This window comes from Pseudomonas sp. MYb327 (genome assembly GCF_040438925.1).
GTDB lineage: Bacteria > Pseudomonadota > Gammaproteobacteria > Pseudomonadales > Pseudomonadaceae > Aquipseudomonas.
Window position 1 is genome coordinate 3,884,593 of sequence record NZ_CP159258.1, and the last position, 115,343, is coordinate 3,999,935.

At 58.7% G+C, this 115,343-nt stretch carries 105 protein-coding genes and 2 tRNA genes (1 of these 107 running past the window's edge); 43 read left to right on the top strand and 64 right to left on the bottom strand.

Features of this window, described 5'->3' with window-relative positions:
* A protein-coding gene (locus ABVN21_RS17550; protein ID WP_339555108.1) for a ligase-associated DNA damage response DEXH box helicase crosses the window boundary here: on the top strand, positions 1-587 show its 3' end. It extends 1,903 nt beyond the left edge of the window; only the last 587 of its 2,490 coding nucleotides appear in the window; the start codon falls outside the window, past its left edge; its stop codon occupies positions 585-587.
* Positions 584-1,240, top strand: a complete 657-nt coding sequence (gene pdeM / locus ABVN21_RS17555) for a ligase-associated DNA damage response endonuclease PdeM (RefSeq protein WP_339555005.1) — start codon at positions 584-586, stop codon at positions 1,238-1,240. Before ABVN21_RS17550 ends, pdeM begins: the two co-directional genes overlap by 4 nt.
* Positions 1,241-1,288: 48 nt before the next feature.
* Here the strand turns inward: pdeM and ABVN21_RS17560 are convergent, their stop codons facing one another.
* Both ABVN21_RS17560 and dcd read right to left on the bottom strand, forming a co-directional pair.
* Positions 1,289-1,498 (bottom strand): hypothetical protein, encoded by a 210-nt coding sequence (locus tag ABVN21_RS17560; protein ID WP_017336784.1) that lies wholly within the window; start codon positions 1,496-1,498, stop codon positions 1,289-1,291.
* Positions 1,499-1,605: 107 nt separating this feature from the next.
* Positions 1,606-2,172: a dCTP deaminase gene (gene dcd, locus ABVN21_RS17565; protein WP_007904652.1), complete on the bottom strand. Its 567-nt coding sequence runs from the start codon at positions 2,170-2,172 to the stop codon at positions 1,606-1,608.
* Positions 2,173-2,525: 353 nt separating this feature from the next.
* Between dcd and ABVN21_RS17570 the strand changes: the two genes are divergently transcribed.
* Entirely contained in the window at positions 2,526-2,735 is a 210-nt protein-coding gene (locus tag ABVN21_RS17570) for a cold-shock protein (protein ID WP_002554837.1), read from the top strand.
* A 158-nt stretch (positions 2,736-2,893) separates the two neighbouring features.
* Here the strand turns inward: ABVN21_RS17570 and ABVN21_RS17575 are convergent, their stop codons facing one another.
* Positions 2,894-3,901, bottom strand: a complete 1,008-nt coding sequence (locus ABVN21_RS17575; RefSeq protein ID WP_339556851.1) for a DUF481 domain-containing protein — start codon at positions 3,899-3,901, stop codon at positions 2,894-2,896.
* A 163-nt stretch (positions 3,902-4,064) separates the two neighbouring features.
* On the opposite strand from ABVN21_RS17575, the gene ABVN21_RS17580 reads away from it, so the two are divergent.
* The 4 genes from ABVN21_RS17580 to ABVN21_RS17595 all read left to right on the top strand — a co-directional run bounded on the left by ABVN21_RS17580 (position 4,065) and on the right by ABVN21_RS17595 (position 8,852).
* Complete coding sequence (locus tag ABVN21_RS17580; protein ID WP_339556850.1) at positions 4,065-4,418, top strand: MGMT family protein; 354 nt, start codon at positions 4,065-4,067, stop codon at positions 4,416-4,418.
* 44 nt (positions 4,419-4,462) lie between these two features.
* Positions 4,463-6,022: an AmpG family muropeptide MFS transporter gene (locus ABVN21_RS17585; protein WP_339556849.1), complete on the top strand. Its 1,560-nt coding sequence runs from the start codon at positions 4,463-4,465 to the stop codon at positions 6,020-6,022.
* Between the two features lie 143 nt (positions 6,023-6,165).
* Positions 6,166-7,881 (top strand): proline--tRNA ligase, encoded by a 1,716-nt coding sequence (locus tag ABVN21_RS17590; protein ID WP_339556848.1) that lies wholly within the window; start codon positions 6,166-6,168, stop codon positions 7,879-7,881.
* A gap of 17 nt (positions 7,882-7,898) precedes the next feature.
* Positions 7,899-8,852, top strand: a complete 954-nt coding sequence (locus ABVN21_RS17595) for a hypothetical protein (protein ID WP_339556847.1) — start codon at positions 7,899-7,901, stop codon at positions 8,850-8,852.
* 95 nt (positions 8,853-8,947) lie between these two features.
* Here ABVN21_RS17595 and dinB read toward each other — a convergent pair whose 3' ends face one another.
* The gene (gene dinB, locus ABVN21_RS17600) at positions 8,948-10,009 is read right to left on the bottom strand and encodes a DNA polymerase IV (RefSeq protein WP_339556846.1); all 1,062 of its coding nucleotides are present in this window, start codon (positions 10,007-10,009) and stop codon (positions 8,948-8,950) included.
* Between the two features lie 295 nt (positions 10,010-10,304).
* Here dinB and ABVN21_RS17605 point away from each other — a divergent pair.
* The 4 genes from ABVN21_RS17605 (at position 10,305) to ABVN21_RS17620 (ending at position 14,871) form a co-directional block, all read left to right on the top strand.
* Positions 10,305-10,381 (top strand) — tRNA-Met (locus ABVN21_RS17605).
* A 196-nt stretch (positions 10,382-10,577) separates the two neighbouring features.
* A tRNA-Met gene (locus tag ABVN21_RS17610) sits at positions 10,578-10,654 on the top strand.
* A 279-nt stretch (positions 10,655-10,933) separates the two neighbouring features.
* Positions 10,934-13,576: a bifunctional lysylphosphatidylglycerol flippase/synthetase MprF gene (gene mprF / locus ABVN21_RS17615; protein WP_339554452.1), complete on the top strand. Its 2,643-nt coding sequence runs from the start codon at positions 10,934-10,936 to the stop codon at positions 13,574-13,576.
* A complete protein-coding gene (locus ABVN21_RS17620; RefSeq protein WP_339554451.1) occupies positions 13,576-14,871 on the top strand; it encodes an AcvB/VirJ family lysyl-phosphatidylglycerol hydrolase in 1,296 nt (431 codons plus the stop codon). The genes mprF and ABVN21_RS17620 overlap by 1 nt, the downstream gene beginning before the upstream one ends.
* Before the next feature lie 232 nt (positions 14,872-15,103).
* Here ABVN21_RS17620 and ABVN21_RS17625 read toward each other — a convergent pair whose 3' ends face one another.
* Positions 15,104-17,005, bottom strand: coding sequence for a potassium transporter Kup (locus tag ABVN21_RS17625; RefSeq protein WP_339554450.1), 1,902 nt, complete (start codon positions 17,003-17,005; stop codon positions 15,104-15,106).
* A gap of 290 nt (positions 17,006-17,295) precedes the next feature.
* Here ABVN21_RS17625 and rimO point away from each other — a divergent pair, with 290 nt between their 5' ends.
* From rimO to tsaA, 6 genes are all read left to right on the top strand, one after another.
* Complete coding sequence (gene rimO, locus ABVN21_RS17630) at positions 17,296-18,633, top strand: 30S ribosomal protein S12 methylthiotransferase RimO (RefSeq protein ID WP_339554449.1); 1,338 nt, start codon at positions 17,296-17,298, stop codon at positions 18,631-18,633.
* A gap of 112 nt (positions 18,634-18,745) precedes the next feature.
* Positions 18,746-19,219, top strand: a complete 474-nt coding sequence (locus ABVN21_RS17635; protein WP_339554448.1) for a GNAT family N-acetyltransferase — start codon at positions 18,746-18,748, stop codon at positions 19,217-19,219.
* 185 nt (positions 19,220-19,404) lie between these two features.
* Positions 19,405-20,115: an rRNA pseudouridine synthase gene (locus tag ABVN21_RS17640; RefSeq protein ID WP_339554447.1), complete on the top strand. Its 711-nt coding sequence runs from the start codon at positions 19,405-19,407 to the stop codon at positions 20,113-20,115.
* A gap of 76 nt (positions 20,116-20,191) precedes the next feature.
* The gene (locus tag ABVN21_RS17645) at positions 20,192-20,662 is read left to right on the top strand and encodes a DUF1456 family protein (protein ID WP_046816549.1); all 471 of its coding nucleotides are present in this window, start codon (positions 20,192-20,194) and stop codon (positions 20,660-20,662) included.
* 190 nt (positions 20,663-20,852) lie between these two features.
* Positions 20,853-21,623 (top strand): SDR family oxidoreductase, encoded by a 771-nt coding sequence (locus tag ABVN21_RS17650; protein ID WP_339554446.1) that lies wholly within the window; start codon positions 20,853-20,855, stop codon positions 21,621-21,623.
* A gap of 91 nt (positions 21,624-21,714) precedes the next feature.
* Entirely contained in the window at positions 21,715-22,413 is a 699-nt protein-coding gene (tsaA, locus tag ABVN21_RS17655) for a tRNA (N6-threonylcarbamoyladenosine(37)-N6)-methyltransferase TrmO (RefSeq protein WP_339554445.1), read from the top strand.
* A gap of 154 nt (positions 22,414-22,567) precedes the next feature.
* Here tsaA and fpr read toward each other — a convergent pair whose 3' ends face one another.
* Positions 22,568-23,347: a ferredoxin-NADP reductase gene (gene fpr / locus ABVN21_RS17660; protein ID WP_008054100.1), complete on the bottom strand. Its 780-nt coding sequence runs from the start codon at positions 23,345-23,347 to the stop codon at positions 22,568-22,570.
* A 139-nt stretch (positions 23,348-23,486) separates the two neighbouring features.
* Between fpr and ABVN21_RS17665 the strand changes: the two genes are divergently transcribed.
* Complete coding sequence (locus ABVN21_RS17665; protein WP_339554444.1) at positions 23,487-24,413, top strand: LysR family transcriptional regulator; 927 nt, start codon at positions 23,487-23,489, stop codon at positions 24,411-24,413.
* Here ABVN21_RS17665 and ABVN21_RS17670 read toward each other — a convergent pair.
* The 3 genes from ABVN21_RS17670 to ABVN21_RS17680 form a co-directional block, all read right to left on the bottom strand.
* Entirely contained in the window at positions 24,410-24,772 is a 363-nt protein-coding gene (locus tag ABVN21_RS17670) for a diacylglycerol kinase (RefSeq protein ID WP_008060649.1), read from the bottom strand. The genes ABVN21_RS17665 and ABVN21_RS17670 overlap by 4 nt on opposite strands.
* Before the next feature lie 75 nt (positions 24,773-24,847).
* Positions 24,848-25,498 carry a response regulator transcription factor ErdR gene (gene erdR, locus ABVN21_RS17675; protein ID WP_034149864.1) on the bottom strand — a complete coding sequence of 217 codons (651 nt, stop codon included), beginning with the start codon at positions 25,496-25,498 and terminating at the stop codon, positions 24,848-24,850.
* A 207-nt stretch (positions 25,499-25,705) separates the two neighbouring features.
* Complete coding sequence (locus ABVN21_RS17680) at positions 25,706-26,449, bottom strand: tRNA-uridine aminocarboxypropyltransferase (protein ID WP_339554443.1); 744 nt, start codon at positions 26,447-26,449, stop codon at positions 25,706-25,708.
* A gap of 189 nt (positions 26,450-26,638) precedes the next feature.
* Here ABVN21_RS17680 and ABVN21_RS17685 point away from each other — a divergent pair, with 189 nt between their 5' ends.
* Positions 26,639-27,061, top strand: a complete 423-nt coding sequence (locus ABVN21_RS17685) for a PA3611 family quorum-sensing-regulated virulence factor (protein ID WP_034149866.1) — start codon at positions 26,639-26,641, stop codon at positions 27,059-27,061.
* Here the strand turns inward: ABVN21_RS17685 and ABVN21_RS17690 are convergent, their stop codons facing one another.
* Positions 27,062-27,268 (bottom strand): hypothetical protein, encoded by a 207-nt coding sequence (locus tag ABVN21_RS17690; protein WP_339554442.1) that lies wholly within the window; start codon positions 27,266-27,268, stop codon positions 27,062-27,064.
* Positions 27,269-27,611: 343 nt separating this feature from the next.
* On the opposite strand from ABVN21_RS17690, the gene ABVN21_RS17695 reads away from it, so the two are divergent.
* Positions 27,612-28,730, top strand: coding sequence for a TIGR00730 family Rossman fold protein (locus ABVN21_RS17695; RefSeq protein ID WP_339554441.1), 1,119 nt, complete (start codon positions 27,612-27,614; stop codon positions 28,728-28,730).
* Between the two features lie 44 nt (positions 28,731-28,774).
* Here ABVN21_RS17695 and recX read toward each other — a convergent pair whose 3' ends face one another.
* The 3 genes from recX to ABVN21_RS17710 all read right to left on the bottom strand — a co-directional run bounded on the left by recX (position 28,775) and on the right by ABVN21_RS17710 (position 30,887).
* Positions 28,775-29,242: a recombination regulator RecX gene (recX, locus tag ABVN21_RS17700; RefSeq protein ID WP_339554440.1), complete on the bottom strand. Its 468-nt coding sequence runs from the start codon at positions 29,240-29,242 to the stop codon at positions 28,775-28,777.
* A gap of 8 nt (positions 29,243-29,250) precedes the next feature.
* Complete coding sequence (recA, locus tag ABVN21_RS17705) at positions 29,251-30,303, bottom strand: recombinase RecA (protein ID WP_339554439.1); 1,053 nt, start codon at positions 30,301-30,303, stop codon at positions 29,251-29,253.
* A gap of 83 nt (positions 30,304-30,386) precedes the next feature.
* A complete protein-coding gene (locus ABVN21_RS17710; protein ID WP_339554438.1) occupies positions 30,387-30,887 on the bottom strand; it encodes a CinA family protein in 501 nt (166 codons plus the stop codon).
* Between the two features lie 347 nt (positions 30,888-31,234).
* On the opposite strand from ABVN21_RS17710, the gene mutS reads away from it, so the two are divergent.
* Both mutS and fdxA read left to right on the top strand, forming a co-directional pair.
* The gene (gene mutS / locus ABVN21_RS17715; RefSeq protein ID WP_339554437.1) at positions 31,235-33,814 is read left to right on the top strand and encodes a DNA mismatch repair protein MutS; all 2,580 of its coding nucleotides are present in this window, start codon (positions 31,235-31,237) and stop codon (positions 33,812-33,814) included.
* Between the two features lie 142 nt (positions 33,815-33,956).
* Positions 33,957-34,280: a ferredoxin FdxA gene (fdxA, locus tag ABVN21_RS17720; RefSeq protein ID WP_339554436.1), complete on the top strand. Its 324-nt coding sequence runs from the start codon at positions 33,957-33,959 to the stop codon at positions 34,278-34,280.
* 482 nt (positions 34,281-34,762) lie between these two features.
* Here fdxA and rpoS read toward each other — a convergent pair whose 3' ends face one another.
* The 8 genes from rpoS to ABVN21_RS17760 all read right to left on the bottom strand — a co-directional run bounded on the left by rpoS (position 34,763) and on the right by ABVN21_RS17760 (position 41,895).
* Positions 34,763-35,770, bottom strand: coding sequence for an RNA polymerase sigma factor RpoS (gene rpoS, locus ABVN21_RS17725; protein WP_034149873.1), 1,008 nt, complete (start codon positions 35,768-35,770; stop codon positions 34,763-34,765).
* Between the two features lie 103 nt (positions 35,771-35,873).
* Positions 35,874-36,731 carry a peptidoglycan DD-metalloendopeptidase family protein gene (locus ABVN21_RS17730; protein ID WP_339554435.1) on the bottom strand — a complete coding sequence of 286 codons (858 nt, stop codon included), beginning with the start codon at positions 36,729-36,731 and terminating at the stop codon, positions 35,874-35,876.
* A 211-nt stretch (positions 36,732-36,942) separates the two neighbouring features.
* On the bottom strand, positions 36,943-37,578 hold the full coding sequence (locus tag ABVN21_RS17735) for a protein-L-isoaspartate(D-aspartate) O-methyltransferase (RefSeq protein WP_339554457.1): 636 nt from the start codon (positions 37,576-37,578) through the stop codon (positions 36,943-36,945).
* Between the two features lie 41 nt (positions 37,579-37,619).
* Positions 37,620-38,369 carry a 5'/3'-nucleotidase SurE gene (gene surE / locus ABVN21_RS17740; RefSeq protein WP_339554434.1) on the bottom strand — a complete coding sequence of 250 codons (750 nt, stop codon included), beginning with the start codon at positions 38,367-38,369 and terminating at the stop codon, positions 37,620-37,622.
* Entirely contained in the window at positions 38,357-39,415 is a 1,059-nt protein-coding gene (truD, locus tag ABVN21_RS17745; RefSeq protein WP_339554433.1) for a tRNA pseudouridine(13) synthase TruD, read from the bottom strand. Before truD ends, surE begins: the two co-directional genes overlap by 13 nt.
* On the bottom strand, positions 39,412-39,885 hold the full coding sequence (ispF, locus tag ABVN21_RS17750) for a 2-C-methyl-D-erythritol 2,4-cyclodiphosphate synthase (RefSeq protein ID WP_339554432.1): 474 nt from the start codon (positions 39,883-39,885) through the stop codon (positions 39,412-39,414). The genes truD and ispF overlap by 4 nt, the downstream gene beginning before the upstream one ends.
* A 43-nt stretch (positions 39,886-39,928) precedes the next feature.
* Positions 39,929-40,774 carry an S-formylglutathione hydrolase gene (gene fghA / locus ABVN21_RS17755; protein WP_339554431.1) on the bottom strand — a complete coding sequence of 282 codons (846 nt, stop codon included), beginning with the start codon at positions 40,772-40,774 and terminating at the stop codon, positions 39,929-39,931.
* Between the two features lie 8 nt (positions 40,775-40,782).
* Positions 40,783-41,895: an S-(hydroxymethyl)glutathione dehydrogenase/class III alcohol dehydrogenase gene (locus ABVN21_RS17760; RefSeq protein ID WP_339554430.1), complete on the bottom strand. Its 1,113-nt coding sequence runs from the start codon at positions 41,893-41,895 to the stop codon at positions 40,783-40,785.
* A 107-nt stretch (positions 41,896-42,002) separates the two neighbouring features.
* Between ABVN21_RS17760 and ABVN21_RS17765 the strand changes: the two genes are divergently transcribed.
* Positions 42,003-42,899, top strand: a complete 897-nt coding sequence (locus tag ABVN21_RS17765; protein ID WP_339554429.1) for a LysR substrate-binding domain-containing protein — start codon at positions 42,003-42,005, stop codon at positions 42,897-42,899.
* Between the two features lie 159 nt (positions 42,900-43,058).
* On the opposite strand, the gene ispD is transcribed toward ABVN21_RS17765, so the two are convergent.
* The 23 genes from ispD to rpsB all read right to left on the bottom strand — a co-directional run bounded on the left by ispD (position 43,059) and on the right by rpsB (position 69,188).
* Positions 43,059-43,766, bottom strand: coding sequence for a 2-C-methyl-D-erythritol 4-phosphate cytidylyltransferase (ispD, locus tag ABVN21_RS17770; RefSeq protein ID WP_339554428.1), 708 nt, complete (start codon positions 43,764-43,766; stop codon positions 43,059-43,061).
* Complete coding sequence (gene ftsB / locus ABVN21_RS17775) at positions 43,763-44,041, bottom strand: cell division protein FtsB (RefSeq protein ID WP_008057335.1); 279 nt, start codon at positions 44,039-44,041, stop codon at positions 43,763-43,765. Before ftsB ends, ispD begins: the two co-directional genes overlap by 4 nt.
* A 170-nt stretch (positions 44,042-44,211) precedes the next feature.
* The gene (eno, locus tag ABVN21_RS17780) at positions 44,212-45,501 is read right to left on the bottom strand and encodes a phosphopyruvate hydratase (protein WP_150704250.1); all 1,290 of its coding nucleotides are present in this window, start codon (positions 45,499-45,501) and stop codon (positions 44,212-44,214) included.
* A 145-nt stretch (positions 45,502-45,646) separates the two neighbouring features.
* Positions 45,647-46,492 carry a 3-deoxy-8-phosphooctulonate synthase gene (gene kdsA, locus ABVN21_RS17785; protein WP_150704249.1) on the bottom strand — a complete coding sequence of 282 codons (846 nt, stop codon included), beginning with the start codon at positions 46,490-46,492 and terminating at the stop codon, positions 45,647-45,649.
* Positions 46,493-46,497: 5 nt separating this feature from the next.
* Positions 46,498-48,129 (bottom strand): CTP synthase, encoded by a 1,632-nt coding sequence (locus ABVN21_RS17790; protein ID WP_008057332.1) that lies wholly within the window; start codon positions 48,127-48,129, stop codon positions 46,498-46,500.
* Positions 48,130-48,403: 274 nt separating this feature from the next.
* The gene (gene tilS, locus ABVN21_RS17795) at positions 48,404-49,753 is read right to left on the bottom strand and encodes a tRNA lysidine(34) synthetase TilS (protein ID WP_339554427.1); all 1,350 of its coding nucleotides are present in this window, start codon (positions 49,751-49,753) and stop codon (positions 48,404-48,406) included.
* 133 nt (positions 49,754-49,886) lie between these two features.
* Positions 49,887-50,834 (bottom strand): acetyl-CoA carboxylase carboxyltransferase subunit alpha, encoded by a 948-nt coding sequence (locus tag ABVN21_RS17800; protein WP_339554426.1) that lies wholly within the window; start codon positions 50,832-50,834, stop codon positions 49,887-49,889.
* 139 nt (positions 50,835-50,973) lie between these two features.
* The gene (gene dnaE, locus ABVN21_RS17805) at positions 50,974-54,495 is read right to left on the bottom strand and encodes a DNA polymerase III subunit alpha (protein ID WP_339554425.1); all 3,522 of its coding nucleotides are present in this window, start codon (positions 54,493-54,495) and stop codon (positions 50,974-50,976) included.
* 74 nt (positions 54,496-54,569) lie between these two features.
* A complete protein-coding gene (gene rnhB, locus ABVN21_RS17810; protein WP_339554456.1) occupies positions 54,570-55,196 on the bottom strand; it encodes a ribonuclease HII in 627 nt (208 codons plus the stop codon).
* 11 nt (positions 55,197-55,207) lie between these two features.
* On the bottom strand, positions 55,208-56,338 hold the full coding sequence (gene lpxB, locus ABVN21_RS17815; protein WP_339554424.1) for a lipid-A-disaccharide synthase: 1,131 nt from the start codon (positions 56,336-56,338) through the stop codon (positions 55,208-55,210).
* A 2-nt stretch (positions 56,339-56,340) separates the two neighbouring features.
* On the bottom strand, positions 56,341-57,117 hold the full coding sequence (gene lpxA, locus ABVN21_RS17820) for an acyl-ACP--UDP-N-acetylglucosamine O-acyltransferase (protein ID WP_339554423.1): 777 nt from the start codon (positions 57,115-57,117) through the stop codon (positions 56,341-56,343).
* Positions 57,114-57,554: a 3-hydroxyacyl-ACP dehydratase FabZ gene (fabZ, locus tag ABVN21_RS17825; protein ID WP_007907157.1), complete on the bottom strand. Its 441-nt coding sequence runs from the start codon at positions 57,552-57,554 to the stop codon at positions 57,114-57,116. Before fabZ ends, lpxA begins: the two co-directional genes overlap by 4 nt.
* A gap of 108 nt (positions 57,555-57,662) precedes the next feature.
* A complete protein-coding gene (lpxD, locus tag ABVN21_RS17830; RefSeq protein WP_339554422.1) occupies positions 57,663-58,718 on the bottom strand; it encodes a UDP-3-O-(3-hydroxymyristoyl)glucosamine N-acyltransferase in 1,056 nt (351 codons plus the stop codon).
* Between the two features lie 3 nt (positions 58,719-58,721).
* On the bottom strand, positions 58,722-59,225 hold the full coding sequence (locus tag ABVN21_RS17835) for an OmpH family outer membrane protein (protein WP_007990260.1): 504 nt from the start codon (positions 59,223-59,225) through the stop codon (positions 58,722-58,724).
* A 45-nt stretch (positions 59,226-59,270) separates the two neighbouring features.
* A complete protein-coding gene (bamA, locus tag ABVN21_RS17840; protein ID WP_339554421.1) occupies positions 59,271-61,646 on the bottom strand; it encodes an outer membrane protein assembly factor BamA in 2,376 nt (791 codons plus the stop codon).
* A gap of 74 nt (positions 61,647-61,720) precedes the next feature.
* Positions 61,721-63,073 carry a sigma E protease regulator RseP gene (gene rseP / locus ABVN21_RS17845; protein WP_339554420.1) on the bottom strand — a complete coding sequence of 451 codons (1,353 nt, stop codon included), beginning with the start codon at positions 63,071-63,073 and terminating at the stop codon, positions 61,721-61,723.
* 53 nt (positions 63,074-63,126) lie between these two features.
* Positions 63,127-64,317 (bottom strand): 1-deoxy-D-xylulose-5-phosphate reductoisomerase, encoded by a 1,191-nt coding sequence (gene ispC / locus ABVN21_RS17850; protein WP_339554419.1) that lies wholly within the window; start codon positions 64,315-64,317, stop codon positions 63,127-63,129.
* Positions 64,314-65,120 carry a phosphatidate cytidylyltransferase gene (locus ABVN21_RS17855; protein WP_339554418.1) on the bottom strand — a complete coding sequence of 269 codons (807 nt, stop codon included), beginning with the start codon at positions 65,118-65,120 and terminating at the stop codon, positions 64,314-64,316. The genes ispC and ABVN21_RS17855 overlap by 4 nt, the downstream gene beginning before the upstream one ends.
* The gene (gene uppS / locus ABVN21_RS17860; protein ID WP_034149897.1) at positions 65,120-65,875 is read right to left on the bottom strand and encodes a polyprenyl diphosphate synthase; all 756 of its coding nucleotides are present in this window, start codon (positions 65,873-65,875) and stop codon (positions 65,120-65,122) included. Before uppS ends, ABVN21_RS17855 begins: the two co-directional genes overlap by 1 nt.
* 13 nt (positions 65,876-65,888) lie before the next feature.
* Positions 65,889-66,446, bottom strand: a complete 558-nt coding sequence (gene frr / locus ABVN21_RS17865; RefSeq protein ID WP_034149898.1) for a ribosome recycling factor — start codon at positions 66,444-66,446, stop codon at positions 65,889-65,891.
* The gene (gene pyrH / locus ABVN21_RS17870) at positions 66,443-67,186 is read right to left on the bottom strand and encodes a UMP kinase (RefSeq protein ID WP_003222124.1); all 744 of its coding nucleotides are present in this window, start codon (positions 67,184-67,186) and stop codon (positions 66,443-66,445) included. Before pyrH ends, frr begins: the two co-directional genes overlap by 4 nt.
* A gap of 210 nt (positions 67,187-67,396) precedes the next feature.
* Positions 67,397-68,260 (bottom strand): translation elongation factor Ts, encoded by an 864-nt coding sequence (gene tsf, locus ABVN21_RS17875; protein ID WP_339554417.1) that lies wholly within the window; start codon positions 68,258-68,260, stop codon positions 67,397-67,399.
* Positions 68,261-68,450: 190 nt separating this feature from the next.
* The gene (gene rpsB / locus ABVN21_RS17880) at positions 68,451-69,188 is read right to left on the bottom strand and encodes a 30S ribosomal protein S2 (protein WP_003222119.1); all 738 of its coding nucleotides are present in this window, start codon (positions 69,186-69,188) and stop codon (positions 68,451-68,453) included.
* A 371-nt stretch (positions 69,189-69,559) separates the two neighbouring features.
* On the opposite strand from rpsB, the gene map reads away from it, so the two are divergent.
* From map to ABVN21_RS17900, 4 genes are all read left to right on the top strand, one after another.
* Complete coding sequence (gene map / locus ABVN21_RS17885; protein ID WP_339554416.1) at positions 69,560-70,342, top strand: type I methionyl aminopeptidase; 783 nt, start codon at positions 69,560-69,562, stop codon at positions 70,340-70,342.
* Positions 70,343-70,387: 45 nt separating this feature from the next.
* Positions 70,388-73,090 (top strand): [protein-PII] uridylyltransferase, encoded by a 2,703-nt coding sequence (locus ABVN21_RS17890; RefSeq protein WP_339554415.1) that lies wholly within the window; start codon positions 70,388-70,390, stop codon positions 73,088-73,090.
* Between the two features lie 167 nt (positions 73,091-73,257).
* The gene (gene dapC / locus ABVN21_RS17895; RefSeq protein WP_339554414.1) at positions 73,258-74,457 is read left to right on the top strand and encodes a succinyldiaminopimelate transaminase; all 1,200 of its coding nucleotides are present in this window, start codon (positions 73,258-73,260) and stop codon (positions 74,455-74,457) included.
* Between the two features lie 206 nt (positions 74,458-74,663).
* Complete coding sequence (locus tag ABVN21_RS17900) at positions 74,664-75,404, top strand: M12 family metallopeptidase (protein WP_339554413.1); 741 nt, start codon at positions 74,664-74,666, stop codon at positions 75,402-75,404.
* Between the two features lie 32 nt (positions 75,405-75,436).
* Here the strand turns inward: ABVN21_RS17900 and ABVN21_RS17905 are convergent, their stop codons facing one another.
* Positions 75,437-77,068, bottom strand: coding sequence for a Na+/H+ antiporter (locus ABVN21_RS17905; RefSeq protein ID WP_339554412.1), 1,632 nt, complete (start codon positions 77,066-77,068; stop codon positions 75,437-75,439).
* 337 nt (positions 77,069-77,405) lie between these two features.
* Here ABVN21_RS17905 and ABVN21_RS17910 point away from each other — a divergent pair, with 337 nt between their 5' ends.
* The 4 genes from ABVN21_RS17910 to ABVN21_RS17925 all read left to right on the top strand — a co-directional run bounded on the left by ABVN21_RS17910 (position 77,406) and on the right by ABVN21_RS17925 (position 80,511).
* The gene (locus tag ABVN21_RS17910) at positions 77,406-77,714 is read left to right on the top strand and encodes an arsenate reductase (RefSeq protein WP_353637249.1); all 309 of its coding nucleotides are present in this window, start codon (positions 77,406-77,408) and stop codon (positions 77,712-77,714) included.
* A 32-nt stretch (positions 77,715-77,746) separates the two neighbouring features.
* Positions 77,747-78,781 carry a 2,3,4,5-tetrahydropyridine-2,6-dicarboxylate N-succinyltransferase gene (dapD, locus tag ABVN21_RS17915; RefSeq protein WP_339554410.1) on the top strand — a complete coding sequence of 345 codons (1,035 nt, stop codon included), beginning with the start codon at positions 77,747-77,749 and terminating at the stop codon, positions 78,779-78,781.
* A 114-nt stretch (positions 78,782-78,895) separates the two neighbouring features.
* Positions 78,896-80,101: a cysteine desulfurase gene (locus ABVN21_RS17920; protein WP_339554409.1), complete on the top strand. Its 1,206-nt coding sequence runs from the start codon at positions 78,896-78,898 to the stop codon at positions 80,099-80,101.
* Complete coding sequence (locus tag ABVN21_RS17925) at positions 80,098-80,511, top strand: SufE family protein (RefSeq protein WP_339554408.1); 414 nt, start codon at positions 80,098-80,100, stop codon at positions 80,509-80,511. The genes ABVN21_RS17920 and ABVN21_RS17925 overlap by 4 nt, the downstream gene beginning before the upstream one ends.
* Positions 80,512-80,632: 121 nt before the next feature.
* Here the strand turns inward: ABVN21_RS17925 and tcdA are convergent, their stop codons facing one another.
* Complete coding sequence (gene tcdA / locus ABVN21_RS17930; protein WP_339554407.1) at positions 80,633-81,451, bottom strand: tRNA cyclic N6-threonylcarbamoyladenosine(37) synthase TcdA; 819 nt, start codon at positions 81,449-81,451, stop codon at positions 80,633-80,635.
* 212 nt (positions 81,452-81,663) lie between these two features.
* Between tcdA and ABVN21_RS17935 the strand changes: the two genes are divergently transcribed.
* The 4 genes from ABVN21_RS17935 to ABVN21_RS17950 all read left to right on the top strand — a co-directional run bounded on the left by ABVN21_RS17935 (position 81,664) and on the right by ABVN21_RS17950 (position 86,894).
* Positions 81,664-84,255 (top strand): glycosyltransferase, encoded by a 2,592-nt coding sequence (locus ABVN21_RS17935; RefSeq protein ID WP_339554406.1) that lies wholly within the window; start codon positions 81,664-81,666, stop codon positions 84,253-84,255.
* 220 nt (positions 84,256-84,475) lie between these two features.
* Positions 84,476-85,627: a succinyl-diaminopimelate desuccinylase gene (dapE, locus tag ABVN21_RS17940; protein WP_339554405.1), complete on the top strand. Its 1,152-nt coding sequence runs from the start codon at positions 84,476-84,478 to the stop codon at positions 85,625-85,627.
* Entirely contained in the window at positions 85,627-86,436 is an 810-nt protein-coding gene (locus ABVN21_RS17945) for a putative RNA methyltransferase (protein WP_339554404.1), read from the top strand. Before dapE ends, ABVN21_RS17945 begins: the two co-directional genes overlap by 1 nt.
* 80 nt (positions 86,437-86,516) lie before the next feature.
* Positions 86,517-86,894, top strand: a complete 378-nt coding sequence (locus ABVN21_RS17950; RefSeq protein ID WP_339554403.1) for a hypothetical protein — start codon at positions 86,517-86,519, stop codon at positions 86,892-86,894.
* A gap of 106 nt (positions 86,895-87,000) precedes the next feature.
* Here ABVN21_RS17950 and ABVN21_RS17955 read toward each other — a convergent pair whose 3' ends face one another.
* A complete protein-coding gene (locus ABVN21_RS17955; protein ID WP_017336686.1) occupies positions 87,001-87,210 on the bottom strand; it encodes a cold-shock protein in 210 nt (69 codons plus the stop codon).
* Between the two features lie 235 nt (positions 87,211-87,445).
* Here ABVN21_RS17955 and plsB point away from each other — a divergent pair, with 235 nt between their 5' ends.
* The 3 genes from plsB (at position 87,446) to ABVN21_RS17970 (ending at position 91,461) form a co-directional block, all read left to right on the top strand.
* Complete coding sequence (gene plsB / locus ABVN21_RS17960) at positions 87,446-89,953, top strand: glycerol-3-phosphate 1-O-acyltransferase PlsB (protein ID WP_339554402.1); 2,508 nt, start codon at positions 87,446-87,448, stop codon at positions 89,951-89,953.
* 88 nt (positions 89,954-90,041) lie between these two features.
* Positions 90,042-90,629: a hypothetical protein gene (locus ABVN21_RS17965; RefSeq protein WP_339554401.1), complete on the top strand. Its 588-nt coding sequence runs from the start codon at positions 90,042-90,044 to the stop codon at positions 90,627-90,629.
* A 142-nt stretch (positions 90,630-90,771) separates the two neighbouring features.
* Positions 90,772-91,461: a DUF4197 domain-containing protein gene (locus ABVN21_RS17970; RefSeq protein ID WP_339554400.1), complete on the top strand. Its 690-nt coding sequence runs from the start codon at positions 90,772-90,774 to the stop codon at positions 91,459-91,461.
* A gap of 600 nt (positions 91,462-92,061) precedes the next feature.
* Here the strand turns inward: ABVN21_RS17970 and ABVN21_RS17975 are convergent.
* Together ABVN21_RS17975 and ABVN21_RS17980 are read right to left on the bottom strand one after the other, a co-directional pair.
* Positions 92,062-95,127: an efflux RND transporter permease subunit gene (locus ABVN21_RS17975; protein WP_339554399.1), complete on the bottom strand. Its 3,066-nt coding sequence runs from the start codon at positions 95,125-95,127 to the stop codon at positions 92,062-92,064.
* Between the two features lie 6 nt (positions 95,128-95,133).
* Positions 95,134-96,234: an efflux RND transporter periplasmic adaptor subunit gene (locus ABVN21_RS17980; protein ID WP_339554398.1), complete on the bottom strand. Its 1,101-nt coding sequence runs from the start codon at positions 96,232-96,234 to the stop codon at positions 95,134-95,136.
* 93 nt (positions 96,235-96,327) lie between these two features.
* On the opposite strand from ABVN21_RS17980, the gene ABVN21_RS17985 reads away from it, so the two are divergent.
* Positions 96,328-96,966 carry a TetR/AcrR family transcriptional regulator gene (locus ABVN21_RS17985; protein WP_339554397.1) on the top strand — a complete coding sequence of 213 codons (639 nt, stop codon included), beginning with the start codon at positions 96,328-96,330 and terminating at the stop codon, positions 96,964-96,966.
* 137 nt (positions 96,967-97,103) lie between these two features.
* On the opposite strand, the gene ABVN21_RS17990 is transcribed toward ABVN21_RS17985, so the two are convergent.
* Positions 97,104-97,883 carry a class I SAM-dependent methyltransferase gene (locus tag ABVN21_RS17990; RefSeq protein WP_339554455.1) on the bottom strand — a complete coding sequence of 260 codons (780 nt, stop codon included), beginning with the start codon at positions 97,881-97,883 and terminating at the stop codon, positions 97,104-97,106.
* Positions 97,884-97,979: 96 nt separating this feature from the next.
* Between ABVN21_RS17990 and ABVN21_RS17995 the strand changes: the two genes are divergently transcribed.
* Positions 97,980-98,600, top strand: a complete 621-nt coding sequence (locus ABVN21_RS17995; protein ID WP_339554396.1) for an energy transducer TonB — start codon at positions 97,980-97,982, stop codon at positions 98,598-98,600.
* A 15-nt stretch (positions 98,601-98,615) separates the two neighbouring features.
* Here the strand turns inward: ABVN21_RS17995 and ABVN21_RS18000 are convergent, their stop codons facing one another.
* The 7 genes from ABVN21_RS18000 to ppc all read right to left on the bottom strand — a co-directional run bounded on the left by ABVN21_RS18000 (position 98,616) and on the right by ppc (position 105,852).
* A complete protein-coding gene (locus tag ABVN21_RS18000) occupies positions 98,616-99,311 on the bottom strand; it encodes an extensin family protein (protein ID WP_339554395.1) in 696 nt (231 codons plus the stop codon).
* Positions 99,312-99,313: 2 nt separating this feature from the next.
* Entirely contained in the window at positions 99,314-100,135 is an 822-nt protein-coding gene (locus ABVN21_RS18005) for an isocitrate lyase/phosphoenolpyruvate mutase family protein (protein ID WP_339554394.1), read from the bottom strand.
* Positions 100,136-100,168: 33 nt separating this feature from the next.
* Positions 100,169-101,029, bottom strand: coding sequence for a DUF72 domain-containing protein (locus ABVN21_RS18010; protein WP_339554393.1), 861 nt, complete (start codon positions 101,027-101,029; stop codon positions 100,169-100,171).
* The gene (locus ABVN21_RS18015; protein ID WP_339554392.1) at positions 101,029-101,334 is read right to left on the bottom strand and encodes a hypothetical protein; all 306 of its coding nucleotides are present in this window, start codon (positions 101,332-101,334) and stop codon (positions 101,029-101,031) included. Before ABVN21_RS18015 ends, ABVN21_RS18010 begins: the two co-directional genes overlap by 1 nt.
* A 182-nt stretch (positions 101,335-101,516) precedes the next feature.
* Positions 101,517-102,191: a tRNA (adenosine(37)-N6)-threonylcarbamoyltransferase complex dimerization subunit type 1 TsaB gene (tsaB, locus tag ABVN21_RS18020; RefSeq protein WP_339554391.1), complete on the bottom strand. Its 675-nt coding sequence runs from the start codon at positions 102,189-102,191 to the stop codon at positions 101,517-101,519.
* Between the two features lie 94 nt (positions 102,192-102,285).
* Positions 102,286-102,933: an adenylate kinase gene (gene adk, locus ABVN21_RS18025; protein ID WP_339554390.1), complete on the bottom strand. Its 648-nt coding sequence runs from the start codon at positions 102,931-102,933 to the stop codon at positions 102,286-102,288.
* A 288-nt stretch (positions 102,934-103,221) separates the two neighbouring features.
* Positions 103,222-105,852: a phosphoenolpyruvate carboxylase gene (gene ppc, locus ABVN21_RS18030; RefSeq protein ID WP_339554389.1), complete on the bottom strand. Its 2,631-nt coding sequence runs from the start codon at positions 105,850-105,852 to the stop codon at positions 103,222-103,224.
* Between the two features lie 203 nt (positions 105,853-106,055).
* On the opposite strand from ppc, the gene ABVN21_RS18035 reads away from it, so the two are divergent.
* From ABVN21_RS18035 to ABVN21_RS18045, 3 genes are all read left to right on the top strand, one after another.
* Entirely contained in the window at positions 106,056-106,400 is a 345-nt protein-coding gene (locus tag ABVN21_RS18035) for a pilin assembly protein (protein WP_339554388.1), read from the top strand.
* Positions 106,401-106,761: 361 nt separating this feature from the next.
* Positions 106,762-107,175: a DUF4398 domain-containing protein gene (locus ABVN21_RS18040; protein ID WP_339554387.1), complete on the top strand. Its 414-nt coding sequence runs from the start codon at positions 106,762-106,764 to the stop codon at positions 107,173-107,175.
* Between the two features lie 46 nt (positions 107,176-107,221).
* A complete protein-coding gene (locus tag ABVN21_RS18045; RefSeq protein WP_339554386.1) occupies positions 107,222-108,019 on the top strand; it encodes an OmpA family protein in 798 nt (265 codons plus the stop codon).
* Between the two features lie 121 nt (positions 108,020-108,140).
* Here the strand turns inward: ABVN21_RS18045 and ABVN21_RS18050 are convergent, their stop codons facing one another.
* The 7 genes from ABVN21_RS18050 to prfB all read right to left on the bottom strand — a co-directional run bounded on the left by ABVN21_RS18050 (position 108,141) and on the right by prfB (position 114,954).
* On the bottom strand, positions 108,141-108,470 hold the full coding sequence (locus tag ABVN21_RS18050; protein WP_095197123.1) for a hypothetical protein: 330 nt from the start codon (positions 108,468-108,470) through the stop codon (positions 108,141-108,143).
* A complete protein-coding gene (locus ABVN21_RS18055) occupies positions 108,467-109,381 on the bottom strand; it encodes an alpha/beta hydrolase (protein WP_339554385.1) in 915 nt (304 codons plus the stop codon). Before ABVN21_RS18055 ends, ABVN21_RS18050 begins: the two co-directional genes overlap by 4 nt.
* Before the next feature lie 149 nt (positions 109,382-109,530).
* The gene (locus ABVN21_RS18060) at positions 109,531-110,808 is read right to left on the bottom strand and encodes a flavohemoglobin expression-modulating QEGLA motif protein (RefSeq protein ID WP_339554384.1); all 1,278 of its coding nucleotides are present in this window, start codon (positions 110,806-110,808) and stop codon (positions 109,531-109,533) included.
* A gap of 34 nt (positions 110,809-110,842) precedes the next feature.
* A complete protein-coding gene (locus tag ABVN21_RS18065) occupies positions 110,843-111,397 on the bottom strand; it encodes a hypothetical protein (protein ID WP_339554383.1) in 555 nt (184 codons plus the stop codon).
* A gap of 44 nt (positions 111,398-111,441) precedes the next feature.
* Positions 111,442-112,146 carry a TetR family transcriptional regulator gene (locus tag ABVN21_RS18070; protein ID WP_339554454.1) on the bottom strand — a complete coding sequence of 235 codons (705 nt, stop codon included), beginning with the start codon at positions 112,144-112,146 and terminating at the stop codon, positions 111,442-111,444.
* A gap of 114 nt (positions 112,147-112,260) precedes the next feature.
* Positions 112,261-113,763, bottom strand: a complete 1,503-nt coding sequence (gene lysS / locus ABVN21_RS18075) for a lysine--tRNA ligase (protein WP_339554382.1) — start codon at positions 113,761-113,763, stop codon at positions 112,261-112,263.
* 95 nt (positions 113,764-113,858) lie between these two features.
* Positions 113,859-114,954, bottom strand: a protein-coding gene (gene prfB, locus ABVN21_RS18080) for a peptide chain release factor 2 (RefSeq protein ID WP_155292786.1) whose coding sequence is annotated in 2 segments (ribosomal slippage) — positions 113,859-114,881 and positions 114,883-114,954 — 1,095 coding nt in all. Because the reading frame shifts where the segments join, the coding sequence is not laid out codon by codon here.
* Positions 114,955-115,343 lie beyond the last annotated feature (389 nt).

Genomic DNA, 115,343 nt, shown 5'->3' on the forward strand with positions numbered 1-115,343 from the left:
ATCTGGGGCTGGCGAGCTTGCTGGCGTGGCGAGTCAGCCAGCGGCAGTCGGTGACCTTCTCGATCGCAGTCAATGATTACGGGCTGGAGTTGCTGAGCGCGACGCCTGTGGATTGGCACGTGCAGTTGAACGCGGACCTGTTTAATCAGGATCAGTTGTTGGTTGATGTGCTCGCCAGCCTGAACGCAGGGGAACTGGCCCTACGCCGCTTTCGGGAGATCGCGCGAATTGCCGGACTGGTTTTCGCCGGATACCCGGGCGCACCGAAAAGCACGCGTCAGGTTCAGGCCTCGAGTGGTCTGTTTTTTGAAGTATTCAAACAGTACGACGCCAGGAATTTGCTGTTGGCTCAGGCTGGGGAAGAAGTCCTACGTGAAGAATTAGATATTCGTCGCCTGGAGCAGACACTTGAGCGGATCAATCGCTTGCAACTCGATCTGCATACGATCAAGCGCCCTACGCCACTCGGGTTTCCCTTGCTGGTGGAACGCATGCGCGAAAGCATGAGTTCGGAAAAACTCGCGGATCGAATCAGGCGGATGGTGGGCGATCTGGAGAAAACGGCAGAACGGGTTAAAGCCAGATGAGTACGTCCTATCCCGTAAGACTGGCCGGAGAAGAGCTCTGGTTGTTGCCGGAGAAAGCCATTTACTGGCCGTCACAACAAGCGCTGTTGGTCGCCGACGTGCACTTCGGCAAGGCAGCCGCGTATCGCAGCCTGGGCCAGCCGGTCCCCCAAGGTACGACTGCTGAAAATATCGCCGTACTGGACGCAATACTGGAGGGGCTGCCCTGTCGGCAGCTGATATTCCTTGGCGACTTTCTCCACGGGCCCGGTTCCCATGCTATTGCCACACTGAAGTCGCTGGCCGAATGGCGAACGCGGCACAGTGAGTTGCCGATGACCCTGATCCGCGGCAACCATGACAAGCGCGCCGGCGACCCGCCTGATTCGCTGAACATTCGCGTCGTGACGGAACCATTGCTATTCGGGCCCTTCGCCCTGCAACACGAACCCGGCCCGTATCCGAATCGGCATGTACTGGCCGGTCATGTGCATCCGGTCTATAGGCTGAACGGTCGAGGCCGGCAAAGTTTGCGACTGCCGTGCTTCAGACTCGGGGAAGACGTGAGTCTGCTACCCGCCTTCGGCGCATTTACTGGGGGTTATCAAGTCCGTCGAGACGATGACTGTAGGATCTTTGTCATCGGTGACAACGAAATATGGCCAGTCAGCTGAAGTCTTCAAGGACGTCAGCTGACTGACCATTCAATTTCTACGCTGGAATCAGGCCACAGGTGCAGGCGGCGGCTCATCCGGCAGTGTGGGCTCACCGGGTTCGGTAGGTTGTTCGTTGGGAGTATCGGGATCAGGTTGACCGGGGATGCCCCCTGCCATGCTGATCGGCGGGTGTGCCAACAAGGACCAGGCCAGGACGCCAACCTGATTGGGCTCGAGCCTTGCCAGTTCGGCACTTATTCGCGGGTCGATCTTCATAAAGCACTCCTGAGCGATGGCCCGATCCGCCTTGCGCGAATCGGAGCAGTACACTCCATAGAGTGTACGCTCGCTCAAGAATTCCCCCGTTTCGTCAGACGGCTGACTCAGGTCCGCGGCAGAGTCACTCCACGTTGACCCTGATACTTGCCGCCACGGTCCTTGTAGGAGACTTCACACTCTTCGTCGGACTCGAGGAACAGCATCTGCGCCACGCCTTCGTTGGCGTAGATTTTCGCCGGCAAATTGGTGGTGTTGGAGAATTCCAGGGTCACGTGACCTTCCCACTCCGGCTCGAGCGGCGTCACGTTGACGATAATACCGCAGCGTGCGTAGGTGCTTTTACCCAGGCAAATGGTCAACACGTTACGCGGGATGCGGAAATATTCGACGGTGCTGGCCAGCGCGAAGGAATTCGGCGGAATGATGCACACGTCGCTGTGGATGTCGACGAAACTCCCGGCATCGAAATTCTTCGGGTCGACGATTGCCGAATTGATGTTGGTGAACACCTTGAAATGATTGGTGCAACGCACATCGTAGCCGTAGCTCGACACACCGTAGGAGATCACACGGCTGTCATCGCTGCCGCGCACCTGGCGCTCGACGAAGGGCTCGATCATGCCGTGTTCCTGCGCCATGCGGCGAATCCACTTGTCCGATTTGATGCTCATGGCGGGTGTCCTGAATAGCGAGGTCGAAAAATTCTGTCCGGCATCTTACCGGGCGCGCCGCCGGGTTCAAAGTCCGCGCTGCAATTCTCGGCGAACAGGCGGGAATTACTGGCGCTGGCGACGAACCGTCACACCGTCGATCCTTAAAATAGAGAAACCTTCGCAAGAACCATTGGCACGTTCCGGAAAAAGGGTTAAGGTGGCGTCACTGTGCTGCTTGTGTCACTGAGAATCTCTACACGATATGTTGAATTTCGATCCAACCATCTACAAGAATTTTTCCTGCTCTTTGCACTCAGTCTCGGCCAGGGTTCTTCCTGAGTCGCAGTTATCTTTGTTCAAGGAGTTACACCATGTCTAATCGCCAAACCGGTACCGTTAAGTGGTTCAACGATGAAAAAGGCTTCGGCTTCATCACTCCACAATCCGGTGACGACCTGTTCGTTCACTTCAAAGCTATCCAATCCGACGGCTTCAAAAGCCTGAAAGAAGGCCAACAGGTTTCTTTCATCGCTACCCGCGGTCAGAAAGGCATGCAAGCTGAAGAAGTTCAAGTTATCTAACTTGTACTTGCTTTAGTAAAAAGCCCCGCTCTCAACAGCGGGGCTTTTTTGTGCCTGCAGGTTTTTCGCGGCACAAAAAGATCGCAGCCTTCGGCAGCTCCTACAGCGGATTGATATACACCTGTAGGAGCTGCCGAAGGCTGCGATCTTTTTGCGTCTTACCAGGTTACGCCAAACCCGGCCGTGTACCGAGTCTTGTCCAGATCAGCATCGTTGGTCCCGTCGATAATGTCTCGCTCAGCCTTGAGGTTAAGCGAAGCCCAGTCCGTCACCTTGTAGCGCAGCCCTATCTCTGAATCCAACGCATATTCGGCCACGCCCGACAACGGCTTGCCGATCTCGCCATTGGTGAAGAACTCCACTTTCTTGCCAATCAGGTAACGGTTGTAGTCCCACTTCATCGCCACGGAATAGAAATTTTCCTTACTGCCATCGGCGAATTCATAATCCGTGCGGTTGACCAGCGAACCGAGTGAGAACGCACCCAGTTCATCATCCCAGAATTGATAACCAGGGCCGGTACCGACCGTACGCTGACGAGAAAGGTCTTCGACCTTGTCGCGCTTGTAGACGAGACGTCCTTGCCAGAACCATTTCTCTGTCAGGAAGCGGTCGAGGGAATACTCAGCCCGCCAGTTATCAGTAGTGACCACGTCATCCTGGAATTCGCGGTTGTACTCGCCCTCTGCAATGTGTCGCCACCGGCCATGACGCGCCGTGGTCTTGAAGTCGATGTCGTAATCGTCGGTGTCTTTGTCAGCGCGCTGATAATCCAACGCCGCATCGATATTGCCTTTCCACACCAGATCCTCGACCACCGGCTTGGGCTTGAGGATCTGTTGAACACTCGCCAGTTCTACAGTCTTGGGCGCTTCACCGTTTTCCAGGGTGACCTTGCCATCCTCTGCCGCGTGGAGCGACTTGGCCTTCTCACCTGTGTAGGCGTCCTGCTTGACCAACAACTCCTGATCACTTTCCAGGGTCTTGACCTGTTTCCAGTCGATCGGCACCGCACCGGCATATTCGGTCTGGACCAGCAACTTGCCACCATCGAACAGGATGATCTTGCCACTCAGCTTGTCACCGTTCTTTAACCAGACGGTATCTGCGAGCAAGGGAGTGGAGGCACTGATGACAGCGAGGCACAGCAAAGTTCTGGACAACATAAGCAAATACAGGCTCAGGTTCGCGAAAAAAAGTCGGCATTATTCGTAGGAATAAGACCCTAGCAAGGACTGACACGACTATTTCTATTGAGTTCATTTCTCAACTGGCGATCCAGGATTTACTCTACAAGCGGGAACGCGAATTTCATCAGGAAGCCAGGACGTGACTGCCCCAACCACCGAACCCCACAGCGCCGCACAAATCCGACGCACGGCGCTCTACTCGACTCTCGCGCAAGTGCCCGAGGGCAAAGTGGTCAGTTATGGTCAATTGGCCGAGTTGGCCGGGCTGGGACGTGCCGCCCGCTGGGTCGGACGCACCCTGAGTCAATTGCCCCCTGACAGCAAATTACCCTGGCACCGGGTACTCGGTGCTGGCGGTCGTATCAGCTTGCCCGTGGGCAGCGCATCCGGCGACGAACAACGCTCGCGTTTACGCATGGAGGGCATCAGTATCCTGAATAATCGTGTTGATATTCAGCGCCATGGCTGGCGCCCGGTAGAGCACAGCGGTTAGAGTGCGCGCTTTGTTTCCGTATTTCTTGAGGCAGACTCCAGCCCATGCCCCGTAAAACCTGGCGCGCCGCGCTCGCCGCTTATGCCAGCCCTTCGACGCTTGTACTGTTGCTGCTTGGTTTCGCCGCCGGCTTGCCCTACATGCTGGTGTTCTCGACACTCTCAGTCTGGCTGCGTGAAGCCGGCGTGGCTCGCGAAACGATTGGATACGCTAGCCTGATCGGTCTGGCTTACGCCTTCAAATGGGTCTGGTCACCGCTTCTCGACCAATGGCGCCTGCCGTTGCTCGGCAAGCTTGGTCGACGACGGTCCTGGCTGGTCCTGTCTCAGGCTTTGGTAATCCTCGGCCTGATTGGCATGGGTTTCTGTGACCCGCAAAAGCATTTGTCCTGGCTTATCGCTATCGCGGTCGTCGTCGCATTCGCCTCGGCGACGCAAGACATTGCGGTAGACGCCTATCGCCTGGAGATTGCCGAAGACAGTCGCCAGGCCGCCCTGGCCGCCAGTTACATGTCCGGCTATCGGATCGCGGCCCTGCTGGCGACGGCCGGGGCGCTGTTCTTCGCCGAAGGCTTCGGCTCCACCGGTTTCAACTACCAGCATTCAGCCTGGGCCGGCACCTACCTGCTCTTCGGTGTCCTGATGGTCCCGGCGCTACTGACTTCCCTGTTCATGCGCGAACCGCCAGTGCCACTGCGTACGCAACTGCAGGCCGGGCGCTACAGCTTCGCCCATCAATTGGCTTCGGTGTTCGTCCTGATCGTGCTTCTGGTGTCCGTCCCGGCGATGTTCACTCAGCTCTACAACACTGATTTTGCCAGCGTGTTGTTCGAGGGCGTGAGCCTGCTCGACCTGCTGCTCCAGGACCGTGCGTTCCTGCGGGCAATTCTCTACACCACCCTCACCGCCCTGTGCCTTTCGGCCATGGGTCGCCGCGGCCTGGCACCGGTGCTTACACCGGTCAACGACTTCATCCTGCGTTACCGCTGGCAAGCGCTGCTGTTGCTCGGGCTGATCGCCACCTATCGGATGTCCGATACCGTCATGGGTGTGATGGCCAACGTGTTCTACATCGACATGGGTTTCACCAAGGATCAGATTGCCAGCGTCAGCAAGATTTTCGGCCTGATCATGACCCTGGTGGGCGCCGGCATGGGCGGCCTGCTGATCGTGCGCTTTGGCATCCTGCCGATCCTGTTCATTGGCGGCGCCGCGTCGGCGGGCACGAATATCCTGTTCCTGATGCTCGCCGACATGGGCGCCAACCTGAACATGCTGATCGTGACCATCTCCCTGGACAACTTCAGCTCGGGCCTGGCGACCTCGGCGTTCGTCGCCTACCTGTCGAGCCTGACCAATCTCAAGTTCTCCGCCACCCAATACGCCCTCCTCAGCTCGATCATGCTCCTGCTGCCACGCCTGATCGGCGGCTACTCCGGGGTCATGGTGGAGAAATTCGGTTACCACAACTTCTTCCTGATCACCGCCCTGCTGGGCGTTCCGACACTGCTGTTGATCGCCCTGCACTGGTTCCAGGAGAACCGCCGCGCAGGTCCGACCCCCACGCCGGAACCGATCCCGACACAGGTTGTGGAAGAGTCGTAGGAATCATCTGTAGGAAACATTGCAGAGGGCGGTGAGATACCTGCCCTCCCGCCACAACGCCGACCGCACGCCTGTACGCCAGCAGATCTCGCCCGTACAATGCTCCGTCATTTCTCGTCATCAGCAATCGATAACGGCCAACCATGCGCACCAGTCAATTTTTGCTCGCCACACAGAAAGAAACGCCTTCCGACGCGGTCGTGATCAGCCATCAGCTGATGCTGCGCGCCGGCATGATCCGCAAACTCGCCTCGGGCCTGTACACCTGGCTGCCGATGGGCTTGCGAGTGATGCGCAAGGTCGAAGCCGTCGTTCGCGAAGAAATGAACGCCGCCGGCTCGCTTGAAGTGTTGATGCCGAGCACTCAACCGGCTGAACTGTGGCAGGAATCCGGTCGCTGGGAAGAGTACGGCCCGGAATTGCTGCGTTTCAAAGATCGCCACGGTCGTGATTTCTGTGCCGGCCCGACCCACGAAGAAGTCATCACCGATCTGATGCGCAACGAGTTGAGCAGCTACAAGCAGCTGCCGATCAACCTGTACCAGATCCAGACCAAATTCCGTGACGAAATCCGCCCACGCTTCGGTTTGATGCGCGGCCGTGAATTCATCATGAAGGACGCCTATTCGTTCCACGCCGACCAGCCTTCGCTGCAGGTCACCTACGACCGCATGCATCAGGCGTATTGCAACGTGTTCACTCGTCTGGGCCTGAAGTTCCGTCCGGTTGAGGCCGACAACGGCTCCATCGGTGGCGCCGGCTCCCACGAATTCCACGTACTGGCCGAATCCGGCGAAGACGATATCGTCTTCAGCAATGGTTCCGACTACGCGGCGAATATCGAGAAAGCCGAGGCCGTGCCACGGGAGACTTCCCGTCCAGCACCGACCGAAGAGCTGCGACTGGTCGACACCCCGAACGCCAAGACCATTGCGCAACTGGTCGAAGGCTTCAACCTGCCGATCGAAAAGACCATCAAGACCCTGATCGTGCGCGCCGAGGAAGAAGGCAAGCTGATTGCCCTGATCATCCGTGGCGACCACGAACTCAACGAAATCAAGGCTGCCAACCAGCCAGGCGTGGCCAGTCCGCTGGTCATGGCCAGCGATGCCGAGCTGCGTGACGCCATTGGCGCCGGCGCCGGCTCCCTGGGCCCGCTGAACCTGCCGCTGCCAATCATCATCGACCGCTCCGTCGAATTGATGAGCGACTTCGGCATCGGTGCCAACATCGACGACAAGCACTACTTCGGCGTGAACTGGGAACGTGATCTGCCGGTTCCGACCGTGGCTGACCTGCGCAACGTGGTTTCCGGCGACCCAAGTCCGGACGGCAAAGGCACCCTGGAAATCAAGCGCGGCATCGAAGTCGGGCACATCTTCCAGCTTGGCAACAAATACAGCAAGGCGATGAAGTGCGAAGTGCTAGGCGAGAACGGCAAGCCGGTCACCCTGGAAATGGGCTGCTACGGCATCGGCGTCTCCCGCGTGGTAGCGGCGGCCATCGAGCAGAACAACGACGAAAAAGGGATCATCTGGAGCGACACCCTGGCGCCATTCCAGATCGCCCTGGTGCCGTTGCGCTACGAGACCGAGCAGGTTCGCGAAGCCACTGACAAGCTGTATGCAGAACTGACTGCTGCCGGCTTCGAAGTGCTTCTGGACGACCGCGACAAGAAAACCAGCCCGGGCATCAAGTTCGCGGACATGGAGCTGATCGGCATTCCTCACCGGATCGTGGTCAGTGACCGCGGCCTCGCCGAAGGCAACCTGGAATACAAGAGCCGTACCGAAGCCGAGCCGCAAGCGCTGCCGGTCGCTGACGTACTGTCTTTCCTGCAGGCCCGTATCCGCCGCTGAAACCAGATAGAGACGTCATGTTCAAGCGAAACACCTTAGGCCTCGGTGGTGCCGCCCTGTGCGGCGCCCTGTTGGTCAGCGGCTGTGCCAATCACATGTCACAACGCAGCGAGCACGAGGAACGTGTCGAGCGCAAACTGCTCGATCATAGCCTGCAGATCGATGTCGGCGAGCCCAAGGTGCTTGAGCTGCCGCAACGGCGGGTGAAAATTCACGAGCAGAAGACTTTCGAAGTCACCGAGTTCGAGGTCACGCGCCATTACGATCGCTACACGCCTTACCAACCCTGGCGGGAGGTCTACGAGATCCCGTTGGGCGCGGTGGCGGTGGTCGGTGGTGTCGGCGCGAACGTGGTCAACGTGTTTGCCCTCGGCAATCTGCCGGATAGCGTGACCAAGGACTGGTTCAGCTACGGTTTCGCCGGGCTCAACCCGTTCATGAACGTTCAGTCCAACGGTCGTGCGCAACAGAACCTGGCGGGTATCGACGAGGTGCAGCTCGATAAGCGCACGGAGTACTCGAGCCTGCCGTGGAGCGAACGTCCGGTCGAGGTCAAGGCCGGCAAGGAAACCTTCGAGCTGAGCACCGACAAGAACGGCGTACTGCGCTTGAATCTGCTGGACAGCCCGTTCGCCGAACATGATCTCAACCACCTGGGCAAGCTGCAGATCAGCGTTGCGGATGCCAAGGGCGACGTGCACAGCGACTCGACCCTGGCGCTGAGCAACAACCTGCGCGGCAAACTGCTCGAAGCACATGGACTCATTTACGACGACCTGGAAGACGATGAAGTGAGCCAGTGGGTGCACCGGGTCAAACGTCTGTCGGATTTGGGTCTGGAAGAAGAAGCCAGCGAGCTGGAACAAAGCCTGATCGAACTGACCCGCAACGATCCTGAACTGCAGACCGAGTTTCTGAAGTCGCTGACCAAGGATGCCGGGCGGTTGGTGGCGGACCCGGGAGCGAATTAAGGCCCGTTAAAAAATCGCAGTCTTCGGCAGCTCCTACATGGATATGCATTCCACTGTAGGAGCTGCCGCAGGCTGCGATCTTTTGCATTCAAACGCTACCTCTCAAACAACTCCATCTGCTCAAACCCGCCTCGCAAATCCTCCAGCCTCACCCCCACCCCCAACAACCGCACCGGTTTGCCGCCACGATTGAAAGCCTGGGTCAGCAACAACTGATAACTGCCCAGATCCCGCCCTGCCCCCGCCTGTTCCAGCGTGGTCTGGGTGAAATCATGGAATTTCACTTTGACGAACGGCTTGCCCGGGCGATAGCTGCTGTCGATTCGCTCCATGCGGGTCTTTAGGGTTTCCAGCAGTTCCGGCAACTTGTCCAGGCAACTGCGCAGATCCGGCAGGTCAACGTCGTAGGTATTTTCGACACTGATCGACTGCCGACGACTGTCGTTATGCACCAGGCGATCATCGATCCCACGGGCCAGGCTCCAAAGTCGTTCGCCAAAGCTGCCGAACTCGCGCACCAACGCCAACTTGTCCCACTCACGCAGCTGCGAACAATCGCCGATGCCGAGCTTGCCCAGTTTGTCAGCAGTGACTTTGCCGACCCCGTGCAACTTGCTCACCGGCAAACCGCTGACAAAGTCCTCAACTTTATCCGGGGTAATGACGAACAAGCCGTTGGGCTTTTTCCAGTCGCTGGCAATCTTGGCGAGAAACTTGTTTGGCGCTACGCCCGCCGAGACGGTGATGTGCAGTTGATTGGAGACCCGTCGGCGGATGTCCTGGGCAATGCGCGTGGCACTACCGCCGAAATGTGTGCTGTCTGACACGTCGAGGTAAGCCTCATCCAGGGAAAGCGGTTCAATGATGTCGGTGTAATCGCGAAAGATCGTGTGAATTTCCCTGGACGCCTCTCGGTAAGCGTCCATGCGCGGTTTGACGATGGTCAGGTCTGGGCACAGCTTCAACGCATGCCCCGACGCCATAGCCGAACGCACGCCATAAGCCCGCGCCTCATAATTGCAGGTAGCAATCACCCCACGACGATCCGCCGAACCGCCCACCGCCAGCGGTTTACCGGCCAGGCGCGGGTCGTCACGCATCTCGATGGCGGCGTAGAAGCAGTCACAATCGACGTGGATGATTTTTCGCTGGGTCATATCAACGCGGTACTGGAGGAAAAGGCGATACGCCGTGTCGGACAAGCAGTATCTCACTGACACCTGTATATAGCACCAGTGCTCTGAATGTTCTTTTCCTGCTGTAGGAAAAAGCTCGATGAATTTAATTTCTCAATCAAGATGATCCTCCCAATAGAGGCGAAAGCCTTGCCACGCCTGCCTCTCCGGGCGACCAACCGGCCATTTAGCGAGCTAAGCAATTGAACAGAAACAGGTTTTATCGAAATTGAAGGTTGACAGCCCAGCGTATCTCTATAGAATGCCGACACACAGACGCGGGATGGAGCAGTCTGGTAGCTCGTCGGGCTCATAACCCGAAGGTCGTCGGTTCAAATCCGGCTCCCGCAACCAAACATCAAAAAAGGCTACTCGAAAGAGTGGCCTTTTTTGTGCGTGCCTGTTTTGTAGTGCGCGAATGAGAAATCGTTCTAATTCCAAAACTTACTTCACCCCTGCGACCGTTTGCCGCTGTTGTACGTTTATTTGACCAGACTCAGGATTAACGGTTGACACCCCGGCGTATCTCTATAGAATGCCGCCACACAGACGCGGGATGGAGCAGTCTGGTAGCTCGTCGGGCTCATAACCCGAAGGTCGTCGGTTCAAATCCGGCTCCCGCAACCAAACATCAAAAAAGGCTACTCGAAAGAGTGGCCTTTTTTGTATCTGCTGAAAAAGTCCTTTCGCAACAATGATCTGTCACTGTGTAGTGAGCCGTCCGAGGTCACCCAATGCACCGAGTTCAGACTATGCTCAATCGCAGACTTGGCCCTCTACGACTGACGATGTGCCGTCGCCCAGACTCGGTGATAGGCGTTAATATTTGTGATTATTTTTTTCTACAGGGATTGGTAACTTGGCTGGATACCCCCATCCTGTCGCGCACAATCCAAGAGGTGATTGATGCGCGCCAACTCGTCTGACCCACAAGACACCGTCACAGCGACACAGCCAATCAAGGCGGAGCGCCTGCGCGTGCTGGATCTCATCAGCAAATATCGCCAGCCCATCGGTCTGGGCGTCACTCTGTTGCTGTTCACGATCGCATTGATTGCCTGCCGTCACTTGCTGAGCGAACTTGATCTTGATGCTCTGCACGACTCGATTCTTGACGTGCCGAAACCGGCACTGCTCGGCGCACTGGGCGCGACGGTGGTGGGCTTCATCATCTTGCTGGGTTACGAATGGTCGGCCAGCCGCTATGCCGGTGTGAACCTGGCGCCGCGAACACTGGCACTGGGCGGTTTTACTGCCTTCGCGATTGGCAATGCCATCGGCCTTTCGATGTTGTCCGGCGGATCGGTGCGCTACCGCTTATATGCACGTCATGGCGTGGGGGCTGCCGAGGTCGCCCGCATGACGTTGTTTGCCAGCCTCTCGCTCGGCTGTGCCCTGCCGCCGCTCGCTGCGCTGGCGACCCTCAGCGACCTGCCTGCGGCGTCTACTGCGTTGGGGCTATCCGAAACCTTGCTGGGGATTATCGCTGCCGGCGTGCTGCTGCTGTTTACAGTTCTGGCCGTCGGCATCTACCGTCGGCGCCTGCCGGAACAACCCTTGGTAGACAACCTGCTGGTCAAGGTCGGCCGCCGCACCTTGCGCCTGCCGGGTAGTCGCCTGACTTTCCTGCAACTGGCCATTACTGCGCTGGACGTAGCCGCCGCCGCAACCGTGCTCTACCTGCTGTTGCCAGAAGCGCCACCTTTCGGTGCATTCCTGCTGGTTTATCTGCTGGCCCTGGCCGCCGGCGTTCTCAGCCATGTGCCGGGCGGTGTTGGGGTATTCGAAGCGATTTTGCTGGCCGCCTTCTCCGACACACTCGGTGCCGCACCACTGGCCGCCGCCCTGCTGCTCTATCGATTGATCTACGTCGTGCTGCCGTTGCTGGTGGCCTGCCTGTTGTTGCTGATCAACGAAGGCCAGCGCGTATTTCAATCACGCCAGTCGCTGCGTGCCGCATCGGGCCTGGCCGCGCCGATTCTGGCCGTGCTGGTGTTCCTGTCTGGCGTGGTGCTGTTGTTCTCCGGCGCGACCCCGGAAATCGACACCCGACTCGAACACATTGGCTTTCTGATCCCCCATCGCCTGGTCGACGCCTCGCACTTCGGCGCCAGCCTGATTGGTGTTCTGTGCCTACTGTTGGCCCAAGGCCTGCGGCGCCGACTGTCGGCGGCGTGGATGCTCACCACCATTCTGCTGCTGGTCGGCGCCCTGCTCTCCCTGCTCAAGGGTTTCGACTGGGAAGAAGCCTGCCTGATGACCCTGACGGCCAGCCTGCTCGGGGTTTTCCGACGTTCCTTCTACCGCCCCAGCCGCCTGACCGAACTACCGTTCTCGCCGCTGTACCTGGTGGCCAGCCTGTGCGTGCTCGGCGCCTCGATGTGGTTGCTGCTATTCGCCTATCAAGACGTGCCGTACAGCCATCAACTGTGGTGGCAATTCACCCTCGATGCCGATGCCCCGCGCGGCTTGCGCTCGCTGCTCGGTGCCGCCGTGTTGCTCGTGGTGGTATCCCTGACCTGGCTGCTGCGTACCGCGCGCCCGGTAATTCATTTGCCGACGCCCGATGAACTGGAGCGCGCGAGCAAAATTCTTATGGCCTCAGCGCAACCGGATGGCGGCCTGGCCCTGACCGGTGACAAAGCGCTGCTGTTTCACCCCAACGACGAGGCGTTCCTGATGTATGCCCGCCGTGGCCGCAGCCTGGTGGCGCTTTATGACCCAATCGGGCCGGGCCAGCAGCGGGCGGAAATGATCTGGCAATTCCGCGACCTGTGCGACATCCACCACGCCCGTCCTGTGTTTTATCAAGTGCGTGCGGAGAACTTGCCGTACTACATGGACATCGGCCTGACCGCGATCAAGCTCGGTGAAGAAGCCCGGGTCGATCTCAAACGCTTTGATCTCGAAGCCAAAGGCAAAGAGATGAAAGACCTGCGCTACACCTGGAACCGTGGCACTCGCGATGGCCTGTCGCTGGAAATCCACGAACCAGGCCATGCGCCAATGGAAGAGCTGCAGGTTATTTCCGATGCCTGGCTGACCGGCAAGAACGTGCGTGAGAAAGGCTTCTCGCTCGGGCGGTTCAGCGATGACTACCTCAAGCATTTCCGCATTGCGGTGATCCGCTTCGAAGGACGCCCGGTGGCGTTCGCCAACCTGCTCGAGACCTACAGCCATGACCTGGCCAGCCTCGACCTGATGCGCGCGCACCCCGAAGCTCCGAAGCTGACCATGGAGTTCATGATGGTCGGCCTGATCCAACATTATAAGAGTCACGGATACGCGCGCTTCAGCCTGGGCATGGTGCCGTTGTCGGGGTTGCAACCCCGTCGCGGGGCACCGTTGACCCAGCGCCTTGGCTCGATGGTTTTCCGCCGTGGTGAGCAGCTCTACAACTTCCAAGGCTTGCGCCGCTTCAAAGACAAATTCCAGCCTGACTGGGAACCCCGTTATATGGCCGTGCCCGCCGGACTCGATCCGCTGGTTGCCCTGGCCGATACTGCTGCCCTGATCGCGGGCGGCTTGACTGGATTGGTGAAACGCTGATGATTCAACGCTCCTTGCGGTATGTACTGGGCACGCTGGTCGTGCTGGCCCTGATTGTCGGTGGTGGCTACTGGTACCTGAAACGCCCGGCTCCGGAACCGACCCTCGAACAACTGACCCCGGCCGATGGCGCCGCGATGACCCGCGTCATCCCAGGCACCACGCCGAAGGCTCAGGTGTTGGTGGCGGTCAATGAAGAACAGAAGCTCAGCGACAAACAACTGATGACCCTGAGCCGCAGCGGCTCGGCGCAGATTGTCCAGGTGATCCTGCCCAAGGATTGCCTGCTGCAAAGCCGTGCCCTGCAATCGGGTTTGCGCGAGCTGAAAGGCCCGGCAACCCTGGTCAGCGGCATCGGCCCGGGCGCTGTGCTGGCGTGGCGCTGGCTGTCCGAGCAGAAAGACGACAAGGCCCAGGCCGTTTCGGTCGATCTGGCCCTGGAAAAACCCGGTTGCACTCACTTGCTACCGAAAAGCGCGGCCCACGGTCACTGGCTGGTGGCGTGGAACGACAACCCGGACGACACCAGCGCGGGCTTCGTGCGCGACCAACCCAACGCCGAAACCAGCATCAGCGACTACGACATCAATCTGCCGCAAGTGCTGAACAACGAACTGCGCAAGATTCTCGTCGGTGGCGACAAATCCGCGGGCGGCCTGCAGATTCCAGTGGTCGAAGTACCGGCCGGCCAAGCCAAGGACACGGTCACCCTGTTCCTCTCCGGCGATGGTGGCTGGCGCGACCTCGACCGCGACGTGGCAGGCGAGATGGCGAAGATCGGCTACCCGGTGGTCGGCATCGACACCCTGCGCTACTACTGGCAGCACAAGAGCCCCGAGCAAAGCGCTCTGGACCTGGCCGAACTGATGCAGCACTACCGGCAGAAATGGGGCACCAAGCGCTTCATCCTGACCGGTTATTCGTTCGGTGCCGACGTCCTGCCGGCGATCTACAACCGCCTGGAACCGGCCGAACAGCAGCGCGTCGACGCGATTATCCTGTTGGCCTTCGCCCGCACCGGCAGCTTCGAAATCGAAGTCGAAGGCTGGCTCGGCAATGCCGGCAAAGAAGCCGCCACCGGCCCGGAAATGGCCAAGCTGCCCGCCGCTAAAGTGGTGTGCATCTACGGTGAAGAAGAAGTCGATGAAAGCGGCTGCACCGACAAGACCGCCGTTGGCGAAGTCATCAAGTTGCCGGGCGGCCACCACTTCGACGAAAACTACCCGGCCCTGGCGCAGCGTTTGGTGGACGTGATCGAGAAGCGTCAAGTCAAGGAAACCGAAGCTCAGGAATGATCTGAAGCATCGCCACAAAAAAAGCCCCGACTCTCGCGAGTCAGGGCTTTTTTTGGTCTTCACGAATCCCGGGCAGTGACCCGCTGTTAGAGCGGAACCATGTGTGGCCGTTATCGCAACAATGGATATACACACCATCAAAAAACATGCCGGCCAAAAGGCCGCCATCGCCAGCAAGCCGGCGCCTACAGATAATGCGTGCTCTGTAGGCACCGGGATTGCGCGAAGAGCCTTACATCTCCACCTGCGTTCCCAACTCAATCACCCGATTCAGCGGCAGATTGAAGAAGCGCAGGTTGCCGTTCGCGTTCTGCAACATGAAGGCGAACAAGCCCTCGCGCCAGCGGGACATGCCTTCGAGCTTGGAGGCGATGACCGTTTCGCGGCTAAGGAAGTAGGTGGTGCGCATCGGGCTGAAATCCAGCTCTTCGAGATGGCACAGCTTCAGCGCCTGCGGTACGTCCGGTTCATCGGTGAAACCGAAATGCAGGATCACCCGGAAGAAACCTTCGCCGTAGGAATCGACCTCGAAGCGCCTGTTCGGCGGCACCCGCGGGATGTCTTCGTACACCACCGTCAACAACACCACTTGCTCGTGCAACACCTGGTTATGCAACAGGTTGTGCAACAGCGCATGGGGCACGGCGTCCGGACGCGCGGTGAGGAAAACCGCCGTGCCCTGCACGCGATGCGGCGGCTGGACGGCGATACTGCTGATGAAAATCTCCAGCGGCAGTCCGCCCTCGTCGATGCGGTCGACCAGCAGCTGCTTGCCACGCTTCCAGGTGGTCATCAGCACGAACAACGCGAGCCCGGCGATTACTGGAAACGCACCACCCTGAATGATTTTTGGCACGTTGGCGGCGAAATACAGACCGTCTACCAAGAGGAAACCGATCAACAGCGGCGCCGCGAGGAGCGGAGGCCATTTCCACAGCAGCAATATCACCGCCGACACCAGGATGGTGGTCATCAGCATGGTCCCGGTCACGGCCACACCGTAGGCCGACGCCAGTGCACCCGAGGATTCGAAACCCAGCACCAGCAAAATCACGCCAACCATCAACGCCCAGTTCACCGCGCCGATGTAGATCTGGCCCTGCTCAGCGCTGGATGTGTGCCGAATGTGCATGCGCGGAATGTAACCAAGCTGGATCGCCTGACGAGTCAGGGAGAACGCGCCGGAGATCACCGCTTGCGAGGCAATGACCGTGGCCAGGGTCGACAGACCAACCAGCGGAATCAACGCCCAGCTCGGCGCCAGCAGATAGAACGGGTTGCGCGCGGCTTCCGGATCGCCGAGCAGCAGCGCACCTTGACCAAAGTAGTTCAGCACCAGCGCCGGCAGCACGAGGATGAACCAGGCACGGGCAATCGGCTTGCGGCCGAAGTGGCCCATGTCGGCGTACAGTGCTTCGGCACCGGTCAATGCCAGCACTACCGCGCCGAGGATCGCCACCCCCATGCCCGGATGCACGATGAAGAAGCGCACGCCCCACACCGGGTTCATCGCTTGCAACACTTCAGGGTGCTGCAGGATGCCGTAGACCCCCAGCGCCCCGAGCACTACAAACCAGGTGACCATGATCGGCCCGAACAGAATCCCGATGCGCGCGGTGCCGTGACTTTGAATCAGGAACAGCGCCACCAATACCACCAGCGACAGTGGCACGACCCAATGATCGATCCCGTCGAATGCCAGCCCCAGGCCTTCAATCGCCGAGAGCACGGAAATCGCCGGCGTGATCATGCTGTCGCCATAGAACAGCGCCGCACCGATCAACCCGCAGACCACCAGCAACGAGCGCAATTTCGCGTGCCCTGACGCGGCCCGCCGCGCCAGCGCAGTCAGAGCCATGATCCCGCCCTCGCCCTGGTTGTCGGCGCGCAGGACGAACATCATGTACTTGATCGACACGACCCAGATCAGCGACCAGAAGATCAGCGCCAGAATCCCCAACACGCCGTCATGGTTGACCGGCACACCATACCCGCCGGAAAACACTTCTTTGAGGGTGTACAGCGGGCTCGTGCCGATATCGCCGTAAACCACCCCGACCGCCGCGACCAGCATGCCGATCGGCTTCGCTGCCGAATGTTCGGCACCCGCAGCCTGACTACTTGCGTGACCCATCCACCACTCCTACTACCCAGACCCGGGTTTCTTTGAAGAAGCACTATGCTTTGTCGTGCAGCATGCGCTGTTTTACTTCACGTTACAGACGTTTTGTTGACAGTAAAATTTCGGTAAAGCCCAACGGCGCGAAGCATAGCGCAGCACTCGTCGTATTTCCCTGCATAAAGCTGGTCAAGTGCGTCCACCATCGCTAGAATTGCGCACTTTTTGATCAGAGGCGCGATAAAGCGTCCGTCTGTCGCCTTGCCGATCATGGCTGGAGGCGTCACAAAATACCGAGGTTAGACATGTCCACCACTCCCGCGCCGGCCAATCCAAAGGTTGGCTTCGTATCCCTGGGTTGCCCGAAAGCACTGGTCGACTCCGAGCGCATCCTTACCCAGCTGCGCATGGAAGGCTATGACGTCGTGTCCACCTACCAGGACGCCGATGTCGTGGTGGTCAACACCTGCGGCTTCATCGACTCGGCCAAGGCTGAATCCCTGGAAGTGATCGGCGAAGCCATCAAGGAAAACGGCAAGGTCATCGTGACCGGCTGCATGGGCGTCGAAGAAGGCAACATCCGCAACGTGCACCCGAGCGTGCTGGCCGTGACCGGTCCGCAGCAGTACGAACAAGTGGTCAACGCCGTGCACGAAGTCGTGCCGCCGCGCCAGGATCACAACCCGCTGATCGACCTGGTGCCGCCACAAGGGATCAAACTGACCCCGCGTCACTACGCGTACCTGAAGATTTCCGAAGGCTGCAACCACAGTTGCAGCTTCTGCATCATCCCGTCGATGCGCGGCAAACTGGTCAGCCGCCCGGTCGGTGATGTGCTCGACGAAGCCCAGCGCCTGGTCAAGTCCGGCGTCAAAGAGCTGTTGGTGATCTCCCAGGACACCAGCGCCTACGGCGTCGACGTGAAGTACCGCACCGGTTTCTGGAACGGCGCGCCGGTGAAAACCCGCATGACCGAACTCTGCGAAGCCCTGAGCACCCTCGGTGTCTGGGTGCGTTTGCACTACGTTTACCCGTACCCGCACGTCGACGAACTGATCCCTCTGATGGCCGCCGGCAAGATCCTGCCGTACCTGGACATCCCGTTCCAGCACGCCAGTCCGAAAGTGCTCAAGTCGATGAAACGCCCGGCGTTCGAAGACAAGACCCTGGCGCGCATCAAGAACTGGCGCGAAATCTGCCCGGACCTGATCATCCGTTCGACCTTCATCGTCGGCTTCCCGGGCGAAACCGAAGAAGACTTCCAGTACCTGCTGAACTGGCTGACCGAAGCCCAGCTCGATCGCGTCGGCTGCTTCCAGTACTCGCCGGTTGAAGGCGCCCCCGCCAATGACCTGGATCTGGAAATCGTACCGGACGACGTCAAGCAGGACCGTTGGGAGCGCTTCATGGCTCACCAGCAGGCCATCAGCTCGGCGCGCCTGCAAATGCGCATCGGCCGTGAGATCGAAGTGCTGGTCGACGAAGTCGACGAGCAAGGCGCGGTCGGCCGCTGCTTCTTCGACGCCCCGGAAATCGACGGCAACGTGTTCATCGACAACGGCAGCAACCTCAAGCCGGGCGACAAGGTCTGGTGCAAAGTGACCGACGCCGACGAATACGACCTGTGGGCTGAACAGATCTAAACCCACAAAATACGAAAAGCCCCGCTCTCTTGACGAGATGCGGGGCTTTTTTACGGCTATCGTTTGGTGAGGAACGGATTCTCATCTTCAACAACCCAAGGGGCAGGCTGGCATGCGCCAACATTCGGTCATCCACACACCGAAACAAAGCGACTACGAAGAACTGACACAGGTCTGGGAGGCTTCGGTTCGAGCGACCCATGACTTTCTGCCAGAGAGCTACATTGAACTGTTGAAGAACCTGGTGCTGACCCGCTATCTCGATGCGGTGATGCTGATTTGCACCAAAGACCCACAGCAGCGAATCACCGGGTTTGCCGGGGTCGCGGCGGGCAAGATCGAAATGCTCTTCATCGACCCGGCTCACCGTGGTCAGGGCTTGGGCAAACAGCTATTGCGTTACGCCATGAATCACTTGAATGCCGATGAACTGGACGTCAACGAACAGAACCCGCAAGCCCTGGGGTTTTATTTCAAGCAAGGGTTCGAGGTGATCGGCCGCTCGGAAGTCGATGGCATGGGCCAGCCGTATCCGTTGTTGCACCTGCGCTTGCGTCAAAACCAACTGCGCTCACAGCTAAGCTGACACCACACGGAACAACTGTAGGAGCTGGCTTGCCAGCGATGACGGCCGATCAATCGGCGCAAGGCTCCGGGCCTCATCGCTGGCAAGCCAGCTCCTACACAAAATGCCATATGGCGCAAATGGATCCGGGATTAACCAGCGCCAGACAGGTACAATGCCCACCCCTTTTTTGTTACGGCCCTGTCATGACTGACCCGATTCGACTCTCCAAACGCCTCATCGAACTCGTCGGCTGTTCCCGTCGGGAGGCTGAGCTGTTCATCGAGGGCGGCTGGGTCACCGTTGACGGCGAAGTCATCGACGAGCCGCAGTTCAAGGTCGCCGCGCAAAAAGTCGAGCTCGATCCAGAGGCCAAGGCAACGGCGCCGGAGCCGGTGACCATCCTGTTCAACGTGCCTGCCGGCATGGATGCGGACACTGCCATGGCGACCATCAGCGCCGAGACCCTGAGCGAAGAACACCGCTACGGCAAACGTCCGCTCAAGGGCCATTTTCAGCGCCTGACCGCCAGCACCGACCTGCAGGCCAACGCCAGCGGCCTGCTGGTGTTCACTCAGGACTGGAAGATCCTGCGCAAGCTCACTGCCGACTCCAACAAGATCGAGCAGGAATACGTGGTCGAGGTCGAAGGCAACATGGTTGAACACGGCTTCAATCGCTTGCAACACGGCCTGACCTACAAGGGCAAGGAGCTGCCACCGGTCAAGGCCAGTTGGCAGAACGAAAACCGCCTGCGCTTCGCCATGAAGAACCCGCAACCGGGAATTCTCGCCCTGTTCTGCCAGGCCGTCGGCCTGAAGGTCGTGGCCATCCGCCGTATTCGCATCGGCGGCGTGTCCATCGGCAAAGTGCCCGTGGGGCAATGGCGCTACCTGTCCGGCAAAGAGAAGTTCTAAGGCTTCTGACGCCGCCACACATTTTGGTGCCGTCGTTTGATGCGGCGCCCACTGCTGAATATCAGGATTGCACACCATGATTCACAATGACGTACTGCGCAGCGTGCGCTACATGCTCGACATCAGCGACAAGAAAGTCATCGAGATCATCAAGCTAGGTGGTATGGACGTGACCCTGCCAGACCTGCTGACCTACCTCGACAAGAAAGAAGAAGACGAAGAAGGCTTTGTACGCTGCCCGGACGAAGTCATGGCACACTTCCTCGACGGCCTGGTGATCTTCAAGCGCGGCAAGGACGAAAGTCGTCCGCCGCAGCCGATCGAAGTGCCGGTGACCAACAACATCATCCTGAAAAAACTGCGCGTGGCCTTCGAGCTGAAAGAAGACGACATGCACGCGATCCTCAAGGCCGCCGAGTTCCCGGTGTCCAAGCCGGAGCTGAGCGCACTGTTCCGCAAGTTCGGTCACACCAACTATCGCCCGTGCGGCGATCAGTTGCTGCGCAATTTCCTCAAGGGCCTGACCCTGCGCGTACGCCCGCAATAAACGCTCATCCCCCCGTAGGAACCGGCTTGCTGGCGATGGCATCTTTGAAATCACCATCGCCAGCAAGCCGGCTCCTTCGGTGGTGAGTGCAGGCCCAATCGAATGGCCTCGCATTCCGCGCAAAAATAGTGGCTCCGCTTTTCGCGCCTGACGACTAGGGTGTAATGACCCTCAGCTTTCAGGACTCGCCATGCATCCCTACTTTTCCCTGCAAGGCCGCACCGCTCTGGTGACCGGCGGCACCCGTGGTATCGGCAAAATGATCGCCAAGGCCTATGTCGAGGCCGGCGCTACGGTGTACGTTTGCGCCCGCGATCCCGAGGCCTGCCAACAAACCGCAGATGAACTCGGTGCCTTGGGTCGTTGCGTGGGATTAGCTGCAAACCTGGCCACCGAAGAAGGTGTGCAGCAGTTGGCTACGCGACTGGGCGAGCAGATCAGCCACCTCGATATTTTGGTCAACAATGCCGGCACTACATGGGGTGCGCCGTTGGAAAGCTACCCGAACAAGGGCTGGGAAAAGGTCATGCAGCTCAATGTGACCTCGGTGTTCAACTGCATCCAGCAGTTCCTGCCGTTAATGCGCAAGGCCGGCTCTGAAGCCAATCCCGCCCGGATCATCAACATCGGCTCCGTAGCCGGGATTTCCTCATTCGGCGAACAGGCTTACGCCTACGGGCCGAGCAAGGCGGCCCTGCACCAACTGTCGCGGATTCTGGCGCGGGAACTGGTGAGCCAGCACATCAACGTCAACGTGATTGCGCCGGGGCGCTTTCCAAGCAAGATGACGCAACACATTGGCAATGACGAGCAGGCGTTGGCCGACGACACGGCGTTGATTCCAATGAAGCGTTGGGGGCGCGAGGAAGAAATGGCGGCGCTGGCGATCAGTTTGGCGAGTACGGCGGGTGCCTATATGACCGGGAATATCATTCCACTGGATGGCGGGTTCAGCCTCTGACACCCGCCTTTGTGGCGAGGGAGCTTGCTCCCTCGCCACGGAATGCGCATGGGCTATCATGTCCGCCTCATTCCCGCCTCGACCCCAAACCATGACCTACAGCGTTTCCCCCATCGGCTTCGTGCGTTCCTGCTTCAAGGAGAAGTTCGCCATTCCACGCCAGCCACAGTTGGCCCCGGCTGCGCGTGGCATCCTGGAATTGGTGGCGCCATTCGATCAAGGCGATGCGGTGCAGGGCCTGGAGCAGGTCAGCCATGTCTGGCTGCTGTTCCTGTTTCATCAAGCCCTGGAAGAAAAGCCACGCCTGAAAGTCCGCCCTCCTCGCCTGGGCGGTAACAAATCCATGGGTGTGTTCGCCACCCGCGCCACGCACCGTCCCAATGGCATTGGCCAGTCAGTGGTCAAACTGGACAAGGTTGAAGCCAATCGACTGTGTATATCCGGCATCGATTTGCTGGATGGCACGCCGATCCTCGATATCAAACCCTACGTGCCTTACGCCGACATCATCGACACGGCCTCCAACACCATCGCCAGTGCTGCGCCAAGGCCGATTCCCGTGCAGTGGACGGATGTGGCGTTGCAACAGGCTTACGGGCACGCTCAGCGCCTTGAAGAACCGTTGATTGAGCTGATTGAGCAATGCCTGGCACAAGATCCGCGCCCGGCGTACCAAACGCCCGCGCCGGAGCGGGAATACGGCGCGCAATTCTGGGATGTGGATGTGCGGTGGCACTACCCGACGCCGGAGATGATCCGCGTCCTGGAAGTCATCCCCGCAAGCGACTAGACGCTGGAAACAACAAAGCCCGCGCTACCTTTTCAGGGAACGCGGGCTTTTTTGTAGGAGCTGGCTTGCCAGCGATGGTCGTTAACGAAAACACGTGTTCACCGGTTAAACGCGGTGAATTGAAGTCCATCGCTGGCAAGCCAGCTCCTACAGGTCACTTCTCTACGAACGCACGCTCGATCAGGTAATCACCCGGCTCGCGCATCCGCGGCGAAACTTTCAGGCCGAAGCTGTTCAGCACTTCGCTGGTTTCGTCGAGCATGCTTGGGCTACCGCACAGCATGGCGCGGTCGTCCTGCGGGTTGATCGGTGGCAGGCCGATGTCGCTGAACAGCTTGCCGCTGCGCATCAGATCAGTCAGGCGACCTTCGTTCTCGAACGGCTCACGGGTCACGGTCGGGTAATAGATCAACTTGTCACGCAGCGCGTCGCCGAAGAACTCGTTCTGCGGCAGGTGCTCGGTGATGAATTCGCGGTAGGCGACTTCGTTGACGTAACGCACGCCGTGGCACAGGATCACTTTTTCGAAACGCTCGTAGGTTTCCGGATCCTGGATGACGCTCATGAACGGCGCCAGACCGGTACCGGTGCTGAGCAGGTACAAATGTTTGCCAGGCTTCAAGTCATCCAGCACCAGCGTGCCGGTAGGCTTCTTGCTGATGATGATCTCGTCGCCTTCCTTCAGATGCTGCAACTGGGAAGTCAGCGGACCATCAGGTACCTTGATGCTGAAGAACTCAAGATGCTCTTCCCAGTTCGGGCTGGCAATCGAGTAAGCGCGCATAAGCGGGCGGCCGTTGGGCTGTTGCAGGCCGATCATCACGAACTGACCGTTCTCGAAGCGCAGGCCCGGATCACGGGTGCACTTGAAGCTGAACAGAGTGTCGTTCCAGTGGTGAACACTGAGGACACGCTCGTGGTTCATGTTGCTCATGTACGGGGACTCCTGGAGATTGGGTCTGCGCTTGCTCTGCTAAAAGAGCGCGGCCGGTGCGCAATTGCATCGCATTCTAATAGCGACGACAATATCTGTTAACTGGATTATTAAGATAAGGGTTATCGGTTATATCGATATGCGATTTACTCTCCGTCAACTTCAAGTATTCGTCGCCGTCGCCCAGCAGGAGAGCGTTTCCCGTGCTGCGGGACTTCTCAATCTTTCGCAGTCAGCGGCGAGCACCTCAATCACCGAGCTGGAACGCCAGTCGAGCTGCCAGTTGTTCGACCGCGCCGGCAAACGCCTTAGCCTCAACGCCCTCGGTAAACAGCTGCTGCCGCAAGCGGTGGCGATGCTCGATCAGGCCAAGGAGATCGAGGACCTGCTCAATGGCAAATCCGGTTTCGGCTCATTGGCAGTGGGCGCGACCCTGACCATCGGCAATTACCTGGCGACCCTGTTGATCGGCGGTTTCATGCAGCGCCACCCGGAAAGCCAAGTGAAGCTGCACGTGCAGAACACTGCCAATATCGTGCAACAAGTGGCCCACTATGAAATTGATCTGGGTCTAATCGAAGGCGATTGCAGCCACCCGGACATCGAAGTGCAGAGTTGGGTCGAGGATGAGCTGGTGGTGTTTTGCGCACCGCAGCATCCGCTGGCCAAGCGTGGCACCGCGACCATGGAAGAGCTGAGCCACGAAGCGTGGATACTGCGTGAACAAGGCTCGGGCACGCGACTGACCTTCGATCAGGCTATGCGTCATCACCGCAGCTCGCTGAACATCCGCCTCGAGCTGGAGCACACCGAAGCGATCAAGCGCGCGGTGGAATCCGGTCTGGGGATTGGCTGTATCTCGCGACTGGCCCTGCGCGACGCATTCCGTCGCGGCAGCCTGGTGCCAGTAGAGACACCGGATCTGGACCTGGCGCGGCAGTTTTACTTCATCTGGCACAAACAGAAATACCAGACCTCGGCCATGCGCGAGTTTCTCGATCTCTGCCGCGCCTTTACCGCCGGGGTTCAGCGCAGCGACGAGATCGTTCTGCCAGCGATTGCTTAAAGCAGAATCACTGCCCACACCAGCGCGATCATGGTCAGTGCTACCAGCTGCGCGGCGCTGCCCATGTCCTTGGCGTTTTTCGACAATGGGTGCAGTTCAAGGGAAATGCGGTCGATGGCCGCTTCCACCGCCGAGTTAAGCAACTCGACGATCAGCGCCAACAGGCACACCGCGATCAACAACGCCTGCTCGACCCGGCTGACGTTCAGGAAGAACGACAGCGGAATGAGGATCACGTTGAGCAAGACCAACTGCCGGAATGCCGCTTCACCGGTGAAGGCTGCGCGCAGACCGTCCAGGGAATAACCGGAGGCGTTGAGGATGCGTTTCAGGCCGGTCTGGCCTTTGAAAGGGGACATAGAGTGAGCAACTGACCGAAAAGGAGTGGGAAAGCTAGATTAACCAAAGTCAAAAAAGCGTGAAGATGCCAACCCTCAGTGGCTCGAAATTGACTCAAGTTGTTGCAGGAGCAAAGCCGCCTGAGTCCGGGTGCGTACATTCAGCTTACGGAAAATCGCGGTCACATGGGCCTTGATCGTTGCTTCGGAAACGCTCAACTCGTAAGCAATCTGCTTGTTCAGCAATCCTTCGCAAACCATGGTCAGGACGCGGAACTGCTGGGGTGTCAGGCTCGCTAGCCCTTCACTGGCAGCCTTGGCCTCATCGGAAACACTGACCGCTTCAAACGCCTGCGGTGGCCAGAACACATCACCGTCGAGCACTGCACGTACCGCTTTCTGAATCACGCTCAAGTCACTGGACTTGGGAATGAAGCCACTGGCGCCGAATTCACGGGACTTGACCATGATCGTCGCTTCTTCCTGAGCCGAGACCATGACCACCGGAATTTGCGGATACTGGCCGCGCAACAGCACGAGTCCGGAAAAACCATACGCCCCCGGCATGTTCAGATCCAGCAGCACCAGATCCCAGTCGGCTTTTTCGGTCAGGCGGGTTTCCAGCTCGGCAATGCTCGCCACTTCTACCAGGCGGACATCCGGGCCAAGACCGAGGGTTAGCGCTTGATGCAGGGCCGAACGAAAAAGCGGGTGGTCATCGGCAATCAGGATTTCGTATGTGGCCATTTTTCAAATGATCCTGTTTTTCAAACAACTCGGCACAGCCACGGAGCTGCACCAACGGGGCACGTTCAACGCCAATCACGTGTTTCTAACGTAAAGAACACGGCGTATCAAACTTCAGCCGCACCCCAATCGGCGCCAAGCATGCCCAGCGAAACCGGGGTGGTCAAGGTGCATGGCCAGCACAGTTCTTTACAGAATCGGAGACAATCAGCCGAGCGCAGGCACGGCGTTCTGCACGAATGGCATCAACTCGGCATGTGCCGGTGTTTCAACGTTCATTTCCAGTTGATGTTTTGCATCCAGGTAATGTTGGCTGAACACATCAAAATAAGCCTCCAGCGCGGATGCGGCCTCAACATCACCTGCCAGATCAAGGCACAGCGCCGCCACTTCAGCCGTGCACAAATGCTCACTGCGGGTCGACCGGCGCAGCCGATAGCGTGAAAGTTTCTCGGGAAGCAGGCTCAGGATCGGAAGTCCGTCGAAATACGGGCTTTTGCGGAATATTTTCCGGGCTTCGGTCCAGGTCGCGTCGAGCAGAATGAACAGCGGCCGCTTGCTGCTATCGACGTCAACCGTGTTCGTCACCCGCTCAGGCTCGACGTACTCGCCAGGAAACACCAGATACGGCTGCCATTGCGGGTCGGCGAGTAACGCCAGCAACTGCGGGTCAGTTTCGGTACGCGACCAGATGAAGGCATGGTTATCGCGCACCACATCAGCGATCAGCCAGCCCGTATTGCTCGGCTTGAACACTTCCTTGTTCGTCATGATCAGGCACACACCGGAGCGGGTCTCGACCTGAGGACGCCAGGCGCACAAGCAGTGACTCTCGATCACCCGACAAGCACGGCAACGGGTTGCGCGCCAGCCACGGGCCTGAATCGGCTTGATGCCTTCCTCTTCGCGCTGATCGCGCAAGCGGGCTACGGCGTTGGGGGCATGGCTCATCGCAGGCAACACCGAAAAAACAGGGAAATCGACACGAACAACACTCGGCAGGGCAATAAAGGTCGACAGTTTACCAGACCGACAGGCGCAAACCTGTACCGTCCGGGCCACCTCCCCTATAATTCGCCGCCACTGAACGCACAGTCACGTGACGGGTCGAACCACCAGTCACTGAACCAGGAGAGTTTCATGCTGCGCCTTATCGTTCCCACCGCTGCCATTCTGCTGGCGTCGTCCTTCAACGCTCAGGCTGCGTCCTTGAGTGAGCAGAATCTGAACAAAGAGCTGCGAAACGTCGCCGCACAAAGCAGTGTTGGCACGCCACGGGCGATCAACGAAGACATTCTTGATCAGGGCTATACCGTCGAAGGTACGACGTTGATCAACCATTTGAGCGTGCAAAGCAGCCACGCCAACAAGATGCGCGCTGATCCAAAAGCCGTGTATTTCCAACTTGGCGCTTCGGTATGCAACAACCCGTCGTTCCGCAAGCTCATGGCCAAGGGCGCCACGATGCGCTATGACTTTACCGAAGTGAAGACCAACCGCTCGGTCGGCTCCGCCAGCTATCAGGAATCGGATTGCCCGAAAGCGACCACGAAGAAAAAGTAATCAATGGGATTTGGCGCGCCGCTGTTCATCCTCGGCCTCGGCGCGCAGTTCTGCCAGTAAAGCCTGCAAATAACGTGAGTGCGGCTCTGCCCCTTCAAGTCGTCGGCAACACTCCTCTTCGAGACTCACATGATGGGTCTCGGCCGATGACTTCAATAATCGATACAACTGCGTATCGATCTCTATCTCCAGAATGACTCTGGCCATGGCTCCCGCCTCCTTGCACCTCGCTCTTGTCGAGCGATAAGTCCTTTTGCTGCTAGTACGGTGCGCCCTGCCGTTGACGCAACGTTGTCGTGTGACGCCTGTAACTTAGTAAATCAGAGCGGCAGACACTCGGCGTGTGTTCAGACGAGCGGTGAAACCACTTGGCAAATCATCAATAAGCGGTTGCCAGGAAAGACTTTGCGGCGCAATGATCAAAGCAGCGTAAATCACCGCAAGGGTCTAAATTTCAGGTATCCACGTTCACTTTTTTCAAGGTCGGAAAGGGGCCGCCCATTACGCGTAGTGCAGTGCAAAAAGGGTTCTGTACAAAAGGAGAAGTTGAATGCCTTACCAACCGAATGACCTCCTGAGCCGTCATTTTGAAGAAAGCGGCCACGACCTCATCAGCAAGGTCGAAGAGCAACTCAGCCTTGTTTCACCCAACAGCCCGAACATTCCGATCTACCGCGATATGATCCTGACCGTGCTGCGCATGGCCCAGGAAGACCACAACCGCTGGAATGCCAAGATCACCCTGCAAGCCCTGCGCGAACTGGAGCACGCTTTCCGTGTGCTGGAGCAGTTTCGGGGACGACGAAAGGTCACTGTCTTCGGCTCGGCCCGCACACCGATTGAACACCCACTGTATGGTTTGGCCCGGGAACTCGGGGCTGCGCTGGCACGCTCGGACCTGATGGTCATCACCGGTGCCGGCGGCGGCATCATGGCCGCCGCGCATGAAGGCGCCGGCCTGACCCATAGTCTGGGGTTCAATATCACCCTGCCCTTCGAGCAGCATGCCAACCCCACCGTCAATGGCACCACCAACCTGCTGCCCTTCCATTTCTTCTTTACCCGCAAGTTGTTCTTCGTCAAGGAAGCCGATGCGCTGGTGCTGTGCCCGGGCGGTTTTGGCACCCTGGATGAAGCGCTGGAAGTGCTGACGTTGATCCAGACCGGCAAAAGTCCACTGGTGCCAGTGGTGTTACTGGATGCGCCAGGTGGGAAATTCTGGCAAGGCGCGCTGGACTTCATCCACCACCAGCTAGAGGAAAACCGCTACATCCTGCCCACCGACATGAAGTTGGTGAAGCTGGTCTACAGCGCCGAGGAAGCAGTGGAGCAGATCAACCAGTTTTACAGCAACTACCACTCCAGCCGCTGGCTCAAGCATCAGTTCGTGATTCGTATGAACCACCCTCTCAGTGACCAGGCAATCGAACACATGCAGGAAAAATTCGCCGACCTGTGCCTGAGCGATCACTTCCATCAACATGCTTACAATGGCGAGGAGCACGACGATGCTCAGTTCAGCCATCTGGCGCGATTGGCCTTCACCTTCAACGCCCGTGATCATGGCCGTTTGCGCGAGTTAGTGGACTACATCAACCTGTCCGAAAACTGGGCGCAAGCCCACCCCCCAGCACAACAGCGCACGCGGGTGTCTTCAAAGGTTATGTGAGACATAAAAAAACGGCCCGCTATCAAAGTAGCGAGCCGTTTCAGTCAATCGTCCATCCCTCGACCGCTGAACAAGCGGTTGATCATCTCCATTGAGTATCCCCGATACGCCAGGAACCTGCCTTGTTTGGCACGCTCCCGGGCGTCGATCGGCAAGTGTCCGGAGAACTTGCGTCGCCAGGTGTCTTCGAGTTGTTCCGACCAACTGATACCGCTCTCGCGCAAGGCAAGTTCGATATCGCTGCGCTGCAAGCCGCGCTGGCTCAACTCTTCACGAATACGCAAAGGGCCATAACCGGAACGTGCACGGTAGGAAACGAAGCTTTCGAGGTAACGGGATTCGGACAACAACCCCTCTTCCGTTAATCGGTCGAGGGCTATTTCGATCATTTCAGGGAGCGCGCCACGCTGACGCAACTTTCGCGTCAGCTCGACCCGACCGTGCTCGCGTCGTGCGAGCAGGTCCATGGCGGTTCGCCGCACCGCGACGATTGTATCGAGTACGGCGGTCATCCGATTGATCAGATATCAGCGTCAGCCAGATCGTCTTCAGTCTCTTTGACTGGGGAAGCCTTGACGTCCGGCGCTGGAGTCAGCAGCTTGTCGCGCAGTTGCTTCTCGAGCTTTGCCGCGATTTCCGGATTGTCTGCCAAAAACTTGGCCGAGTTTGCCTTGCCCTGACCGATCTTGGTGCCTTCATAGGCATACCAGGCACCGGATTTTTCAACGAAGCCGTGCAGAACACCCAAGTCGATCATCTCACCATTGAGGTAGATGCCCTTGCCGTAAAGAATCTGGAACTCTGCCTGACGGAACGGCGAAGCCACCTTGTTCTTCACAACCTTGACGCGGGTTTCGCTGCCGACAACCTCATCACCTTCCTTCACCGCGCCAGTACGACGGATGTCCAGACGAACCGAAGCGTAGAACTTCAGCGCGTTACCACCGGTGGTGGTTTCCGGGCTGCCGAACATCACGCCGATTTTCATACGGATCTGGTTGATGAAGATCACCAGGCAGTTGGCGTTTTTGATGTTACCGGTGATTTTACGTAGCGCCTGGGACATCAGGCGGGCTTGCAGGCCGACGTGCATGTCGCCCATTTCGCCTTCGATTTCAGCCTTTGGCACCAGCGCCGCCACGGAGTCGACGATGATCACGTCAACCGCGTTGGAACGCACCAGCATGTCGGTGATTTCCAGTGCTTGCTCACCGGTATCCGGCTGGGAAACCAGCAGGTCGTCGACATTGACGCCCAGTTTGCCGGCGTACTCAGGATCGAGGGCGTGTTCGGCGTCGACGAATGCGCAGGTCGCGCCGGCTTTTTGAGCCTGGGCGATCACGGACAATGTCAGCGTGGTTTTACCGGAAGATTCAGGACCGTAGATTTCAACAATACGGCCTTTTGGCAGACCGCCAATGCCCAGCGCGATGTCCAGACCCAGAGAGCCAGTAGAGATGGATGGGATTGCCTGACGGTCCTGATCGCCCATACGCATTACGGCACCCTTGCCGAATTGACGTTCGATCTGACCCAGGGCCGCAGCCAAGGCTTTCTTCTTGTTGTCGTCCATTAAAGTCCTCACGTAATCAATAAGGCCTGACGGCCAACACCTGTATAAGTAGCCAGTATTATTCCACAGCGTTTGAGGATCGCCTACCCCTGATTTGAGATTTCTCCCGCGGCATGCCGCAGCAGCCCCTCTAGCGCGGCCTTCACCGTTTGTCGGCGGACCTCGTCGCGATTGCCGGGGAAGTGCTGCACTTCGCTGAACACCTGCTCACCGACGCCCCAGGCCAGCCAGACCGTGCCTACCGGCTTGCTCGGCGAACCGCCATCCGGCCCGGCCACGCCACTGACTGCCACGGCAAAACGCGCGTGGCTTTTTTCCTGCGCGCCACGAACCATCGCCTCGACCACCTCGCGACTGACCGCCCCTACCGTCGAAAACAACTCGACCGGGACATTCAACTGCTGGGTTTTCTGACGGTTGGAGTAGGTGACGTAACCGGCCTCGAACCATGCCGAACTACCAGGAATCCGGGTGATCGCCTCACTGATTCCGCCCCCCGTGCAGGACTCGGCGGCAGTGACATGGGCATTGAGCACCTGCAAGCGTCTGCCAAGTTCAGCAGCCAGTTGTGTGATTTCTTTCACGGTCATCTCCTGATCGAGCGGAATGGAACTAACGTACACGAGCGAATCGCGCTTGCAAGGTTTGGAGCCGATCAAAATGTGTATGCCTGGTCTTTTATATGATGCGGCAAAACCGTGACTAAAAGGCTGATCGCCTGGAGCATCTGACGGGAATACGCCGACTCGCTGGCGATCCAGCGATCATGAATCCGATGACGACCTCGGCACCTGCGGTTGCCTAAACAGACCGCGTGGCGTTCGTGCCTGCGTCCGACAGACTGCCCATGTTAATCTTGCGCCCATTGCGGAAAAGCCGGGCGATTGCCCCACTTTTGCCCCACACCTTTCAACGAGTTTTCCGATCCCCAATGAATAAAGCCCTTTCCGACCTGTCCTCCCACACCCCAATGATGCAGCAGTATTGGCGCCTGAAAAACCAGCACCCGGACCAGCTGATGTTCTACCGCATGGGTGACTTCTACGAGATCTTCTATGAGGACGCGAAGAAGGCCGCCAAGTTGCTGGACATCACCCTGACTGCGCGCGGGCAATCGGCCGGGCAAGCGATTCCGATGTGCGGGATTCCTTACCATGCCGCCGAAGGTTACCTGGCGAAACTGGTGAAGCTTGGCGAATCGGTAGTGATCTGTGAGCAGGTCGGAGACCCGGCTACCAGCAAAGGGCCGGTGGATCGCCAGGTGGTGCGGATCATCACGCCGGGGACGGTGAGTGACGAAGCGCTGCTGGATGAACGTCGGGATAACCTGATCGCCGCAGTACTGGGCGACGAACGCCTGTTCGGTCTGGCCGTACTGGATATCACCAGCGGAAACTTCAGCGTGCTGGAAATCAAGGGCTGGGAAAACCTGCTGGCGGAACTGGAGCGGGTCAATCCGGTAGAGCTGTTGATTCCGGATGACTGGCCGAAAGATCTGCCGGCGGAAAAACGTCGTGGGGTTCGTCGCCGTGCGCCGTGGGATTTCGAGCGCGACTCGGCGCTGAAAAGTCTTTGCCAGCAATTCTCCACTCAGGACCTTAAAGGCTTCGGTTGCGAGAATCTGACCCTGGCCATCGGCGCCGCCGGTTGCCTGCTGGCCTACGCGAAAGAAACCCAGCGCACCGCCCTGCCCCACTTGCGTAGCCTGCGCCATGAACGCCTGGACGATACCGTGGTACTGGACGGTGCGAGCCGACGTAACCTGGAACTGGACACCAACCTGGCCGGTGGCCGGGACAACACGCTGCAATCCGTGGTCGACCGCTGCCAGACCGCCATGGGCAGTCGCCTGCTGACCCGCTGGTTGAACCGCCCGTTGCGCGACCTGACCGTTCTGCTCGCACGTCAGACCTCGATCACCTGCCTGCTCGACCGCTATCGTTTCGAGAAGCTGCAACCGCAGCTCAAGGAAATCGGCGACATAGAACGGATTCTCGCTCGAATCGGTTTGCGCAATGCCCGCCCTCGTGACCTCGCCCGACTGCGTGATGCCCTTGGCGCACTGCCGGAGCTGCAAGCTGCAATGACCGAACTGGAGGCGCCGCATCTCAATCAACTGGCGACGACGACCAGCACCTATCCGGAACTGGCGGCGTTGCTGGAAAAAGCCATTATCGACAACCCGCCCGCCGTGATCCGCGATGGCGGCGTACTGAAGACCGGGTACGACAGCGAACTCGACGAACTGCAATCGCTCAGCGAGAACGCCGGGCAATTCCTGATCGACCTCGAAGCACGGGAAAAGGCTCGCACCGGGTTGTCGCACCTAAAGGTCGGTTACAACCGCATTCACGGTTACTTCATCGAGCTGCCAAGCAAGCAAGCCGAATCCGCGCCGGCCGACTACATCCGTCGCCAGACCCTCAAAGGTGCCGAGCGCTTTATAACGCCAGAACTCAAGGCCTTTGAAGACAAGGCGCTGTCGGCCAAGAGCCGTGCGCTGGCACGGGAGAAGATGCTTTACGAGGCTCTACTCGAAGATCTGATCGCGCAATTGCCACCCTTGCAGGACACTGCAGCGGCGCTGGCCGAACTGGACGTACTCAGCAACCTGGCCGAGCGTGCGCTGAACCTCGACCTGAACTGCCCGCGCTTCGTCAGCGAGCCATGCATGCGTATCAGCCAGGGTCGTCACCCAGTGGTCGAACAAGTGCTGACCACGCCGTTCGTGGCCAACGATCTGAGCCTCGACGACAATACCCGCATGCTGGTGATCACCGGTCCGAACATGGGCGGTAAATCCACCTACATGCGCCAGACCGCTTTGATCGTGTTGCTGGCGCACATTGGCAGTTTCGTACCAGCGGCCAGTTGCGAACTGTCGCTGGTCGACCGGATCTTCACCCGGATCGGCTCCAGCGATGACTTGGCCGGCGGGCGTTCGACCTTCATGGTCGAAATGAGCGAAACCGCCAATATCTTGCACAACGCCACCGAGCGCAGTTTGGTACTGATGGATGAAGTCGGACGCGGCACCAGCACCTTCGACGGTTTGTCGCTGGCCTGGGCGGCGGCGGAACGGCTGGCGCAGCTGCGGGCCTACACGTTATTCGCCACCCACTACTTCGAGCTGACGGTCTTGCCGGAAGCCCAGCCACTGGTCGCCAACGTGCACCTCAATGCTACCGAACACAACGAACGCATCGTATTCCTGCACCACGTATTGCCGGGGCCTGCCAGCCAAAGCTACGGCCTGGCTGTTGCACAGTTGGCTGGCGTACCGAGCGAAGTGATCGTGCGCGCCCGCGAGCATTTGAGCCGACTGGAAGACACCGCGTTGCCCCATGAAGCGCCCAAGCCCTCCAAGGGCAAACCGGCCGTGCCGCAACAGAGCGATATGTTCGCCAGCCTGCCGCATCCAGTGCTCGACGAGCTGGCCAAACTTGATCTGGACGACATGACACCACGTCGCGCACTCGAAATGCTCTATACACTAAAGACACGGATCTAACGCATCAGCTTGCAAGCTGTTAGAATCTCGCGCGGTTTGGGATGCTGCAGGCTTTTAGCCTGGCCTGCAGACTATCGCTCCCAAACCTTGCGACCCCCACGTGAAGGGGCGCAGCAAGCCGCGCCTGAGGAGAAAATTAGAAATGACCTTCGTCGTCACCGACAACTGCATCAAGTGCAAGTACACCGACTGCGTAGAAGTGTGTCCGGTGGACTGCTTTTACGAAGGCCCTAACTTCCTGGTGATTCACCCGGATGAGTGCATCGACTGCGCACTGTGCGAACCTGAATGCCCTGCTGTGGCCATCTTCTCGGAAGATGAAATCCCTGCTGGCATGGAAAACTTCATTCAGTTGAACGTTGAGCTGGCTGAAATCTGGCCGAACATCACTGAACGTAAAGATCCACTGCCAGACTCCGCTGAGTGGGATGGCAAGCCAGGCAAGATCGAACACCTCGAACGCTGATTACCCCCGCGTTCCCAAAAAAGGCCCCACAAGGGCCTTTTTGCTTTTCTACAGGCAAAAAAAGGGGCGGTTTGACCCGCCCACATTTTTTCCATATTCCCTGTAATCCTTTTCATCGTCCTGATGAACCGCTTCCTGCGATGTCCATTCCCCTCATCCTTGAAGGGCGTGTCAGTCCGTCGACACACCCCGGATACTAGAGTGTTCTGCAGCAAGAGCAATCACCCCTCAGTGCCCAAACACCGTGTAACACGTTGTTAATTTTGAAAATTATCGTTATTTTTCAAACAGATAAAATTACACCCGAGCATCATTGGCAACTTACAAGGTGTAAAAATAACGAACACTTACGAAAGAGTAAGCAAAGGCTTACAACGCAAGACGACAAACTTGAGAGGACACCGAAGGCAGGTGAAGGCTGTCTCCCAATAACAAAAAGCCCCGAACCAGTCGGGGCTTTTTGTTGAACAGCAACGCATCGCTTATTGAAACAGCGACTCGCTCGACAGGCCGTTTTTCTCCAGGATTTCCCGGAGACGCTTCAGACCTTCAACCTGAATCTGTCTGACCCGCTCGCGGGTCAGGCCAATTTCCAGGCCTACGTCTTCAAGGGTGCTGCTCTCATGACCGCGCAGGCCGAAGCGGCGCACGACCACCTCCCGTTGCTTGTCAGTCAACTCCGAGAGCCATTGATCGATGCTCTGGGACAGGTCGTCATCCTGCAGCAGTTCGCATGGATCGGTTGGTCGATCGTCGGTGAGGGTGTCCAGCAGGGTTTTATCCGAGTCCGGACCCAGCGAGACGTCGACCGAAGAAACCCGCTCGTTCAAGCCCAGCATGCGCTTGACCTCTCCTACCGGTTTTTCCAGCAGGTTGGCGATTTCTTCGGGTGAGGGTTCATGGTCGAGTTTTTGAGTCAGTTCCCGTGCGGCCCGCAGGTACACGTTGAGCTCTTTGACCACATGAATCGGCAACCGGATGGTCCGGGTCTGATTCATGATCGCGCGTTCGATGGTCTGACGAATCCACCAGGTCGCGTAAGTCGAAAAGCGGAAACCGCGCTCGGGGTCGAACTTCTCCACCGCCCGAATCAAGCCGAGGTTGCCCTCTTCGATCAGGTCGAGCAGCGACAAGCCACGATTGACATAGCGCCGGGCGATTTTCACCACCAGCCGCAAGTTACTTTCAATCATGCGTTTGCGCCCGGCCGGATCACCACTTTGCGACAGGCGCGCAAAATGAACTTCTTCTTCGGGGGACAACAGAGGGGAAAAGCCGATTTCATTGAGGTACAGCTGCGTGGCATCGAGTGCCCGCGTGTAATCAATGTACTTGTGTTGCTTTAACGAAGCGGAGTGTTTGGATTTGGCACGAACGGAAGGTGGAGCCGCCCCTTCTTCATTCGACATCGAATCCGTACCGATGCCGGTCTCCATCAGGAGAACCTCATCGTCGATGTCAAACTCCGGCACTTCTTTACTGAGAGCCATTGTTATAGTCCTTTGGTGAGTTCGACCTCAAGCTCAAGCGGCGCCTTTATCCTTGGCAACGCTGGAGCCTGTCCCCTCTACGATGGAACAGGCTGGTAAGCGATCAACGACGCGGCAGGAATTGCAGCGGATCTACAGGTTTACCTTGTCGGCGAATCTCAAAATGCAGTTTCACCCGGTCTGTACCCGTTGACCCCATTTCGGCAATTGTCTGTCCGACCTTGACCTGCTGCCCCTCCCGAACCAACAACCTGCGGTTATGACCGTAGGCACTTACGTAGGTTTCGCTGTGTTTGATGATGACCAATTCGCCGTAGCCCCTTAAGCCACTCCCGGCGTATACCACCGTCCCATCAGACGCAGCTAAAACAGGCTGTCCCAAATCTCCGGCGATATCAATTCCTTTATTCAAACTCCCGTTTGAAGAGAATTTTCCAATCAGAATGCCATTAGAAGGCCATCCCCAGCCGGTCGGGGCTGGGCCGGCAGGCGGTAGCGGAGCAGGTGCCGGCTTGGTGGCGACGGACGGTGCAACCACTGCTGTGCTGGTGGTTGCGCCATTCGCCTGACGCCGGATAACCGTGGTTTTCAGCGACGAAGAAGGCGTTGAATCGGTGGTGCTGGCTACCGGCGCCGGCGTTGAACCGGTACGCCCGTCAAAGCGAATCGTCTGACCCGGACGGATCGTGTAAGGCTCGGGAATGTTGTTGCGGGCCGCGAGCGCCTTGTAGTCCCAGCCATAGCGAAAGGCAATTGAAAACAAGGTGTCTTTCGGCCGGACGACGTATTGGCCGGTCGTCACTGCGGGACGCTGGGCCGCGGCATTGTTGCGGTCGACAACCCGTACATCGCTGGATTTGTTGCTGGAACATCCGACCAGCAAGGTGCTCAAGACAAGGCCAGTCACCAGGCGCTGAAAGCTTGTTGTACCCATACGCTGCGCAATGACTGTGAGACTCACCCGCCGCTCCCTTTGTGGTGGCTGAAAATGTGAAATGCCGTATCCCGGCAGAAAATGTCGCAAGTATAACGGGCCGTGCAAGCTTTACCCTTAATGAAGCGAAATGGCATGGCGCACACGTTTGCTGCCTGGCAAAAAACCCCGTTTAACAGATCGATGCCGCTGTAAGACAAAGGCAATCGAGGAGAATTCAGCGTGCCAAAATAAATGCTCAGGCCAACGGCCCATTGAGCAACGGGACGAAGCGCACCGACCCCAGGACGCGCCTGGAAAAGCCCTGTTCTTCCCGAACGATGAGCATCAATTGTTGAACCTCGCCAGCTCCTACCGGTATGACCAGACGCCCCCCGGGCGCCAGTTGATCGAGCAATGCCTGAGGCACATCGGTCGCCACTGCAGTCACGATGATGCCGTTATAGGGCGCCAGCGCCGGCCAGCCCTCCCAGCCATCGCCCCAGCGGAACACCACGTTGCGCAGGTTCAACTCGACCAGGCGTTCCTTGGCCCGATCCTGCAGCACCTTGATGCGCTCCACGGAAAACACCCGCTCGACCAATTGCGACAACACGGCAGTCTGGTAGCCCGAACCTGTGCCGATCTCCAGCACTTTGTCCAAAGGACCAGCCTCAAGCAGCAACTCACTCATGCGAGCCACCATATAAGGCTGAGAAATGGTCTGGTTATGCCCGATCGGCAGCGCGGTGTCTTCATAGGCACGATGCGCCAGCGCTTCGTCGACGAACAGATGACGTGGCGTACGGCGGATGACTTCCAGCACTTTGGCGTTGGACAGACCCTCTTCGTAAAGACGCTGGATCAAGCGTTCGCGGGTTCGCTGCGAGGTCATTCCGATGCCGCGACGCAGCATATCGTCTTGCTCACGAGACATTAGCGCAGCCCCTCCAGCCAGCCATCGAGACTTCTGAAGGCATCATTGAAGGTGCGATCCAGTTGCAACGGGGTGATGGAAACATAGCCCTGCATCACCGCATGGAAATCGGTGCCCGGTCCGCCGTCTTCGGCATCCCCCGCAGCAGCGATCCAGTAGCCGGCCTTGCCTCGCGGGTCGACCACTTTCATCGGTGCCGCCGCGCGAGCGCGATGGCCGAGTCGGGTCAACTGGATACCGCGAATGTGATCCAGCGGCAGATTGGGAATATTCACGTTCAATACCGTACGCGGAGGCAGATCGAGGTCAGCATGGGCTTCGACCAGTTTGCGCGCAAAGTAAGCCGCTGTGGAAAGGTTCTCGACTTGTCGTGAGACCAGTGAAAAGGCAAACGAAGGACGCGCCAGAAAACGCCCCTCCAGCGCTGCCGCCACGGTGCCGGAATACAGCACATCATCGCCCAGGTTGGCGCCCAGGTTGATCCCGGAAACCACCATGTCCGCTTCACGCTCCAGCAAGCCGTTGAGGCCCAGGTGCACACAATCGGTCGGCGTGCCATTGATGCTGATAAAGCCGTTGGCAAGCGTCTGCGGATGCAACGGACGGTCGAGCGTCAGCGAGCTGCTGGCGCCGCTTTTGTCTTGGTCCGGGGCGATAACCACGCATTCGGTGTAATCCGCCAGCGCAGCATAAAGCGCGGCGAGACCGGGTGCGGTTACCCCATCGTCGTTTGAAATCAGAATACGCATGGGCTGTCCGTCTGCCCCACCGGCACCAGATCAACAAGCTCGCGCACCAATACAGTGGCGAAGCATCCGGCCGGCAGGACGAATTCCAGTTGCAGAATGTCAGGCTCGGGATAATGCCACGTCAACCCGGCAATGGGCAGCCGCAGGATGCGACGTTCGTGGCTCATTCCGGCGTTGATCAACCAATCGCGAAGGTCTGCTTCACGTGCGGCGATCGCCTGCTCCAGTTCATGGACAGCGCCCGTGGCCGGCGAGTCACCTTCGCCCCACTGTGGCCCGGTCGGGTGCAGATCGAGGATTGCCAGTCGCGGGTCGCTGCACTCGGCTTCACCAGCCGGAAAGAAACTGCGGCTGTCGGTGAACGCCAGCAAGTCACCGACTTGAGCGCGCTGCCAGGTGCCATCAGCGACGCGCGCGGCCAACACCTGATTGAACAGAAAACTGCGCGCCGTTGAGAGCAAACGCGATCGCACGTTGCGCTGCTCCGGCAAAGCCTTGCGTGCGGCCCAGGCGCGGGCATCGACCACGTTACCGCCGTCATGGCCGAAACGCTGGGACCCGAAATAGTTGGGGATGCCTTGCTTGGTGATCAGTTGCAGACGCTTTTCTATGGCAGCCTTATCGCCAGCGAACTGCGTCAGGCGCAACGTGAATCCGTTCGCCGAGTGAGCGCCGCGCTGCAGCTTTCGTTTGTGGCGGCTGGTCTTGAGGATTTTCAGCGTGTCGTTTTCTGCCCCCGACAGATCCGGATCGGCCTTGCCCGGCAGTTGCACGCTGAACCACTGGCGCGTCAGCGCCTGACGATCCTTGAGTCCGGCATAGCTCACAGTACGCAATGACACGCCTGCCGCCTTGGCAATCCGTCGCGCCGCTTCTTCAGTGTTCAGGCCGCGTTTTTCCACCCAGATCCACAGGTGTTCGCCGTCGCCGCTCAAGGGAATATCGAGGACTTCGTCGACCTGGAAATCTTCCGCGATGGCTTTGAGTACGGCAGTGCCGAGCGCTTCGCCATAGGCCCGCGGGCCGAGCAATTGCAGTTCGTTCATGCGCGCAGCAACAAGGCAACGGAATGCACGGCAATGCCTTCTTCGCGACCGATAAAACCAAGCTTTTCAGTGGTGGTAGCTTTTACGTTCACTTGATCCAACTCGACTTGAAGATCCGCGGCAATCAACGCACGCATGGATTCGATATGGGGAGCCATTTTCGGCGACTGGGCAACGATGGTGTTATCGACGTTGCCGACCTTCCAGCCCTTGGCGTGGATCAACGCGACGACATGACGCAACAACGCGCGACTGTCGGCCCCCTTGAACTGCGGGTCGGTGTCAGGGAAATGCTTGCCGATATCCCCCAGCGCCGCAGCGCCGAGCAAGGCATCGCTCAAGGCGTGCAGCAGGACGTCACCGTCGGAGTGAGCGAGCAGCCCGAAGCTGTGTGCAATGCGCACGCCGCCCAGAGTAATGAAATCGCCTTCAGCGAAACGGTGCACATCATAGCCGTGGCCAATACGCATAAAAAAACGCCCCGATTTTTGTCAGGGCGTGATTCTACCTGCATTAGTCACCTAGAGCATGCGCGTGATGCCGCAAGTGATCTTCGATGAAACTGGCGATGAAGAAATAGCTGTGGTCGTAACCGGGTTGCAAGCGCAACGTCAGCGGATGACCTGCCAGTTTGGTTGCCTGTTGCAAGGCTTCCGGCTTGAGCTGAGTGGCCAGGAAATCGTCACGATCCCCCTGGTCGACCAGTAATGGCAGTTTTTCGTCAGCCTCGGCAATCAATGCGCAAGCATCCCATTCACGCCATTTCGAACGGTCTTCGCCCAGGTAACGGGAAAAGGCTTTCTGGCCCCAAGGGCAATCCATCGGATTGTTGATCGGCGAGAACGCCGACACCGACAGATAACGCCCTGGATTGCGCAAGGCACAGACCAGCGCACCGTGACCACCCATTGAATGACCGCTGATGCCACGTTTTTCCGACGCCGGGAAATGGGCTTCAACCAGTGCCGGCAATTCCTGCACGACATAGTCATGCATCCGATAGTGCCGCGACCAGGGTTCCTGCGTGGCATTCAGATAGAAGCCGGCTCCGAGACCGAAGTCCCAGGCGCCATCCGGATCACCCGGCACATCAGGACCGCGAGGGCTGGTGTCGGGTGCGACGATGATCAGCCCCAATTCAGCGGCCATGCGCATGGCGCCGGCCTTTTGCATGAAGTTCTCGTCGCTGCAGGTCAGGCCGGACAACCAGTACAACACCGGCAACTTGCCGCCCTGCTCCGCTTGCGGCGGTAGGTACACGGCGAACACCATGTCGCAGCCGAGCACATCTGAGCGGTGCCTGTAGCGTTTGTGCCAGCCGCCAAAGCTTTTCTGGCAGGAGATATTTTCCAGGCTCATGACAGACCTCAGAAATGGATGACGGAGCGGATGCTTTTTCCTTCATGCATCAGGTCAAACGCCTTGTTGATATCTTCCAGGCCCATGGTATGGGTGATGAAAGTATCCAGCGGAATCTCGCCGGTTTCGGCCATTTCCACGTAGCTTGGCAACTCGGTACGGCCACGTACGCCGCCAAACGCCGAACCGCGCCAGACGCGACCGGTGACCAACTGGAACGGACGGGTGGCGATTTCCTGACCAGCACCGGCAACGCCGATGATCACCGACTCGCCCCAGCCTTTGTGGCAGCATTCAAGAGCGGCGCGCATCAATTGCACGTTGCCGATGCATTCGAAGGAAAAGTCGACACCGCCGTCAGTCATGTCGACGATGACTTCCTGGATTGGACGGTCGAAGTCTTTCGGGTTCACGCAATCGGTTGCACCCAGCTGCTTGGCGATCTCGAACTTGGCCGGGTTGATGTCGATGGCGATGATGCGCGCAGCCTTGGCTTTGACCGCGCCGATGACTGCCGACAGACCGATGCCGCCAAGACCGAAAATCGCCACGGTATCACCTGGTTTCACCTTGGCGGTGTTGAGTACCGCGCCGATGCCGGTGGTGACACCGCAACCCAGCAGGCAGACTTTTTCCAGAGGTGCGTCTTTAGCAATCTTGGCGACGGAGATTTCCGGCAAAACGGTGTATTCGGAGAACGTCGAAGTACCCATGTAGTGGAAAATCGTTTCGCCCTTGTAGGAAAAACGCGAAGTGCCATCCGGCATCAAACCTTTGCCCTGGGTCGCGCGAATCGCCTGACAGAGATTGGTTTTACCCGACAGACAGAATTTGCACTGGCGGCATTCCGGCGTGTACAGCGGGATCACATGATCACCCACCGCTACGGAAGTCACGCCCTCACCGATGGCCTCTACAATCGCACCGCCTTCGTGACCCAGGATCGACGGGAAGATGCCTTCCGGGTCAGCACCGGACAAGGTGTAGGCATCGGTATGGCAAACACCGGAAGCCACCACGCGCAGCAACACTTCACCGGCCTTGGGCATGGCGACATCGACTTCAACGATCTCCAAAGGTTTTTTGGCCTCGAAGGCAACGGCGGCGCGCGACTTGATCATGGTGGTTCTCCAGTGAATAAAAACGAGACAAGGAGTGTAATACAGCGCCGCAGGATGAATAATCGAGGCAAATGCAAAATATTATTGCCGTGCAGGGATAATCCTTGATGTCCGATAACCGCTGGGAAGGCATCGACGAGTTTGTTGCAGTCGCCGAATGCAGTCAGTTCACCGCTGCCGCCGAACGCTTGGGAGTTTCGTCCTCCCATATCAGTCGACAAATCGTACGCCTGGAAGAGCGACTGCAAACCCGTCTGCTCTACCGCAGTACGCGCCGAGTCACGCTCACAGAGGCTGGGCAAACTTTTCTGCAACATTGCCAGCGCTTGCAGGATGGCCGCGAGGAAGCACTGCGAGCGGTCAGCGACCTGACCAGCGAACCAAAAGGCATGTTGCGCATGACCTGCGCCGTGGCCTACGGCGAACGCTTTATCGTGCCGCTGGTGACTCGGTTTATGGGGCTCTACCCACAACTGCGGATCGACATCGAACTGAGCAATCGCCAACTCGATCTCGTACATGAAGGCCTGGACCTGGCGATACGCCTCGGTCGCTTGCAGGACTCGCGATTGGTCGCCACCCGCCTCGCACCACGGCGCATGTATCTATGCGCGTCGCCTTCCTACGTGGAGCGGTATGGTCGCCCACACAGTTTGTCGGAGTTGAGCCGGCACAACTGCCTCATCGGTAGTTCAGATCTTTGGCAATTGGAACAGAACGGGCGAGAATTTTCCCAGCGGGTCCAGGGAAACTGGCGTTGCAACAGTGGGCAAGCTGTGTTGGATGCCGCGCTACAAGGCGTAGGACTGTGTCAGTTGCCGGACTATTACGTACTGGAGCATTTGAATAGCGGTGCATTGATTTCGTTGCTCGAAGCACATCAACCACCGAACACAGCGGTTTGGGCGTTGTATCCACAGCAGCGGCATTTGTCGCCAAAGGTGAGAAAACTGGTGGATTATTTGAAGGAGGGGTTGGCTGAAAGGCCTGAATACCGGGGTTGAATTTACCGAGGCGGTACCGTTAAACATTTACTGACTGAACTGCCGCAATCGCGGGCAAGCCCGCTCCTACAGTCGGTGTCGAACGAAGATCTTTGGAACGCCACTGCCCCCTGTAGGAGCAAGCTTGCTCGCGATCGGGGCAACTCGGCTTCAAGTCAATCAGCGACGATTGGCCCAGCGCTGACGCAACCACTCCAAATCCTCAGGACGCGTCACCTTGAGGTTGTCGGATCGACCTTCGATCAGCCGTGGCGCCGAACCGGCCCACTCCATGGCCGAAGCTTCATCGGTGACCACCGCATCCGCCACCAGACTGTCTGCCAAAGCCCGATGCAACGCCCCGAGGCGAAACATCTGCGGCGTGTAGGCCTGCCAGATCACGCTGCGATCCACGGTTTCGACCACACGACCGTGCTTGTCGACCCGCTTGAGCGTATCCCGCGCCGGAACCGCCAACAAACCACCGACCGGATCATCCGCCAGTTCATCCAACAATTTATCGAGATCATCTCGGGCCAGATTCGGTCGTGCGGCATCGTGAACCAATACCCAATCCTCATCATCAGCTCCCTGCGCATGCAAGTGCAGCAACGCATTGAGCACCGACCCGGAACGTTCGGAACCGCCCTCGACCCGGGCAATACGCGGATCACTGGCACAGGCCAAGTTCGGCCAATAAGGATCATCAACAGCAAGACTGACCACCAGGCCCTTCAGGCATGGATGATCAAGGAAACAGCCGAGGCTGTGTTCGAGAATAGTGCGCCCGCCCAGTTGCAAGTATTGCTTGGGACGGTCCGCGGCCATACGGGCACCGACGCCCGCGGCAGGAATCACGGCCCAGAAGGCCGGCAGACACAGGTTCATTGTGCCAACTGGTAAAGGGTTTCACCGTCCTTGACCATGCCCAGCTCATGGCGAGCCCGCTCTTCAACGGTCTCCATGCCCTTTTTCAACTCGCTGACTTCCGCGTCCATCACCCGATTGCGCTCCAGCAACGTCTGGTTCTCAGCTTGCTGATCGGCAATCTGCTGAGTCAGCTCGGCCACTTGCGCCAGACTGCCATTACCCACCCACAGGCGGTATTGCAGGCCAGCCAGCAACAGGAGCAAGACGAGGAACAACCAATTGGGACTGCGCATCGAATATCAGGTATCCAGTGAAAAAAGACAGCCATACCAAAACATGAAGCTACTGATAGCACGAAGCCTGGAAGAACCAGGCTTGTGCTGATAAGGCATCAGATTAGTGGCAAAAGCGTCGCTGTAGCGATTTTTCCGACACAATCCGGTGTCTTTTTACCATGTACTGATTAACCGCGGAATTCGCTGCGGCCGTTGTACTTGGCTTTGCCGTTCAACTGCTCTTCGATACGCAGCAGTTGGTTGTACTTGGAAACACGATCGGAACGGCACAGGGAGCCGGTCTTGATCTGGCCAGCCGAAGTGCCCACGGCCAGGTCGGCAATGGTCGAATCTTCGGTTTCGCCGGAACGGTGCGAGATCACGGCGGTGTAACCGGCGGCCTTGGCCATCTGGATGGCTTCCAGGGTTTCGGTCAGGGTGCCGATCTGGTTGAACTTGATCAGGATCGAGTTGGCGATCTTTTTATCGATGCCTTCTTTCAGGATCTTGGTGTTGGTCACGAACAGGTCGTCACCTACCAGTTGAGTCTTCTCGCCGATCTTGTCGGTGAGGATCTTCCAGCCAGCCCAGTCGGACTCGTCCAGGCCATCTTCGATGGAGATGATCGGGTAACGCTCGGTCAGGCCTTTCAGGTAATCAGCGAAACCTTCAGCGGTGAACACCTGGCCTTCGCCGGACAGGTTGTACTTGCCATCTTCGTAGAATTCACTGGCCGCGCAGTCCAGAGCCAGGGTCACGTCGGTGCCCAGCTTGTAACCAGCGTTGGCCACGGCTTCGGAGATCACCTTCAAAGCGTCTTCGTTGGAAGCCAGGTTTGGCGCGAAACCACCTTCGTCACCCACGGCTGTGCTCAGGCCACGGGCTTTGAGCACAGCTTTGAGGTGATGGAAAATCTCGGTGCCCATGCGCAGACCTTCCGAGAAAGACTTGGCGCCAACCGGCTGAACCATGAATTCCTGGATGTCGACGTTGTTATCGGCGTGCTCGCCACCGTTGATGATGTTCATCATCGGAACCGGCATCGAGTAAACACCCGGGGTGCCGTTCAGGTTGGCGATGTGAGCGTACAGCGGCAGGTCCTGGTCCTGTGCTGCTGCCTTGGCTGCGGCCAGGGAAACGGCGAGGATCGCGTTGGCGCCCAGGGAACCTTTGTTTTCAGTACCGTCGAGCTTGATCATCGCCAGATCCAGCGCTTTCTGGTCGCTTGGATCAGAGCCTTTCAACAGGTCGCGGATCGGACCGTTGATGTTGGCGACTGCTTTCAGAACGCCCTTGCCCAGGTAACGGCTCTTGTCGCCATCACGCAGCTCGAGCGCTTCACGCGAGCCAGTGGAAGCACCGGACGGCGCGCAAGCACTGCCGATGATGCCGTTGTCGAGAAGCACGTCCGCTTCCACGGTGGGATTGCCACGGGAGTCGAGAACTTCACGACCTTTGATGTCGACGATTTTAGCCATTGTTGTAAACACTCCAAAGTTGACGAAAACGCTTACTGCTCGATTTATAACTTGTAGGTCACACTTGTAGGAGCCGGCTTGCCGGCGATGGGGCCCGTAAGGACGCTATCGCCAGCAAGCCGGCGCCTACAATCGAATTCCGATGCTACGCGGTTTCTACCGTCGGAAAACTCTTCACCAATTCGTCCAGAGCTTTGAGCTGGGCCAGGAACGGCTCCAGTTTGTCCAGACGCAAGGCGCAAGGGCCGTCGCATTTGGCGTTGTCCGGGTCCGGGTGGGCTTCCAGGAACAGGCCGGCCAGAGACTGGCTCATGCCGGCTTTTGCCAGGTCGAGAACCTGGGCGCGGCGACCGCCGGCGGAGTCGGAACGACCGCCTGGCATTTGCAGCGCGTGGGTCACGTCGAAGAACACCGGGTACTCGAACTGCTTCATGATGCCGAAGCCGAGCATGTCCACAACCAGGTTGTTGTAGCCGAAGCTCGAACCACGTTCGCAGAGGATCAACTGGTCGTTACCCGCTTCCACACACTTGTTCAGGATGTGTTTCATTTCCTGTGGCGCGAGGAACTGGGCTTTCTTGATGTTGATCACCGCACCGGTCTTGGCCATCGCGACCACGAGGTCGGTCTGGCGCGACAGGAAGGCCGGCAACTGGATGATGTCGCAGACTTCAGCGACGACCGCGGCCTGCTCAGGCTCGTGGACGTCGGTGATGATCGGCACGCCAAAGGCTTGCTTGATGTCCTGGAAAATCCGCATGCCCTCTTCCAGGCCGGGGCCACGGTAAGAGGTCACGGAGGAACGGTTGGCCTTGTCGAAGCTGGCCTTGAACACGTAAGGGATACCCAGCTTCTGGGTAACCTTGACGTACTCTTCGCAGACCTGCATCGCCATGTCGCGGCTTTCCAGCACGTTCATGCCACCGAACAGCACCATTGGCTTGTCGTTGGCAATTTCGATATCGCCTACGCGGATGATCTTCTGCGCCATAAGGTTCAAGCCTTCTTCTGGTGTTGAGCCAAAGCTGCCTTGACGAAACCACTGAACAACGGGTGACCGTCGCGAGGTGTCGAGGTGAACTCAGGGTGGAACTGGCAAGCAACGAACCAAGGATGATCCGGCGCTTCAACCACTTCAACCAAGGCGCCATCACCGGAACGACCGGAGATTTTCAGGCCGGCTTCGATGATCTGCGGCAGCAGGTTGTTGTTCACTTCGTAGCGATGACGGTGACGCTCGACGATCACGTCCTTGCCGTAGCAGCCATGAACCAGGGAACCCGGCTCTAACAGGCAGTCCTGCGCGCCAAGGCGCATGGTGCCGCCAAGGTCGGACGCTTCGGTACGGGTTTCGACCGCGCCGGTAGCATCTTCCCACTCGGTGATCAAACCGACGACCGGGTGACCGCTTGCACGATCGAACTCGGTGGAGTTGGCGTCTTTCCAGCCCAGCACGTTACGAGCGAACTCGATCACGGCCACTTGCATGCCCAGGCAGATACCCAGGTACGGAACCTTGTTTTCGCGAGCGTACTGAACGGCAGTGATCTTGCCTTCCACGCCACGCAGACCGAAGCCGCCAGGCACCAGAATCGCGTCGACGCCTTCCAGCAGCGCGGTGCCTTGGTTTTCGATGTCTTCGGAGTCAATGTAGCGCAGGTTGACCTTGGTACGGTTGCTGATACCGGCGTGGCTCATCGCTTCGATCAGCGACTTGTACGCGTCCAGCAGTTCCATGTACTTTCCGACCATGGCGATGGTGACTTCGTGCTCAGGATTGAGCTTGGCGTCGACCACGGCTTCCCACTCGGAAAGATCGGCACCGCCGCATTGCAGGCCGAAACGCTCGACGACGAAATCGTCCAGGCCCTGGGAGTGCAGGATGCCCGGGATCTTGTAGATGGTATCGGCGTCTTCCAGCGCGATCACCGCACGTTCTTCAACGTTGGTGAACTGCGCGATCTTGCGACGGGACGATACATCGATCGGGTGATCGGAGCGGCAAACCAGCACGTCTGGCTGCAGGCCAATGGAACGCAGCTCTTTGACCGAGTGCTGGGTTGGCTTGGTTTTGGTTTCGCCGGCGGTGGCGATGTACGGCACCAGTGTCAGGTGCATCAGCATCGCGCGCTTGGCGCCGACTTCGAAACGCAGTTGGCGAATGGCTTCGAGGAACGGTTGGGATTCGATGTCACCCACGGTGCCACCGATTTCGACCATTGCCACGTCGGCATCGCCGGCGCCCTTGATGATGCGGCGCTTGATTTCGTCAGTGATGTGCGGAATGACCTGGATGGTTGCACCCAGGTAATCACCACGGCGCTCTTTGCGCAGCACGTGCTCGTAGACACGGCCGGTGGTGAAGTTGTTGTTCTGGGTCATGGTCGTGCGGATGAACCGCTCGTAATGGCCCAGGTCCAGGTCGGTCTCGGCGCCATCGTGGGTGACGAACACTTCACCGTGCTGGAACGGGCTCATGGTGCCCGGGTCGACGTTGATGTACGGGTCCAGCTTCAGCATGGTGACCTTAAGTCCCCGCGCCTCCAGGATGGCCGCCAATGATGCCGATGCAATGCCTTTCCCCAATGAAGAAACAACACCGCCCGTGACGAATATGTAGCGCGTCATGAAAAACCCTAGAAGTCTGCGTTAAAGCGGTCCGAGCCGCCGGGGAAAGCGAAGGAAGGCCGAAGCCCCCGATCACCTGCATTAATCACAGTGCACCTTTCAAAAAAACCGCCGCGTTGGGACAGACCGGGAGATGAAACACCGGTACGTTGCTCGCTACACATTTTTTGGAATCGCCCAGCAAAGACTGCTTGGTAATCGGCAACTCCTGTAATTCAGGTGAATCCACAGAAGTTGTATCAAGAAGGGAGCGTAGTCTACCGGAAAGCCCCTTTCAGCTCAAACCTTGATCTTCGCCCGGTGGCTGCCAATGCAAACTCCAGCGACCCAGCGCACCGCCATCGAGCCCTTCCAGGTTCGCTACCGCCAGCAATTGCTCGCCCTTGAACAGCAGCGGCAATCTGCCGCGCACGAACGTCGGCACCCCGCGCTCGTTGAGCAACCGCTTGAGGTCGCGGTGGCCGCGGCCGGGCAACTCCATCATTTCGCCACCTTGACGATAGCGGATATGCAAAGGGCCATCGGGGATTTGCCCCTTCAGCGTGAGCACGCCGTTTTTTGGTAACGTCAGTGGCCGCGCGGGGTCAGGCCATGCCCCAACCGCTGGCACTACGCACAACCAACTGCCGGACAACCACCAGCCCCGTCCGCCCGACCGATGCATTTCGCCATCGGCCAGTCGCCAAACTGGTCGGGCATCGCCGGTGGCATCGCGTAAATTATTCCAACCCGACCAATGGTCGCTGTCGGGGAGTCGAGTCAGCGGTTCGAGCCAGTAGCGCAATGCATTACGTTGCCTGGCAGCAGAAAGCTCAACCAGCGTCGACAGCTCCAGAGAGGGCACGCCCAACCACTCAAATGCATGGACGGAGCTCCCACCGGGTACGGTGGCGTTGGCATTGTTGAGGTCGATTTGTGCCAGTTCATCGAGCAAACCCTGTGCTTCGCTCAGATGCGCAGCGCTGCGGGCCATGGTCGTCATCGCTTGTGGCCAGCGTGCGGTCAATGCCGGGAACACCTGATGGCGCAGGTAATTGCGTGAGAATTGGCGATCCAGGTTGGAAGGATCTTCGATCCAACTCAGCTGATGCACGGCGGCGTAAGCTTCCAGTTCCGCCCTTGAAGCGTCGAGCAAGGGTCGTAGTAGATAGCCTTTTCCCAAAGGACGCTGGCGCGGCATTCCTGATAGCCCCCTCACTCCAGCCCCACGCAATAAGCGGAACAGCAAGGTTTCGGCCTGATCGTCACGGTGCTGGGCAGCCAGCAATACTTCGTTGGCCTGAGTGACCTCAGCGAAGGCGCTATACCGCGCATCCCGCGCCGCGCGCTCAACACTGGCGCCGGGCTGCACCTGCACTCGAACGACCTGTAACGGTACCTCCAACGATTCGCACACTGCCTGACAATGTTTCGGCCACGCATCAGCCGCAGCCTGAAGGCCATGATGGACATGGATGGCGCTCAGCGCCGGCAGGGATTCGGATTTAGCAAGATTGGCGAGAAGATGCAGGAGGACAGTGGAATCAAGACCACCGGAGAATGCAATTTTCCAGGTTGAGGCGTTGCGCCAGGACTGCAGATTTAACAGTACCCTGGAAGGCAAATTCATCGCGGACTGACCCATTTTTGCCTCTGCGCACAAATCAAATGTGGGAGCGAGCCTGCTCGCGATAACGTTACAACAGCCAACAGATGTGTTGGATGTTAAACCTCATCGCGAGCAGGCTCGCTCCCACATGGGTACAACGCAGTCTGATTTACAGACCGTAGCTCATCAGACGCGCATATCGACGGTCCAGCAGCGCCTTGTTGTCGAACTTCTTGAGCATCGCCAGTTGCGAGCTCAGCTCGGCACGGATCGAAGCAGCCGCAGCCGCCGGATCACGGTGCGCACCGCCCAGAGGCTCGCCAATCACTTTGTCGACGATGCCCAGGCCTTTGAGGCGCTCGGCAGTAATGCCCATGGCTTCAGCGGCGTCCGGCGCTTTCTCCGCGGTTTTCCACAGGATCGAAGCGCAACCTTCCGGCGAGATCACCGCGTAGGTCGAGTATTGCAGCATGTTCAACTGATCGCAGACGCCGATGGCCAGTGCACCACCGGAACCACCCTCACCGATCACGGTGGCGATGATTGGGGTTTTCAGGCGAGCCATCACGCGCAGGTTCCAGGCAATCGCTTCGCTCTGGTTACGCTCTTCAGCGTCGATGCCAGGGTAGGCGCCCGGGGTGTCGATGAAAGTCAGGATCGGCATTTTGAAACGTTCGGCCATTTCCATCAGGCGGCAGGCCTTGCGGTAACCTTCCGGACGCGGCATGCCGAAGTTGCGGCGAACCTTTTCGCGCACTTCCCGGCCTTTCTGGTGACCGATTACCATCACAGGCTGGTCGTCCAGACGGGCAATGCCACCGACGATGGCGGCGTCGTCGGAGAAGTGACGGTCACCGTGCAGCTCATCGAACTCGGTGAAGATGTGTTCGATGTAGTCCAGGGTATAGGGACGTTTCGGGTGACGCGCCAGACGCGCGATCTGCCAACTGGTCAGCTTGCCGAAGATGTCTTCGGTCAGCGTGCTGCTTTTGTCCTGCAGGCGGGAGATCTCATCGCCGATATTCAGCGAATTGTCATTACCGACCAAGCGCAACTCTTCGATCTTGGCTTGCAGGTCGGCGATCGGCTGTTCGAAATCTAGAAAATTCGGGTTCATAGGCGTCCGTCTTGGGTCGACATCCAAGAGAGCTTGGGCCGGCCGGTTGTCTATTCGCGCCCTACCTTAAGGGAGTGGCGCGTTCAGGTCGAGATTAAAAATTCAGGTCAAGGTCAGGTCAAACCAATAGCACTGACCGTCAACGGTATTGGAGGAAGACGTTGTCTCGCCCGAACTGGTCACGCAGGGCTTGAATCAACGCATCCGCCGGATCAATTCGCCAACCTTCGCCGAACTGCAGCAAGGCTTTCGCATCGGGACTGGTGTAGTCCATGGTGATCGGGCACGCACCGCGATGACGCTTCAACAATTCACCCAGCCAGCGTAGCTGATCGCCCTTGAGATCCTTGGCATGCAGCTTCAGGCGCAGGCTTTCGGCCAGATTGGTGCGCGCATCTTCCATGCTCATCACCCGCTTGACCCGTAGCCGCAGGCCACCGGAGAAGTCGTCGTTGCTGACTTCACCTTCGACCACCACCATCGCATCGGTCTGCAACAGCGATTGCGCGGAGTGGAACGCATCGGCGAACAGCGACGCTTCGATCCGCCCCGAGCGGTCGTCGAGGGTGATGAAGCCCATCTTGTCGCCCTTTTTGTTTTTCATTACTCGAAGAGCAATGATCATCCCGGCGACGGTTTGGGTATCGCGTGCCGGCTTCAGGTCGATGATGCGCTGACGGGCGAAGCGGCGGATTTCGCCTTCGTATTCGTCAATCGGGTGACCGGTCAAATACAGGCCCAGGGTGTCTTTCTCGCCTTTCAGGCGTTCCTTGAGAGTCAGCTCCTTGGCCTTGCGGTGATTGGCGTAAACATCAGCATCTTCTTCCACAAACAGCCCGCCAAACAGGTCGGCATGGCCACTGTCGTGGGTCCGGGCGGTTTGTTCGGCGGCTTTGATCGCCTCTTCCATCGCGGTCAGCAAGACGGCGCGATTGCGGTCGATATTGGCCTGATAGGCTTTCGGCTCGTCATGGAAATAAGGACCAAGACGATCCAGCGCACCGCTGCGGATCAAGCCGTCGAGGGTTCGCTTGTTGATGCGCTTGAGATCCACCCGCGCACAGAAATCGAACAAATCCGTGAACGGACCGTCCTGCCGCGCTTCGGTAATCGCTTCGACCGGACCTTCGCCCACACCCTTGATCGCGCCTAGGCCGTAAATGATCCGGCCTTCGTCGTTCACCGTGAACTTGAATTCGGAGGTATTCACGTCCGGCGCGTCGAGGCGCAGCTTCATCGTGCGCACTTCTTCGATCAAGGTCACGACCTTGTCGGTGTTGTGCATATCTGCCGAGAGCACCGCGGCCATGAACGGCGCCGGGTAGTGCGCTTTCAGCCACGCGGTCTGGTACGACACCAGGCCATAGGCAGCGGAGTGGGATTTGTTGAAGCCGTAACCGGCGAATTTTTCTACCAGGTCGAAAATGTTACCGGCCAGGTCGGCGTCGATATTGTTGGTGGCGCAACCCTCAATGAAACCGCCGCGCTGCTTGGCCATCTCCTCAGGCTTTTTCTTACCCATGGCTCGACGCAGCATGTCCGCGCCGCCGAGGGTGTAACCGGCCATGACCTGGGCAATCTGCATCACCTGTTCTTGGTACAGGATGATGCCGTAGGTCGGGGCCAATACTGGCTTCAAGCCTTCGTACTGGTAGTCCGAGTGCGGATACGCCAGCTCGGCCCGACCGTGCTTGCGGTTGATAAAGTCGTCCACCATGCCCGATTGCAGCGGGCCAGGACGGAACAGTGCCACCAGTGCGATCAAGTCTTCCAGGCAGTCGGGCTTGAGCTTTTTGATCAGCTCTTTCATGCCGCGGGATTCAAGCTGGAACACCGCCGTGGTTTCGGCTTTTTGCAGCAGCGTGTAGGTCGGCTTGTCGTCCAGCGGGATAAAGGCGATATCCAGCGGCGGCTCGTTGACCTTGGCGCGGTCGCGGTTGATGGTTTTCAGCGCCCAGTCGATGATCGTCAGGGTCCGCAGGCCGAGGAAGTCGAACTTCACCAGGCCGGCCGCTTCAACGTCGTCCTTGTCGAACTGGGTAACCAGACCATCACCCGCTTCGTCGCAATAGATCGGCGAGAAGTCGGTCAGTTTGGTCGGCGCGATTACCACGCCACCGGCATGTTTACCGACGTTACGCACAACGCCTTCGAGCTTGCGGGCCATCTCCCAGATTTCCGCCGCTTCCTCATCGACCTTGATGAAGTCGCGCAGGATTTCTTCCTGCTCGTAGGCTTTTTCCAGGGTCATGCCGACTTCGAACGGAATCATCTTCGACAGACGGTCCGCCAGGCCATAAGACTTGCCCTGCACTCGCGCCACGTCTCGAACTACAGCCTTGGCGGCCATGGAACCGAAGGTGATGATCTGGCTAACCGCATTGCGACCGTATTTCTCGGCCACGTAGTCGATTACCCGGTCACGACCGTCCATGCAGAAGTCGACGTCGAAGTCGGGCATCGATACCCGTTCCGGGTTAAGGAAACGTTCGAACAGCAGGTCATATTCCAGCGGGTCGAGGTCGGTGATCTTCTGCACATAGGCCACCAGCGACCCGGCACCCGACCCCCGGCCAGGACCGACCGGCACGCCGTTGCTCTTGGCCCACTGGATAAAGTCCATCACGATCAGGAAGTAACCGGGGAAGCCCATCTGGATGATGATATCCAGCTCGAAATTCAGCCGATCGACATAGACCTGACGCTTGGCCTCGTAGTCTTCGGTGGTGTCCTTGGGCAGCAGGACCGCAAGGCGCTCTTCCAGGCCATCGAACGAGACTTTGCGGAAGTATTCGTCGATGGTCATGCCATCGGGAATCGGGAAGTTGGGCAGGAAGTGAGTGCCCAGTTTTACTTCGATGTTGCAGCGCTTGGCGATCTCGACGGTGTTTTCCAGCGCTTCGGGAATGTCGCTGAACAGCTCGGCCATTTCCTCGGCGCTTTTGAGGTATTGCTGATCGCTGTAGTTCTTCGAACGCCGCGGATCGTCAAGGGCGCGACCCTCACCGATGCACACGCGGGTTTCGTGGGCGGCGAAGTCTTCCTGCTTGATAAAGCGCACATCGTTGGTCGCCACCAGCGGCGCGCCAATCTTCTCGGCCAGGGCCACGGCGCCGTGCAGTTGTTCTTCATCGTTGGGGCGGTTGGTGCGCTGGATTTCCAGATAGAAGCGGTCCGGGAACACCGCCATCCACTCGCGCGCCAGGTTTTCGGCTTCGTCCGGATTGCCACTGAGCATGGCCTGCCCGATCTCGCCCTCTTTCGCTGCCGACAGCATGATCAAGCCTTCGTTGGCTTCGGCCACCCACTCGCGCTCGATGATGATCGAGCCATTGCGCTGGCCGTCGATGAAGCCACGGGAGATCAATTCGGTCAGATTGCGATAGCCCTCGGCGTTCATCACCAGCAGGCTGATCCGGCTCAGCGGGTTGTCCGGATCCTTGTTCGACAGCCACAGGTCGGCGCCACAGATCGGCTTGATCCCGGCACCCATGGCATTTTTATAGAATTTGACCAGGGAACACATGTTGTTCTGGTCGGTGACCGCAACGGCAGGCATGTTCATGCCGACCAGGGTCTTGACCAGCGGTTTGATCCGCACCAGACCGTCGACCAGGGAATATTCAGTGTGCAGGCGTAGATGAACGAATGAAGCCGGCATAGTGATCCTGCGTTAAGTCATGAAAACAACAAGGCCCGGATTGTACCGGGCCTTGGTAGAAAAAATCAGCCTTGCTAAATTTCGATCAGACTTTCGCGTACTTCGTATGCGAGGCGTACCGGGGCGAACGAGCGCCGGTGAATCGGGGTCGGCCCCAAGCGCGCCAATGCTTCCAGATGAACGGGTGTTGGATAGCCTTTGTGCCCGCCGATCCCGTAGCCCGGGTAGATCAATTCGAAAGCAGCCATCTCGCGGTCACGACTGACCTTGGCCAGAATCGACGCTGCCGCGATGGCCGGAACCTTGCCATCGCCCTGCACTACCGCTTCAGCGCGCATCGGCAGTTTCGGGCAACGGTTGCCGTCGATCATCGCCAGTTTCGGCTGGATGTGCAGCCCGGCAATCGCGCGCTGCATGGCCAGCATGGTGGCGTGGAGGATGTTCAGTTCGTCGATCTCTTCGACTTCTGCGCGGGCGATGCACCAGCTCAGGGCTTTCTCGCAGATTTCGTCGTAGAGCTTTTCGCGGCGCGCTTCGGTGAGTTTCTTAGAGTCATTCAGGCCGAGAATCGGACGGTTCGGATCAAGGATCACCGCAGCCGTGACCACGGCACCGCAGAGCGGGCCGCGACCGACTTCATCGACACCGGCAACCAATTCTTCGACTTCAGCGACCAAGGTGAAATCCAGCCCCATCTGCATGCTTGTTTTACTCATTTTACTTGGCCAATCAGGTTCAGCACTGCATCCGCAGCCTGGTTAGAGGCATCCAGACGAAGGGTCCGATGAATTTCATCAAAACCGCGGGTTTGCTCTTCCCCACCTTCGATCAGGGGTGAAAGGGTTTGAGCCAGTGCTTCGACCGTTGCCTCGTCCTGCAGCAACTCCGGTACCAGCAGTCGCTGGGCCAACAGATTCGGCAGGGAAACGTAGGGACTTTTCACCATGCGCTTGAGAATCCAGAACGTCAGCGGCGCCAGGCGATAGGCGACCACCATCGGCCGCTTGTACAGCAAGGCTTCAAGTGTGGCGGTTCCAGAGGCAATCAGCACGGCGTCGCATGCAGCCAGCGCCAGATGGGATTTGCCATCGAGCAGGGTCAGCGGCAAATCTCGGCCAGCCAACAACTCTTCAAGCTGCGCCCGACGCTGCGGGTTGGCGCAAGGCACGATAAAACGTACACCTGGACGCAGTGCCCGTAGCCGCTGCGCCGTATCGAGAAACAACGCACCGAGACGACCCACTTCGCCGCCACGACTGCCCGGCATCAGAGCAACCAATGGACCGTCGGGCAATCCAAGCTCGGCCCGCGCAGCAGCACGGTCGGCTTCGAGCGGGATGGCGTCGGCCAGGGTGTGCCCGACAAACCGCACGGGCACACCTTTCTCTTCGTAGAATTTCGCTTCGAACGGGAACAGCGTGAGCATCAGGTCGCAACCTTCGCGAATCTTCAGCACCCGTTTCTGCCGCCAGGCCCAGACCGACGGGCTGACGTAATGCACGGTCTTGATCCCGGCCTGACGTAGCTTGAGTTCGATAGTGAGGTTGAAGTCCGGGGCATCGATGCCGATGAACACGTCCGGCTTCGCAGCGATCAGGTCCGCGACCAGTTTCTTGCGCCGAGCCAGCAACTCGCGCAACCGGCCGAGGACTTCCACCAGGCCCATGACCGACAGGCGTTCCATGGGGAAATACGAAGTCAGGCCTTCAGCCTGCATCAACGGACCGCCGACGCCGATGAAATCGATTGCCGGGTGCTGAGCCTTGAGCGCGCGCATCAGACCCGCGCCCAGAATATCGCCGGAAGCCTCACCCGCCACCAGCGCAATACGCAGATTGGCCATGATTAGCGGGTGATGCCGCGGGTCGAAGACTGGATGGAGTCACGGAACACCGCAACTTCCGGAAACTGTATCGACGGTTCGGCCAGCTCGGCGAGCGCCTGCTCAACGGTCAAGCCCTGGCGGTAAACCACTTTATAGGCACGACGCAAAGCGTGGATCGCATCTTCGCTGAAACCACGACGGCGCATGCCTTCGAAGTTCATGCTGCGAGCTTCGGCCGGATTGCCGAACACCGTGACATACGCCGGTACGTCCTTGCCGATGGCGGTCCCCATACCGGAAAAGCTGTGTGCTCCGATGTGGCAATACTGGTGAACCAGGGTGAAGCCGGACAGGATCGCCCAGTCTTCAACGTGCACGTGGCCAGCCAATGCGGTGTTGTTGACCAGGATGCAGTGGTTACCAATGACGCTGTCGTGGCCGATGTGGGCATAGGCCATGATCAGGTTGTGATCGCCCAGGGTCGTTTCCGAACGGTCCTGAATGGTCCCACGGTGAATCGTCACGCCTTCGCGGATGACGTTATGGTCACCGATCACCAGGCGCGTTTCTTCGCCTTTGTATTTCAGGTCCGGTGTGTCTTCGCCTACCGAGGAAAACTGGTAGATGCGGTTGTGCTTACCGATTCGGGTCGGGCCTTTGAGGATCACGTGCGGCCCGATCACTGTTCCCTCGCCGATTTCCACACCTGCGCCGATGATCGACCACGGGCCGACCTCGACACCGTCAGCCAGGACGGCCGCCGGATCGATGATTGCGCGAGGGTCAATCAAACTCATAGTTTGCGTTCCGCACAGATGATTTCAGCAGAGCAGACCGGTTTGCCGTCGACCGAAGCCTGGCATTCAAACTTCCAGATCTGACGCTTGCAGCTCAGGAATTTGGCTTCAAGGATCAACTGATCGCCCGGCAATACCGGCTGGCGGAAACGCAGTTTGTCGGAGCCTACGAAGTAATAAAGGGTGCCGTCGGCCGGTTTCACGTCGAGCATCTTGAAACCAAGGATCCCGGCAGCCTGAGCCATCGCTTCGATGATCAGCACGCCCGGCATGATTGGATGCGCAGGGAAGTGACCATTGAAGAACGGTTCGTTGATGCTGACATTCTTGTAGGCGCGAATGCGCTTGCCTTCCACATCCAGATCCACGACCCGGTCCACCAGCAGGAACGGGTAACGGTGAGGCAGGTATTCGCGAATCTCGTTGATGTCCATCATTTCGGGGGGAAGCCTATGTAAAGATTGGGAGCGCGCGACTGACGCGCACTCCTCTAGCAAATCAAGGACGCAGTCTAGCGGCTGTGCACACTTGATATGGAAATGGTATCAGCCATCTGATGAAGCATTACCGTCAGGGGTCACTTCCCCTACTTGCTTTTCCAGCTGTCGCAGACGCCGCGCGATGTCATCGAGCTGACGAATACGTGCCGCGCTTTTGCGCCACTCGGCTGCCGGTTGCATCGCCGTACCGGAAGAATAAGCGCCCGGCTCGGTAATCGAGTGAGTCACCATGGTCATCCCGGTGATGAAAACGTTGTCGCAAATATCGATATGCCCCACCAGCCCTACGCCACCGGCGAGCATGCAATGCTTGCCGATTTTGGTGCTGCCGGATATTCCCACGCACGCTGCCATGGCGGTGTGATCACCGACCTGGACGTTATGGGCAATCTGAATCTGGTTGTCGAGCTTCACGCCGTTGCCAATGATCGTATCGGCCAGTGCACCACGGTCGATGGCCGTATTCACGCCAATCTCCACGTCGTCACCGACCAGAACACCACCAATCTGGGCGATTTTCTGCCAAATGCCTTTCTCGTTGGCAAAACCGAAGCCTTCACCACCGAGCACGGCACCGGATTGAATAACCACCCGTTTGCCGACGCGCACGTCGTGATACAGCGTGACGCGCGGTGCAAGCCAGCCTCCTTCACCGATGACGCTACGGGCACCGATGAAACAATGCGCACCAATGGTCGTACCAGCGCCAATCTGCGCACCGCTTTCGATGACCACGAAGGCACCGATACTCGCCGCCGGATCAACGACCGCGTCCGGCGCAATGACTGCAGACGGATGAATACCCGCGGCGGCCTTTGGCTTGGGATCGAACAGATGAGAAATGCGAGCGTAGGCGGTGTAAGGATCAGGCACCACCAGCGCATCCCCGGCAAACCCCTCGGCGTCAGCGGCTTTCAGCAACAGGGCTGCAGCCTGACAACCAGCCAGGTATTTACGGTATTGGGGATTTGCCAGAAAGCTCAACTGAGCTGGGCCAGCCTCCTGCAAGGTGGCTAGCCCAGTAATTGCTTTCTCAGGGTCGCCACGCAGTGTGGCGCCGAGGAACTCGGCCAATTGGCCGAGCTTGATAGTCGCGGTCATGGATTACTTCAGCTGATTCATGCGCTCGATAACCTGGCGCGTGATGTCGTACTGAGGTTTGACATCAATCACTGCGCCACGCTCGAAGACCAGGTCAAAAGCACCTTTCTTGATGACTTCTTCCACAGCACTGTCCAGTTTCGGTTTGAGCTGCTTCAGCATTTCACGGTCAGCAACGGCTTTGGCTTCGTTCAGTTCTTTGGACTGGAACTGGAAATCACGGGCCTTTTGCTTGAATTCAAGCTCCAGACGCTCACGCTCGCCTTGCTGCATTTTGTCGCCACCAGCCATCAGACGGTCCTGGATACCCTTGGCGCTGCTTTCCAGCGTCTTGAGCTTGGTCAGTTGAGGACCGAACTTTTTCTCGGCATCCACGGCGTATTTCTTGGCCGCATCGGACTCCAGCAGCGCCATCTGATAGTTCAGCACGGCAATTTTCATGTCGGCAAATGCCGGGCCCGCTACCAGTACGGAAGCCAGGAGAACCAATTGAGTCAACTTACGCACGATGCACTCCTACAAAATCCATTGTCGTTATCTTGGGTCAGACGCTTAGAACGTCTGGCCGAGGGAGAATTGGAACACTTGAGTTTCAGCGTCATCCGGTTTCTTGACTGGCATGGCCAACGCAAAACTCAGAGGACCCAGTGCGGTGACCCAGGTCACACCCACACCGACGGAACTGGCCATATTGCTCAGACTGATGTCGTTGCACTTGGTGTTGGACTTCGTGCCATCGGCGTTTGTGGTATCCGAGCACGACGAGTCGAACACGTTACCCACATCCCAGAATACCGAAGTGCGCAGGGAACGTTGATCCTTGACGAACGGCAGCGGGAACAGAACTTCCACACCACCCTGGATCAGGACGTTACCACCGAACGGCAGCGGATCCTGGTCCGGATCGACTGCAGTGCCAGGGTTCTTGCCGGTACTTGGCGTACTGCGAGGACCCAGCGTGCTGTCCTTGAAGCCGCGAACCGAGTTGAAACCACCAGCATAGTAGTTTTCATAGAAAGGCAAACCATCGGTCGAACCGTAACCATCGCCATAACCCAACTCGGTATGCAGGCGCATGGTGTAGTTCTCGCTCAAAGGCTGGAACATCTGGCCACGGTAGTCGAGTTTGAAGAACGACAGGTCGCTGCCCGGCGTCGTGGTTTCCAGCACCAGGCTTTGGGAGTGACCACGCGTTGCCAGCACACCCTTGTTCAAGGTGGACTCGGACCAACCGGCCGAAGCCTTGAAGTTCAGGTACTTGTCGCCTTCCTTGTCAACGAAGTCGAAGATCTCGTCAACGGTGTACACACCGGTCTTGATCTCGTCCTGCTGAGCGGTCAGACCGAAGGTCAGACGCGAAGTCTCGCTGATCGGATAGCCAACGCTTACGCCTGCACCCAAGCTGTCTACGGAGTAGCTCGCTACGTCGACGTCGAGGTCATCGTAGTCGGTGGTGCGGTAGAACGCGTTGTAACCCAGGCTCACACCGTCAGCAGTCCAGTAGGGGTCGACATAACCGAAGTTATAGCGGCTCTGGTATTCGCTGCGGGTCAAGCCGATGCTGACCTTGTTACCGGTACCGAGGAAGTTGTTCTGGGTGATCGAACCACCGAGGATCAGACCCGCGCTCTGGGCGAAACCGACGCTGGCGGTAATCGAACCGGAGGCTTGCTCTTCAACGCTGTAGTTGACATCCACCTGGTCATCGACGCCCGGTACTGCTGGCGTCTCAACGTTGACTTCCTTGAAGAAGCCCAGACGCTCCAGACGAGTCTTGGATTGGTCGATCAGGTAAGTCGAAGCCCAACCACCTTCCATCTGACGCATTTCACGACGCAGCACTTCGTCTTCCGACTTGGTGTTGCCACGGAAGTTGATACGGTTCACGTAAGCACGCTTGCCCGGATCAACAGCGAAAGTGATGTCTACGGTGTGATCTTCATCGTGAGGCTGTGGTACGCCGTTGACGTTGGCGAAGGTGTAGCCCTCGTTACCCAGACGACGGGTGATCAGTTCGGAAGTAGTGGTCATCAGCTTGCGCGAGAACACTTGGCCTTTCTGGACCAGCAGCAGGGACTTGACCTGGTCTTCAGGCACTTTCAGGTCGCCGCTCAGCTTCACGTCACGAACGGTGTACTTGTCACCTTCGTTGATGTTGACGGTGATATAGACGTGCTTCTTGTCCGGGGTGATGGACACCTGGGTCGAGGCGATATCCATGTTGATATAACCACGGTCCAGGTAGTAGGAACGCAGACGTTCCAGGTCACCGGAAAGTTTTTCACGGGCATACTTGTCGTCGTTCTTGAAAAACGACAGCCAGTTGGTGGTCTTGAGTTCGAACAGGTCGATCAGGTCTTCATCAGGGAAGACCGTGTTACCCACCACGTTGATGTGCTGAATAGCAGCAACAGTGCCTTCGTTGATATTAACCTTCAGACCGACGCGGTTACGCGGCTGTGGCACCACTTCGGTGTCCACGGTGGCCGAGTAGCGGCCCTGGGCGACGTATTGGCGTTGCAGCTCGTTACGCACGCCTTCGAGGGTCGCGCGCTGGAAGATCTCGCCTTCAGCCAGGCCGGATTGCTTGAGGCCCTTCATCAGGTCTTCAGTGGAGATCGCCTTGTTACCTTCGATCTCGATACTGGCGACCGACGGACGCTCGACTACAGTGATGACCAGAACGTTGCCATCGCGGCCCAGCTGGATATCTTGAAAGAAACCGGTTTTGAACAACGCACGAGTGGATTCCACCAGGCGACGATCATCCGCCTGTTCACCGACGTTCAACGGCAAAGCACCAAAGACGCTACCCGCGGAGACCCGCTGGAGGCCATTGACGCGAATATCAGAGATAGTGAAGGACTCGGCGTGAACTTCGGCGATCATCAATACGGTGAGAACCGCAGTTAGCAGCAGACGTTTCATGAAGTCCTTTCTTATTCCAACTGGCAATAAACAAACTGCCGCAAAATGCGGCAGATTCGCAATTCAGCGAAGTGTTACAGACGACCCAGATCATTGACCAAAGCGAGCAACATCACTCCGACCACCAAACTGATACCGATCTGTATCCCCCAACCCTGCACCCGATCCGACAAGGGACGACCACGCGCCCACTCGATCAGATAAAACAACAAATGCCCCCCATCCAACACAGGAATGGGCAGCAAATTCAGAACGCCCAAGCTAATACTCAGATAAGCAAGGAAATTCAGGAAATCAGCGACACCCGACTGGGCCGAAGCGCCCGCCACTTTAGCAATGGTTATCGGTCCACTCAAGTTTTTTACCGAGAGCTCACCGAACAACATTTTCTTCAGCGAATCGAGGGTCAGAACGCTCATGGTCCAAGTGCGTCGAGCCCCCTCCCCAATCGCTGCCAAAGGACCGTAGCTGACCTCTCGAACCATCTCCGGTGGCCAATCGACAGCCTTCACCCCCGCACCCAGATAACCACTCGGCGTTTTCTTGTCGCCACGCGCAGCCAGCGTGACAGGGACGTCGATTTGAGCAGCATCACGCTCTACCCGCAGCATGATTTTGGTATCAGGATGCATACGAACGGTATCGACCACCTGCTGCCAGTCATCCAGCGACTTGCCGTCAAGTGCCAGCAAGCGGTCACCGGTTTTCAGTCCAGCCGCCTGGGCCGGGCCTTTCGGATCAATCTCAGCCAGGACCGGCGGCAATGCCGGACGCCAGGGACGAATACCCAGCGAGCGAATCGGATCCGGCTCGTCGGCCCCCTTGAGCCATTTATCCAGAGCCAGCTCACGTGGCGCGTCAACCGTGGAGCCCTGATCACGAACCAACACTTGCAGGGAACCGCTCTCCCCAAGGCGACGGACCAGCTGTAAATTTACCGCCGCCCAGCCTGAAGTCGGCTCGCCGTCGATGGAGATAATTTCCTGGCCTGCATTCAAACCGGCCTTGGCGGCGATACTGCCCGTCTCTACAGCACCAATGACGGGGCGCACCTGCTCACTGCCGAGCATGGCCAGCACCCAGAAAAACGCCAATGCCAACAGAAAATTGGCAATCGGTCCCGCCGCCACGATGGCGATGCGCTGATGCACGGTTTTGCGGTTGAAGGATTGATCGAGCTGATCCGCAGGCACTTCGCCTTCACGCTCGTCGAGCATCTTTACGTAGCCACCCAGCGGAATGGCAGCCACCACGAATTCAGTACCTTTCTTGTCGTGCCAGCGCAACAGCGGCATCCCGAAGCCCACGGAGAAGCGCAGCACTTTGACCCCACAGCGACGCGCGACCCAAAAATGGCCGAACTCGTGGAAGGTAACCAGCACACCCAGAGCCACCAGGGTGCCGACAATCATATAGAGCGCGCTCATCTACTTTCTCCGCATTCCTATCCGGTGCTGCACGGGCCAACACACTACAGCAGTTATCGCCCGTGACGACTCAACCATTGTTCGGCCAGCACACGCGCCTTCGCATCCGCCGTGAACACCGCCTCGAGATCTTCCACCGCTACTACCGGCTCGATATTCAACACTTCCTCGATGATACTCGCGATTTCCGGATAACGGACCCGTCCGTCGAGAAAGGCCGCAACAGCCACCTCATTCGCGGCATTCAGCATCGCCGGCGCACTGTTGCCGGCTTCGGCCGCCAAACGGGCCAGACGCAAGCAAGGGAACCGTTCTTCATCGGGCGCCTGGAAGTCCAGGCGCGCAATGGCAAACAGATCCAGCGGCGCCACGCCCGAATCGATCCGCTCTGGCCAGGCCAGCGCGTTGGCGATTGGCGTGCGCATGTCCGGATTGCCCAATTGGGCCAGTACCGAACCATCTATGTAATCAACCAGAGAATGAATCACGCTCTGCGGGTGAATCACCACTTCGACCTGAGATGGCTTCGCATCAAAAAGCCAACAGGCTTCTATCAGCTCCAACCCTTTGTTCATCATGCTGGCCGAATCGACCGAAATCTTGCGCCCCATGGACCAGTTCGGATGGGCGCACGCTTGCTCAGGTGAAACATGCGCCAACTCAGCCATGGGCGTCTGTCGGAACGGCCCACCAGAGGCTGTCAGCAAAATCCGACGCACGCCGACTTTGCCGAGACCGCGGGCAAAATCCTGTGGCATGCACTGGAAAATGGCGTTGTGTTCACTGTCGATCGGCAGCAACACCGAACCACTCTTGCGCACCGCTTGCATGAACAATGCACCGGACATCACCAGTGCTTCTTTGTTGGCCAGGAGAATCTTCTTGCCGGCCTCGACCGCCGCCAGGGTCGGACGCAACCCCGCCGCGCCGACGATGGCCGCCATGACCGCATCGACTTCCGGATCGGCAGCGATCTGGCACAGACCTTCTTCCCCAACCAAAACACGGGTCGAAAGACCTGCCGCACGCAAATCATCCTGCAGGGTTCGGGCAGCACCGGCTTCAGGCACTACGGCGAAACGCGGAACGTGACGCACACACAGCGCCAGCAACTCTCTCAACCGAGTGAAACCACTCAGGGCGAACACTTGATATCGCTCGGGATGGCGAGCGATGACATCAAGCGTGCTCAAGCCAATCGAACCGGTGGCTCCCAGTACGGTAATCTGCTGCGGGCGACTCACGGTGCTGCCATCCACAACAGCACGGCAAACACTGGAATCGCAGCGGTCAGGCTGTCAATTCGGTCGAGCACACCACCGTGACCCGGCAGTAAATTGCTGCTGTCCTTGATCCCGGACTGGCGCTTGAACATGCTCTCAGTGAGATCACCCACGACCGAGATAAACACGATCAAGGCGGCGCCGATCAAGCCCTTGAACAGTTCAGCAACGGTCCAGTCGCGGAAAAACCCGACGATTACAGTGATGACCAGACTCAGAGCCAAACCACCGTAGACACCTTCCCAGCTTTTGCCAGGACTGACTTGCGGCGCGAGCTTGCGCTTGCCGAAGGCCCGGCCGGAGAAATACGCGCCGATATCGGCACCCCAGACCAGCACCATCACCGCCATGATCAGCCAGTTACCCAATGGGTATTGTTTGATCTGCACCAGGCCTTGCCAGGCCGGCAGCAAAATCAGCAATCCAATCACCAGCTTGCAGGCCGCACTGGCCCAATGCTCGCTGGACTGCGGATAAGTCAGCACCAGATAAGTCGCAATCCCCCACCAGATTACCGACGCACCCAATACCCATGGCGCGAGCCCGGGAAGCAGGTACATGACAAACAACATCAACGCGACGATAGCTGCGAATGCAACGCGAATCGGCTGCGCGGTAAAGCCTGCCAGGCGCGCCCATTCCCAGGCGCCGAGGGTCACGACCAGCCCGATGAACAGCGCGAAAGCCGCCCCCTCGAGCAGGAAAAAACCACACAAGGCAATCGGCAGCAGGATCAGTGCAGTGATGATTCGTTGTTTAAGCATTAAACCCGGGCTCCAGCCTCGACCTGCTCGCTCGTTTTACCGAAGCGGCGCTGGCGAGATGCGAAATCGGCCAGCGCGTTACGCATGGCGTCGTGTTTGAAGTCCGGCCAGAACAGGTCGGAGAAATACAACTCGGCGTACGCCAGCTGCCACAGCAGGAAGTTACTGATGCGATGTTCGCCACCGGTACGGATGCACAAGTCCGGCAACGGCAGATCGCCGGTAGCCAGACAGGTTTGCAGCAGTTCCGGGGTGATGTCTTCCGGACGCAGATGCCCGGCCTGAACTTCCCGCGCCAAGCGCTGCGCGGCTTGCGCGATATCCCACTGACCACCGTAGTTGGCAGCGATTTGCAGGACAAAACGATTGGCGCCGGCCGTCATTGACTCAGCCTCGCGCATCGCCGCCTGGAGCTCCGGATGAAAACGCGATCGGTCGCCAATGATGCGCAAACTGATGTTGTTTTCATTGAGGCGCTTGGCCTCGCGACGCAAGGCCTTGAAGAACAGGTCCATCAAGGCACTGACTTCGTCGGCCGGGCGTTGCCAGTTCTCACTGGAAAACGCGAACAGGGTCAATACTTCGACCCCGGCCTCGGCACACACCTCGATAACTGCACGAACCGCATCCACGCCCGCTTTATGCCCGGCGACACCCGGCATAAAGCGTTTTTTCGCCCAGCGATTATTACCATCCATGATAATCGCGACATGGCGCGGCACCGCGGACGGTGCAGCCTGCTTGGTCTTTTCCATGAAATCGCGACCCTTATACGGCCATCAGGTCTTTTTCTTTTTGCGCCAGGTTCGCGTCGATTTGAGCCACGTACTTCTTGGTCAGATCATCGATTTCGCTGGTTGCGCGACGCTCTTCGTCTTCGCTGATTTCCTTTTCCTTGACCAGGTCCTTCAGCGAGCTGTTGGCATCACGACGAATGTTGCGCACGGCAACACGGGCATCTTCAGCGACATCACGAGCCTGCTTGGTGAAGCCCTTACGGGTTTCCTCAGTCAGGGCGGGCATTGAGATCAGCAGCAACTCACCGAGGTTAGTCGGGTTGAGGTTCAAACCAGCGCTACCGATGGCCTTGTCGACGGCACCGAGCATGTTGCGCTCAAAGGCAACGACTTGCAGGGTACGGGCGTCTTTAACGGTGATGTTCGCCACTTGCTTGATCGGCGTGTCGGAGCCGTAGTACGGAACCATCACACCTTCGAGAATGCTCGGGTGCGCCTGGCCGGTACGAATACGACCGAAGTTGTGCGCCAGCGATTCCACGGATTTCTGCATGCGCTCTTGAGCGTCTTTCTTGATTTCGTTGATCATTGTTGGCCTTCCTCGATCAGGGTCCCTTCAGCGCCACCATGTACGATGTTCAGCAGGGCGCCGGGCTTGTTCATGTTAAATACGCGCAATGGCATCTTGTGGTCGCGGCACAGGCAAATCGCCGTCAGATCCATCACGCCCAGCTTGCGATCCAGCACTTCATCGTAAGTCAGATGATCGAACTTCTCGGCATGCGGGTCTTTGAATGGGTCAGCGGTGTAGACGCCATCGACCTTGGTGGCCTTGAGCACGACATCGGCATCGATTTCGATTGCACGCAGGCAGGCTGCCGAATCCGTGGTGAAGAAAGGGTTGCCGGTACCGGCCGCGAAAATCACCACGTCCTTGGAATTCAGGTGACGCATGGCCTTGCGGCGATCGTAGTGATCGGTCACGCCGACCATGGAAATGGCCGACATCACGATGGCCGAGATATTGGCACGTTCAAGCGCATCGCGCATGGCCAGGGCGTTCATCACAGTGGCCAGCATGCCCATGTGGTCGCCCGTGACCCGATCCATGCCGGCCTTGCTCAGCGCTTCACCACGGAACAGGTTACCGCCGCCGATCACCAGACCGACCTGGACGCCGATGCCGACCAACTGGCCAACTTCCAGCGCCATGCGATCCAGAACCTTCGGATCGATCCCGAACTCTTCCGAGCCCATCAGGGCCTCGCCGCTAAGCTTGAGTAGAATGCGTTTATAGCGAGCCTGATAACCACTGCCCTGCTGAGCCATTGCGAATCTCTCCTGCGGCGTATTTTAAAAATTCTTTGCGAGCTGTTTTCAGCTGGCGTTCACTCTAGCTTGGCGCTGCTTCAGCGCCATCGGAACATGGCTTTGTAAGCCAGTTCCAACAGGAAACCAATTAAAAATTGGCGCCCCATCTGAAAAGAGGCTGCGCGCGTGAGCGGGCAGCCTCTTCAGGGCGACAGTTAAAAAACTGTCTTATTGCTTGGCGGCAGCCAGCTGTGCAGCAACTTCTTCAGCGAAGTTGTCCACTGGCTTCTCGATGCCTTCGCCGACTTTGAAGTAGGTGAAGGAAACGATTTCAGCGCCGGCTTTCTTGGCCAGAGCACCAACGGTGACTTCTGGGTTCATCACGAAAGCTTGCTCTACCAGGCTGGCTTCAGCCAGGAACTTGGTGATACGGCCAGCGATCATCTTCTCGACGATTTCAGCAGGCTTGCCTTTCATCTTGTCTTCGTTCAAAGACAGGAATACGGCTTTCTCACGCTCGATGGCTTCTGGCGAAACCTGCGATGGCAGCAGGAACTCAGGGTTGCTTGCCGCCACGTGCATGGCGATCTCTTTGGCCAGCTGAACATCGCCGCCCTTGAGAACAACAGCAACACCGATCTTGTTACCGTGCAGGTAGGTGCCGACAACGTCACCCTCTACGCGCACCAGGCGACGGATGTTGACGTTTTCGCCAACTTTGCCCACCAGGGCTTCACGAGCCGATTCCTGAGCGGCGATCAGCGGAGCTGCGTCGGTCAGTTTTTCGGCGAAGGCTTTTTCTACGCTGGCAGCTACGAAGTTCTTGAAGTCGTCTTGCAGGGCCAGGAAGTCGGTCTGCGAGTTAACTTCCAGCAGTACAGCGGACTTGTCGTCAGCCTTGATGGCGATTGCGCCTTCAGCGGCAACGTTGCCCGCTTTCTTGGCAGCCTTGATCGCGCCCGAAGCACGCATGTCATCAATGGCTTTTTCGATGTCGCCGCCAGCCTTGGTCAAGGCCTTTTTGCAGTCCATCATGCCTTCGCCAGTACGCTCGCGCAGTTCTTTGACCAACGCTGCAGTAATCTCTGCCATTTCAAAATTCCTCTTGGATAGGTTATCAACCATTCCACCCGATCGAACGGGCGTTCAATTCTTCCCGAACCACCTTTGTTAGCTGCCGCACGTTACAGATAGAGCAGTGGGCGCCGACAAATGGTTTTCGAGGTGGCAAAAAGGGGGCCAAGCCCCCTTTTTGCTTACTGAGTCAACGCCAGGGCGTCAATTACTCAGCTGCAGCCTGAGTTTCTTCAGCTGCGAACTCTACGGTGCCGCCGGCAACGTTGTTGCGACCACGGATAACAGCGTCAGCCATCGAACCCATGTACAGCTGGATAGCGCGGATTGCGTCATCGTTACCTGGGATGATGTAGTCAACGCCTTCCGGGCTGCTGTTGGTATCGACTACGCCGATAACCGGGATGCCCAGCTTGTTGGCTTCGGTGATCGCGATGCGCTCGTGATCAACGTCGATAACGAACAGAGCGTCTGGCAGACCGCCCATGTCCTTGATACCACCCAGGGAACGATCCAGCTTTTCCAGGTCACGGGAGCGCATCAGCGCTTCTTTCTTGGTCAGCTTGGCGAAAGTACCGTCTTCGGCTTGCACTTCAAGGTCACGCAGACGCTTGATGGAAGCACGGATGGTTTTGAAGTTGGTCAGCATGCCGCCCAACCAGCGGTGATCGACGTACGGCGAACCGCAACGTGCTGCTTCTTCAGCAACGATCTTGCCAGCGGAACGCTTGGTGCCGACGAACAGAATCTTGTTTTTGCCCTGGGCCAGACGCTCTACGAAAGTCAGAGCTTCGTTGAACATTGGCAGGGTTTTTTCAAGGTTGATGATGTGGATCTTGTTACGCGCGCCGAAAATGTACTTACCCATTTTCGGGTTCCAGTAACGGGTCTGGTGACCGAAGTGCACACCGGCCTTCAGCATATCGCGCATGTTGACTTGGGACATGATAGTTCCTTAATAAGTCGGGTTTGGCCTCCACGTATCCCAATGACCAACCAGCAGCATTCAGCTGAAGGCACCCAGGTCATCGTGTCGACACGTGTGTGGATTTAGGCTTTTCGGGGCATCCCCGGAAAGCGGCGCATTTTATATCACAAGGGAGAAAAAAACGGAACCCGGATTCTGAAATCCTCGCGAGCACGCGACTCCACCCCTTGGAATCCGCCCAGAATGCACCATTCTATAGAGAGAAGCGATGCACAGAGGCGCAGATTTGCGCTGATCGTCTGATAGAATCGCGTATTTCAGGGCTGCGGCGACCGATCGCGCACGCCCTTTTCGTCAAGAAAGCGCCATCGAGCGCAGAGAGAGCCTGTATGACCGTCACCCTCAAAACCCCCGAGGACATCGCGAAAATGCGCGTTGCCGGCAAACTGGCGGCCGATGTGCTGGAAATGATTGCCGAACATGTCAAACCGGGCGTCACCACTGATCAGCTGAACCAGATCTGCCACGACTATATCGTCAACGAACAGCAAGCCATCCCTGCACCGCTTAACTACAAGGGCTATCCGAAGTCGATTTGCACGTCGATCAACCACGTGGTCTGCCACGGTATCCCGAACGACAAGCCGTTGAAGGATGGCGACACCCTGAACATCGACGTCACCGTCATCAAGGACGGTTACCACGGCGACACCAGCCGCATGTTCCACGTCGGCAGCGTACCGGTCTGGGCCGAGCGCCTGTCGCAAGTGACGCAGGAATGCATGTACAAGGCGATCGAGATCGTCAAGCCCGGCTGCCGCCTCGGCGACATCGGCGAAATTATCCAGAAGCACGCTGAAAAGAACGGTTTCTCGGTAGTTCGCGAATTTTGCGGTCACGGTATCGGCAAGGTCTTCCACGAAGAGCCACAAATTCTGCACTACGGTCGCGCAGGCACCGGCATGGAGCTGCAAGCAGGCATGACCTTCACAATCGAGCCGATGATCAACCAGGGCAAAGCCGACACCAAGGTACTGGGCGACGGCTGGACCGCGATCACCAAGGACCGCAAGTTGTCGGCACAGTGGGAGCACACTCTGCTGGTCACCGAGACAGGCTACGAGATCTTCACCCTGCGCAGCGACGACACTATCGCGCGCGTTTCGGTCTGATCAACCCCGAACATTTCCCAGCCTTATTGAAAGGAAAGCCAATCGATGCCGCAGGTGGATCCCGAACTCTTCGACCGCGGCCAGTTCCAGGCTGAACTGGCCCTGAAGGCAAGCCCGATCGCGGCCTTCAAGAAGGCCATCCGCCAGGCCCGCGAGGTGCTCGACGGGCGCTTTCGCAGCGGCCGGGATATCCGCCGGCTGATCGAGGATCGCGCCTGGTTCGTCGACAACATCCTGCAAAAAGCCTGGGAGCAGTTCAATTGGAGTGAAGACGCCGACATTGCGCTGGTCGCGGTCGGCGGCTACGGTCGTGGCGAGTTGCACCCGTATTCCGATATCGATTTGCTGATCCTGCTGGACAGCGCCGATCATGAAGTTTTCCGCGATTCCATCGAGCGTTTTCTGACGTTGCTGTGGGACATCGGCCTGGAAGTCGGTCAGAGCGTTCGCTCGGTCGACGAGTGCGCCGTCGAGGCCCGCGCTGACCTGACGGTTGTCACCAACCTGATGGAAAGCCGTACCATCTGCGGTCCTGAGCACTTGCGCCAGCGCATGCTGGATGTCACCAGCACCGCGCACATGTGGCCGAGCAAGGACTTCTTCCTGGCCAAACGCGCCGAACAGAAGGCCCGCCACCACAAATACAACGACACCGAATACAACCTGGAACCCAACGTCAAAGGCTCGCCCGGCGGGCTGCGGGATATTCAGACCATTCTGTGGGTGGCTCGCCGCGAGTACGGCACCCTGAACCTGCGTGCACTGGCTGGCGAAGGCTTCCTGGTGGAGAGCGAAAACGCCCTGCTGGCTTCGTCCCAGGAGTTCCTGTGGAAAGTGCGTTACGCCCTGCACATGCTCGCCGGCCGCTCCGAAGACCGTCTGTTATTTGACCACCAGCGCACCATCGCCAAGCTGCTGGGTTTTGAAGGTGACGACGCCAAGCAGGCGATCGAAAACTTCATGCAGCAGTATTACCGGGTGGTCATGAGCATTGCCCAGCTCAGTGACCTGATCATCCAGCATTTCGAGGAAGTCATCCTCGCCCCGGAAGACGAAGCGTCGCCGCAACCCATCAACTCGCGATTCCAGCTGCACGACGGATACATCGAGGCGCGCAACGACAACGTGTTTCGCCGCACGCCGTTCGCCATGCTGGAGATATTCGTGCTGATGGCCCAGCAGCCGGAAATCAAAGGCGTGCGCGCCGACACCATTCGTCTGCTGCGGGAACACCGCCACCTCATTGACGACGACTTCCGCAACGACATTCGCAACACCAGCCTGTTTATTGAATTGTTCAAATGCAAGATCGGCATCCACCGCAACCTGCGGCGGATGAACCGTTACGGCATCCTGGGGCGCTATCTGCCCGAATTCGGTTTCATCGTCGGGCAGATGCAACACGACCTGTTCCACATTTATACGGTCGATGCCCACACGCTGAACCTGATCAAACACCTGCGTAAGCTGCAGTACACCCAGGTGTCGGAAAAATTCCCGCTGGCCAGCAAAACCATGGGCAAACTGCCCAAGCCCGAGCTGATCTACATGGCCGGCCTCTACCACGACATAGGCAAAGGCCGGCACGGCGATCACTCGGACATTGGCGCCGTGGATGCCGAGGCTTTTTGCCAGCGCCATCAGTTGCCCGTGTGGGACAGTCGCCTGATCGTGTGGCTGGTGCAGAACCATTTGGTGATGTCGACCACTGCCCAGCGCAAGGACTTGTCCGACCCGCAGGTCATCCATGACTTCGCACAGATCGTCGGTGATGAAACCCGCCTCGATTATCTGTACGTGCTGACCGTCGCCGACATCAACGCCACCAACCCGACGCTATGGAATTCCTGGCGCGCCAGCCTGTTGCGCCAGCTCTACACCGAGACCAAGCGAGCCCTGCGTCGCGGCCTGGAAAACCCGGTGGATCGCGAAGAGCAGATCCGCCAGACCCAGAGCGCCGCCCTGGACATCCTGGTGCGCGGCGGCACCGATCCGGACGACGTCGAGCAGTTGTGGGCGCAGTTGGGTGATGACTACTTCCTGCGCCACACCGCTGGCGACGTCGCCTGGCACAGCGATGCGATCCTCCAGCAGCCGGCCGACGGCGGGCCGCTGGTGTTGATCAAGGAAACCACGCAACGCGAGTTCGAGGGCGGCACGCAGATCTTCATCTACGCACCGGACCAGCACGACTTCTTCGCCGTGACCGTGGCCGCGATGGACCAGCTCAACTTGAACATCCATGACGCCCGGGTTATCACCTCCAGCAGCCAGTTCACCCTCGACACCTACATCGTGCTCGACACAGACGGCGACTCGATCGGCGACAACCCGGCACGGGTCAAGCAGATCCGCGACGGCCTGACCGAGGCCCTGCGCAACCCGGATGACTACCCGACCATCATCCAGCGTCGGGTACCGCGCCAGCTCAAGCATTTCGCCTTCGCGCCGCAGGTGACGATCCACAACGACGCACAGCGCCCGGTGACCGTGCTTGAATTGACCGCCCCCGACCGCCCGGGTCTTTTGGCGCGGATCGGCACGATTTTCCTGGAGTTCGACCTGTCACTGCAGAACGCGAAAATCGCCACCCTCGGCGAGCGCGTGGAAGACGTGTTCTTCATCACCGACGCCAACAACCACCCATTGTCCGATCCGCTGCTATGCAGCCGGTTACAAGATGCAATCGTCGAGCAGTTGAGCGTCAACCATGAACCCGATATCAAACTGTCGCGCATCAGTATCTGAGTAAAAAGACTTCCCACTATGGAACCCGCCCTTGTAGGAGCGGGCTTGCCAGCGATGGACTCATAAGCGCCGCGCTTTCCCGCCAAGCACGCGTCATCATTAACGACCATCGCCGGCAAGCCAGCTCCTACAAAGGCTGGCAGCCGTCACACGAACGAGATCTACCGATGAACAACGCTCTGACCCAGCTCCAGCCCTACCCGTTCGAAAAGCTCCGCGCCCTGCTCGGCAGCGTCACGCCAAACCCGGACAAACGCCCTATCGCGCTGTCGATCGGCGAACCGAAGCACCGTTCGCCAAGCTTCGTCGCCGAAGCCCTGGCCAGCAATCTGGAAAAAATGGCCGTGTACCCGACCACTCTTGGGATCCCGGAGCTGCGTGAAGCCATTGCGGCGTGGTGCGAGCGTCGCTTCAATGTCCCAAGCGGATGGATCGACCCGGCGCGCAACGTGCTGCCGGTCAACGGCACCCGTGAAGCGCTGTTCGCTTTCACCCAGACCGTGGTCAACCGTGGCGACGATGCGCTGGTGGTCAGCCCGAACCCCTTCTATCAGATCTACGAAGGTGCGGCGTTCCTCGCCGGGGCCAAGCCGCATTACCTGCCATGCCTGGACGAAAATGGCTTCAACCCGGATTTTGATGCTGTCTCGGCGGACATCTGGAAACGCTGCCAGATCTTGTTCCTGTGCTCGCCAGGCAACCCGACCGGCGCGCTGATCCCGGTCGAAACCCTGAAGAAGCTGATCGCCCTGGCGGATGAGCACGACTTCGTGATCGCCGCCGACGAGTGCTACAGCGAACTGTATTTCGACGAACAAACCCCGCCACCCGGCTTGCTTAGCGCTTGTGCAGAACTGGGTCGCAACGACTTCAAGCGTTGCGTGGTGTTCCACAGCTTGTCCAAGCGCTCCAACCTGCCGGGCCTGCGTTCGGGTTTTGTGGCCGGCGACGCTGAAATTCTCAAAGGTTTCCTGCTCTATCGCACTTACCACGGCTGCGCGATGCCGGTTCAGACGCAACTGGCCAGCGTGGCCGCCTGGAACGACGAAGTGCACGTGCGCGCCAACCGCGCGTTGTATCGCGAAAAGTACGACGCGGTATTGCAAATCCTCAGCCCGGTAATGGACGTACAGCGTCCGGATGGCGGTTTTTATTTGTGGCCGAATGTGGCCGGTGACGACGCTGCTTTCTGCCGTGATTTGTTCGAGCAAGAACATGTCACCGTTGTACCGGGCTCTTACCTGTCGCGGGATGTCGATGGCGTCAACCCTGGGGCCGGGCGTGTGCGCATGGCGTTGGTTGCGCCTCTGGCAGAGTGTGTTGAGGCTGCCGAGCGTATCCGGGATTTTATAATTCGCCGGAAATAAACTTAATCTAAGTTTTAACTAAGCCTGCACAGTGCAATGCCGTGCGGGCTTAGCCAAACATCAAGCAACAGCTTCAATCTGGCACAAGTTAAATTCCAAAACTACCATTTAACTGGCTACCCAACCGGCAAACCAAAAACAAATCATCGATATTGAATCAATCTTAAAGCCCCGCACCACTTAAACAAAAAACATGGAAGTTATTTATGACCACTTTACGACCTTGCCTGATCAAGGCACCCACAGACAACCAATTGTCATACCAAGCGGCGATCAGTGAAAACCCGGCTAATGGCTCTACTTATTCAAGACACAACAGAAGGACTGTAAGTGTTCATACAAAGTACTGGATGCCAGGAAGAACACTGAAAATCGCCATAAGTGACTATAATGACGATGGTTTCGACATTGTGAAAAACGCCATTGAAAAATGGCTACCCTACGTCAACCTGAAATTTGAGTTCATAGAACTTCCTGACAACGATGAGCTCTACGTGGGCGACATACGGATTTACCTGACGTCACTATCAGATAACTCCGGGCACTCATCCATTGGAACCGACGCTTTAACAGTCCCTTCGACTTTACATACTATGCAACTGGGAACCGACTACACTTCTGCCGGTTATGAAGCACTTGTTCTCCACGAGTTCGGGCACGCCCTCGGTTTTCTCCATGAGCACCAACACCCCGACGCCAGCATTCCGTGGAATAGAGAAGCTACTTACCTGCAATACGCTTTGGAGTATGGATGGTCCAGAGCGCATGTTGACGGAGCTGTATTCCCCCTACCGCGCGATGCCAACCAATCTTATGAACCCTATGATCGCCACTCGATCATGCATTACAACGTATTGAACATTTGTACTGTGGGAGATTGGGAACAGCCAACAAACCTGCAACTGAGTGATGGCGACAAAGCCGCTGCTCGCAAAGCTTATCCTTAAGCAGCTACCCATCATTGAGTAGGTTGGTGCCGTTACTTCACCACGCCCAACTTGGCCTCACTCAAATCAAGTTCCCCCAACACTTCACGCAATACATCATCGCCAATCTGGTGATGACGACTCAGGCTGTAAAGCTCCAGGCGCTGTGCCCGCAGCGCCTTCAAACGCAGACGCCGCTCAAGCAAATCCATCTGAAACGCCAAAGCCTGCGCCTCGGCGGAATCGTTGAACACTTCCAACTGATGCCGATACTCGGCCATGATTCGCGCCTTGAGTTCAGCGGCCAATGCGGACTCGGTGGCGTCCTGTGGACTGACCTCCTCCGTTTCGAGTGCATGGATCGCCGCCTCAGCGGTCTTGCGCCAAGCCTCGCGCACTTCATTGCGCCGCTTGTCGTCCGGGCTGGCCTCGATGCCACGCAACAAAAGTGGCAGCGTGATGCACGCTGCAATCAACGAGAGCAAAATCACCCCGGCAGCGATGAAAATCAGCAAGTCGCGCTCGGGAAATCCCGTGTCCCCCATCAGCATCGGCACTGACATCACGCCCGCCAGCGTCACCGCGCCGCGCACGCCGCCGACCGTCAACAACCAGCAGGATCGCGCGCTTGGAACCCGGGTTATCTCATCTTTGCCGCGCCAGCGTCGCAGCAAAATGGAAAGGCGCCAGATGCTCTGAACCCAGACAAACCGCAACACCAACAGCACCAGGAAAATCGCCACCACGTCGAAGCAGCGATAGAAAAGCGTCGGCCACAAGGACGTTTCATGACTCGCCACGGCCTTGATGATGTCCGGTAACTGCAAACCCAGCAGCAGGAAGATCAAGCCGTTGAAGGCGAACTCCAGCAATGCCCAGACACTGCGGTTAAGCAGGCGCGTGTTGGTCTGGCGTGGCAGCAGATCGAGCCAGCTCTGCATCATCCCCGCTGCCACCGCCGACAGAATGCCAGACGCGCCCACGCGCTCGGCCAGCACGTAGGCAGCGAATGGCAGCAACAACATGAAGACCACATGAGTCGCCGGATCATCCCAGCCACGGGCAATCATCCACGAGCGCATACGTCCGACCAGCCAGCTCAACGCCACACCGATGGCCAGGCCACCGATCGCCACCAGAAAGAAGGTGACACTGGCATTGGCCAGCGAAAACATACCGGTCACAGCCGCAGCCAGGGCAAACTTGAACGTCACCAGGCCCGAAGCATCGTTCATCAACGCTTCACCTTGCAGCATGTGCATCAACGGCGTCGGTAAACGGTTCTGGGAAATTGCCGACACTGCCACGGCGTCCGTAGGCGACAGCACCGCCGCCAACGCGAAAGCCACGGGCAGTGGAATGCTCGGCAACAACCAGTGAATGAAATACCCGGCCCCGACCACGGTGAACAGCACCAACCCCACCGCCAGCGTCAGGATCGGCCCGCGTAATTGCCAGAACTCACGCTTGGGCATGCGCCAGCCGTCGGAAAACAACAACGGCGGCAAAAATAGAAACAGAAACAACTCGGGGTCGAGGGTCACATGCAGCCCCAGTGTCGGCCAAGCGAGCAACGCACCCGCGGCGATCTGCACCAATGGCAATGGCAACGGGATCACCCGTCCGATCAGGCGTGACACGCCGACCAGCATCAACAGGATCAGGACGGTGTAAGCGGTTTGCATAGAACTTGGTTCCCGGAGAATCGACAGCATAGAAGTGCCATATTAGCCGCTTAGACTGTTCGCTGACCTTTGCACTAATGTCGCAGCCCCTTTTGTGGGAGCCCGCCTGCTGGCGATGGCGGCTGCAAATCCGATACGGATGCAGGCAGATCAGACGCTATCGCCAGCAGGCGGGCTCCCACAGGTTTCGCACTGGGAAATCGACCTCAAGCGCCGCGAAACCGTTCGGTCATGGCATAATCCGACACCTTTTATTTCCGGCACCTGTAAAGGGGGCGATTCCTTGACCGTTTCAAGTAAAACGTTGCACCTTTTCGGCATCAAAGCCTGCGACACCATGAAAAAGGCGCGCTCCTGGCTCGATGAACACGCTGTCAGCTATGACTTCCATGATTACAAAGCGGTCGGTATCGACCGTGAACACCTGACCCAATGGTGCAACGAGCACGGCTGGGAAGTGGTGTTGAACCGTGCAGGCACGACCTTTCGCAAGCTCGACGACGAACGCAAAGCCGATCTCGACCAGTCGAAAGCCATTGAACTGATGCTCGCACAACCTTCGATGATCAAGCGCCCGGTGCTCGATCTCGGTGACCGAACCCTGATTGGCTTCAAGCCAGATATCTACGCGGCAGCGCTCAAGTAAGCGGCCCGTTTCAATTTGTTAGAGGTATCAACATGTCCACTACCCCGTTCAGCCTCGCCTTTGGTGTCGGCACTCAAAATCGTCAAGGCGCTTGGCTGGAAGTGTTTTACGCGCAGCCACTGCTCAATCCTTCCGTTGAGCTGATCGCCGCCATCGCGCCGATCCTGGGCTACAGCGAAGGCAACCAGGCCATCACCTTCACCACCGCGCAAGCGTCGCAACTGGCCGAAGCCGTGAAAGGCGTCGATGCCGCCCAGGCTGCCCTGCTGACCCGTCTGGCCGAGAGCCACAAGCCGCTGGTCGCCACTATCCTGGCCGAAGACGCTCAACTGACTTCCACGCCTGAGGCTTACCTCAAGCTGCACCTGCTGTCCCATCGTCTGGTCAAGCCGCACGGCCTGAACCTGGCCGGTGTGTTCCCGTTGCTGCCGAACGTGGCCTGGACCAGCCAGGGCGCGATCGACCTGGCCGAACTGGCCGAGCATCAACTCGAAGCCCGCCTGCGCGGCGAGCTGCTGGAAGTGTTCTCGGTGGACAAGTTCCCGAAAATGACCGACTACGTGGTTCCGGCTGGCGTGCGTATCGCTGACGCGGCGCGTCTGCGTCTGGGCGCCTACGTCGGCGAAGGCACCACCGTGATGCACGAAGGTTTCGTCAACTTCAACGCCGGCACCGAAGGCCCGGGCATGATCGAAGGCCGCGTATCCGCTGGCGTATTCGTCGGCAAGGGTTCGGACCTGGGCGGCGGTTGCTCGACCATGGGCACCCTGTCGGGCGGCGGCAACATCGTGATCAAGGTCGGCGAAGGCTGCCTGATCGGCGCTAACGCCGGTATCGGTATCCCGTTGGGCGACCGCAACACCGTTGAGTCGGGCCTGTATGTGACCGCCGGAACCAAAGTCGCGCTGCTGGACGAGAAGAATCAGCTGGTCAAAGTGGTCAAGGCCCGTGAGTTGGCAGGTCAGCCTGACCTGCTGTTCCGCCGCAATTCGGAAACCGGTGCCGTGGAATGCAAAACCCACAAATCGGCGATCGAACTGAACGAAGCGCTGCACGCTCACAACTAAACCTGTGGGAGCGAGCCTGCTCGCGATGGCGTCCTCGAAACCGCCATCGTGAGCAGAATCGAACCCATAACGGTCAGGCGTACACCCCGCCCAAGTTCACCAGGGCTCAATAGCATGATGATTCCCTCTCCCTGGCGCGCCGACTTTCCGGCCATCGCCGCCCTGCAACGGCAAGACCAGACCTATCTGGACAACGCCGCCACCACCCAAAAACCTCAAGCCCTGCTGGATGCCCTGGCGCATTACTACGCCAATGGCGCAGCCAACGTGCATCGGGCGCAACACTTGCCCGGCGCTCATGCCACCCAGGCATTCGAGGACAGTCGCCGTAAAGTCGCAAAGTGGCTCAATGCCGGCGATTGCGGGCAGATTATCTTTACCCATGGCGCAACTTCCGCGCTGAATCTCCTGGCCTATGGCCTGGAACACTCATTCAATCCGGGCGACGAGATTGTCATCAGCGCCCTGGAGCACCACGCCAACCTGCTGCCGTGGCAGCAACTGGCCCATCGTCGCGAGCTGAACCTGGTAGTCCTGCCACTGGATACCGACGGCGTTATTGACCTCGAAGCCGCCGCACAATTGATCGGACCTCGCACGCGCTTGCTGGCGGTCAGTCAGTTATCCAACGTGATCGGCGCCTGGCAACCGCTGCCTGCGCTGTTGGCAATGGCCAAGGCACAAGGCGCGCTGACCGTGATCGATGGCGCCCAAGGCGTGGTTCACGGCCGGCATGACGTGCAGGCGTTGGGTTGCGACTTCTATGTGTTTTCCAGTCACAAACTCTACGGGCCTGATGGCCTCGGCGTGTTGTTCGGGCGTAACGAAGCGTTGCAACACCTGCGCCCCTGGCAGTTTGGCGGCGAGATGGTGCTGGACGCCAATTACCATGACGCGCGCTTTCGCCCCGCTCCGCTGGGCTTCGAGGCGGGGACGCCGCCGATCGCCAGTGTGATTGGTTTGGGAGCGACGCTGGATTACCTCACCGGACTCGATCAGGACGCCGTGTCCGCCCATGAGGCGGCGCTGCATGACTATTTGCTCAAGGGCCTTGAGTCGCGCATTGGCATCCGCCTGCTGGGCAGGCCGCAAGTGGCATTGGCCAGTTTTACCGTCGAGGGTGTGCATAACTCGGACCTGGCGCATTTGCTGACCGAGCAAGGGATCGCCGTTCGCGCCGGTCACCACTGTGCCATGCCGTTGCTCAAAAGCTTCGAACTGGCCGGAGCAATCCGGGTTTCGCTGGCGCTCTACAATGATTCCGAAGATCTTGAACGGTTCTTTGAGGCGCTGGATCAAGCGCTGGAGTTGTTGCGATGAACCTTCCTGCCGATGCTGTAACAGCGCTCGACATCTTTCAGGGTGCCGCCGGTTGGGAACAGCGGGCGCGCCTGTTGATGCAGTGGGGCGAACGCCTGCCGGTACTGAGCGATGCGCAGATGTGCGACGCCAACCGGGTGCACGGCTGTGAAAGCCAGGTATGGCTGGTGGGCGAATTGCGCGATGGTCAATGGCAGTTCAGCGCCAACAGCGATGCGCGGTTGATTCGCGGTTTGGTGGCGTTGTTGCTGGCCCGGGTGAACGGGTTGTCGGCGGATGAGTTGCGGCAGGTGGATTTGCCGGAGTGGTTCAATCAGTTGGGATTGGGACGGCAGTTGTCGCATTCGCGTAGTAACGGATTGAATGCGGTTCTGCAGCGCATGCGCGAGCTGGCCCTTGCGGGTGAATGATGATTGTTTGGCGCCACACCACCCTGTAGGAGCCGGCTTGCTGGCGATCCAGGCGCTGCGGTGTGTCAGGCATACCGTGTCGCCTGTATCGCCAGCAAGCCGGCTCCTACAGGGGTAGGATTCAAGCCTGTGGCTTGATCCGATCCGCTGGCCGCCGAACTCCCGCCACAATCTTGTCCACAGCCTTGGTCGCCGCGACCATGCCAAACGTCGCCGTTACCATCATCACTGCGCCAAACCCGCCGGCGCAGTCGAGCTTCACGCCATCGCCGACAAAACTCTTCTGCAAACAAATACTGCCGTCCGGTTTCGGGTAGCGCAGTTGCTCGGTGGAAAATACGCACGGCACGCTGTAATGGCGGGTCACGGTGCGCGAGAAACCGTAATCACGACGCAGGGTGGAACGCACTTTCGAAGCCAGCGGATCATTGAATGTCCGGTTCAGGTCGCAAACCTGGATCAGCGTCGGGTCGATCTGCCCGCCCGCGCCACCAGTGGTGATGATCTGGATCTTGCGGCGCTTGCACCAGGCAATCAGCGCCGCTTTGGCGTTGACGCTGTCGATGCAGTCGATCACGCAATCGATGTTCGGCGTGATGTATTCGGCCATGGTCTCGCGGGTGACGAAATCAGGCACTGCGTGCACCGTGCATTCCGGGTTGATTCCGCGCAGGCGCTCGGCCATCACTTCGACCTTGGGTTTGCCGACGGTGCTGTCCAGTGCGTGCAACTGACGGTTGGCGTTGCTGACGCAGACGTCGTCGAGGTCGAACAGCGAAATCTCGCCCACACCGCAACGGGCCATGGCTTCCGCCGCCCAGGAACCGACGCCACCGACACCAACGATGGCTACATGGGCTGCTTTCAAGCGCTCAAGGCCTTCGATGCCATACAAACGGGCGATACCCGCAAACCGTGGATCTTCTGCACTCATGACCATCACCTCAAAAACCGGCGCGCATTATAGGGCTTCGCAGCTGCAAGTTTTAAGTTTCAAGCTACAAGTGTAAGAACTTATGTGAAAGCACATTGCCCAATGTCCGGCATTTCCCTGTCCGGTGTACGTTCAGTGAACTGCCAGTGTAGGATGCGCGCCCTTCAGCGGCCGCCGACCGTTCATTTGTTCCACAGTCTTTGGAACCCGAAATAGCTATGTCATCGCGTAAATTTGGACTCAACCTGGTGGTGGTGCTTGCCATCGCTGCCTTGTTTACCGGCTTCTGGGCGCTGATCAATCGCCCGGTCACCGCTCCCAACTGGCCTGAACAAATCTCCGGCTTCTCGTATTCGCCGTTCCAGCAAGGCCAATTCCCACAGAAAGAACAGTATCCGACTGACGATCAGATGCGGCGCGATCTGGAGATCATGAGCAAGTTGACGGACAACATCCGGACTTACTCGGTCGACGGCACGCTGGAAAACATCCCGAAACTGGCGGAAGAGTTCGGCCTGCGAGTAACGCTGGGGATCTGGATCAGCCCGGACCAGGAACGCAACGAGCGGGAAATCACCCGCGCCATCGAAATCGCCAATTCCTCGCGCAGCGTGGTTCGCGTGGTGGTCGGTAACGAGGCAATCTTCCGCAAGGAAATCAGCGCCGCCGAACTGAGCATGATCCTTGATCGGGTCCGTGCTGCGGTGAAGGTGCCGGTCACCACGTCCGAACAGTGGCACGTCTGGGAAGAACACCCGGAACTGGCCAAGCACGTTGACCTGATCGCGGCACACGTCCTGCCGTACTGGGAATTCGTTCCCATGGACAAGGCCGGCCAGTTCGTCCTCGACCGCGCCCGCGACCTGAAAAAGATGTTCCCGAAAAAACCGCTGCTGCTGTCCGAAGTGGGCTGGCCGAGCAACGGCCGCATGCGCGGTGGCGCCGATGCGTCACCGGCAGACCAGGCGATTTACCTGCGCACCCTGGTCAACAAACTCAACCGCCAGGGCTTCAACTACTTCGTGATCGAAGCGTTTGACCAGCCATGGAAAGCCAGCGATGAAGGTTCCGTGGGCGCTTATTGGGGCGTGTTCAACGCCGCGCGCCAGCAGAAATTCAATTTTGAAGGCCCGGTGGTAGCGATTCCGCAATGGCGCGTGCTGGCCATCGGTTCGGTGGTGCTGGCGCTGTTGTCGCTGACCCTGCTGATGATCGACGGCTCGGCCCTGCGCCAGCGCGGTCGCACCTTCCTGACCTTTATTGCGTTTCTGTGCGGTTCGGTGCTGGTGTGGATCGGTTATGACTACAGCCAGCAATACAGCACCTGGTTCAGCCTGACGGTGGGCTTTTTGCTCGCCCTCGGTGCACTCGGTGTCTTCATCGTGCTGCTGACCGAGGCCCATGAACTGGCCGAGGCGGTGTGGATTCACAAGCGACGCCGGGAATTCCTGCCGGTGGTTGGCGATTCGAGCTATCGCCCGAAAGTGTCGATCCATGTGCCGTGTTACAACGAGCCGCCGGAGATGGTCAAACAGACCCTCAATGCCCTGGCCAACCTCGACTATCCGGATTTCGAAGTCCTGATCATCGACAACAACACCAAGGACCCGGCCGTCTGGGAACCGGTTCGCGATTACTGTGAAACCCTCGGCCCGCGCTTCAAGTTCTTCCACGTCGCGCCGCTGGCCGGCTTCAAGGGCGGCGCGCTGAATTACCTGATTCCGCACACCGCCAAGGATGCCGAAGTGATCGCGGTGATCGACTCCGATTACTGCGTGCACCCGAACTGGCTCAAGCACATGGTGCCGCACTTCGCCGACCCGAAAATCGCCGTGGTGCAATCGCCTCAGGACTATCGCGACCAGAACGAAAGCACCTTCAAGAAGCTCTGCTACGCGGAATACAAAGGTTTCTTCCACATCGGCATGGTGACCCGCAACGACCGTGACGCGATCATCCAGCACGGCACCATGACCATGACCCGCCGCTCGGTGCTCGAAGAATTGGGCTGGGCCGACTGGTGCATCTGTGAAGACGCCGAACTGGGCTTGCGGGTATTCGAAAAAGGCCTGTCGGCGGCGTATTACCACGACAGCTATGGCAAGGGCCTGATGCCCGATACCTTTATCGACTTCAAGAAACAGCGCTTCCGCTGGGCCTATGGCGCGATTCAGATCATCAAGCGTCACACCCGCAGCCTGCTGCGCGGCAAAGACACCGAACTGACCCGTGGCCAGCGCTACCACTTCCTCGCGGGCTGGTTGCCGTGGGTGGCGGACGGCATGAACATCTTCTTCACCGTCGGCGCATTGTTGTGGTCGGCGGCGATGATCATCGTGCCGCAGCGGGTCGATCCGCCGTTGTTGATTTTCGCGATTCCGCCGTTGGCGCTGTTCGTGTTCAAGGTCGGCAAGATCATCTTCCTCTACCGTCGAGCGGTCGGTGTGAATCTGAAAGACGCGTTCTGCGCCGCACTGGCCGGGCTGGCGTTGTCGCACACCATCGCCAAAGCGGTGCTGTACGGTTTCTTCACCAGCAGCATTCCGTTTTTCCGTACACCAAAGAACGCCGATAACCACGGCTTCTGGGTGGCGATTTCGGAGGCACGCGAAGAAGTGTTCATCATGTTGCTGCTGTGGAGTGCGGCGCTGGGAATCTTCCTAGTGAACGGCTTGCCGAGCAACGACATGCGTTTCTGGGTGACCATGTTGCTGGTGCAGTCGCTGCCGTATCTGGCGGCACTGATCATGGCGTTCCTGTCGTCGCTGCCGAAACCGTCGGTCGAGACGGAAACGGCACCAGCGGTCTAAATCGTTACCGATGCACTAAACGGCGGCCAATGGTCGCCGTTTTGCTTTAAGATAACCGCCATTTTGCGGGGCTTGGCGTGATATCCATCCCTGTGGGAGCCAGCCTGCTGGCGATGGCAATGTAACAATCACCGTTTATGTTGACTGCCACACCGCCATCGCCAGCAGGCTGGCTCCCACATTTAGTCCGCGCCCACATTCATGATCTCCGGAGTTTTCCATGACGGCCCAAGCCGACCTTTCGCCGACCCTTCAACTCGCCATCGACCTGATCCGCCGTCCGTCCGTGACGCCGGTCGACGCCGATTGCCAGAAGCAGATGATGCAGCGCTTGGGCGATGCCGGTTTTGCGCTTGAGCCCATGCGCATCGAAGACGTGGATAACTTCTGGGCCACCCACGGTAAACACGACGGCCCGGTGCTGTGCTTCGCCGGTCATACCGACGTGGTGCCGACCGGCCCGGTCACCGCCTGGCAGATCGACCCGTTCAACGCCGTGATCGATGAGCACGGCATGCTCTGCGGCCGTGGCGCGGCGGACATGAAAGGCAGTCTCGCGTCGATGACCGTGGCCGCGGAGCGTTTTGTCGCCGACTACCCGGACCACAAGGGCAAGGTCGCGTTCCTGATCACCAGCGACGAAGAAGGCCCGGCGCACCACGGCACCAAGGCTGTGGTTGAGCGTCTGGCCGCACGCAAGGAACGTCTGGACTGGTGCATCGTCGGCGAACCGTCGAGCACCACCCTGGTGGGTGACGTGGTCAAGAACGGCCGTCGCGGCTCCCTCGGCGCCAAACTGACCGTTCGCGGTGTGCAAGGCCACGTGGCCTATCCGCACCTGGCGAAAAACCCGATCCACCTCGCCGCCCCGGCACTGGCCGAACTGGCCGCCGAGCATTGGGATCACGGTAACGATTTCTTCCCACCGACCAGTTTCCAGATCTCCAACGTTAACTCCGGCACCGGCGCGACCAACGTGATTCCCGGTGATCTGGTGGCCGTATTCAACTTCCGCTTCTCCACCGAATCCACCGTCGAAGGCCTGCAAAAGCGCGTCGCCGACATCCTCGACAAGCATGGCTTGGACTGGCACGTCGACTGGGCCTTGTCCGGCCTGCCGTTCCTCACCGAGCCGGGCGCGCTGCTCGACGCGGTGTCGTCGAGCATCAAGGACATCACTGGCCGCGAGACCAAGGCGTCCACCAGCGGTGGCACCTCCGACGGGCGCTTCATCGCGACCATGGGCACGCAAGTGGTTGAGCTGGGGCCGGTCAACGCGACCATCCACCAGGTCAACGAACGGGTGCTGGCGGCTGACCTCGATGTGCTGACCGAGATCTACTATCAGACCATGATCAAGTTGCTCGCCTGATGCTGGCTTGCCCGATCTGCAGCGAACCGCTGAACGCGGTGGACAATGGCGTGGCGTGCCCCGCCGGGCATCGCTTCGACCGTGCGCGCCAGGGTTACCTGAACCTGTTGCCGGTGCAGCACAAGAACAGCCGTGACCCTGGCGATAACCAGGCAATGGTCGAAGCCCGTCGCGACTTCTTGAACGCCGGGCACTACGCACCAGTGGCCAAGCGTCTGGCTGAGTTGGCAGCGAGTTATGCGCCGCAACGCTGGCTCGACATCGGTTGTGGCGAGGGTTACTACACCGCGCAAATCGCCGATGCCTTGCCGGAGGCCGATGGCTACGCCCTGGACATTTCCCGGGAAGCGGTCAAACGCGCCTGCAAACGTGACCCTCGGTTGACCTGGTTGATCGCCAGCATGGCCCGTGTGCCATTGGCCTCGGGCAGTTGCCAGTTTCTGGCCAGCGTCTTCAGCCCGTTGGATTGGGAAGAAGCCAAACGCCTGCTCAGTCCTGGCGGCGGCCTGATGAAAGTCGGACCGACCAGCGGCCACCTGATGGAATTGCGCGAGCGTTTGTACGATGAAGTCCGCGAGTACATTGACGACAAGCATCTGGACCTGGTGCCTGACGGCATGGCGCTGCAACACAGCGAAACCCTGACCTTCAAACTGACACTGGAAAGTGGTCAGGATCGGGCGAACTTGTTGGCCATGACCCCCCACGGCTGGCGCGCCAGCGCTGAACGTCGGGCAGCCGTTATCGAACAGGCAGAGCCGTTCGAGGTCACCGTCTCGATGCGCTACGATTATTTCGTTCTTCAATAATTTCAATTTTGGCCTTGGGCAATGCCCCAAGGCCGGCTAAATCCGCGAATGGATTTTTCAGACACGCAGTGAGGACATCCATGCGCCAACCCGATATCGAGATTTACCTGAAAGACGCCGACGTCGACCACAAGGCCATTTCCGCCTGGCTTGGCACGGCATTGGGCCCATGCACCGAATGGGTCCAGAAAGGCCAGACCTACAAGTGCAAGGCTGGCAACGTGCCAGTGACCTGGCTGCCGAAAGCCGTAGGAAAGTGGAACAGCCTGTACCTGGAAAGTGACCAGACGCCGTGGGAAGACGACATCGCCTGCGCTCGCGCTGCGTTTGCTGCGTTGAACGTCGAAGTGCGTTGCGCACCGGGGAGCTGGGTCGAGGAAGAAGGTGAAGAAACGGCTGATCGCTGGATTCGCGTCAGTGCCGATGGTGAGGAAGAAATCACCTGGAAGACCGCATAACCCGAAAGCAATCTAAACCTGTAGGAGCCGGCTTGCTGGCGATCATGACGACGCGGTCTGCCTGACACTGCGCCATCGCTGGCAAGCCAGCTCCTACAAGGCTTGCTTACAAACCGACGACGTCTTCGGCCTGCAAACCCTTCTCTCCCGTTACCACAGCATATTCAACCTGCTGGCCTTCCGTCAGCGAGCGATGCCCCTCACCGCGAATCGCGCGGTAGTGCACGAACACATCCACCCCGTCCGCGCGCTGAATAAAACCGTAGCCCTTGGCGTCGTTGAACCACTTCACGTTGCCGGTTTCGCGTGTTGCCATCTGTTCATACTCCTTTTTTATTATTGATCGGGCTTTTCGCAGGAAAGCCTCGGGAACATTGCTTGCACCGTTAAGTGCCACTGTCTGGCCAGTGCGGGCTCGCCGAGTATATGTCAGGCGCTAAAACTCTCAAACGGAGTTTACTTACGCGCTTTTTTGCCGATTTTTAGCGAATCCGGCACACTGTCGACCTCCCCGAGCAAACGCTCGGTTTACTCACTCATGCAGAAGCCGTATGACCCGTTCCCCGTTCCGCCGTCTTGTGTTTGGCACCCTGCGCCGACTGTTGTACCTCTGGGTTCGCTCGGAGACGATCAACCAGTCGTCGTTCACCCTCAACCTCGACCGCAGTCGTCCGGTGTTCTACGTCCTGCAAAACCCCTCGCTGACCGACCTCGCCGTGGTCGACACCGAATGCACCAAGGCTGGTTTGCCACGCCCGGTGCTGCCGGTCTCTGTGGGCAACCTGTTGGAACCGGCCGCATTCTTTTACCTGACCCCGGACCCCGATTGGCTCGGTCGGCAGGACAAGCGCGGCGCCCCGCCTACCCTGACCCGCCTGGTCAGCGCCCTGAGCCAAAACGCCGCCGAAGATGCGCAGATCATTCCCGTCAGCGTGTTCTGGGGTCAGTCGCCGGACAGCGAAAACAGCCCATGGAAACTCCTGTTCGCTGATAGCTGGGCGGTGACCGGGCGCCTGCGCCGCTTGCTCAGCATCATCGTGCTGGGACGCAAGACCCGCGTGCAATTCTCCGCGCCGATCCACCTGCGCGAGCTGATCGACCACAACAAGGGCCACGAGCGCACCGTACGCATGGCCCAGCGCATCCTGCGGGTGCACTTCCGCAACCTGAAAGCCGCCGTCATCGGCCCGGACATTTCCCACCGTCGTAACCTGGTCAAGGGCCTGATCAACCAGCCATTGGTCAAGCAAGCGATCCTCGACGAAGCCGAGCGCGAGAATATCTCCCCGGAGAAAGCCAAGGCCCAGGCCCTGCGCTACGGCAACGAAATCGCCTCGGACTACACCTACACCGCGATCCGCTTCCTTGAAGTGGTGCTGAGCTGGTTCTGGAACAAGATCTACGACGGCATCAAGGTCAACCACATCGAAGGCGTGCAGAAGGTCGCCCAAGGTCACGAAGTCATCTACGTGCCGTGCCATCGCAGCCACATCGACTACCTGCTGCTTTCATATCTGCTGTTCCGCAACGGTTTGACCCCGCCACACATCGCCGCCGGGATTAACCTCAACATGCCGGTGATCGGCAGCCTGCTGCGTCGTGGCGGCGCATTCTTCATGCGCCGCACCTTCAAGGGCAACCCGCTCTACACCTCGGTGTTCAACGAATACCTGCACACCCTGTTCACCAAGGGCTTCCCGGTGGAGTACTTCGTCGAGGGCGGCCGCTCGCGTACCGGGCGCATGCTGCAACCGAAAACCGGGATGCTGGCGATCACCCTGCGCAGCTTCCTGCGCTCCTCGCGCATGCCGATCGTGTTTGTGCCGGTGTACATCGGTTATGAGCGCGTACTTGAAGGCCGTACTTACCTTGGCGAACTGCGGGGCGCCACCAAGAAAAAAGAATCGATCTTCGACATTTTCAAAGTCATCGGCGCACTTAAGCAGCGCTTCGGTCAGGTGGCGGTGAACTTCGGCAAGCCGATCAAACTGGCGGAATTCCTCGACAACGAACAGCCGGACTGGCGCAAACAGGAACTTGGCCCGCAGTTCAAACCGGCCTGGCTCAACGAAACCACCAACCGCCTCGGCGAAAAAGTCGCACAGCACTTGAACGAAGCGGCGGCGATCAACCCGGTCAATCTGGTGGCGTTAGCGCTGCTGTCCACCAGCCGTTTGGCGTTGGACGATCGCGCCATGGCGCGCGTGCTTGACCTATATCTGGCGCTGTTGCGCAAAGTGCCGTACTCGCCGCACACCACGTTGCCGGAGGGTGATGGCCGGGCCCTGATCGAGCATGTGAAGGACATGGACTTGCTGTCCGAGCAGAGCGACGCCCTGGGCAAGATTCTGTACCTGGACGAGCAAAACGCCGTCCTGATGACCTACTACCGCAACAACGTGCTGCACATTTTCGCGCTACCAGCGTTACTGGCGAGTTTCTTCCAGAGCGCCTCGCGCATGAGCCGCGAACAGATCCTGCGCTATACCCGAGCGCTGTACCCGTACCTGCAATCGGAGCTGTTCATTCGCTGGTCGCTGGATGAACTGGACGGGGTGATCGATCAATGGCTGGAAGCGTTTGTCGAGCAAGGTCTGCTGCGCTTCGAGAACGACGTTTACCTGCGTCCGGCACCGAGTTCACGGCATTTCGTGCTGCTGACGCTGCTGTCAAAAAGCATCGCCCAAACTCTGCAACGCTTCTATATGACCGTTTCCCTGCTGCTCAACAGCGGCCAGAACAGCATCAGCGCTGAAGAACTGGAAGACCTGTGCACGGTGATGGCCCAGCGCCTGTCGATCCTGCACGGCCTGAACGCTCCGGAGTTCTTCGACAAGAGCCTGTTCCGCCACTTCATCCAGACGATGCTCGACCTCGACGTGCTCAAGCGTGATGAAGCCGGCAAGCTGAGCTATCACGAACTGCTCGGTGAATTAGCGGAAGGTGCGGCCAAACGCGTGCTGCCGGCGGAGATTCGCCTGTCGATCCGTCAGGTGGCGTTGCATCGCAGTGAAGATGCGGCGGATCAGGCTCTTTCGAATCCAACTGTAACTTCCTGACAATGACTGTAAGAACAAGGATGTTCTTATCGCTACTCAGTTGTGGATTAATAGCCCACTTCATTTAGTTGCCGATACGGATATCGCGATGACCTTAATAGATCAATACGTAACGCTTACGCTCAGTTTGCCTGACGACTTACTTCTCCCCAATGACGGCGAAGGTGAAACGTATATAAGCGTACAAACTGCGAACTCTTCCAACCCTGTACAAGTCGCACACTACAAAGAGCCGATACTGCGCAGCGGACGCTGGAACTTTTATTTCTCACACAACTACACCGGTGTAAGCGTCAAATACCGCGTGAACGTCAGCATGTCCCATAAGGGCGTGCCACTGCTGATTGACCTGGATCACTTCGTCATTGTCCATCGTATGCCCCATCGCCAGACCCTGAACTTGAGCCCAGTGGGCCGACTTTACATACAAGCACAAGGGCCTCAAGTGGTTAAACCCGAAGAGGCGGTAACTATTGCCGCCCATGAGCACGACAATGCGGGGATGCAACTGACGAAAGTCCACATCAGTGAACAATTGGCAGAGGCGTTTTACCTGGAATACGATCCCGACGCGGTTGTTCCTGGCAAGCGTTACACCTTGACGGCCACCGAAAATGAGTACCGCAATTCAATCGAGATTTATCCGGAATCCGTTGTTTTAAAACCGCTTGGTTAATCCTGAATACCTCTTTCAAAAACCACAGCGCGAAATAACCGCAAAAAACCGTTAGATTGTCGCCGGTGGCAGCGACCCGCAAATCCTGAAATTTCGTGTCGACGCCACACGATAAATTCGCCTTTCGAACAAGGAAGCCAGCATGTTCCGCCCTACCCTCCGTTTCGCCGGCCTGTGCGCAGGTTTGATGATCTCCGCCAGCGCCCTGGCGCTGTCCCTCAACGACCTCTCGCAAAAAGATGCCACTGGCGGTCTCAAGGACGCGCTGACCCAAGGCGCACAACTGGCTGTGAAACAACTCGGTGCACCGGGTGGCTTCAGCAATAACCCCGACGTGAAAATCGAACTGCCGGGCAAACTGGGTAAGGTCGCCAGCAAAATGAAACAGTTCGGCATGGGTGACCAGGTCGACCAGCTGGAAACCAGCATGAACAAAGCGGCGGAAACCGCCGTCACCCAGGCCCAGCCGATCCTCGTGGATGCTGTGAAAAAAATGTCCGTGGACGACGCCAAGGGCATTCTCAGCGGCGGCAACGATTCGGCCACGCAGTACCTGAACAAAACCAGCCGCGAGCAGATCCGCGCCAAGTTCCTGCCAATCGTCAAGCAGGCCACCGACCAGGTTGGCCTGGCCAAGCAATACAACTCGTTCGCCGGGCAAGCCGCCACCCTGGGCGTGGTCGATGCGAAGAATGCCAATGTTGAAAACTACGTTACCGAGCAGGCGCTGAACGGCCTGTTCGAGATGATCGGAAAACAGGAAGAGACCCTGCGTAAGAACCCGGCGGCGGCGGCGACCAGTCTGGCCAAGAAAGTCTTTGGCACGCTCTAAGCGTTAGTGACGGATTGGGTTTGCCCTCGATGGGGTCATCACATTCAGTATCACTGATGGATGAGCACCGCCATCGCGAGCAGGCTCGCTCCACAGGGATTGGGGACGTTCGTGAAACTTTGTTGGCTACCAGACCGCTATCGCTGGCAAGCCAGCTCCTACAGTGGATCGGGTGCATTCGTGAGTGACTGGTTGCCTGGAAAGCCGCTATCGCTGGCAAGCCAGCTCCTACAGTGATTGGTGGTGTTCGCCATATTTTGATCGATACAAATCCCCTGTAGGAGCTGGCTTGCCAGCGATGACGGACGGACAGACAACCTTGAAGTGACTGTCAGGCCGCTATCTCTGGCAAGCCAGCGCCTACAGAAGAGCAAGAGCAATGCGGCGTACTCTTTTCCGCCCGTCACCACTCATCCCTCAGCGAGGGGCCGGACGCTCGGGGCGAGCCTTTTTTTGCTTACTTTTTTTGGCGTTTGAAAAAAAGTGAGTCGCCGTAAGGGCGAAACCCTAAGCCGCCGTTACCGCAGCAACGGATATGTACACCGACCAATCAAGAGCCTGGTCGGCCCGAAGGCCGCCACGCTCAAAAGACCAAACGGGCTAAACGGACTCTTTCTTGACCCGAAACCAAGCCGCATACAACGCCGGCAAAAACAGCAACGTCAACGCCGTCGCCACGATCAACCCCCCCATGATCGCCACTGCCATCGGCCCGAAAAACACACTGCGCGACAGCGGAATCATCGCCAAAACAGCGGCCAGCGCGGTCAACACAATTGGCCGGAACCGCCGCACCGTCGCCTCGATAATCGCCTGCCAAGGCTTCAAACCGGCCGCAATATCCTGCTCGATCTGATCCACCAGAATCACCGAGTTGCGCATGATCATCCCCGACAGCGCGATGGTCCCGAGCATCGCGACAAAACCAAACGGCTGGCGGAACACCATCAGGAACAACGTCACCCCGATCAACCCCAAGGGCGCCGTCAGAAACACCATCGCCGTACGCGAGAAACTGCGCAGTTGCAGCATCAGCAGCGTCAGCACCACGACAATGAACAGCGGCACACCAGCCTTCACCGAGTTCTGCCCGCGCGCCGAGTCTTCGACGGTGCCGCCGACATCCAGCAAGTATCCGTCCGGCAGTTCAGCGCGGATTGGATCAAGCGTCGGCATGATCTGCTGCACCAGAGTCGCCGGTTGTTCCTTGCCGTAAATGTCGGCACGCACCGTCACGTTGGGCAGGCGATTACGATGCCAGATCACGCCTTCTTCAAAGCCGTATTCCAGCGTCGCGATCTGCGACAGGGCCACGCTGCGCCCGTTGTCGGTCGGCACCGCCAGGCTTGGCAGCAACGACAGTTCGGTACGTTCATGCAAGGTGCCGCGCAGCAGGATTTCGATCAACTCGTTGTCTTCGCGGTACTGGCTGACGCTGGAACCGGTAAGCGAACTCTGCAGGAATTTCGACAGGTTCGACGTGCTGACGCCCAGCGCACGGGCGCGGTCCTGATCGACATTGAGATAGACGACTTTGCTTGGTTCTTCCCAGTCCAGGTGAACGTTGACCACGTGCGGGTTTTCACGAACCTTGGCCGCGACTTTGCGTGCCAGCGCCCGGACTTCCTCGATGTGTTCCCCGGTCACCCGGAACTGCACCGGATAGCCAACCGGCGGACCGTTTTCCAGACGCGTAACCCGCGAGCGCAGGGCCGGAAAATGTTCATTGAGGGTTGCGATCAACCAGGTGCGCAGGCTTTCGCGCTCCTCGATGGTTTTCGCCAGGACGACAAACTGGGCGAAACTCGGCGCAGGCAATTGCTGATCCAGCGGTAGGTAAAAGCGCGGCGAACCAGTGCCGACGTAGGCCACGTAATTGTCGATCCCGGCTTTGTCCTTGAGCAACGCTTCGAGGCGTTTCACCTCTTCGGCGGTATTGCTCAGGGACGCGCCTTCGGCCAGTTTCAGGTCGACCATCAACTCCAGTCGCCCCGATGCCGGGAAAAACTGCTGCGGCACAAAACGGAACAGCACGATGGACGCAATGAACAGCACCACCGTCGCCGTGATCACGGTTTTACGCCAGCGAACACACCACTCCACCAGGCGCCGGACGCGCTGATAGAACGGCGTGCCGTAAGGATCAGGCTGGCCCGCACCGTGTTTGGCTGCGTGAATTTTCGCCAGGTCCGGCAGGAGTTTTTCCCCGAGGTACGGTACAAACACCACGGCGGCCACCCAGGACGCCAACAGCGCGATGGTCACGACCTGAAAGATCGAGCGGGTGTATTCGCCCGTGCCCGATTGCGCGGTGGCGATCGGCAGGAAGCCGGCGGCGGTGATCAGCGTACCGGTGAGCATCGGGAATGCGGTACTGGTCCAGGCGTAGCTCGCAGCCTTGATCCGGTCGAAACCCTGCTCCATTTTGATTGCCATCATTTCCACGGCGATGATCGCGTCGTCCACCAGCAAGCCCAGCGCCAGCACCAGCGCGCCGAGGGAAATCTTGTGCAAACCGATGCCGAGGTAGTACATGCAGGCAAAAGTCATGGCCAACACCAGTGGAATCGCCAGGGCGACCACCATGCCGGTGCGCATGCCGAGCGAGAAAAAGCTCACCAGCAGCACAATCGCCAACGCTTCCACCAGTACCTGAACGAACTCGCCGACGCCGGTTTTCACTGCCGCCGGTTGATCAGACACCTTGCGCAACTGCATGCCGGCCGGGAGGTTGTTCTGGATGCGGGCGAATTCGACTTCCAGCGCCTTGCCCAGCACCAGAATGTCGCCACCGTCCTTCATGGCGACCGCCAGGCCGATGGCGTTCTCGGCCATGAAGCGCATGCGCGGTGCCGGAGGATCGTTGAAACCACGACGCACATCTGCCACGTCGGAGATACGGAACGTGCGATCGCCGACTCGTATCGGAAAGTTTTTTATCTCATCGACTGTCTGAAAATTCCCTGAGACCCGTAGCTGCAATCGCTCGCTGCTGGTTTCGAAGAAGCCGGCGGTGGACACCGCGTTCTGTTCTTCCAGCGCTTGCTGCACCGCTGCCAGGGGCAAGCCAAGGGTAGCGAGTTTAACGTTGGAGAGTTCGATCCAGATCTTTTCGTCCTGCAACCCGAGCAGTTCGACCTTGCCCACATCCTTCACCCGTTGCAGCTGGATCTGGATGCGGTCGGCGTAATCCTTGAGCACTGCGTAGTCGAAACCATCGCCGGTCAGGGCGTAGATGTTGCCGAACGTGGTGCCGAATTCATCGTTGAAGAACGGCCCCTGAATACCCGGCGGCAAGGTGTGGCGGATGTCGCTGACCTTCTTGCGCACCTGATACCAGAGCTCAGGGATTTCCACCGAGTGCATGGAATCGCGGGCGATGAACGTCACCTGGGATTCGCCGGGACGGGAGAACGACACGATGCGTTCGTACTCGCCGGTTTCCATCAACTTCTTTTCAATGCGTTCGGTAACTTGGCGCGACACTTCCTGCGCCGTCGCCCCCGGCCAGTTGGTGCGGATCACCATGGCTTTGAAGGTAAACGGCGGGTCTTCGCTTTGGCCGAGTTTGGTGTAGGAAAGTGCACCGACTATGGCCAGCAACAGCATCAGGAACAGTACGATCTGGCGATTACGCAACGCCCATTCGGAAAGATTGAAGCCCATCGGGGATTACTCCTTGTCCGCCAGATTGACCACGCGGTTGGAGCGATCCACCGGGCGCACGGATTGCCCATCGAGAAGCACATGCACGCCAGCGGCTACCACCCAGTCGCTAGCGTTGAGGCCTTCAAGCACCGGTACGGTTTTCTCACCGAAGGCGCCGACCCGCACCGGGGTTTTCTTCAAGGTGTTGTTGGCGCTCACCACCCAGACGTAAGTCACGCCGTTCTCTGCCGTGAGCGCGGAGAGCGGCACCGACAACGGCACCGCATCGGCCGTCTGCACGAACACCCGAGCGCTCTGGCCGAGTTCCGCCGGAACCTTGCCACCGGTGAACGCAATGCGGGCGGCGAAGGTGCGGGACTTAGGATCAGCCGCAGGCGACAGCTCACGGATGCGCCCGGCGAAGCGTTGATCCGGTTGTGTCCAGAGTTCCACAGACACCGGCTGACCGACCTTGAAACGGCCGAAGCTCTGCTCCGGCAAGCTGATCAACACTTCGCGCTCGCCATCGGTGGCCAGGGTAAACACCGTTTGCCCGGCCGCGACCACTTGCCCGACTTCCACCGAGCGCTTGGCAACCACGCCATCCTGCGGCGCACGCAATACCGCGTAACTGGCCTGATTGGTCGAAACGTTGAATTCGGCTTTGATTTGTTTGAGGCGCGCTTCACCGGAACGGTAAAGGTTTTCGTGATTGTCGTATTGCGAGCGACTGACCAACTGACGTTCCATCAGCGTTTTGTAGCGATCACGCTCGGCACGCACCATGTTCAGGTTAGCCTCGGCGGCCGCGACCTGGGCGCGGGTGGCCTCTAGTTGCAGGCGCACGTCTTGCGGATCGAGCTCGGCCAGGGGTTGATCGGCCTTGACCCGCTGTCCCTCGTCGACCAGTCGTCGGCTGACTTTGCCGCCGATGCGGAACGCCAGGTCTGGCTCGTAACGGGCGCGGACTTCACCGGGATAGCTCTCGGTCGCTTGGGCCGAGGGCTCTGGCTGAACCACCATGGCCGGTCGAATGCTGACTTGAGGCGCCTCTTCGTGACCACACGCCGTCAACAAAAACGCCAGACTGACTGGCAACGCGAGGGGCAAGGCATAGCGGAACATGGTGAACGACCTTTCGCTAATGGTGCTTGGAATAATTATACTGACCAGTATGGTATTAATAGCAAACTCACCAGTCCAGTAATAAAAGTGCATATGCCGAACAATCTTTCATCACCCAACGGCCCTGGCCGTCCCAAGGATCTGGCCAAGCGCCAGGCGATCCTCGACGCGGCGAAAACGCTGTTTCTGAGTAAGGGTTATGCCAACACCAGCATGGACGCCGTGGCGGCCGAGGCCGGTGTGTCGAAGCTGACCGTCTACAGCCATTTCAACGACAAGGAGACGCTGTTCTCCGCCGCCGTGGTGGCCAAGTGCGAGGAGCAACTGCCGCCGCTGTTCTTTGAACTGCCGGAAGGTGTTGCGGTGGAAACCGTACTGTTGAACATTGCGCGCGGCTTTCATCATCTGATCAACAGTGACGAATCGCTGAACCTGCACCGTTTGATCATGGCCTTGGGCAGTCAGGACCCGAAGCTCTCACTGATCTTCTTCGAGGCCGGGCCTCAGCGCATGCTGGACGGTATGGAACGCTTGCTGAGCAAGGTCAATGAATGCGGCGTACTGAGCATCGACAAACCGCGCAATGCAGCAGAACACTTCTTCTGCCTGCTCAAGGGCGCGGCGAACTTCCGGCTGCTCTTTGGCTGTGGCGAGCCGTTGGACGACGAGGCCGCCGAGAGCCATGTGCAGGAAGTGGTGGGGTTGTTTATGCGGGCTTATCGGCCGGAGTGAGCCTGGCAGGCTTGCTGTGTCTGGGCTGGCGCTATCGCTGGCAAGCCAGCTCCTACAGGGTTCGAGGTGTTCAATAACCCCCGGACCGACACAAAACCTGTAGGAGCTGGCTTGCCAGCGATGAAGGCGACTCGGTCTCAGGGCTTCAACGCTTTCTTTGGATAAATGTCATACCGACTGGATTTGCCATCCAGCGCATGACTCGGCTTCGGCCCTTCGATGCAAGGCGCCTTGCGCGGGCGTTTGACCACGACCCGATGGCTGGCCAGCGCCAATGCCGCTTCGAGCAATGCTGGCGCATCCGGATCATCGCCCACCAGCGGCCGGAACAGGCGCATTTCCTTTTTTACCAACGCGGTTTTTTCACGGTGCGGAAACATTGGGTCGAGGTAGATCACCTGCGGCGGCTCGCCCTCCCAGTTTCGCATTACGTCGATTGAGTTGCCCTTGAGCAAGCGCATGCGCGCCACGATCGGCGCCACGTCGAAGTCTTCAGCGCCACGGGCCAAGCCATCTTCAAGCAAGGCACCAATCAATGGCTGACGTTCGATCAGGCTCATCTCGCAACCCAGGCTGGCCAGCACGAACGCGTCCTTGCCTAGCCCGGCCGTGGCATCCAGCACACGCGGACGCACGCCTTGGGCGATGCCGACAGCCTTGGCGATCATCTGCCCGCTGCCACCGCCGTACAACCGCCGGTGCGCTGCGCCGCCCTCGACGAAGTCCACCCGCACCGGCCCCGGTGCATCCGGGCCCAGCTGTTGCAGCTGCAAACCCTGCTCGCCCACCTGCAACGCGAACTCACCGTCATCCCGCTGCAACGGCAAGCCCAGGCGCTCGGCCCAGTGCTCGGCCTGTAGCTGAAAGGTCGCGCCCAAGGCCTCGACATGGATGCGGCACGCCGCCGGTTGCTCAATCATCGGAAAACACACTCAAAAAATTAATGATCGGCAAAAACGGCCGATAACAAAACTATCGAGCATTTTGCCAGAGCTGAGCGTCGACCGAGAGAAATGTCAGACATTCAACCCACAATCACAGGTTTTATCTCGCCTTACGGCAATTACAACCTGCGAAACACCCAGGCATTGAGCGGCGTCAGTCACATCTGGCAGGATTTCTTTGCCCGTGCGCTGGCCGATCAGTCGGGTGAAGTGCTCCCTGAATCTCTCAACTTTCCACCCGTCGATCTCGACAGCCCGGTCGAACCCACCGTGGGCAGCGACCTGCTGGCGCACATCGTTTCCCAGCGCGAATGCGAGGTGAAGGACAACGAAGTGCGGCCACCCGAGCCGTTGTTCCTGCCGATTGCCGAGTTCGAAATGGACCTGGCCGACAAACCTTTCCCACCGTTCCCGGCGGAAGAAATCGTCGCTCAGCAGAAACAGCAAGACTTCGAAAGCGGCTGGGTACGTCCCATCGTGTTGACCGCAGGCCAGCCACTGCCAGAAGCCGGCCCGGCACCGCAACCGCGTCCGCTGCACTTGCCGATCGCCGAATTCGAACTCGATCTGCTGGACAAACCGTTCCCGCCGTTCTCGCCCGAAGAGCTGATCGAGCAACAGAAACAGTTCGATTTCGATAACGGCTGGGCGCGCCCGATCATTCTGCAGAACCTGCGCCTGGCCGCCTGATCCTCAGCGACCGCTTCAACGACAAAGCCACCACGGCCCGACATCCACGTGAAAGTGATTTCGATGAGCCGCGTTGTAATCCGGGCTCAAGACCACACTAAACAGACCACAGGCTCCATCGCGGACCTGCCTTAAAAACTGTGCGTCCTGATTATCTTTCGGCCAATCCTTGAGCACGCTGATGGCTCGTCCGTCAGCCAATCGAAAACCGGCAATATCCAATGCATTGGCCGACGCATGCTGACTGCGCCGGCCATTCTCGCGCCCATAGACATTGCGACAGGCAAAGCTGCCAAGGTGATCCACCCGCGTGACCGCTTGCCCGTACACTGCCTGCGCGGCAGGTTGCAGGGCGTGACGCTCGAACAGGGCAAATGACACGGCCAAACGGCAACTGGCGAGGAAGCTGCTGCTCAAGGCTACGTCGCCGCCCTGAACACGCAAGGCGTCGGTCAGCGGGCATTTCGCGTCCGGGCTGTCGGCCTGAAGAGATACGCGCAATCCGGAGCTGCTCAAGGCCTGTTCACACAGCTGCGGATCGTCGCGCAGGCGCATCAGTTTGTAACGGGTCAGCAGGTTCGGCGCAGCCTTCACGTCCAGCGGTGCCCAGGGATTCCACTGCGGCGGCAGTGTGATCCAGCCGCGCCAGATGCTCGCTCCTGCTGCGGCAATGATTAACAGCACCAGCAGCAGCCCCCAACGAAACCGCATCGTCAGCCTTTGAACAATTGATTGGCCTGCGCGTATGGCATGGAACGCGAGGTGAAGGCGAACGTGCCGGATTTCTGGATCTCTTCAGCGGCACGGAAAAACTCGCCATAGGCCGCCAGAGCCAATGCCGAGCCGACACTGATGCGCTTGACGCCCATTTCACTGAGCTGCTCGACCGTCAACTTCAAGCCGCCGGACATCAACACGTTGACCGGTTTCGGCGCCACGGCGCGCACCACCGCCAGCACATCTTCAGCGCTGCGCAAACCCGGCGCGTACAGCACGTCGGCACCAGCCTCGGCGAACGCCTGCAAGCGGCGAATGGTATCGGCCAGGTCCGGATTGCCATGCAGGAAGTTCTCGGCCCGGGCCGTCAGCGTGAAGGGAAATGGCAGGCTGCGCGCGGCGGAAACCGCGGCCTCGATACGCGCTACGGCGTGGTCGAAGCAGTAGATCGGACCTTCTTCACGGCCGGTAAAGTCTTCGATCGAACCGCCAACGGCACCCACTTCCGCCGCGCGCAAAATACTCTTCGCGCAATCGGCCGGGTTGTCGGCGAAACCGTTTTCCAGATCGACCGCCACCGGCAAATCGCTGGCCGCGACGATCGCCTGAACGTTCATCAGCGTGTCGTCCAGACTCAGACCGCCATCGGGACGCGCCTTGGAAAAAGCATACCCGGCGCTGGTGGTCGCCAGCGCCTCGAAGCCCAGGCTGGCGAGCATTTTTGCCGAACCGGCATCCCACGGGTTGGGAATCACAAAGGCGCCATCGCGTTCGTGCAGGGCTTTGAAGGCTTGGGCTCTAAGGGTTTGCGCGTCCATTGGCAGGCTCCTGGAAAGGCGAACGAATCCGCTTCAGAGCAGGCCAAGTTGCTCGGCGGCGGGCTCTCTGTATAGCTCAGGCAGCGCCGGCAAGCCAGGCAAACGCAGCATCAACCTGGCGTGGAAGCGCTGCGCCAGTTTCGCCGCCAGCAGGTTGTCGGCGGTGTGCAGGAAGATATAAGGCGTGCGGCCTTCCTCGATCCACAGGGCTATTTTTTCTACCCACGGCAACAGAAACGGGTCGTTGGCTTCAAGTTGCGGATGACCGATGAAGCGTATCTGCGGAAACTGGGTGAACGCCGCCGGACGCGTCGGGACCCTGGGCTTCTTTGATTGGGCGTGGAGCACCGAAGGGTCGGTGGACGTGCAACTGAACAACGCGCGCGGATCGAGACAGATGCGCTCGACTCCACGATCGAGCAGCAACCGATTGAGCATCCGCTCGCTGTCACCCTTGGCGAAGAAATCGCCGTGCCGCACTTCCACCGCCAAGGGCCGGTCGAGGGCATCAATGAAACCGGCCAGCTCGGGCAATCGTTGTGGGGTGAAGCTTTTCGACAACTGTAGCCACAGCGGCGACACCCGCTCACCGAGGGGGCTGAGTAATTGGGTGAAAGTTTCGGCGGCGGTCAGTTGTTCGCGCAGGTCACCGCCGTGGCTGATGTCGCCGGGGAATTTGGCGGTGAAGCGAAAATGCTCAGGCATGCTTTCGGCCCAACGCTGCACCGTGGTGGCAGCCGGGCTCGCGTAGAAGGTCGTATTGCCTTCCACTGCATTGAATATTTGAGAATAAAGATTAAGGAATTCCGCAGGCTTGGCGTCTGGCGGATACAGATACTCGCGCCAGGCGCTTTCACTCCAGGACGGGCAGCCGAGGTAGTACGGCAATAACATCAGATGTACAGGTCGAGACCCAGCACTTGCGCATCCAGATCAACGAAACCGGCGGTGCTCAGGTAGCTGGCCAGGGCCATCGCCACGCTTTTGCTCATGGCACGGTGGTAAATCAGGTCCTGCTGGCGCACGGGGAGATTGCTCAGTTTTTGCGCAGAGGCTCTGGCAGCTCGGGCAGCCAGTTGCTCTTCGGACGGAAATTCCAGCTCGCCTTCGATATCGACGAATTCATCTTCCGCCACTCGGCCTTTGCGAGGCTTGCGCTTGATGGGGTAGGACTGAGAGGAAAGGCCGTCTATACGCATATGTGCATGCTCGGTATCAGTGATGGCAGTCTAGTGGCACATAACCCACTTCGCAAACCGCCGAGTGATAACTAGAACACATAAAAGCGAAAAGGTTTAAAAGCTGCGGTTAGAAAACGACGATTGGCTGAGTCAGAACACTGGGTGGCGAGGCAGCAAGCTCCCTCGCCACAAATACCTGATTAACGCGCCTTGGGTGTCGCCACTTTATCGCGCAGGTAAACCGGCTGCGCATCATCGGCCACGATTGCTTCGCCGCGCTCCCAGGCAAACCGCGCCAAGGTCAGCAAATCTTCGGCATGGGGCAACATGCCAGCGTCATTCCCGATCAGGCTGACGCCGATGCGCTCGGCGTATCCCCAACCGGTGCCCGCGCCGAACCATTCGCCACTGGCATCGGCCGGCAACGCCGCGACTTCGGGTGGTAACACGGCTTCCGCACCGACCAGTCGCATCTCCCCCGCCGTTTCGCGGTAGCAGCCCCAATACACCTCGTCCATCCGCGCATCGATGGCGGCCGCGACCTGGCTGGCGCCATGTTCGCGTAGGGCGCGTTGCGCCAATACAGCCAGGTTCGACACCGGCAACACCGGGCGATCCAAAGCAAACGCCAACCCTTGCACCACGCCGATGGCAATCCGCACACCGGTAAACGCACCCGGCCCACGACCGAACGCGATGGCATCGATCGCCTGCAAGGTAGTGCCTGCATCGGCCAGCAACTGCTGGATCATCGGCAGCAGCTTCTGCGCATGCAGGCGCGGGATCACCTCGTAATGGCTCGTGACTTTGCCGTCATGCAGCAAGGCAACGGAGCAAGCTTCAGTCGCGGTGTCCAGGGCCAGCAAGGTGCTCATCGATGTATCCACAAGAGAGGTCAGAAAAAAGTGCGTCAGTATAAACAACTACGGCCCGCAAGCGGGCCGTGGATGATGCAGCGGATCAGACTTTTCAGCTCAGCGCTGCGAGTACCTTGGCGGTAATCGCTTCTACCGAACCAACGCCTTCGATATGGCTGTACTTCGGCTTGCCATTGGCAGCCGACAGATTCTGGTAGAAAGCCACCAGCGGTTTGGTCTGCGAATGGTAGACAGACAGGCGATGACGCACGGTTTCTTCAGTGTCGTCCTTGCGCTGTACCAGCTCTTCACCGGTGATGTCGTCTTTGCCGGCTACTTTCGGCGGGTTGTAGACGATGTGGTACACGCGGCCGCTGGCCTCGTGGACACGGCGACCGGCGATACGCTGCACGATCTCTTCGTCTTCAACGGCGATTTCAACCACTGCGTCCAGCTCGACGCCGGCAGTCACCAGCGCTTCAGCCTGAGGAATGGTGCGCGGGAAACCGTCGAACAGGAAACCGTTGGCGCAGTCGGACTGAGCGATGCGGTCCTTGACCAGTGCGATGATCAGGTCATCGGAGACCAGGCCGCCGGCATCCATGATGCTCTTGGCTTTGATGCCCAGCTCGGTGCCGGCCTTGACCGCAGCACGCAGCATGTCGCCGGTGGAGATTTGCGGAATGCCGAATTTTTCAGTGATGAACTTTGCCTGAGTACCTTTACCGGCCCCGGGAGCTCCCAGCAGAATGACGCGCATCGATGTGCTCCTCAAATTTTTTATATAGATAACGTCAGATTCGCCTCGTGGGGCCAATCTCAAAAAAGGGTCGTGACCGCCCAAACGGCCAAAGGCTGATCAAGATACACAGCAGGCTGCGCCCACACAAGCCGCCAAAAGTCGGAGAAACCGCCGCCTCTTGTGTCCATTCGGCGCGGTTCCCCTAGTCGCAACCCCATCATTAACTGTCGCCTGGCCGCACTTTTGTAGGCGTCATTCATCGGCCTGCGACCCATGCGGCGCAGGCCTGCCCCCACGGCAAAAACCTTAGCCGGTATTTCGCAAACCGGCGGCAATCCCCGCCACAGACACCAGCAACGCCTGTTCTACCGGGCTACCCTGCGCCACATCCTGTTGCCGGGAACGGGCCAGCAACTCCGCCTGCAATAGATGAAGCGGATCGAGGTAGGTGTTGCGCAAACGAATGAATTCCAAGGTGGCTGGGCTATGTGCCAGTAGCTGCGACTGACCGGTCAGCCCGAGGACGATGGCGCACGCCTGCGACAATAGGTCGCGTAAGTGCGCGCCCAACGGCAGCAGATCCGGCTCGACCAGACGCTCATCGTAGGACCGGGCAATGTCCGCATCAGCCTTGGCGAGGACCATTTCCAGCATGTCGATGCGGGTGCGGAAAAATGGCCACTGCTCGCGCATTTGCCCCAGCAGTTCGCCTTCGCCGCGCTCCAGCGCCTTACTCAGGGCCGCTTCCCAGCCGAGCCAGGCCGGCAACATCAGGCGCGTCTGGGTCCAGCCGAAGATCCACGGAATTGCCCGCAGGCTTTCGATCCCGCCCGCTCGACGCTTGGCCGGACGGCTGCCCAGCGGCAATCGCCCAAGCTCCTGCTCCGGTGTGGACTGGCGGAAATACTCGACGAACTGCGGATTTTCCCGCACGACAGCCCGGTAGGCGCTGACACCGTCTGCCGCCAATTCGTCCATCAGATGGCGCCATTCGGGCGTGGGTGGCGGCGGCGGCAACAGGGTCGCTTCAAGCACTGCAGCCAGGTACAGATTGAGATTTTGTTCGGCGATGTCCGGCAGGCCGAATTTGAAACGAATCATTTCCCCCTGCTCGGTGGTGCGGAAACGTCCCGCCACGGAACCCGGCGGCTGCGACAGAATCGCCGCGTGGGCCGGGCCGCCGCCACGGCCGACGGTGCCCCCGCGGCCGTGGAACAACAGCAGTTCCACTTGTTGCTCGCGGCAGATATCCACCAAGCGCTCCTGCGCCCGGTACTGCGCCCAGGCCGCCGCCGTGGTGCCGGCGTCCTTGGCCGAATCGGAGTAGCCAATCATCACCTCCTGCGGACCTTGCAGGCGCGAGCGATAGCCCGGCAGCAGCAACAGTTTTTCGATCACCGGACCGGCGTTGTCGAGGTCGGCAAGGGTTTCGAACAGCGGCACTACGCGCATCGGCCGCACGACGCCAGACTCTTTGAGCAGCAGTTGCACGGCCAGCACGTCGGAAGCGGCACCGGCCATGGAAATCACATACGAGCCGAGGGATGCACCCGGTGCAGCGGCGATTTCGCGGCACGTTGCCAACACTTCGGCGGTGTCGGCGGACGGTTTGTAGTGAGCGGGCAGCAACGGACGACGGTTGTTCAGTTCGCGGGTCAGGAAGGTGATGCGTTCTTCTTCACTCCAGTCCTCATAGCGACCGAGGCCCAGGTAATCAGTGATTTCGGTCATGGCGGCGCTGTGTCGCGACGAGTCCTGACGCACATCCAGCCTTACCAGGAACAGGCCGAAAGTCACTGCCCGGCGCAGGCAATCGAGCAGCGGACCGTCAGCGATGACGCCCATGCCGCACTCGTGCAGCGAGTGGTAGCACAGCTCCAGCGGATCAAGCAGCTCGCGGTTGTTTTGCAAGACATCGGTGGGTGCTGGCGTGGGCGTGGTCAACGCGGTGTGCGCCCAGTTGCGCGTCGCGCGCAAGCGTTCACGCAATTGCTTGAGCACGGCGCGATAAGGTTCCGCACTGTCGCCAGCCTTGGCCTTGAGTTCGTCACTGGCCTGCTGCATCGACAAATCGGCGGCGAGTTGATCGACGTCGCGCAGGTACAAATCCGCCGCCATCCAGCGCGCCAACAACAGCACTTCGCGGGTGACCGCCGCCGTCACGTTGGGGTTGCCATCACGGTCGCCGCCCATCCACGAGGCAAAGCGAATCGGCGCCGCTTCCAGTGGCAAACGCAGGCCGGTGGCAGCGTGCAAGGCCTGATCGGCCTTGCGCAGGTAATTGGGGATGGCCTGCCACAGTGAGTGCTCGATCACCGCGAAACCCCATTTGGCTTCGTCGACCGGCGTCGGACGGGTGCGGCGGATTTCTTCGGTGTGCCAGGCTTCGGCGATCAGGCGTTGCAACGTCGATTTGATCTGCTCGCGCTCGGCGCTGGTCAGGTCGCGGTGATCCTGGGCTGCCAATTGCGCGGCGATGGCGTCGTATTTCTGGATTAGCGTACGGCGTGCGACTTCGGTTGGGTGCGCGGTCAGCACCAGTTCGATTTCCAGTCGCCCCAATTGCCGGGCCAGGGACTCGGCGCCATGCCCTTCGGCGCGCAGGCGTGCAAGCAATTCCGGCAACACCCGAGCTTCGAACGGCGCTGCCTGCGACTCTTCGCGGCGGTGAATCAACTGGTACTGCTCGGCGATGTTGGCCAGGTTCAGAAACTGGTTGAACGCCCGCGCCACTGGCAGCAACTCGTCTTCGGTCAGCTGGTTCAGGCTGGCGCTCAGTTCGGCGTCCATGGAACCGCGTCGATCTGCCTTGGCGCCCTTGCGGATCTGCTCGATCTTGTCGAGGAAGCCGTCCCCGTACTGTTCACGAATGGTGTTGCCCAACAGCTCACCCAGCAGGTGAACATCCTCGCGCAAGCGTGCATCAATATCGGTCATCAGCAGTTCTCCAGCGAAAAATCCGGGCGGCCAAGAGCTTAAAGAGTGCCGCTCCAGACCACTTCTTACAAGCAAGACGACGAAGGGACTTTAAACCTTGTGCGTTGAAGCTAGTCTGAACAGTAAGCCGTACAACGGCTTTCGCCGGGCCACTGCCGGCCATTTATCCCGCCTGCCACGAGCAGGAGCGCAATGAGGTCATTATGAAAATCCGTGAGCTTGCCCAGCATTGGGAAGAAAACGCCAAGGGTCGACTGACCGAGACTGGCTACACGATTCATCTGGACGTGGAAGCCGCCGCACGCCTGGCGGCCATCACCGAAATGTACCCAAAGCGGCAACCTGAAGAACTGCTCGGTGAACTGATCGGCGCCGCCCTGGAAGAGCTCGAAAAGAGCTTTCCCTACGTGAAGGGCTCGACGGTTGTCGCCACCGACGAAGAAGGCGATCCGCTGTACGAAGACATCGGCCCGACCCCGCGTTTTCTCGCGCTGTCCCGTCGTCATCTGCACGATTTGTCGGCGGGAAATGACAAGCAGAAACACTGATTGAATGGGGGAGCGAGCCTGCTCGCGAAGGTCGTGTCAGTCAAAATCAATGACTGCTGACGGACTTTTTCGCGAGCAGGCTCGCTCGCACATGAGTCTCAAATTCCCTCAGTCATTGCGTGCTTCCGGCCCCCGGAAGTTCGGAAATCCCGCCACACATCGCGAAAGTTCCCGAAATAGAGCCCTGTCTACTTCGTCACAGTTTTTTTCGATAGCAGGCTAATTTCTCTGAACTTTCAAAAAACGCCTCGGGTCAATCCAGTAACCACGCCTGGGACGGCCGTATCAAAACGCCCCCCGAAACGGTAGCTCTCGGCTCCTTGCCCAGGATGGATATTCACGTTGTTCAGGAGTTAGCCCCATGGAGTTGAACACTATGAAAACCCGAACTGGCACATCCACTTCTACCCCGTTGCACGGCCTGAAAGTCGCAGCGCTCGCCATTGGCGCAAGCCTCATGCTTGCCGGCTGTGCAGGCAATCCGCCAACCGAGCAATTCGCTGTCTCCGAGTCGGCCGTCAAGGACGCCGTTAGCGCGGGCGGTACCGAATTCGCCGCGGTGGAAATGAAAGCGGCGCAGGACAAGCTCAAGCAGGCCGAAATCGCCATGCACGACAAGAAGTATGACCAGGCCAGAACCCTGGCCGAGCAAGCCGAATGGGACGCTCGCGTGGCTGAGCGTAAAGCCCAGGCGTTGAAAGCCGAACAGACCGTCAAGGACTCTCAGAAGGGAGTTCAGGAACTGCGTCAGGAAAGCCAGCGCACCGTTCAGTAAACGGACGCGGCACGACGTTTTTCTTCTCGACTAAAAGGACGAAACCATGAATTCCAAACAATTGATGATCCCTGCCCTGCTGGCCGCAAGCGTTGCCCTGGCGGCCTGTTCCACACCGCCCAACGCCAACCTTGAACAGGCCCGCTCCAACTATTCCGGCCTGCAAGCCAACCCGCAGGCGAGCAAAGTCGCGGCGCTGGAAACCAAGGAAGCGAGCGATTTCCTGGACAAGGCCGACAAGGCGTACCTGGACAAGGAAGATCCGGCCAAAGTCGATCAGTTGGCGTATCTGACCAACCAGCGTGTCGAAGTGGCGAAACAGACCATCGCCTTGCGCACCGCTGAAGCCAACCTGAAAAACGCTTCGGCGCAACGCGCCCAGGCCCGTCTGGATGCCCGCGATCAGCAGATCAAACAGTTGCAGGACAGCCTCAACGCCAAGCAAACCGATCGCGGTACGGTGGTGACTTTCGGTGATGTGCTGTTCGCCACCGACAAGGCGGAGCTGAAGTCCAACGGGCTGATGAACATCAACAAACTGGCGCAGTACCTCCAGGAAAACCCCGACCGCAAAGTGATTGTCGAGGGCTATACCGACAGCACCGGGACGGCGTCGCACAATCAGTCGCTGTCGGAACGTCGCGCCAACTCTGTGCGCACCGCGCTGGTGAAGATGGGTGTCGATCCGACGCGCATCGTTGCTCAGGGTTACGGCAAGGAATACCCGGTGGCGGATAACACCAGCACCTCGGGCCGGGCGCAGAACCGTCGGGTGGAAGTGACCATTTCCAACGATAACCAGCCGGTAATTCCGCGTTCGGCAGTGAGTGCGAATACCCAATAATTCGCCGTCACACAAAACCTTGTGGGAGCTAGCCTGCTAGCGATTGCGGTGTATCAGTCAACACTAATGTTGAATGTTCAATCGTATCGCCAGCAGGCTGGCTCCCACATTTGGTTTCAGCTTATTGCTCCAGCTTCTGCGGTGTCTCCTGCCCCATGCAACGCACGGCTTTTTTGCGGTCGTTGATCAACACGCCGGTCAGGCCCTTCTGTTCGGTATCAAACAGTACCAGCACACCATCGATGCACTGGGCCACTTGGGCCGCCGGCTCGAGCGAGACTTTGTAGTCTTCGCCCGGCACAGTCTTGAGCATGGTGAATTCGTTGAGCAGCAACGCATCCTCAGGCTTGGCAAAGTGCAAGTAGCCGTACCACCACAGGGCACCGACAGTGCCCAGGATGCTGCAGATACCGGTGATGATCAGCGGGATGGCGTTACGTTCTTCACTCATTGCGGGCTCTCTGGTGGTTCATTTTCAGAATTCGGCGGCGCTGGATAATTGGGGATCTCACCCAATCGGCGCAGACCGTTGAAATGCTGCGGGTCTTCAAGATAGCGCAGCATGACTTTGCGCCAGACCGGGTCGGCGAACGTCTGCACGTGACCACCACGGGTCAGTTGCAGCACTCGCGGCGGCGGCGCAGCTTGATACAGAAGGATGCCGTTGGAAAGAGGGACGATCGGATCGTCGATGCTGTGGAAGATCAGTTTCGGCACGCCATTGAGCTGCGCCATGGAGTTGATCGCGCTGTCGCTGTCCGGCACAAGCCACGACAGCGGCACCTGGAACGTCCAGAACACCCATGAATTACTCAGCGCATAGCGACCGACGCTGCGATAGCTGGCGGGCACGCCGTCCATCACAAATGCTTTGAGCTGTTTCTGCCGCTCGGGATGTTGCACCAGGTAGTGAACGGCCATTGAACCGCCAAGGCTTTGCCCCAGCAGGATCAGCGGTTTGCCCTTGACCTCGGGTGCCTGGTCGAGCCATTTGAACGCGGCGTCGATGTCCTGATAGATCGCCGGCAAACTCGGCTCGCCTTCGGACAAACCATAACCGCGATAGTCCACCAGCAGCACTTGATAACCCTGTTCCGGCAACCAGTAACTGCCACCCAAGTGCATCGGCAGATTGCCGCCGTTGCCGTGCAGGTGCAGCACCGTGCCTTTGACCTCGACACCTTTTTTCGCCGGCAGCCACCAGGCGTTCAGCTTGAGGCCGTCGGCGGTGACCAGGGTGACCTCGCGGTATTCGAGTTTGGCTTTTTCCGGGGTGAACAACTGGCCCGGTTCCGGGTAGAACAGCAGCGAGCTGCAACCGCTCAGGGCCAGGAGAAGGCAGAAGATGCCGAGGATTCTCATCCGTTGAAACCTCGCAGTGTTATTAGAAATTCGTGAACCGGGCAAACCTGTAGGAGCTGGCTTGCCAGCGATTGCCCCACCGCGATGTGTCAGATGCACCGCGTTATCGTTCTTCGCTGGCAAGCCAGCGCCTACAGAGGGTGTACTTATTAGAGGATATTGGAGTAATCCGCCTCAATCCGGTCCAGGCTCAGGTGATTCAAGAAATTGGAGAAACACATCCAGGCCGACAACGCATTCATATCGCGGAACTGCTCTGGCAGGTACTTCGGTGGTACCACCAGGCCCTCGTCTACCAACTGACGCAAGGTGCGCATGTCTTCCAGCGTGGTCTTGCCGCAAAACAGCAGCGGTATCTGCTCCAGTTTGCCTTTGCGCACGGCCAACTGAATGTAGTTGTAAATCATGATGAAGCCCTTGAGGTAGGACAAGTCTTTGGTAAACGGCAGACCTGTCGGCACCGAGCCGCGGAAAACGCGACTGGTGTTGCTGTAACTCTCGGCCATCTCGAAACCTTGCTCGCGGAAGAACTCGAACACCTGCAGGAAGTCGGCGCCCTCTTCCACCATATGAATGGCGCGAGTGCGGTTGGTCAGTTTGCGCAGGCGACTCGGGTAGGAGGCGAAGGTGATGATTTCCATCAGGATCGCCAGGCCTTCCTGGGTCACCGTGGACGAGGGCGGGCCCTTGGACAGGAAGGTGCAGATCGGCTGGTTCAGACCGTTGAGCGTGGTGCCGACGTGCACCAGGCCTTCGTGGACTTCCAGGGCGCGCACGTCGCGCTCGTTAAACATCGCGTCGGTGCGGATCTTGATGTAGTCGGCGCCCGCCGCCGCATCGGCAACGATGCCGTCGGACTCGAACACCCGAATGGTTTCCTCGGCCTCGCCAAACACTTTGCTCAACCGATGCTGCAGCATACTGACGGCATCTTTGGCGGTGAGGGTTTTCGGTTCGTCTTTCAGGTCACCACGGCCATCGATGTTGTTCAGGTAATCGGAAAGCATCAGGCCCAGGTCGGACAGGGTCGGGTCGCCGGCGTGGAACGCGTCGGACGCGGCACCGTATAACTCTTGGGAAATCAGGCCGAAATCCTCGGTGCCGCGCGCTTCAAGCATGCGCACCACCATCCGGTATTCCTTGCACATGCGGCGCATGATCTGCCCGACAGGGTTGAACTGGCCGAGCTGGCGGGTGATGTCGCGTTCGATGTTCTGGAACTCCAGCTTCACTTTGCTGGAATCGAACGACAGCGGCCGATTGAGGTAATAGTCGCGATCCACCGCCGGCATTTCCTTGCCCTTGGCCTTAAGGAAACCCTTGCGGATGTTTTCGTCCCATTTGACCGCGTCGAGGACGCGGATCGGCGTCTGCGCCAGCACAATGCGATCGGACAAAATGCGTATCGACTGCTGGTAATCGTCCACCCGAAACTCCTGTAGAAAACGTTATGTGCTGGGTTTATTTGGCCTTGGGCTGGCGCTGGTAACGCACCACTTCGACGAACACATCGGTATTGGCCGGGTCGTCGAGGTAGGCGGAGACCTGGTCCATGTGGCTGTTGATCAACACGCCATCGCCGTCGTCGGTCTGGAAGCTGTCGCCGCTGAGGACTTTCTGCCCGAGGGCCTGTTTGATTTGCTCGAGGTCGAGGTTGTACACCACCAGTTCATGCTTGTCGGTGAGTTCGAACCCGGCAATGGTGAAGTGCCCGCCGAATTGTGCCGGGACCTTCGCCGACAAATACCAGCGATTGCCGTGGTGTGACACCGTGAACGGATAAGCCTCACGCTCCTTGGGCTTGGCCCTGAAGTAACTGACCGCCTGATAACGATTGTTGCCCAGGCGCGTCAGTTCCAGGTTGAGCGGCTCACCCCAGGCGTTGGTGCTGGTCCATTTGCCGAGTAACCCTTTGGGCGCGGGATCACTTTCGGGCAGCGGTTCCTTGAAGGTCACCAGGCAGCCACTTAGCAGCAGGAACGACAAGGCGATCACCACGACACGCCAGGCTTTCATTCAACACTCCCTTTGAACTCACCACCGATCTACAAGGGATCGGATTAAACCGAAGCCAGCACCAAATGCATATAACGCGTCAGTATGCCGAGCATTTCCTCTTCGGCGTCAGGTTCGGCGTCGTTGAGCAGGCCCTGATATTCCATCCGTCCGATTATCGCCGTCAACACTTTGGCATCCTGATGCGGCTCGCGGGAACCCAACACCTGGAAAAGCTGGCAGGAGCCCTGCAGCAGAATCTGCTGATGCGAGCGCACCAATACGGCGAGGCGCGGATTCAACAGCGCCTCCTGACGGAACGCCTGCTCGGCCATCAAGTGTTCACGGCGGGTGACCAGTTGCCGGTGGACATAGTCCGTCATCAGTCGGGCAATTTCGTCCGCCAGTTGCGAACGAGCGGCCGGGCTGCCATCGCCACGGTCGATCATTTCCCGCAGCAGGCCTTCATTGTTCACCCACAACTTGGCCATGTAGGCCGCGCTGCGTTCCACGTATTGGGCGAAGGTATCGGTGAGCAGGTCATCGATGTCCTTGAAGTAATAGGTCGTGGCCGACAGCGGCACACCGGCCTCGGCGGCCACTGCACGGTGGCGCACGGCCCGCACGCCATCGCGCACGACAATGCGCATCGCCGCGTCGAGAATGTCCTGGCGACGCTGCTCGCTGCCCTGTCGGCTGGCCTTGCGGCCCTGGTACTGAACGCTTTCAGCGACCGCAGTGGCGATACCCGCTGCACCTTCTTGAGCAATTGCAGAGTTCACGACCGGTATTCCTCTCTTACTTCAAAGTAACCATTTGATACGTTTGTACCAGACAGGCAATAAAAAGCCGCCCATTTCAGGCGGCTTTTTTATTTACACCACTTACGCTTGCGGACGCATGTGCGGGAACAGGATCACGTCGCGGATCGACGGTGAGTTGGTCAGCAACATCACCAGGCGGTCGATGCCGATACCTTCACCCGCCGTTGGCGGCATGCCGTACTCCAGCGCACGCACGAAGTCGGCGTCGTAGTGCATGGCTTCGTCGTCGCCCGCGTCCTTGTCGGCCACTTGCGCCATGAAACGCTCGGCCTGATCTTCCGCGTCGTTCAACTCGGAGTAGGCGTTGGCGATTTCACGACCACCGATGAACAGTTCGAAACGGTCGGTGACGTTCGGGTTCTGGTCGTTGCGACGGGCCAGCGGCGACACTTCGAACGGGTACTGGGTGATGAAGTGCGGCTGTTCCAGCTTGTGCTCGACCAGCTCTTCGAAAATCATCACCTGCAGCTTGCCCAGACCTTCGAAGCCCAGCACTTTCGCACCGGCCTTCTTGGCGATGTCGCGAGCCTTGTCGATGTCGTTCAGGTCGTCGGCAGTCAGCTCAGGGTTGTACTTGAGGATCGAGTCGAACACCGACAGACGCACGAACGGCTCGCCGAAGTGGAACACCTTGTCGCCGTACGGCACGTCGGTGCTTCCCAGAACCAGCTGCGCCAGCTCGCGGAACAGTTCTTCGGTCAGGTCCATGTTGTCTTCGTAGTCGGCGTAAGCCTGGTAGAACTCCAACATGGTGAATTCAGGGTTGTGACGTGTCGAAACGCCTTCGTTACGGAAGTTGCGGTTGATCTCGAACACTTTCTCGAAGCCGCCGACAACAAGGCGCTTGAGGTACAGCTCAGGCGCGATACGCAGGAACATTTCCATGTCCAGCGCGTTGTGGTGGGTTTCGAACGGCTTGGCTGCCGCGCCGCCCGGAATGGTTTGCAGCATCGGCGTTTCCACTTCCAGGAAGTCACGTTTCATCAGGAAGCTGCGGATGTGGGCGATGACTTGCGAACGCACGCGGAAGGTCTGGCGCACGTCTTCGTTGACGATCAGGTCAACGTAGCGCTGGCGATAGCGCTGTTCGGTGTCGGTCAGGCCGTGGTGCTTGTCCGGCAGCGGACGCAGGGATTTGGTCAGCAGGCGCACGTGGGTCATTTCAACGTACAGGTCACCTTTGCCGGATCGGGCCAGGGTGCCTTCGGCGGCAATGATGTCGCCCATGTCCCAGGTTTTCACCGCGGCCAGGGTTTCTTCGGACAGGGTCTTGCGGTTGACGTAGACCTGGATGCGACCGGTCATGTCCTGGATCACCATGAACGAGCCACGGTTGAGCATGATGCGACCGGCAACCTTGACCGGGATTGCAGCCTCTGCCAGCTCTTCCTTGGTCTTGTCCGCGTACTGTTTCTGCAGTTGATCGCAGTAGTTTTCACGGCGGAAGTCGTTCGGGAAGGCATTGCCCTTGGCGCGCTCGGCAGCAAGCTTTTCCTTGCGCAGGGCGATCAGGGAGTTTTCTTCCTGTTGCAGGGCTTGCGGGTCGAGTTCTAGGTCGCTCATGTCTTTAAATATTCCATCTGGTTCGTTGCCCCCGGCCTGCGGCCGGGGATCGCCGGCAAGCCGGCTCCTACAGGGGATCGCGCTGTGTTAGTAACTTACAGCCCGGATTTCAGGCTGGCTTCGAGGTATTCGTCGATGTCGCCGTCGAGCACCTTGTCGCAGTCGCTGCGTTCGATGTTGGTCCGCAGGTCCTTGATGCGCGAGGCATCGAGGACGTAGGAACGGATCTGGTGACCCCAGCCGATGTCCGACTTGGTGTCTTCCAGCGCCTGCGATGCGGCGTTGCGTTTCTGCATTTCCTGCTCGTACAACTTGGCCCGCAGCATTTTCATGGCGGTGTCCTTGTTGGCGTGCTGGGAACGTTCGTTCTGGCAGCTGACCACGGTGTTGGTCGGTACGTGGGTGATACGTACGGCCGAGTCGGTGGTGTTTACGTGCTGACCACCGGCACCGGAGGAACGATAGGTGTCGATCCGCAGGTCTGCCGGGTTGATTTCGATTTCCACCTTGTCATCGATCTCGGGGGAAACGAACACCGCGGAGAACGAGGTGTGGCGACGGTTGCCGGAGTCGAACGGGCTCTTGCGCACCAGACGGTGTACGCCGATCTCGGTCCGCAACCAGCCAAACGCATATTCGCCCTTGATGTGCACGGTCGCGCCCTTGATCCCGGCGACTTCACCGGCCGACAGCTCCATGATGGTCGCGTCGAAACCGCGTTTGTCGGCCCAGCGCAGGTACATGCGCAACAGAATGTTGGCCCAGTCCTGTGCTTCGGTGCCGCCGGAACCGGCCTGGATGTCCAGGTACGCGTTGTTCGGGTCCATTTCGTGGCTGAACATGCGGCGGAATTCAAGCTTGGCGAGGTTTTCCTCGAGACGGGCCAGCTCGGCGACGACATCGTCGACTGCGCCTTCGTCGTTTTCTTCTACGGCCATGTCCAGCAGGTCGCGGCAATCGGCCAGACCGGTGGTCAATTCGTCCAGGGTTTCGACGATCTGCGCCAGCGCAGAGCGCTCGCGGCCCAGCTCCTGGGCGTACTCAGGTTTGTTCCAGACACTCGGATCTTCAAGCTCGCGATTGACCTCGGTCAGACGCTCATGCTTTTGATCGTAGTCAAAGATACCCCCGAATGGTTTCGGAGCGCTCGGACAGGTCCTTGATGGTGTTAAGGATCGGGTTGATTTCCATGGCGGGCAGCACTCGTTGGCGAACTTTTGAAAGCCGGCGAGTATAACGTAATCAGGCTGACTCGGCAGCCCGAATGGCGGCTTTACCGGCGAATGGTTTCAGTTATTACCTGCCTCGCTCAATCCCTCACTCTGGCTGCCGAAACCCTGATCTCACCTTTCAGTGATGACGACGTCGACCGCTAGCAAAATGCATCTGATCACCAATCCTAATGCGACACCAAAAACAGAATGACCTGGGTTGCATCGGTGGGCTGAACGTCAGCGCATGCAAACCCGCATTCTATCCGCGCAGGTCTCCCAGCGAGCCGCATTTCTTCCAAGACTACAACTGACTTGCCCTCGAAGATGACATTGAGAACATCGCCCAAGAGCATTTATCAACAAAAA

Bases quoted from the DNA above. Each gene is read 5' to 3' on its own strand.
- ABVN21_RS17995 (WP_339554396.1), top strand. From the start codon at position 97,980: ATGTCAGACATTCAACCCACAATCACAGGTTTTATCTCGCCTTACGGC.
- fpr (WP_008054100.1), bottom strand. From the start codon at position 23,347: ATGAGCAACATGAACCACGAGCGTGTCCTCAGTGTTCACCACTGGAAC.
- ABVN21_RS17920 (WP_339554409.1), top strand. From the start codon at position 78,896: ATGATGATTCCCTCTCCCTGGCGCGCCGACTTTCCGGCCATCGCCGCC.
- ABVN21_RS17900 (WP_339554413.1), top strand. From the start codon at position 74,664: ATGACCACTTTACGACCTTGCCTGATCAAGGCACCCACAGACAACCAA.
- uppS (WP_034149897.1), bottom strand. From the start codon at position 65,875: ATGGAAAAGACCAAGCAGGCTGCACCGTCCGCGGTGCCGCGCCATGTC.
- truD (WP_339554433.1), bottom strand. From the start codon at position 39,415: ATGAACGAACTGCAATTGCTCGGCCCGCGGGCCTATGGCGAAGCGCTC.
- ABVN21_RS17950 (WP_339554403.1), top strand. From the start codon at position 86,517: ATGCGCCAACCCGATATCGAGATTTACCTGAAAGACGCCGACGTCGAC.
- pdeM (WP_339555005.1), top strand. From the start codon at position 584: ATGAGTACGTCCTATCCCGTAAGACTGGCCGGAGAAGAGCTCTGGTTG.
- dnaE (WP_339554425.1), bottom strand. From the start codon at position 54,495: ATGCCGGCTTCATTCGTTCATCTACGCCTGCACACTGAATATTCCCTG.
- ABVN21_RS17680 (WP_339554443.1), bottom strand. From the start codon at position 26,449: ATGAGCCATGCCCCCAACGCCGTAGCCCGCTTGCGCGATCAGCGCGAA.
- tcdA (WP_339554407.1), bottom strand. From the start codon at position 81,451: ATGGTCATGAGTGCAGAAGATCCACGGTTTGCGGGTATCGCCCGTTTG.
- ABVN21_RS18010 (WP_339554393.1), bottom strand. From the start codon at position 101,029: ATGTTATTGCCGTACTACCTCGGCTGCCCGTCCTGGAGTGAAAGCGCC.
- map (WP_339554416.1), top strand. From the start codon at position 69,560: ATGACCGTCACCCTCAAAACCCCCGAGGACATCGCGAAAATGCGCGTT.
- ispD (WP_339554428.1), bottom strand. From the start codon at position 43,766: ATGAACCTGTGTCTGCCGGCCTTCTGGGCCGTGATTCCTGCCGCGGGC.
- fdxA (WP_339554436.1), top strand. From the start codon at position 33,957: ATGACCTTCGTCGTCACCGACAACTGCATCAAGTGCAAGTACACCGAC.
- ABVN21_RS17790 (WP_008057332.1), bottom strand. From the start codon at position 48,129: ATGACGCGCTACATATTCGTCACGGGCGGTGTTGTTTCTTCATTGGGG.
- rimO (WP_339554449.1), top strand. From the start codon at position 17,296: ATGTCCACCACTCCCGCGCCGGCCAATCCAAAGGTTGGCTTCGTATCC.
- ABVN21_RS17985 (WP_339554397.1), top strand. From the start codon at position 96,328: ATGCCGAACAATCTTTCATCACCCAACGGCCCTGGCCGTCCCAAGGAT.
- ABVN21_RS18015 (WP_339554392.1), bottom strand. From the start codon at position 101,334: ATGCGTATAGACGGCCTTTCCTCTCAGTCCTACCCCATCAAGCGCAAG.
- ABVN21_RS17980 (WP_339554398.1), bottom strand. From the start codon at position 96,234: ATGTTCCGCTATGCCTTGCCCCTCGCGTTGCCAGTCAGTCTGGCGTTT.
- ABVN21_RS17975 (WP_339554399.1), bottom strand. From the start codon at position 95,127: ATGGGCTTCAATCTTTCCGAATGGGCGTTGCGTAATCGCCAGATCGTA.
- ABVN21_RS17970 (WP_339554400.1), top strand. From the start codon at position 90,772: ATGTTCCGCCCTACCCTCCGTTTCGCCGGCCTGTGCGCAGGTTTGATG.
- lpxD (WP_339554422.1), bottom strand. From the start codon at position 58,718: ATGACCGCGACTATCAAGCTCGGCCAATTGGCCGAGTTCCTCGGCGCC.
- ABVN21_RS17955 (WP_017336686.1), bottom strand. From the start codon at position 87,210: ATGGCAACACGCGAAACCGGCAACGTGAAGTGGTTCAACGACGCCAAG.
- ABVN21_RS17735 (WP_339554457.1), bottom strand. From the start codon at position 37,578: ATGACCTCGCAGCGAACCCGCGAACGCTTGATCCAGCGTCTTTACGAA.
- bamA (WP_339554421.1), bottom strand. From the start codon at position 61,646: ATGAAACGTCTGCTGCTAACTGCGGTTCTCACCGTATTGATGATCGCC.
- ABVN21_RS17905 (WP_339554412.1), bottom strand. From the start codon at position 77,068: ATGCAAACCGCTTACACCGTCCTGATCCTGTTGATGCTGGTCGGCGTG.
- ABVN21_RS17690 (WP_339554442.1), bottom strand. From the start codon at position 27,268: ATGGCCAGAGTCATTCTGGAGATAGAGATCGATACGCAGTTGTATCGA.
- kdsA (WP_150704249.1), bottom strand. From the start codon at position 46,492: ATGGCGCAGAAGATCATCCGCGTAGGCGATATCGAAATTGCCAACGAC.
- ABVN21_RS17670 (WP_008060649.1), bottom strand. From the start codon at position 24,772: ATGTCCCCTTTCAAAGGCCAGACCGGCCTGAAACGCATCCTCAACGCC.
- ABVN21_RS18055 (WP_339554385.1), bottom strand. From the start codon at position 109,381: ATGAGAATCCTCGGCATCTTCTGCCTTCTCCTGGCCCTGAGCGGTTGC.
- eno (WP_150704250.1), bottom strand. From the start codon at position 45,501: ATGGCTAAAATCGTCGACATCAAAGGTCGTGAAGTTCTCGACTCCCGT.
- ABVN21_RS17665 (WP_339554444.1), top strand. From the start codon at position 23,487: ATGCGATTTACTCTCCGTCAACTTCAAGTATTCGTCGCCGTCGCCCAG.
- lysS (WP_339554382.1), bottom strand. From the start codon at position 113,763: ATGAGCGACCTAGAACTCGACCCGCAAGCCCTGCAACAGGAAGAAAAC.
- rpoS (WP_034149873.1), bottom strand. From the start codon at position 35,770: ATGGCTCTCAGTAAAGAAGTGCCGGAGTTTGACATCGACGATGAGGTT.
- rseP (WP_339554420.1), bottom strand. From the start codon at position 63,073: ATGAGCGCGCTCTATATGATTGTCGGCACCCTGGTGGCTCTGGGTGTG.
- ABVN21_RS17760 (WP_339554430.1), bottom strand. From the start codon at position 41,895: ATGATCAAGTCGCGCGCCGCCGTTGCCTTCGAGGCCAAAAAACCTTTG.
- tsaA (WP_339554445.1), top strand. From the start codon at position 21,715: ATGACCTACAGCGTTTCCCCCATCGGCTTCGTGCGTTCCTGCTTCAAG.
- ABVN21_RS17575 (WP_339556851.1), bottom strand. From the start codon at position 3,901: ATGTTGTCCAGAACTTTGCTGTGCCTCGCTGTCATCAGTGCCTCCACT.
- dcd (WP_007904652.1), bottom strand. From the start codon at position 2,172: ATGAGCATCAAATCGGACAAGTGGATTCGCCGCATGGCGCAGGAACAC.
- mprF (WP_339554452.1), top strand. From the start codon at position 10,934: ATGCGCGCCAACTCGTCTGACCCACAAGACACCGTCACAGCGACACAG.
- rpsB (WP_003222119.1), bottom strand. From the start codon at position 69,188: ATGTCCCAAGTCAACATGCGCGATATGCTGAAGGCCGGTGTGCACTTC.
- ABVN21_RS17650 (WP_339554446.1), top strand. From the start codon at position 20,853: ATGCATCCCTACTTTTCCCTGCAAGGCCGCACCGCTCTGGTGACCGGC.
- ispF (WP_339554432.1), bottom strand. From the start codon at position 39,885: ATGCGTATTGGCCACGGCTATGATGTGCACCGTTTCGCTGAAGGCGAT.
- fabZ (WP_007907157.1), bottom strand. From the start codon at position 57,554: ATGATGGACATCAACGAGATTCGCGAATACCTGCCTCACCGTTACCCG.
- ABVN21_RS18000 (WP_339554395.1), bottom strand. From the start codon at position 99,311: ATGCGGTTTCGTTGGGGGCTGCTGCTGGTGCTGTTAATCATTGCCGCA.
- ABVN21_RS17595 (WP_339556847.1), top strand. From the start codon at position 7,899: ATGTTCAAGCGAAACACCTTAGGCCTCGGTGGTGCCGCCCTGTGCGGC.
- ABVN21_RS18050 (WP_095197123.1), bottom strand. From the start codon at position 108,470: ATGAGTGAAGAACGTAACGCCATCCCGCTGATCATCACCGGTATCTGC.
- ABVN21_RS17685 (WP_034149866.1), top strand. From the start codon at position 26,639: ATGCTGCGCCTTATCGTTCCCACCGCTGCCATTCTGCTGGCGTCGTCC.
- ABVN21_RS17935 (WP_339554406.1), top strand. From the start codon at position 81,664: ATGTCATCGCGTAAATTTGGACTCAACCTGGTGGTGGTGCTTGCCATC.
- tilS (WP_339554427.1), bottom strand. From the start codon at position 49,753: ATGGGTCAGTCCGCGATGAATTTGCCTTCCAGGGTACTGTTAAATCTG.
- ABVN21_RS18065 (WP_339554383.1), bottom strand. From the start codon at position 111,397: ATGAAAGCCTGGCGTGTCGTGGTGATCGCCTTGTCGTTCCTGCTGCTA.
- ABVN21_RS17570 (WP_002554837.1), top strand. From the start codon at position 2,526: ATGTCTAATCGCCAAACCGGTACCGTTAAGTGGTTCAACGATGAAAAA.
- erdR (WP_034149864.1), bottom strand. From the start codon at position 25,498: ATGGCCACATACGAAATCCTGATTGCCGATGACCACCCGCTTTTTCGT.
- plsB (WP_339554402.1), top strand. From the start codon at position 87,446: ATGACCCGTTCCCCGTTCCGCCGTCTTGTGTTTGGCACCCTGCGCCGA.
- ABVN21_RS17945 (WP_339554404.1), top strand. From the start codon at position 85,627: ATGCTGGCTTGCCCGATCTGCAGCGAACCGCTGAACGCGGTGGACAAT.
- ABVN21_RS18040 (WP_339554387.1), top strand. From the start codon at position 106,762: ATGGAGTTGAACACTATGAAAACCCGAACTGGCACATCCACTTCTACC.
- ABVN21_RS17590 (WP_339556848.1), top strand. From the start codon at position 6,166: ATGCGCACCAGTCAATTTTTGCTCGCCACACAGAAAGAAACGCCTTCC.
- mutS (WP_339554437.1), top strand. From the start codon at position 31,235: ATGAATAAAGCCCTTTCCGACCTGTCCTCCCACACCCCAATGATGCAG.
- lpxA (WP_339554423.1), bottom strand. From the start codon at position 57,117: ATGAGTTTGATTGACCCTCGCGCAATCATCGATCCGGCGGCCGTCCTG.
- ppc (WP_339554389.1), bottom strand. From the start codon at position 105,852: ATGACCGATATTGATGCACGCTTGCGCGAGGATGTTCACCTGCTGGGT.
- adk (WP_339554390.1), bottom strand. From the start codon at position 102,933: ATGCGCGTCATTCTGCTGGGAGCTCCCGGGGCCGGTAAAGGTACTCAG.
- ABVN21_RS18035 (WP_339554388.1), top strand. From the start codon at position 106,056: ATGAAAATCCGTGAGCTTGCCCAGCATTGGGAAGAAAACGCCAAGGGT.
- ABVN21_RS18005 (WP_339554394.1), bottom strand. From the start codon at position 100,135: ATGGACGCGCAAACCCTTAGAGCCCAAGCCTTCAAAGCCCTGCACGAA.
- ABVN21_RS17925 (WP_339554408.1), top strand. From the start codon at position 80,098: ATGAACCTTCCTGCCGATGCTGTAACAGCGCTCGACATCTTTCAGGGT.
- recX (WP_339554440.1), bottom strand. From the start codon at position 29,242: ATGACCGCCGTACTCGATACAATCGTCGCGGTGCGGCGAACCGCCATG.
- ABVN21_RS17855 (WP_339554418.1), bottom strand. From the start codon at position 65,120: ATGCTTAAACAACGAATCATCACTGCACTGATCCTGCTGCCGATTGCC.
- ABVN21_RS17620 (WP_339554451.1), top strand. From the start codon at position 13,576: ATGATTCAACGCTCCTTGCGGTATGTACTGGGCACGCTGGTCGTGCTG.
- surE (WP_339554434.1), bottom strand. From the start codon at position 38,369: ATGCGTATTCTGATTTCAAACGACGATGGGGTAACCGCACCCGGTCTC.
- recA (WP_339554439.1), bottom strand. From the start codon at position 30,303: ATGGACGACAACAAGAAGAAAGCCTTGGCTGCGGCCCTGGGTCAGATC.
- ABVN21_RS17585 (WP_339556849.1), top strand. From the start codon at position 4,463: ATGCCCCGTAAAACCTGGCGCGCCGCGCTCGCCGCTTATGCCAGCCCT.
- ABVN21_RS17640 (WP_339554447.1), top strand. From the start codon at position 19,405: ATGACTGACCCGATTCGACTCTCCAAACGCCTCATCGAACTCGTCGGC.
- dinB (WP_339556846.1), bottom strand. From the start codon at position 10,009: ATGACCCAGCGAAAAATCATCCACGTCGATTGTGACTGCTTCTACGCC.
- ABVN21_RS17635 (WP_339554448.1), top strand. From the start codon at position 18,746: ATGCGCCAACATTCGGTCATCCACACACCGAAACAAAGCGACTACGAA.
- ABVN21_RS17695 (WP_339554441.1), top strand. From the start codon at position 27,612: ATGCCTTACCAACCGAATGACCTCCTGAGCCGTCATTTTGAAGAAAGC.
- ABVN21_RS17560 (WP_017336784.1), bottom strand. From the start codon at position 1,498: ATGAAGATCGACCCGCGAATAAGTGCCGAACTGGCAAGGCTCGAGCCC.
- ABVN21_RS18045 (WP_339554386.1), top strand. From the start codon at position 107,222: ATGAATTCCAAACAATTGATGATCCCTGCCCTGCTGGCCGCAAGCGTT.
- frr (WP_034149898.1), bottom strand. From the start codon at position 66,446: ATGATCAACGAAATCAAGAAAGACGCTCAAGAGCGCATGCAGAAATCC.
- dapC (WP_339554414.1), top strand. From the start codon at position 73,258: ATGAACAACGCTCTGACCCAGCTCCAGCCCTACCCGTTCGAAAAGCTC.
- ABVN21_RS17800 (WP_339554426.1), bottom strand. From the start codon at position 50,834: ATGAACCCGAATTTTCTAGATTTCGAACAGCCGATCGCCGACCTGCAA.
- ABVN21_RS17965 (WP_339554401.1), top strand. From the start codon at position 90,042: ATGACCTTAATAGATCAATACGTAACGCTTACGCTCAGTTTGCCTGAC.
- ftsB (WP_008057335.1), bottom strand. From the start codon at position 44,041: ATGCGCAGTCCCAATTGGTTGTTCCTCGTCTTGCTCCTGTTGCTGGCT.
- ABVN21_RS17645 (WP_046816549.1), top strand. From the start codon at position 20,192: ATGATTCACAATGACGTACTGCGCAGCGTGCGCTACATGCTCGACATC.
- tsf (WP_339554417.1), bottom strand. From the start codon at position 68,260: ATGGCAGAGATTACTGCAGCGTTGGTCAAAGAACTGCGCGAGCGTACT.
- dapD (WP_339554410.1), top strand. From the start codon at position 77,747: ATGTCCACTACCCCGTTCAGCCTCGCCTTTGGTGTCGGCACTCAAAAT.
- ABVN21_RS17890 (WP_339554415.1), top strand. From the start codon at position 70,388: ATGCCGCAGGTGGATCCCGAACTCTTCGACCGCGGCCAGTTCCAGGCT.
- ABVN21_RS17910 (WP_353637249.1), top strand. From the start codon at position 77,406: ATGAAAAAGGCGCGCTCCTGGCTCGATGAACACGCTGTCAGCTATGAC.
- ABVN21_RS17625 (WP_339554450.1), bottom strand. From the start codon at position 17,005: ATGGGTCACGCAAGTAGTCAGGCTGCGGGTGCCGAACATTCGGCAGCG.
- dapE (WP_339554405.1), top strand. From the start codon at position 84,476: ATGACGGCCCAAGCCGACCTTTCGCCGACCCTTCAACTCGCCATCGAC.
- ABVN21_RS17765 (WP_339554429.1), top strand. From the start codon at position 42,003: ATGTCCGATAACCGCTGGGAAGGCATCGACGAGTTTGTTGCAGTCGCC.
- lpxB (WP_339554424.1), bottom strand. From the start codon at position 56,338: ATGGCCAATCTGCGTATTGCGCTGGTGGCGGGTGAGGCTTCCGGCGAT.
- fghA (WP_339554431.1), bottom strand. From the start codon at position 40,774: ATGAGCCTGGAAAATATCTCCTGCCAGAAAAGCTTTGGCGGCTGGCAC.
- rnhB (WP_339554456.1), bottom strand. From the start codon at position 55,196: ATGCAGATGGGGCTGGATTTCACCTTGGTCGCTGAAGTCGAAGAATTG.
- pyrH (WP_003222124.1), bottom strand. From the start codon at position 67,186: ATGGCTCAGCAGGGCAGTGGTTATCAGGCTCGCTATAAACGCATTCTA.
- tsaB (WP_339554391.1), bottom strand. From the start codon at position 102,191: ATGAGCACCTTGCTGGCCCTGGACACCGCGACTGAAGCTTGCTCCGTT.